This window comes from Rhodanobacter ginsenosidimutans (assembly GCF_042655685.1).
In the GTDB taxonomy this organism is placed as follows: Bacteria; Pseudomonadota; Gammaproteobacteria; order Xanthomonadales; family Rhodanobacteraceae; genus Rhodanobacter; species Rhodanobacter ginsenosidimutans.
In genome coordinates this window covers 1,377,006-1,492,348 of record NZ_JBHSMM010000001.1, presented here as the reverse complement: position 1 = coordinate 1,492,348, position 115,343 = coordinate 1,377,006, and the positions used below count along the sequence as shown (strand labels likewise).

At 65.5% G+C, this 115,343-nt stretch carries 101 protein-coding genes, 4 tRNA genes, 1 other RNA gene, 1 pseudogene and 1 riboswitch (2 of these 108 cut by a window edge); of the genes and pseudogenes, 21 read left to right on the top strand and 86 right to left on the bottom strand.

Annotated elements, in window-relative coordinates:
- A protein-coding gene (locus ACFPK0_RS06465; protein WP_056080169.1) for a peroxiredoxin crosses the window boundary here: on the top strand, positions 1–452 show its 3' portion. Its footprint begins 46 nt before the window's first position; 452 of the gene's 498 nt are visible here — the last part of the coding sequence; its start codon lies beyond the left edge, outside the window; its stop codon occupies positions 450–452.
- A 63-nt stretch (positions 453–515) separates the two neighbouring features.
- Here the strand turns inward: ACFPK0_RS06465 and gyrA are convergent, their stop codons facing one another.
- The 3 genes from gyrA to ACFPK0_RS06450 form a co-directional block, all read right to left on the bottom strand.
- The gene (gene gyrA, locus ACFPK0_RS06460; protein WP_377339197.1) at positions 516–3,161 is read right to left on the bottom strand and encodes a DNA gyrase subunit A; all 2,646 of its coding nucleotides are present in this window, start codon (positions 3,159–3,161) and stop codon (positions 516–518) included.
- 300 nt (positions 3,162–3,461) lie between these two features.
- A complete protein-coding gene (mtnA, locus tag ACFPK0_RS06455; protein ID WP_377339195.1) occupies positions 3,462–4,475 on the bottom strand; it encodes an S-methyl-5-thioribose-1-phosphate isomerase in 1,014 nt (337 codons plus the stop codon).
- Between the two features lie 29 nt (positions 4,476–4,504).
- Positions 4,505–4,696, bottom strand: coding sequence for a PspC domain-containing protein (locus ACFPK0_RS06450; protein WP_056604597.1), 192 nt, complete (start codon positions 4,694–4,696; stop codon positions 4,505–4,507).
- 125 nt (positions 4,697–4,821) lie between these two features.
- Here ACFPK0_RS06450 and ACFPK0_RS06445 point away from each other — a divergent pair, with 125 nt between their 5' ends.
- Genes ACFPK0_RS06445 through ACFPK0_RS06435 form a run of 3 tightly spaced genes read left to right on the top strand, consistent with a single transcriptional unit; the run spans position 4,822 to position 8,454 of the window.
- Positions 4,822–5,196 carry a DUF805 domain-containing protein gene (locus ACFPK0_RS06445; protein WP_377339193.1) on the top strand — a complete coding sequence of 125 codons (375 nt, stop codon included), beginning with the start codon at positions 4,822–4,824 and terminating at the stop codon, positions 5,194–5,196.
- Positions 5,183–7,417, top strand: coding sequence for an FAD-binding protein (locus ACFPK0_RS06440; RefSeq protein ID WP_377339191.1), 2,235 nt, complete (start codon positions 5,183–5,185; stop codon positions 7,415–7,417). The genes ACFPK0_RS06445 and ACFPK0_RS06440 overlap by 14 nt, the downstream gene beginning before the upstream one ends.
- On the top strand, positions 7,414–8,454 hold the full coding sequence (locus ACFPK0_RS06435; RefSeq protein ID WP_377339188.1) for a hypothetical protein: 1,041 nt from the start codon (positions 7,414–7,416) through the stop codon (positions 8,452–8,454). Before ACFPK0_RS06440 ends, ACFPK0_RS06435 begins: the two co-directional genes overlap by 4 nt.
- Positions 8,455–8,468: 14 nt before the next feature.
- On the opposite strand, the gene phaC is transcribed toward ACFPK0_RS06435, so the two are convergent.
- From phaC to ACFPK0_RS06240, 39 genes are all read right to left on the bottom strand, one after another.
- Positions 8,469–9,533, bottom strand: coding sequence for a class III poly(R)-hydroxyalkanoic acid synthase subunit PhaC (phaC, locus tag ACFPK0_RS06430; RefSeq protein ID WP_377339186.1), 1,065 nt, complete (start codon positions 9,531–9,533; stop codon positions 8,469–8,471).
- A gap of 9 nt (positions 9,534–9,542) precedes the next feature.
- Complete coding sequence (locus ACFPK0_RS06425) at positions 9,543–10,691, bottom strand: poly(R)-hydroxyalkanoic acid synthase subunit PhaE (RefSeq protein WP_377339184.1); 1,149 nt, start codon at positions 10,689–10,691, stop codon at positions 9,543–9,545.
- Between the two features lie 142 nt (positions 10,692–10,833).
- The gene (gene pnp, locus ACFPK0_RS06420) at positions 10,834–12,939 is read right to left on the bottom strand and encodes a polyribonucleotide nucleotidyltransferase (RefSeq protein ID WP_056080181.1); all 2,106 of its coding nucleotides are present in this window, start codon (positions 12,937–12,939) and stop codon (positions 10,834–10,836) included.
- An 85-nt stretch (positions 12,940–13,024) separates the two neighbouring features.
- On the bottom strand, positions 13,025–13,294 hold the full coding sequence (gene rpsO, locus ACFPK0_RS06415; RefSeq protein ID WP_007081817.1) for a 30S ribosomal protein S15: 270 nt from the start codon (positions 13,292–13,294) through the stop codon (positions 13,025–13,027).
- A 106-nt stretch (positions 13,295–13,400) separates the two neighbouring features.
- Positions 13,401–14,387, bottom strand: coding sequence for a tRNA pseudouridine(55) synthase TruB (gene truB, locus ACFPK0_RS06410; protein WP_377340287.1), 987 nt, complete (start codon positions 14,385–14,387; stop codon positions 13,401–13,403).
- 29 nt (positions 14,388–14,416) lie between these two features.
- Positions 14,417–14,797, bottom strand: coding sequence for a 30S ribosome-binding factor RbfA (rbfA, locus tag ACFPK0_RS06405; protein WP_056080187.1), 381 nt, complete (start codon positions 14,795–14,797; stop codon positions 14,417–14,419).
- A 135-nt stretch (positions 14,798–14,932) separates the two neighbouring features.
- Positions 14,933–17,746: a translation initiation factor IF-2 gene (gene infB, locus ACFPK0_RS06400; RefSeq protein WP_377339180.1), complete on the bottom strand. Its 2,814-nt coding sequence runs from the start codon at positions 17,744–17,746 to the stop codon at positions 14,933–14,935.
- Positions 17,747–17,873: 127 nt separating this feature from the next.
- Positions 17,874–19,379: a transcription termination factor NusA gene (gene nusA, locus ACFPK0_RS06395; protein WP_056080194.1), complete on the bottom strand. Its 1,506-nt coding sequence runs from the start codon at positions 19,377–19,379 to the stop codon at positions 17,874–17,876.
- Between the two features lie 105 nt (positions 19,380–19,484).
- On the bottom strand, positions 19,485–20,018 hold the full coding sequence (locus tag ACFPK0_RS06390) for a ribosome maturation factor RimP (RefSeq protein WP_056080196.1): 534 nt from the start codon (positions 20,016–20,018) through the stop codon (positions 19,485–19,487).
- Positions 20,019–20,214: 196 nt separating this feature from the next.
- Positions 20,215–20,291, bottom strand: a tRNA-Met gene (locus ACFPK0_RS06385).
- A gap of 80 nt (positions 20,292–20,371) precedes the next feature.
- Positions 20,372–21,826 carry an NADH-quinone oxidoreductase subunit NuoN gene (gene nuoN / locus ACFPK0_RS06380; RefSeq protein WP_377339177.1) on the bottom strand — a complete coding sequence of 485 codons (1,455 nt, stop codon included), beginning with the start codon at positions 21,824–21,826 and terminating at the stop codon, positions 20,372–20,374.
- An 18-nt stretch (positions 21,827–21,844) separates the two neighbouring features.
- Complete coding sequence (locus ACFPK0_RS06375) at positions 21,845–23,353, bottom strand: NADH-quinone oxidoreductase subunit M (protein ID WP_377339174.1); 1,509 nt, start codon at positions 23,351–23,353, stop codon at positions 21,845–21,847.
- A gap of 14 nt (positions 23,354–23,367) precedes the next feature.
- Positions 23,368–25,407 (bottom strand): NADH-quinone oxidoreductase subunit L, encoded by a 2,040-nt coding sequence (nuoL, locus tag ACFPK0_RS06370; protein WP_056080206.1) that lies wholly within the window; start codon positions 25,405–25,407, stop codon positions 23,368–23,370.
- 127 nt (positions 25,408–25,534) lie between these two features.
- Positions 25,535–25,840, bottom strand: coding sequence for an NADH-quinone oxidoreductase subunit NuoK (nuoK, locus tag ACFPK0_RS06365; protein WP_007081808.1), 306 nt, complete (start codon positions 25,838–25,840; stop codon positions 25,535–25,537).
- On the bottom strand, positions 25,837–26,481 hold the full coding sequence (locus ACFPK0_RS06360) for an NADH-quinone oxidoreductase subunit J (protein ID WP_056080209.1): 645 nt from the start codon (positions 26,479–26,481) through the stop codon (positions 25,837–25,839). The genes nuoK and ACFPK0_RS06360 overlap by 4 nt, the downstream gene beginning before the upstream one ends.
- Positions 26,482–26,490: 9 nt before the next feature.
- Positions 26,491–26,973: an NADH-quinone oxidoreductase subunit NuoI gene (gene nuoI, locus ACFPK0_RS06355; RefSeq protein ID WP_377340285.1), complete on the bottom strand. Its 483-nt coding sequence runs from the start codon at positions 26,971–26,973 to the stop codon at positions 26,491–26,493.
- A gap of 12 nt (positions 26,974–26,985) precedes the next feature.
- On the bottom strand, positions 26,986–28,014 hold the full coding sequence (nuoH, locus tag ACFPK0_RS06350; protein ID WP_056081034.1) for an NADH-quinone oxidoreductase subunit NuoH: 1,029 nt from the start codon (positions 28,012–28,014) through the stop codon (positions 26,986–26,988).
- Positions 28,015–28,019: 5 nt separating this feature from the next.
- Complete coding sequence (nuoG, locus tag ACFPK0_RS06345; RefSeq protein WP_377339170.1) at positions 28,020–30,347, bottom strand: NADH-quinone oxidoreductase subunit NuoG; 2,328 nt, start codon at positions 30,345–30,347, stop codon at positions 28,020–28,022.
- Entirely contained in the window at positions 30,344–31,654 is a 1,311-nt protein-coding gene (nuoF, locus tag ACFPK0_RS06340) for an NADH-quinone oxidoreductase subunit NuoF (RefSeq protein WP_056080223.1), read from the bottom strand. The genes nuoG and nuoF overlap by 4 nt, the downstream gene beginning before the upstream one ends.
- Positions 31,654–32,220 carry an NADH-quinone oxidoreductase subunit NuoE gene (nuoE, locus tag ACFPK0_RS06335; protein WP_377339168.1) on the bottom strand — a complete coding sequence of 189 codons (567 nt, stop codon included), beginning with the start codon at positions 32,218–32,220 and terminating at the stop codon, positions 31,654–31,656. Before nuoE ends, nuoF begins: the two co-directional genes overlap by 1 nt.
- A 169-nt stretch (positions 32,221–32,389) precedes the next feature.
- The gene (locus ACFPK0_RS06330) at positions 32,390–33,643 is read right to left on the bottom strand and encodes an NADH-quinone oxidoreductase subunit D (protein WP_056080235.1); all 1,254 of its coding nucleotides are present in this window, start codon (positions 33,641–33,643) and stop codon (positions 32,390–32,392) included.
- Between the two features lie 2 nt (positions 33,644–33,645).
- Positions 33,646–34,374 carry an NADH-quinone oxidoreductase subunit C gene (locus ACFPK0_RS06325; protein ID WP_377339165.1) on the bottom strand — a complete coding sequence of 243 codons (729 nt, stop codon included), beginning with the start codon at positions 34,372–34,374 and terminating at the stop codon, positions 33,646–33,648.
- Between the two features lie 8 nt (positions 34,375–34,382).
- Entirely contained in the window at positions 34,383–34,940 is a 558-nt protein-coding gene (locus ACFPK0_RS06320; RefSeq protein ID WP_056080241.1) for a NuoB/complex I 20 kDa subunit family protein, read from the bottom strand.
- Entirely contained in the window at positions 34,931–35,287 is a 357-nt protein-coding gene (locus ACFPK0_RS06315; protein ID WP_007081798.1) for an NADH-quinone oxidoreductase subunit A, read from the bottom strand. The genes ACFPK0_RS06320 and ACFPK0_RS06315 overlap by 10 nt, the downstream gene beginning before the upstream one ends.
- A 296-nt stretch (positions 35,288–35,583) precedes the next feature.
- Entirely contained in the window at positions 35,584–35,937 is a 354-nt protein-coding gene (locus tag ACFPK0_RS06310) for a PilZ domain-containing protein (RefSeq protein WP_007081797.1), read from the bottom strand.
- Between the two features lie 84 nt (positions 35,938–36,021).
- Positions 36,022–38,409 (bottom strand): putative bifunctional diguanylate cyclase/phosphodiesterase, encoded by a 2,388-nt coding sequence (locus ACFPK0_RS06305; protein ID WP_377339161.1) that lies wholly within the window; start codon positions 38,407–38,409, stop codon positions 36,022–36,024.
- A 176-nt stretch (positions 38,410–38,585) separates the two neighbouring features.
- Positions 38,586–39,527 (bottom strand): PIG-L deacetylase family protein, encoded by a 942-nt coding sequence (locus tag ACFPK0_RS06300; RefSeq protein WP_377340283.1) that lies wholly within the window; start codon positions 39,525–39,527, stop codon positions 38,586–38,588.
- Between the two features lie 2 nt (positions 39,528–39,529).
- Positions 39,530–40,471 (bottom strand): DNA polymerase III subunit delta', encoded by a 942-nt coding sequence (gene holB / locus ACFPK0_RS06295; RefSeq protein WP_377339158.1) that lies wholly within the window; start codon positions 40,469–40,471, stop codon positions 39,530–39,532.
- The gene (gene tmk / locus ACFPK0_RS06290; protein ID WP_377339156.1) at positions 40,468–41,118 is read right to left on the bottom strand and encodes a dTMP kinase; all 651 of its coding nucleotides are present in this window, start codon (positions 41,116–41,118) and stop codon (positions 40,468–40,470) included. The genes holB and tmk overlap by 4 nt, the downstream gene beginning before the upstream one ends.
- Entirely contained in the window at positions 41,115–42,107 is a 993-nt protein-coding gene (gene mltG, locus ACFPK0_RS06285) for an endolytic transglycosylase MltG (RefSeq protein WP_377340281.1), read from the bottom strand. Before mltG ends, tmk begins: the two co-directional genes overlap by 4 nt.
- A 41-nt stretch (positions 42,108–42,148) precedes the next feature.
- On the bottom strand, positions 42,149–42,976 hold the full coding sequence (gene pabC, locus ACFPK0_RS06280) for an aminodeoxychorismate lyase (protein ID WP_377339154.1): 828 nt from the start codon (positions 42,974–42,976) through the stop codon (positions 42,149–42,151).
- Positions 42,976–44,325 carry an aminodeoxychorismate synthase component I gene (locus ACFPK0_RS06275; protein ID WP_377339151.1) on the bottom strand — a complete coding sequence of 450 codons (1,350 nt, stop codon included), beginning with the start codon at positions 44,323–44,325 and terminating at the stop codon, positions 42,976–42,978. The genes pabC and ACFPK0_RS06275 overlap by 1 nt, the downstream gene beginning before the upstream one ends.
- A gap of 2 nt (positions 44,326–44,327) precedes the next feature.
- On the bottom strand, positions 44,328–45,617 hold the full coding sequence (gene fabF / locus ACFPK0_RS06270) for a beta-ketoacyl-ACP synthase II (RefSeq protein ID WP_377339149.1): 1,290 nt from the start codon (positions 45,615–45,617) through the stop codon (positions 44,328–44,330).
- Between the two features lie 229 nt (positions 45,618–45,846).
- Positions 45,847–46,086 carry an acyl carrier protein gene (acpP, locus tag ACFPK0_RS06265; RefSeq protein WP_007081788.1) on the bottom strand — a complete coding sequence of 80 codons (240 nt, stop codon included), beginning with the start codon at positions 46,084–46,086 and terminating at the stop codon, positions 45,847–45,849.
- A 196-nt stretch (positions 46,087–46,282) separates the two neighbouring features.
- A complete protein-coding gene (gene fabG, locus ACFPK0_RS06260; RefSeq protein WP_377339147.1) occupies positions 46,283–47,026 on the bottom strand; it encodes a 3-oxoacyl-ACP reductase FabG in 744 nt (247 codons plus the stop codon).
- A 65-nt stretch (positions 47,027–47,091) separates the two neighbouring features.
- The gene (fabD, locus tag ACFPK0_RS06255) at positions 47,092–48,039 is read right to left on the bottom strand and encodes an ACP S-malonyltransferase (RefSeq protein ID WP_377339145.1); all 948 of its coding nucleotides are present in this window, start codon (positions 48,037–48,039) and stop codon (positions 47,092–47,094) included.
- Between the two features lie 146 nt (positions 48,040–48,185).
- Positions 48,186–49,160, bottom strand: a complete 975-nt coding sequence (locus ACFPK0_RS06250) for a beta-ketoacyl-ACP synthase III (RefSeq protein WP_056604668.1) — start codon at positions 49,158–49,160, stop codon at positions 48,186–48,188.
- Positions 49,161–49,318: 158 nt separating this feature from the next.
- Entirely contained in the window at positions 49,319–49,513 is a 195-nt protein-coding gene (rpmF, locus tag ACFPK0_RS06245; protein ID WP_007081784.1) for a 50S ribosomal protein L32, read from the bottom strand.
- An 80-nt stretch (positions 49,514–49,593) separates the two neighbouring features.
- Complete coding sequence (locus tag ACFPK0_RS06240; RefSeq protein WP_377339141.1) at positions 49,594–50,109, bottom strand: YceD family protein; 516 nt, start codon at positions 50,107–50,109, stop codon at positions 49,594–49,596.
- 152 nt (positions 50,110–50,261) lie between these two features.
- Between ACFPK0_RS06240 and ACFPK0_RS06235 the strand changes: the two genes are divergently transcribed.
- The 6 genes from ACFPK0_RS06235 to ACFPK0_RS06210 all read left to right on the top strand — a co-directional run bounded on the left by ACFPK0_RS06235 (position 50,262) and on the right by ACFPK0_RS06210 (position 55,912).
- Entirely contained in the window at positions 50,262–50,708 is a 447-nt protein-coding gene (locus tag ACFPK0_RS06235; RefSeq protein ID WP_056081047.1) for a hypothetical protein, read from the top strand.
- Positions 50,705–51,295, top strand: coding sequence for a Maf family protein (locus tag ACFPK0_RS06230; RefSeq protein ID WP_377339138.1), 591 nt, complete (start codon positions 50,705–50,707; stop codon positions 51,293–51,295). Before ACFPK0_RS06235 ends, ACFPK0_RS06230 begins: the two co-directional genes overlap by 4 nt.
- Before the next feature lie 96 nt (positions 51,296–51,391).
- The gene (locus ACFPK0_RS06225; RefSeq protein WP_056604675.1) at positions 51,392–52,333 is read left to right on the top strand and encodes an AAA family ATPase; all 942 of its coding nucleotides are present in this window, start codon (positions 51,392–51,394) and stop codon (positions 52,331–52,333) included.
- The gene (locus ACFPK0_RS06220) at positions 52,333–53,286 is read left to right on the top strand and encodes a DUF58 domain-containing protein (protein ID WP_377339135.1); all 954 of its coding nucleotides are present in this window, start codon (positions 52,333–52,335) and stop codon (positions 53,284–53,286) included. Before ACFPK0_RS06225 ends, ACFPK0_RS06220 begins: the two co-directional genes overlap by 1 nt.
- Entirely contained in the window at positions 53,283–55,259 is a 1,977-nt protein-coding gene (locus tag ACFPK0_RS06215) for a transglutaminase TgpA family protein (protein WP_377339133.1), read from the top strand. Before ACFPK0_RS06220 ends, ACFPK0_RS06215 begins: the two co-directional genes overlap by 4 nt.
- A 47-nt stretch (positions 55,260–55,306) precedes the next feature.
- Complete coding sequence (locus ACFPK0_RS06210; protein WP_056081050.1) at positions 55,307–55,912, top strand: Slp family lipoprotein; 606 nt, start codon at positions 55,307–55,309, stop codon at positions 55,910–55,912.
- A gap of 64 nt (positions 55,913–55,976) precedes the next feature.
- Here the strand turns inward: ACFPK0_RS06210 and ACFPK0_RS06205 are convergent, their stop codons facing one another.
- From ACFPK0_RS06205 to ACFPK0_RS06170, 8 genes are all read right to left on the bottom strand, one after another.
- The gene (locus tag ACFPK0_RS06205) at positions 55,977–56,321 is read right to left on the bottom strand and encodes a histidine triad nucleotide-binding protein (RefSeq protein WP_056080280.1); all 345 of its coding nucleotides are present in this window, start codon (positions 56,319–56,321) and stop codon (positions 55,977–55,979) included.
- A 16-nt stretch (positions 56,322–56,337) separates the two neighbouring features.
- Positions 56,338–56,937, bottom strand: coding sequence for a recombination mediator RecR (gene recR, locus ACFPK0_RS06200; protein ID WP_056080282.1), 600 nt, complete (start codon positions 56,935–56,937; stop codon positions 56,338–56,340).
- A gap of 96 nt (positions 56,938–57,033) precedes the next feature.
- Positions 57,034–57,357: a YbaB/EbfC family nucleoid-associated protein gene (locus ACFPK0_RS06195; protein WP_056080285.1), complete on the bottom strand. Its 324-nt coding sequence runs from the start codon at positions 57,355–57,357 to the stop codon at positions 57,034–57,036.
- A gap of 20 nt (positions 57,358–57,377) precedes the next feature.
- Positions 57,378–59,069, bottom strand: a complete 1,692-nt coding sequence (gene dnaX / locus ACFPK0_RS06190; protein WP_056080288.1) for a DNA polymerase III subunit gamma/tau — start codon at positions 59,067–59,069, stop codon at positions 57,378–57,380.
- A gap of 324 nt (positions 59,070–59,393) precedes the next feature.
- Positions 59,394–59,490, bottom strand: an RNA gene (ffs, locus tag ACFPK0_RS06185) — signal recognition particle sRNA small type.
- An 81-nt stretch (positions 59,491–59,571) separates the two neighbouring features.
- Positions 59,572–59,661, bottom strand: a tRNA-Ser gene (locus ACFPK0_RS06180).
- Positions 59,662–59,945: 284 nt separating this feature from the next.
- The gene (locus ACFPK0_RS06175) at positions 59,946–60,704 is read right to left on the bottom strand and encodes an MBL fold metallo-hydrolase (RefSeq protein WP_377339129.1); all 759 of its coding nucleotides are present in this window, start codon (positions 60,702–60,704) and stop codon (positions 59,946–59,948) included.
- Positions 60,701–61,432 (bottom strand): 3-deoxy-D-manno-octulosonic acid kinase, encoded by a 732-nt coding sequence (locus tag ACFPK0_RS06170; RefSeq protein WP_377339126.1) that lies wholly within the window; start codon positions 61,430–61,432, stop codon positions 60,701–60,703. The genes ACFPK0_RS06175 and ACFPK0_RS06170 overlap by 4 nt, the downstream gene beginning before the upstream one ends.
- Positions 61,433–61,466: 34 nt before the next feature.
- Between ACFPK0_RS06170 and ACFPK0_RS06165 the strand changes: the two genes are divergently transcribed.
- Positions 61,467–62,522, top strand: a complete 1,056-nt coding sequence (locus tag ACFPK0_RS06165) for a glycosyltransferase family 9 protein (RefSeq protein WP_377339124.1) — start codon at positions 61,467–61,469, stop codon at positions 62,520–62,522.
- Positions 62,523–62,603: 81 nt separating this feature from the next.
- Here the strand turns inward: ACFPK0_RS06165 and ACFPK0_RS06160 are convergent, their stop codons facing one another.
- Both ACFPK0_RS06160 and hisS read right to left on the bottom strand, forming a co-directional pair.
- Complete coding sequence (locus tag ACFPK0_RS06160) at positions 62,604–63,002, bottom strand: DUF6165 family protein (RefSeq protein ID WP_056080301.1); 399 nt, start codon at positions 63,000–63,002, stop codon at positions 62,604–62,606.
- Between the two features lie 104 nt (positions 63,003–63,106).
- Entirely contained in the window at positions 63,107–64,480 is a 1,374-nt protein-coding gene (hisS, locus tag ACFPK0_RS06155; RefSeq protein WP_056604695.1) for a histidine--tRNA ligase, read from the bottom strand.
- 163 nt (positions 64,481–64,643) lie between these two features.
- Here hisS and ACFPK0_RS06150 point away from each other — a divergent pair.
- Positions 64,644–64,720 (top strand) — tRNA-Pro (locus ACFPK0_RS06150).
- Positions 64,721–64,797: 77 nt separating this feature from the next.
- Here ACFPK0_RS06150 and ispH read toward each other — a convergent pair.
- From ispH to murJ, 5 genes are all read right to left on the bottom strand, one after another.
- Positions 64,798–65,760, bottom strand: coding sequence for a 4-hydroxy-3-methylbut-2-enyl diphosphate reductase (gene ispH, locus ACFPK0_RS06145; protein ID WP_056604698.1), 963 nt, complete (start codon positions 65,758–65,760; stop codon positions 64,798–64,800).
- Positions 65,761–65,858: 98 nt separating this feature from the next.
- Entirely contained in the window at positions 65,859–66,356 is a 498-nt protein-coding gene (gene lspA, locus ACFPK0_RS06140; protein ID WP_377339121.1) for a signal peptidase II, read from the bottom strand.
- A gap of 175 nt (positions 66,357–66,531) precedes the next feature.
- Positions 66,532–69,393: an isoleucine--tRNA ligase gene (ileS, locus tag ACFPK0_RS06135; protein WP_377339118.1), complete on the bottom strand. Its 2,862-nt coding sequence runs from the start codon at positions 69,391–69,393 to the stop codon at positions 66,532–66,534.
- 98 nt (positions 69,394–69,491) lie between these two features.
- The gene (locus ACFPK0_RS06130; protein WP_235578650.1) at positions 69,492–70,442 is read right to left on the bottom strand and encodes a bifunctional riboflavin kinase/FAD synthetase; all 951 of its coding nucleotides are present in this window, start codon (positions 70,440–70,442) and stop codon (positions 69,492–69,494) included.
- 61 nt (positions 70,443–70,503) lie between these two features.
- Positions 70,504–72,114, bottom strand: a complete 1,611-nt coding sequence (murJ, locus tag ACFPK0_RS06125) for a murein biosynthesis integral membrane protein MurJ (protein WP_377339116.1) — start codon at positions 72,112–72,114, stop codon at positions 70,504–70,506.
- Between the two features lie 249 nt (positions 72,115–72,363).
- Between murJ and rpsT the strand changes: the two genes are divergently transcribed.
- Entirely contained in the window at positions 72,364–72,627 is a 264-nt protein-coding gene (gene rpsT, locus ACFPK0_RS06120; RefSeq protein ID WP_007081762.1) for a 30S ribosomal protein S20, read from the top strand.
- Between the two features lie 153 nt (positions 72,628–72,780).
- On the opposite strand, the gene cgtA is transcribed toward rpsT, so the two are convergent.
- From cgtA to rplU, 3 genes are all read right to left on the bottom strand, one after another.
- On the bottom strand, positions 72,781–73,860 hold the full coding sequence (gene cgtA, locus ACFPK0_RS06115; RefSeq protein ID WP_377339113.1) for an Obg family GTPase CgtA: 1,080 nt from the start codon (positions 73,858–73,860) through the stop codon (positions 72,781–72,783).
- A gap of 170 nt (positions 73,861–74,030) precedes the next feature.
- A complete protein-coding gene (rpmA, locus tag ACFPK0_RS06110; RefSeq protein WP_056080323.1) occupies positions 74,031–74,288 on the bottom strand; it encodes a 50S ribosomal protein L27 in 258 nt (85 codons plus the stop codon).
- A 19-nt stretch (positions 74,289–74,307) separates the two neighbouring features.
- Positions 74,308–74,622 carry a 50S ribosomal protein L21 gene (rplU, locus tag ACFPK0_RS06105; RefSeq protein WP_056080326.1) on the bottom strand — a complete coding sequence of 105 codons (315 nt, stop codon included), beginning with the start codon at positions 74,620–74,622 and terminating at the stop codon, positions 74,308–74,310.
- Between the two features lie 193 nt (positions 74,623–74,815).
- On the opposite strand from rplU, the gene uvrA reads away from it, so the two are divergent.
- The 4 genes from uvrA to ACFPK0_RS06085 all read left to right on the top strand — a co-directional run bounded on the left by uvrA (position 74,816) and on the right by ACFPK0_RS06085 (position 80,535).
- The gene (gene uvrA / locus ACFPK0_RS06100; protein WP_377339109.1) at positions 74,816–77,767 is read left to right on the top strand and encodes an excinuclease ABC subunit UvrA; all 2,952 of its coding nucleotides are present in this window, start codon (positions 74,816–74,818) and stop codon (positions 77,765–77,767) included.
- Positions 77,764–78,216 carry an acyl-CoA thioesterase gene (locus ACFPK0_RS06095; protein ID WP_377339107.1) on the top strand — a complete coding sequence of 151 codons (453 nt, stop codon included), beginning with the start codon at positions 77,764–77,766 and terminating at the stop codon, positions 78,214–78,216. The genes uvrA and ACFPK0_RS06095 overlap by 4 nt, the downstream gene beginning before the upstream one ends.
- A 98-nt stretch (positions 78,217–78,314) precedes the next feature.
- Positions 78,315–79,769 (top strand): DUF4139 domain-containing protein, encoded by a 1,455-nt coding sequence (locus ACFPK0_RS06090; RefSeq protein ID WP_377339105.1) that lies wholly within the window; start codon positions 78,315–78,317, stop codon positions 79,767–79,769.
- A 10-nt stretch (positions 79,770–79,779) separates the two neighbouring features.
- Positions 79,780–80,535 carry an enoyl-CoA hydratase/isomerase family protein gene (locus ACFPK0_RS06085; RefSeq protein ID WP_377339103.1) on the top strand — a complete coding sequence of 252 codons (756 nt, stop codon included), beginning with the start codon at positions 79,780–79,782 and terminating at the stop codon, positions 80,533–80,535.
- A gap of 153 nt (positions 80,536–80,688) precedes the next feature.
- On the opposite strand, the gene ACFPK0_RS06080 is transcribed toward ACFPK0_RS06085, so the two are convergent.
- From ACFPK0_RS06080 to ACFPK0_RS06060, 5 genes and pseudogenes are all read right to left on the bottom strand, one after another.
- Positions 80,689–82,341, bottom strand: a complete 1,653-nt coding sequence (locus tag ACFPK0_RS06080; protein WP_377339101.1) for a GH35 family beta-galactosidase — start codon at positions 82,339–82,341, stop codon at positions 80,689–80,691.
- Positions 82,342–82,612: 271 nt separating this feature from the next.
- Complete coding sequence (locus tag ACFPK0_RS06075; protein ID WP_056081053.1) at positions 82,613–85,594, bottom strand: TonB-dependent receptor; 2,982 nt, start codon at positions 85,592–85,594, stop codon at positions 82,613–82,615.
- 358 nt (positions 85,595–85,952) lie between these two features.
- Positions 85,953–86,801: a sulfurtransferase gene (locus tag ACFPK0_RS06070; protein WP_056080344.1), complete on the bottom strand. Its 849-nt coding sequence runs from the start codon at positions 86,799–86,801 to the stop codon at positions 85,953–85,955.
- Positions 86,798–87,585: pseudogene (locus ACFPK0_RS06065) on the bottom strand (NUDIX hydrolase). Before ACFPK0_RS06065 ends, ACFPK0_RS06070 begins: the two are co-directional and overlap by 4 nt.
- Before the next feature lie 37 nt (positions 87,586–87,622).
- Positions 87,623–88,378 carry an FKBP-type peptidyl-prolyl cis-trans isomerase gene (locus ACFPK0_RS06060; RefSeq protein ID WP_235577558.1) on the bottom strand — a complete coding sequence of 252 codons (756 nt, stop codon included), beginning with the start codon at positions 88,376–88,378 and terminating at the stop codon, positions 87,623–87,625.
- Between the two features lie 141 nt (positions 88,379–88,519).
- Between ACFPK0_RS06060 and ACFPK0_RS06055 the strand changes: the two genes are divergently transcribed.
- Positions 88,520–89,302: an enoyl-CoA hydratase/isomerase family protein gene (locus ACFPK0_RS06055; RefSeq protein ID WP_056080352.1), complete on the top strand. Its 783-nt coding sequence runs from the start codon at positions 88,520–88,522 to the stop codon at positions 89,300–89,302.
- 88 nt (positions 89,303–89,390) lie between these two features.
- On the opposite strand, the gene ACFPK0_RS06050 is transcribed toward ACFPK0_RS06055, so the two are convergent.
- From ACFPK0_RS06050 to rnr, 3 genes are read right to left on the bottom strand one after another with little or no spacing between them, the layout of a single operon-like run.
- Positions 89,391–89,663 (bottom strand): CBU_0592 family membrane protein, encoded by a 273-nt coding sequence (locus tag ACFPK0_RS06050; RefSeq protein WP_056604731.1) that lies wholly within the window; start codon positions 89,661–89,663, stop codon positions 89,391–89,393.
- Positions 89,660–90,406, bottom strand: coding sequence for a 23S rRNA (guanosine(2251)-2'-O)-methyltransferase RlmB (gene rlmB / locus ACFPK0_RS06045; protein ID WP_056080357.1), 747 nt, complete (start codon positions 90,404–90,406; stop codon positions 89,660–89,662). The genes ACFPK0_RS06050 and rlmB overlap by 4 nt, the downstream gene beginning before the upstream one ends.
- Complete coding sequence (gene rnr, locus ACFPK0_RS06040) at positions 90,403–93,117, bottom strand: ribonuclease R (protein ID WP_377339095.1); 2,715 nt, start codon at positions 93,115–93,117, stop codon at positions 90,403–90,405. The genes rlmB and rnr overlap by 4 nt, the downstream gene beginning before the upstream one ends.
- A gap of 137 nt (positions 93,118–93,254) precedes the next feature.
- Between rnr and ACFPK0_RS06035 the strand changes: the two genes are divergently transcribed.
- Positions 93,255–93,341: transfer RNA gene (locus ACFPK0_RS06035), tRNA-Leu, on the top strand.
- Positions 93,342–93,558: 217 nt separating this feature from the next.
- Here the strand turns inward: ACFPK0_RS06035 and ACFPK0_RS06030 are convergent.
- Positions 93,559–94,026 carry a VOC family protein gene (locus ACFPK0_RS06030; RefSeq protein ID WP_377339092.1) on the bottom strand — a complete coding sequence of 156 codons (468 nt, stop codon included), beginning with the start codon at positions 94,024–94,026 and terminating at the stop codon, positions 93,559–93,561.
- 168 nt (positions 94,027–94,194) lie between these two features.
- A riboswitch (glycine riboswitch) is annotated at positions 94,195–94,296 on the top strand.
- 37 nt (positions 94,297–94,333) lie between these two features.
- On the opposite strand from ACFPK0_RS06030, the gene gcvP reads away from it, so the two are divergent.
- Entirely contained in the window at positions 94,334–97,258 is a 2,925-nt protein-coding gene (gcvP, locus tag ACFPK0_RS06025) for an aminomethyl-transferring glycine dehydrogenase (RefSeq protein WP_377339090.1), read from the top strand.
- 81 nt (positions 97,259–97,339) lie between these two features.
- On the opposite strand, the gene ACFPK0_RS06020 is transcribed toward gcvP, so the two are convergent.
- The 4 genes from ACFPK0_RS06020 to ACFPK0_RS06005 form a co-directional block, all read right to left on the bottom strand.
- Positions 97,340–98,287 carry a sensor domain-containing diguanylate cyclase gene (locus ACFPK0_RS06020; protein WP_377339088.1) on the bottom strand — a complete coding sequence of 316 codons (948 nt, stop codon included), beginning with the start codon at positions 98,285–98,287 and terminating at the stop codon, positions 97,340–97,342.
- Positions 98,288–98,402: 115 nt separating this feature from the next.
- Complete coding sequence (locus ACFPK0_RS06015; protein WP_377339086.1) at positions 98,403–99,695, bottom strand: beta/alpha barrel domain-containing protein; 1,293 nt, start codon at positions 99,693–99,695, stop codon at positions 98,403–98,405.
- A gap of 76 nt (positions 99,696–99,771) precedes the next feature.
- Complete coding sequence (alr, locus tag ACFPK0_RS06010; protein WP_377339084.1) at positions 99,772–100,845, bottom strand: alanine racemase; 1,074 nt, start codon at positions 100,843–100,845, stop codon at positions 99,772–99,774.
- A complete protein-coding gene (locus ACFPK0_RS06005) occupies positions 100,845–102,122 on the bottom strand; it encodes a D-amino acid dehydrogenase (RefSeq protein ID WP_377339082.1) in 1,278 nt (425 codons plus the stop codon). Before ACFPK0_RS06005 ends, alr begins: the two co-directional genes overlap by 1 nt.
- Before the next feature lie 141 nt (positions 102,123–102,263).
- On the opposite strand from ACFPK0_RS06005, the gene ACFPK0_RS06000 reads away from it, so the two are divergent.
- Entirely contained in the window at positions 102,264–102,794 is a 531-nt protein-coding gene (locus ACFPK0_RS06000; protein ID WP_377339080.1) for a winged helix-turn-helix transcriptional regulator, read from the top strand.
- Positions 102,795–102,887: 93 nt separating this feature from the next.
- Here the strand turns inward: ACFPK0_RS06000 and ACFPK0_RS05995 are convergent, their stop codons facing one another.
- The 13 genes from ACFPK0_RS05995 to ACFPK0_RS05935 form a co-directional block, all read right to left on the bottom strand.
- On the bottom strand, positions 102,888–104,126 hold the full coding sequence (locus ACFPK0_RS05995; RefSeq protein ID WP_377339078.1) for a type II toxin-antitoxin system HipA family toxin: 1,239 nt from the start codon (positions 104,124–104,126) through the stop codon (positions 102,888–102,890).
- Positions 104,119–104,373, bottom strand: a complete 255-nt coding sequence (locus tag ACFPK0_RS05990) for a helix-turn-helix domain-containing protein (RefSeq protein ID WP_056080377.1) — start codon at positions 104,371–104,373, stop codon at positions 104,119–104,121. Before ACFPK0_RS05990 ends, ACFPK0_RS05995 begins: the two co-directional genes overlap by 8 nt.
- Positions 104,374–104,658: 285 nt before the next feature.
- Positions 104,659–105,951: an adenylosuccinate synthase gene (locus ACFPK0_RS05985; RefSeq protein WP_056081068.1), complete on the bottom strand. Its 1,293-nt coding sequence runs from the start codon at positions 105,949–105,951 to the stop codon at positions 104,659–104,661.
- 80 nt (positions 105,952–106,031) lie between these two features.
- Positions 106,032–106,214: a DUF2065 family protein gene (locus ACFPK0_RS05980; protein WP_377339075.1), complete on the bottom strand. Its 183-nt coding sequence runs from the start codon at positions 106,212–106,214 to the stop codon at positions 106,032–106,034.
- A 9-nt stretch (positions 106,215–106,223) separates the two neighbouring features.
- Entirely contained in the window at positions 106,224–107,093 is an 870-nt protein-coding gene (hflC, locus tag ACFPK0_RS05975; protein ID WP_377339073.1) for a protease modulator HflC, read from the bottom strand.
- A complete protein-coding gene (hflK, locus tag ACFPK0_RS05970; protein WP_056080384.1) occupies positions 107,090–108,166 on the bottom strand; it encodes an FtsH protease activity modulator HflK in 1,077 nt (358 codons plus the stop codon). Before hflK ends, hflC begins: the two co-directional genes overlap by 4 nt.
- Positions 108,167–108,394: 228 nt before the next feature.
- A complete protein-coding gene (gene hflX / locus ACFPK0_RS05965; RefSeq protein WP_377339071.1) occupies positions 108,395–109,693 on the bottom strand; it encodes a ribosome rescue GTPase HflX in 1,299 nt (432 codons plus the stop codon).
- Positions 109,694–109,751: 58 nt separating this feature from the next.
- Positions 109,752–110,045: an RNA chaperone Hfq gene (gene hfq / locus ACFPK0_RS05960; protein ID WP_007081724.1), complete on the bottom strand. Its 294-nt coding sequence runs from the start codon at positions 110,043–110,045 to the stop codon at positions 109,752–109,754.
- 149 nt (positions 110,046–110,194) lie between these two features.
- Positions 110,195–111,154 carry a tRNA (adenosine(37)-N6)-dimethylallyltransferase MiaA gene (gene miaA / locus ACFPK0_RS05955; protein WP_377339068.1) on the bottom strand — a complete coding sequence of 320 codons (960 nt, stop codon included), beginning with the start codon at positions 111,152–111,154 and terminating at the stop codon, positions 110,195–110,197.
- A 9-nt stretch (positions 111,155–111,163) separates the two neighbouring features.
- Positions 111,164–111,877: a pseudouridine synthase gene (locus ACFPK0_RS05950; protein ID WP_377339066.1), complete on the bottom strand. Its 714-nt coding sequence runs from the start codon at positions 111,875–111,877 to the stop codon at positions 111,164–111,166.
- 13 nt (positions 111,878–111,890) lie between these two features.
- Entirely contained in the window at positions 111,891–112,961 is a 1,071-nt protein-coding gene (locus ACFPK0_RS05945; RefSeq protein ID WP_377339064.1) for a class I SAM-dependent methyltransferase, read from the bottom strand.
- 149 nt (positions 112,962–113,110) lie between these two features.
- Positions 113,111–115,114, bottom strand: a complete 2,004-nt coding sequence (locus tag ACFPK0_RS05940) for an OPT family oligopeptide transporter (RefSeq protein ID WP_377339062.1) — start codon at positions 115,112–115,114, stop codon at positions 113,111–113,113.
- Positions 115,115–115,165: 51 nt separating this feature from the next.
- A protein-coding gene (locus ACFPK0_RS05935; protein ID WP_377339060.1) for a pseudouridine synthase crosses the window boundary here: on the bottom strand, positions 115,166–115,343 show its 3' end. Its footprint extends 737 nt past the window's final position; only the last 178 of its 915 coding nucleotides appear in the window; its start codon lies beyond the right edge, outside the window; the stop codon is at positions 115,166–115,168.

The window sequence follows — 115,343 nt, the reverse complement described above, 5'->3', positions numbered from 1 at the left end:
TTATCGACGGCGATGTCCAGTCGCGCCACACCGGCGAACTGTTCGCCACCCGCAAGACCGTGCTGGTGGGCGTCCCCGGCGCCTTCACGCCCACCTGCTCGACCTTGCATGTACCCGGCTACATCCACCACGCCGATGATTTCAAGGCTCGCGGGATCGACCTGATGTGCCTGGCGGTCAACGATGCACACGTGATGCGGGCATGGGCGGCATCACTGCAGACACCACCGGGCCTGTTGATGCTTGCCGACGGCAACGCCGGCTTCACCCGCGCGCTGGGCCTGGAATTCGATGGCTCGGCCTTCGGCATGGGCGTGCGTACGCGGCGTTTTGCGCTGTACGCGGACGACGGCGAGGTGCGGCTGCTGCACGTCGAGGCGCCGGGTGAACTGCGCGTATCCACGGCCGAGGCGATGCTGGCGGCGATCGACGCGTCGGGCCTGGCCAGCTGACGAAGCCCCTCATGCAAAAGGCCCCGGCATTGCCGGGGCCTTTGCTTCAGAGACGCGGTGGAATCACTCTTCCGTCGGGTCCGTCTCGGTCGGATCAGTCACTTCCGGGCTTCCCTCGGCTGCGTCACTGCCGCCTCCATTCATCGGTGCGTCGCCATCCACGGCAGCACCCTCTTCGGCGGAATCCTCTTCCGCATCGAGCCGCATCACGCTGACCAGCTTTTCGTCGGCGGGCAGGCGGATCAGGGTGACGCCCTGGGTATTGCGACCCAGTTGCGAAACCTCCGCCACGCGGGTGCGTACCAGCGTGCCCTGATCGGAGATGAGCATCAGCTCGTGCTCCTCGGTGACCTGGGCGGCGGCGACCAGCGCGCCGTTGCGCTCGGAGCACTGGATGCCGATGACGCCCTGCGTGCCACGTCCCTTCTTGGTGAACTCCACCAGCGGGGTGCGCTTGCCATAGCCGCGTTCGGTGGCGGTGAGGATGTCGCCTTCGGCGGCCACGATCAGCGACACCACGTGGGCATCCTTGGCCAGCTTCATGCCCCGCACGCCAGCGGCGGTACGGCCCATCGAGCGCACGGTGTTCTCGTCGAAGCGGTTGACCTTGCCATTGGAGGCGAACAGCAGGACATCGCTGTTGCCGTCGGTAAGCTCCACGTTGACCAGCGCATCGTCGTCGTTGAGGCGAATCGCCAGCTTGCCCTTTTGCAGCTGGAACGCGAATTCGCCCAGCGGCGTTTTCTTGACCGTGCCCTGGCGGGTGGCGAAGAACACGTAGCGGTCGTCGCTGTAGTCGCGAATCGGCAGCACCGCCTGCACGTGTTCGCCCTCACCCAGCGGCAGCAGGTTCACGATCGGCTTGCCGCGCGCGCCCGGGCTCGCCTCGGGGATCTGGTACACATTGAGCCAGTAGACGCGGCCAGTGCTGGTGAACGTCAGCAAGGTGTCGTGCGTGTTCACCACCCACAACTGCTCGACGACATCCTCTTCCTTCAGGGCCGACGCCGAACGCCCCTTGCCACCGCGCCGCTGCGAGCGATACGTGCTGGCCGGCTGGCGCTTGACGTAGCCGGTGTGGGACAAGGTGACCACCATGTCCTCCGGCGCGATCAGGTCCAGCACGTTGAGATCTTCCTGCGAATGCTGGATCTCGGTGCGGCGGGCGTCGCCGAATTCGGCATTGACGGCCTCCAGCTCCTCGCGGATCACCTCCAGCAGGCGTGCGGGATTCTCCAGGATCTCGATCAGGCCGCGGATGGTCTCCAGGATCTGCCTGTATTCGTCGGAAAGTTTTTCCTGCTCCAGGCCGGTGAGGCGGTGCAGCCGCATCGCCAGGATTTCCAGCGCCTGCGCCTCGGACAACTGGTAGCCATCGTCCTTCAGGCCATCGCGCGGATCCATTTCCTCCGGCCGCGACGCTTCGGCACCGGTGGCCGAAAGCAGCGCGCGTACCAGCCCGGCTTCCCAACGCCGCGCCACCATGCGCTCGCGCGCCTCGGCCGGCGACGACGAGGTCTTGATCAGTTCGATCATCTCGTCGATGTTGGCCAATGCCACCGTGAGACCTTCGAGGATATGCGCACGCGCACGCGCCTTGCGCAGGTCGAAGATCGTGCGGCGGGTAACCACTTCGCGGCGATGGCGGATGAACGCTTCAAGGATGTCCTTGAGGTTCAGCAGCTTGGGCTGGCCATCCAGCAGGGCCACCATGTTGATGCCGAAGGTGACCTGCAACTGCGTCTGCTGGAACAGGTTGTTGAGCACCACGTCGCCCATCGCGTCCTTGCGGATCTCGATGACCACGCGCATGCCGTCCTTGTCCGACTCGTCGCGCAGCTCGCTGATGCCCTCGAGCTTCTTTTCCTTCACCAGCTCGGCGATCTTCTCGATCAGCCGCGCCTTGTTCACCTGGTACGGCAGCTCGTGGATGAGGATCGTCTCGCGACCATGGGCGTCGGTTTCCACCTCCGCCTTGGCGCGCACCAGGATGCGGCCGCGACCGGTGCGGTACGCCTCGATAATGCCGGACGAACCGTTGATGATGCCGCAGGTCGGAAAATCCGGACCCGGGATGTAATGCATCAAGTCGTCGATGCCGAGCGACGGCTCGTCGATCAACGCGATGGTTGCCGCGATCACCTCGTTGAGGTTGTGCGGCGGGATGTTGGTGGCCATGCCGACCGCGATACCGGCCGAACCGTTGATCAGCAGGTTCGGCACGCGCGAGGGCAACACCAGCGGCTCACGCTCGCTCTCGTCGTAGTTGAAGCCAAAATCGACGGTGTCCTTGTCGATGTCCGCCAGCAATTCATGCGTGAGGCGCGACATGCGCACCTCGGTGTATCGCATGGCCGCGGCGTTGTCGCCATCGACCGAGCCGAAGTTGCCCTGGCCATCGACCAGCATGTAGCGCAGCGAGAACGGCTGGGCCATGCGCACGATCGCGTCGTAGACCGACTGATCGCCATGCGGATGGTATTTACCGATGACGTCACCGACCACGCGGGCCGACTTCTTGTATGGCTTGTTCCACACATTGCCCAGTTCGTTCATCGCGAACAACACACGGCGATGCACGGGCTTCAACCCATCACGGACATCCGGTAGAGCGCGCCCCACGATGACGCTCATGGCGTAATCGAGGTAACTCTGGCGCATCTCGTCTTCGATATTGACGCGTATGACTTCTTTGGCGAGTTCTGCCATTAATCGGCTTCCCTGGGTATGAAAAAGGGGCGCTGGCGACGCGCCTGGAGCGGCATGCGCCGATGGCCCGAAATCAACCCACGGAGTGTACCACGCGCAGCCCCAAAAAGACAGTATTTAATGCTTTTCGATCAATAACTTACGGCGACACATCCCCGCCGCGGGAAAGTGCTCCGCGGGCTGCTGGAAATGGAAGCGCAAAGGCGCCGGAACAGTGACTTTCAGCGCCGCGGGAATGGCGGCGAAACGATAAAGCGCGCGGGCGTTTTTTTTCCGCTCACGACACTCGCTTGCGCAGCGTCAGCTGCCGAACATCGCCTGCATCGCCAGCACGCTCGGCCGCTCGATCACGCCCCGCTCGGTGACGATCGCGTCGATCAACTCCGCCGGTGTCACGTCGAATACGGGATTCCACGCCTGCGCACCCTCGACCACCGTGCGCCGGCCGGCGACGCCGAGCAGCTCGGTGGCATCGCGCAGTTCGATCTCGATTTCTTCGCCGGTGGCGGTCGCCATGTCGATGGTCGAGGACGGCGCCACCACCATGAACTTCACGCCGTGGTATTTCGCGGCGATCGCCAACTGGTAGGTGCCGATCTTGTTGGCAACATCGCCGTTGGCGGCGATCCGGTCGGCGCCGACGATCACCCATTGCACCGCGCCGGACTTCATCAGGTGCGACGCCGTGGAGTCGGCGATCAGTTGCGCGGGAATACCATCGCGCACCAGTTCCCACATGGTGAGCCGCGCACCTTGCAGCCACGGGCGGGTTTCGCCGGCGTACACGCGCACAATGCGTTCCGCCGCAACACCGGCACGGATCACACCCAGCGCCGTGCCGAATCCAGCGGTGGCCAATGACCCGGTGTTGCAATGGGTCAACACGCCGGAGCCCGGCGTGATCAAGCCGGCGCCCAGCTCGCCCATCCGGCGGTTGGCGGCCAGGTCCCCATCCTGGATCGCCTGCGCCTCGCGCAGCAACGCCTCAGCATCGGCACCGGCGGCGATGCGCTTCTTCATGCGGTCCAACGCCCACATCAGGTTGACCGCGGTGGGCCGGGCGGCGCGCAACATCGCCAAGGCATCGTCCAGCGGCGCCTGCTGTTGGGCGGCCATCGCCACGCCCCACGCCGCCGCGATACCGATGGCCGGCGCTCCGCGCACGGCGAGGTCACGGATCGCAGTGGTGACCTGCGCGGTGTCCCGACATTCGATCCAGCGTTCTTCCGCAGGAAGCAGGCGCTGATCGAGCAGGTACAGATGATCGCCGCGCCATTGCACGGCGCGAACGCGATCGTAATGGTCGTAATCCATCGGAATAGTCGTTGCGCGAAACGTTGAGATCAAGGTGACTCGGGCATCACCAGCCAGAAGATCAGATAGATCAGGATACCCGAACCACCCAGCAAGGTGAGGACGATCCATGCCACCCGCACCAGAGTGGGATCCCAACCGAGATAGTCAGCGATACCGCCGCAGACGCCCGCCAGCTTGCGGTTCTGACGGGAACGGCAAAGTCGCTTCGGGGTGTTCATCGCTTCTCCGGGTTCCAACGGGAGCGCCGTGGGCATTGGCAGCCTGGCACGGCTCCTCAACAACACCTTGACAGGCGACAGTATGCGCGCTCTCAATATCAGAGGATTCGGTAGGGAGCAGGGATATGCGACGCGTTCGGGAATGGATGGAATGGACGGGGCGACTGGGGCGTGCCGCACTCCTTGGAAGGCTGGCGATAACAGCAGCCGTCTTCCTGGTGTTGTTCCTCTCGCTGGAAAGTCTCGCGGGCTACACCAGCACGCTCGTCCTGTATCCACCGCTCTTCATTGTGTTGTCCTCGCTGGTTGTGCGTCGGCTGCACGACAGCGCCCGCTCGGCATCGCAACTGCTCGCTTTGGTCGTACCCGTCCTCGGCCCCGTGTACGTGACCGGTTTACTGCTGTTCGCGCGAGGAACGCAGGGCGACAACCAATACGGTGACGACCCGCGCTCACGGAATCGCGACTACCTGCAGGTGCGCATCCATGAACCGGTCTGAACGCATGGGCATCGTCGTCAACGACGTAACGCGGTTGAACCCAGTGCCAGTACTGGCCGTCGCCACACCCACAACGACCGAGGAAATCCGTGAAGCAATTTTGCGCACGGAACTTCCGATCTCGGTCGGCGGCGGTCATTTCAGCATGGGCGGGCAGACCGCGAGCCCCGGTAGCCTGCACCTCGACATGCGACGCTTCAATAGCGTGCTGCACTTCGATCCGTCGGCGTGCACAATTCGCGTGCAGAGTGGCATCCGCTGGTGCGACATCCAGCGCTTCATTGACCCGCACGGCCTGGCGCTGCAAATCATGCAGACCTACGCCAACTTCACGGTGGGCGGCTCGCTCAGTGTCAACGTGCACGGCCGCTACATCGGGCTTGGTCCGCTGATCCTGTCGGTGCGCTCGTTGAGGATGATGCTGGCCGACGGCCAGGCGGTGGAGGCTTCACCAGCAAACAACCCGGCAATCTTCCACGCCGTCATAGGCGGCTACGGCGGTCTGGGATTGATCCTGGAGGTCGAACTGGCGCTGACCGAAAACGTGCGCGTGCGCCGCGAGGACGCATGCATGCCCGCATTGGATTACCCCGCATATTTCCGGAGCCGCGTACGCGACAGCGGTGACTCGATCTTCCACAACGCCGATCTTTACCCGCCGGATTTCCGCCATGCGCGTGCGGTGACGTGGCGGCGCACCGAACGAGCGGTCACCACTTCGCAGCGGCTGCAGAAACCGCGCCGGCAATACCCGCTGCAGCGTTATTACATGTGGGTATTCACCGAGACGCGCAGCGGCCGCTGGCGTCGGCGACGCCTGCTGGATCCGTTGCTTTACCTGGGCCGCCCGGTGCACTGGCGCAACTACGAAGCGGGTTACGACGTCGGCGAACTCGAACCCGGATCGCGCCACGACCGCACCTACGTATTGCAGGAATACTTCGTACCGGTGGAACGGTTCGAGGACTTTCGCGCACGGCTGTCGGAAATCCTGCAGCGCCATCGCGTGAACATGGTGAACGTTTCCGTGCGCCACGCCCATCGAGACCCCGGCTCGTTGCTGGCTTGGGCGCGCGACGAAGTATTCGCCTTCGTGCTTTACCACAAGCAGCGCACGCGCACGAACGCACGCGAGCGCGTGGCGGTGTGGACGCGCGAGCTGATCGACGCCGCGTTGGCGTGCGGCGGCACCTATTACCTGCCCTACCAGCCCCACGCCACCATCGAGCAGTTCCACCAAGCCTATCCGCGTGCGCACGAACTGTTCGCGCTCAAGCGCACGCTCGACCCCGATTACCGTTGGCGCAACGTGTTGTGGGACAAGTACTACGCCCCTGAATTGGAGCCATCCGTGACCACGACTGCCGCATCCGGCTCCGACTTTCATGCGGTCTATGACACTGTCCGCGGCAACGACGACTTCTACCGATTCCTGCAGAACGTCTACCGCATCTTTCCGGAAGACCGTTTCCACGCACTCATCCAGCATGCCACCGGCGAACATTGCGATGACGAGGCGATCTACCGTGCCGTACAGGCTGGCCTGCCGTCGATCAAATCCTTCCTGTCCGAGCTCGTGTATGCCCTTCCCGCCCTGGCGCGGCAAAAGCAGGAGATGACGCGGCAGACGCTGGCTCTGCTCGGCGAGCGCCGACGCTTCGACGGCTACCTGGAAGTCGGCAGCACCGGTCGCTACCTCAGTCAACTGCGCAAACACCTGCGCCTCGAGGGTGACCGCGTATTGCTGCATGACGTTGCGGCGGGGTTCTCACCCGTCGACATCGTCGAGCGTGGCGGCTTGCGTCGGCATGCCCGTTTCGTGCCGCTCGATGACTACGCACCCATCCCCGCGGATGCCGTGGCGGATGGCAGCATCGAACTGCTGACCTGCCAGATCGGCTTGCACCACGCACGCCTCGACCGTCTGGAACCGTTCATCGCCTCGTTACGACGGGTGCTGAAAGCCGACGGCGTACTGATCCTGCGCGACCACGACGTGAGTGATGACTACATGCGCGCGATGGCTTCGCTGGCGCATGCAGTATTCAACGCAGGGCTGAACCTTCCGTGGCAGGACAACGCGCGCGAGCTGCGCCACTTCCGTCCCATCGACGAATGGGTCGCCCTGCTTGGCAGGTACGGACTGGTAGCCACCGGACCACGACTGTTGCAAGCGCAAGATCCCACACTGAACACCTTGCTGCGCTTCGACGCCGCATGAAACGGCTCGCCTCCCACTTTCTCTTTGCTGCGATGGTCGCGCTTGCCACCATGGCGACCGCCGCCACCGCCCTCCCTGAACAACCGACGCTGCATGTGCCACCCCAGGATCGTCGCGGCGAGGAACAGACCTACCTGACCTTCCCGGAATGGTTCCTGGTATTCAGCCCCGCCGAATACGCCGATTGGCTGCAGCAGCATCCTCCCACGCACTTCCCCTTCTTCGCGCATATCGGCCAGTTCTGGTCGGCTTATGGCCACGTGATTGCAGCCACACGCGGGCGCTATCCGTTCAACGGCGAATATCACACGATGATCTGCGTCATCGGTGCGAGTACCACCGTGGAATACACTATCAAGGGGGTCTACGACACTCTGATCGGCCGGCTCAGCCAGTTCAGCCTGCCGGCCAACGCCACGCCGGAAGACCGCCTGGCAACCCGTGTCGAACGCGACTACGTGGACTTCATTCGCGTCGAGCCCTGGTACAAATTCGATTTCATGGGACCACTGCGCAAGCTGTGGAGCGACACGCCGTGGTGGGGGCCGCATGCCCTGCGCAAGTGGGAAAGACGCTATGCGCTGAGCAGCGAATGGCTGGTGAAAGCAGCTTACGGCTGGATGTTGGGCAAGGCGGCACACGAAACCTACGCCATCCCGAAGGAAAACACGCCGGTCGTGGCGCGCAATGCACCAGCTGATCTGCCCGCTGGCGTGCAGCTATTGGCGCAACAGGGCGACGAGTATCTGCTTGCTCTACCGCGATACCAGGGCTTCAGCGATGCCGCCACAGCGTTGGCGCGCCGGGGCACTACGTTCGAGGAAATCGCCGGCAACCGGGACACGATTCTGGTCAGCGTACTTGGAGCCCGCGGGATTGCGCCGCCAGACTATGCCCCCGTGTTTTTCACGCAGCCGCTGCTGACGAAGCCGGGACAGCAACGCGAAGTGCTGCAAGTTCCGGTAGGCAAACTTGAAACGCTGCTCAACCGCTACGCAAACGTACCTGGCACCATCGAACACATCTTCGATTACTGACACGCAAGCGCGGGTCAGTCGCGGTTGCGCAGCCATGCACTGATCGCCGGCGGCACCTCGCGCTGCGCGCGGCCGGATACGTAGATGCCAATGTGGCCGCCCTTGAATGCCAGCTGGGTGTAGTCGCTGCTGCCGACATGTTCGCCAAGAGCGCGCGAGGCATCCGGCGGCACCAGATGATCCTGTTCGGCGAAGATGTTCAACACCGGTTGCGTCACCTTGCCCAGATCCACGCGCTGGCCGCCAATTTCCAGCGTCCCCTTGATGAGCTTGTTGCCCTGGTAGAAATCCTTGATGAACTGCCGGAATGCCTCGCCGGCCTGATCCGGTGAATCGAAGATCCAGCGCTCCATGCGCAGGAAGTTTTCCAGCTCCACCGGGTTGTCCAGGATGTCGACCATGCCGATGTATTTCTGCTGGTTCAACCGCATCGGCTTCAGCGTGAGGTAGACGTAGTTCATCAGCCCCGCGGGAATGTTGCCCATGGTGTCGACGAACAGGTCCACATCGAGGTTGCGGCACCAGTGCGACAGCATGTTGTCCGGAGTCTGGAAATCCACCGGAGTGACCATGGTGATCAGGTTCTTCACCTTGTCGCGATGCAGCGCGGCATAGCACAGCGAGAACGCGCCGCCCTGGCAGATACCGAGCAGGTTGATCGCCTCGAGATCGTGCCGTTGGCGTACCACGTCCACACAACGGTCGAGGTAGCCGTTGATGTAGTCGTCCAGGGTCAGCCAGCGGTCGGCGCCGTCGGGATAACCCCAATCGATCAGGTAGACGTCCTCACCCTGCTCCAGCAGGTTGCGCACCATCGAGCGGTCGGCCTGCAGGTCGGTCATCCACACCGTATTGACCAGCGCATAGACGATCAGCAGCGGCGTCTTCGAGGTGGGCGCGGTGCCCGTGAAGTGCCAGACCTTGAGCTTGTCCTCGCTGTAGACCAGTTCGCGCGGGGTGTTGGCGTAGTCGGGCTCGTGCATGTTGCGCAGATGGCCCATACCGGCGGCCAGCTTGCGCTGGAACGTGTTGATGTCGGCAAGCGCGCGGGTGGGATCGATGCGCAGCGGCGTGTACATGGATACTCCTTATTTGCGCTTGCGTGGCGCGGAGGTGCGAGTCGTGGACGATTTGCGAACTGCTCGCTTGCCTGCGGGCTTTCGCGGCGCGGGGGGCGCGGATCTTTTGACAGCGGCCTTTTTTGTTGCCGCGGGTTTTGCGGTTGCAGCCTTCTTTACGGCCGAACGCGATGTCTTCGCGGCAGCTTTCGCCGTCGCCTTCTTTGCAGTTGATCGCCTGGCGGGAACAGGCTTCACCCCCGCAGCGGCCCATTGACGGCGCAACTCGGCCACCTCCCGGCGCAGATCGGCGATCTCCTCAGAGCGGTCGACCGCCGTGCCGGCACGGGATGCCCGCGCCTCGCGCCGCACCTGCTGCAGGCGCTCACCCAGCGTGTCCATCTCGCGGCGCGTCGGTAGACCCCATTGCTGGCACAGTTGCTCGGTCTGCTGTTGCTGCAAGCTGCGCACCCGCATCTGGCTGTTGGCCATGGCGCCATAGGCTTCGCGAAATTCCTCCGTCAACGCGATCTCGGCATACGCTTCCTCGGCCGCGTCCACCCACAGGTCGTACAAGGCCTTCAGCGACTCGATCTGGCGGCCGGGTTCGGCGTGTTCCGCCAGCTTGTCCTGCAGTTTCTGCATGCCTTGCGTATTGGCACGCTGGATCAGCGCCTGGTAGCGCGCGCTGGCCTGCATCGACTCCAGCATCGCCGCCGCCAGCGCCTGACGCTGCATCTGCTGCTCGCGATCCTGCCCGAAAGCAGGAGTGGGGCCGGACGCCATGGCATCGGCAGGCTGCATTCCCTGCAGCCAGGAATGCCACTTGCCGGCAAAACCTTCCATCCCGGCGCCATCGATATGCTGGAAAGCCTGCGCAAACGGTTGCTGCGCGCCGCCAAACAGTTGCTGCACCTGTTGTTGCCAGTCGGCACCGGGGACGCCGGCGGCACCCGCAGTCACGCCCTGCATCCATTCGAAATAGCTCTTCAATCCCGCCAGCGTGCGATCGAGCACCTCGTTGCCGGCGGCGGCATTGGGGGCGGCAGCAAACGATGGATTGCCAGCGCCCGTCGGCGCCGATTGCTGGCGCAACCAGGCATCCCACGACTGCTGTGCCAATGTCTGGAAATCGCGCAGGAAATCCGCATCGATCCCCGGTTTGAGAAAATCGGGCATCTGAAAATCCGCCGGAGGGGCCATCTCGATTCCTCGTCCATTGATGGCCACGATCTTAGCGCAGCGGATGGCATGGCGGACCGAAAACGCAGAAGGCCCGGTATCGAAATACCGGGCCTTCTGGTGTTCAACGCGAAACGCTTTAGACGCTGGCGCGTTCCTCGTCGGTCACCGCCTTCATCGACAGGCGGATGCGGCCCTGCTTGTCGACCTCGAGCACCTTGACCTTGACGATGTCGCCTTCCTTCAGCTTGTCGGACACCTTCTCGACGCGCTCATCGGAAATCTGCGACACGTGCACCAGACCATCCTTGCCCGGCATGATCGTGACGAACGCGCCGAAGTCCATCAGCTTGGCGACCTTGCCTTCGTAGATGCGACCCGGCTCCACGTCGGAGGTGATCTGCTCGATGCGCTTCTTCGCCGCTTCGGCCGCCTCGCGATTGACCGAGCCGACGATGATGGTGCCGTCGTCGCTGATGTCGATGGTGGTGCCGGTTTCCTCGGTGATCGAGCGGATCGTGGCGCCACCCTTGCCGATCACTTCGCGGATCTTGTCCGGGTGGATCTTGATGGTCAGCAGGCGCGGTGCGAACTCGCTCATTTCCGTGCGGGCCGTGCTCAGGCACTTGGCCATCTCGCCCAGGATGTGCAGGCGACCCTGCTTGGCCTGGGCCAGTGCCACCTTCATGATCTCTTCGGTGATGCCGTCGATCTTGATGTCCATCTGCAACGCGGAGATGCCATCGGCGCTACCGGCCACCTTGAAGTCCATGTCGCCGAGGTGATCTTCATCACCCAGGATGTCGCTCAGCACCACGAAGTCGTTGCCTTCCTTGACCAGGCCCATGGCGATACCGGCCACCGGCGCCTTCAGCGGCACGCCGGCATCCATCATCGCCAGCGAGGAACCGCACACGGAAGCCATCGACGAGGAGCCGTTGGACTCGGTGATTTCCGAGACCACGCGCACCACGTACGGGAATTCCTCGATCGTCGGCTTGACCGCCTGCACGCCGCGCTTGGCGAGGCGGCCGTGGCCGATCTCGCGACGCTTCGGCGCGCCGAAACGACCGGCTTCACCCACCGAGAACGGGGGGAAGTTGTAGTGGAACAGGAACGGGTCCTTCGACTCGCCGCCGGGGGCGTCGATGATCTGCGCGTCGCGCGTGGTGCCCAGCGTGATGACGACAAGCGCCTGGGTTTCGCCACGGGTGAACAGCGCCGAACCATGCGTGCGCGGCAGCACGCCGATGCGGGCCGAGATGGCGCGCACATCGTCGAGCTGACGGCCGTCGATGCGGACCTTGGTCTTCAGCACGCTGTCGCGCATGGTGTGGTATTCGAGTTCCTCGAATTCCTTGGCGATCGCAGCGGACGCCCAGCCCTTCTCTTCGGCCTGCGCCTTGAGGCCGGCCAGCACGTCGGACTTGATCGCGGAGATCGCGTCGCGACGCTCCAGCTTGTCGCGCACCTGGAACGCTGCAGCCAGCTGATCGCCGACGGCACCCTTGACGGCGGCAACCAGCGACTCGTCGCGGGCCGGCGCCTTCCAGTCCCACGACGGCTTGCCGGCTTCGGTGGCCAGCTCGGCGATGGCGCGGATGGCGGTCTGCATCTGCTGGTGACCGAACATCACGGCACCCAGCATCACGTCCTCGGACAGCAGCTTGGCTTCCGACTCCACCATCAGCACGGCACCGGCGGTACCGGCGACAACCAGGTCGAGATCGGAAGTCTTCAGTTCGGTGGCGGTCGGGTTCAGCAGGTACTGGCCGTTGGCGTAACCGACGCGGGCGGCGCCGATCGGCCCCTTGAACGGGATGCCGGCCAGGCTCAGCGCGGCGGACGCACCCAGCAGGGCCACGATGTCGCCGTCCACTTCCGGGTTCAGCGACACGACCTGCGCGATGACCTGCACTTCGTTCTTGAAGTCATCCGGGAACAGCGGACGCACCGGGCGATCGATCAGACGCGAGGTCAGCGTTTCCTTTTCGGTCGGGCGGCCTTCACGCTTGAAGAAGCCACCGGGGATGCGACCGGCCGAATAGAACTTCTCGACATAGTCGACGGTGAGCGGGAAGAAATCCTGCCCTTCCTTCTGCTTGGTGGCCGCCACGGCGGTGACCAGCACCACGGTGCCGCCCATGCTGACCATGACCGCACCGGATGCCTGGCGGGCAATTTCGCCCGTCTCCAGTGTGACTTCGTGATTACCGTACTGGAATGACTTGGTTACTTTTGCCACGTGTTTGATTCCTGATCTGATTGAAGAAGTGCGCCCTGCGACGGGCGCTTCTTGATCCTTGCGTTCACGCAGGAACGCGCGCGAATCAGCGACGCAGGCCGAGGCGCTCGATCAGGGTCTGGTAACGGGCGAGATCGCGATCCTTCAGATAAGCCAGCAGACGCTTGCGCTGGTTGACCAGCTTCAGCAGGCCACGGCGGGAGTGATGATCCTGCTTGTGATCCTTGAAGTGGCCGGTGAGGTGCTCGATGCGAGCGGACAGCAGGGCCACCTGGACTTCGGTCGAACCGGTATCGTTCGGCACGCGGCCGAAATCAGCGATGATCTTGCCGGTCTGTTCTGCGGTAAGAGACATGGAGTACGTTTCCTTGAAAAGGCGATGCGAAGCTTGCGCTTGCATCATCAGCGATGACACAAGCGCAAGCTTCGCCTAGATGAGTGAAAGCGTTGAAATAACTTGTCTATTCTACTGACCGGAGCGGTGTTACAACAAGAGCAGAGCGGCTTTTTCGCCGCAAATCGTCATCCGGCGGCAGGTTGAAGCCGCGCAGGATGCGGGTTTGCCGTTGTGCATCCAGCTCGAGCACCGCCAGCAACGCGCCATCGCTGGCAAATGCCGCACAGCGACCGGTCGGCAACGATGCGTCCAACTGCACCGGCTGGCCGCGGGCAATCGCCATGCTTTGCGTTTCATCGAGCTGCACGGCGGGGATGTCCGACAGGCCCGCGAACACCGGCAGCATCTGCGACAGCAGCACGTCGTCACCCTGCTCGGCGGCCTGCTGCAAATCCTCCAGTGTCATCATGCGCGGTTCGCGGAAGGGTTCAACCCAGGTGCGGCGCAATGCGGTCAGATGGGCGCCGCAACCCAGATCCTCGCCCAGGGCCGTGGCCAGCGCACGCACGTAGGTACCCGAGCCGCATTCGACCAGCAACTGCAACGTGTCATCCGTACGCGCCTGCAATTCCAGCTGATACACGTCGACTTCCCGCGGCTCCACCTCAACCGTTTCACCGCGACGTGCTTTCTCGTACAACCGTTCGCCGTCGCGCTTGAGCGCCGAGTACATCGGCGGCACCTGCAGGATGCGGCCGCGCAGCTTCACCAGCGCCGCCTCGATCGCGGCGGCGTCGAGTGGCGGCACGGGACGTTGCTGCAGGACTTCGCCTTCGCAATCGGCGGTATCGGTGGTGATGCCCAGGCGGCATTCGGCGATATACGCCTTGCGTGAACCCAGCAGGGTACCGGCCAACTTGGTGGCCTCGCCGAAGCATAGTGGCAGCAACCCGGTCGCCAGCGGATCGAGTGCGCCGGCATGGCCGCCCTTGGCCGCGCGAAACAGTCGGCGCGCGGACTGCAACGCCTGGTTGGAGCTCACGCCCATCGGCTTGTCAAGCAGCACGATGCCGTGCAAGTCACGCCACTGGATACGCGCAGACCGGTTTATCGAAGCACGGGATGCCACTCGACCTTCCGTCAATCCTGCTTGTCGTCGGCCGGCGGCAGCGTACGCGCCTGCTCGCGCAGCAGCGTGTCGATGCGCTCGCCCTTGTCGACCGAGTCGTCGTACTTGAACTTCAGCTCCGGCACGCGACGCATGCGCATGCCGCTGTGCGCCAGCGAATGCCGGATCTCGTGACTGATCTGGTTCAACGCCTTCACCGCGGGCAAGCCCTGGTCGGGCAGCAGCGCGGTCACCCACACCGTGGCCCAATCCAGGTCGCGCGTGATCTCCACGTCCGAGACGCTGACCGACGGCAAGCCGTGATCGCGCACGGCAGCATGCACCAGCAAACCGAGTTCGCGGCGCAGTTCAGCACCTATGCGGTCGGTACGTTTGAAATCGCGGGAGGGCATAGAGGGGCCGGGAATGGGGAATGGAGAATAGGGAATGGCAAGAGCCAGGAACGCGCGAAACCGGGAATCGAGGGAGAACCGGCTTTTACGATTCCCGATTCCCCATTCCCGATTCCCACGCTGTAACGCTCCGCGTTACAGCGTACGAGCCACCTCGGTACGCTCGAAGCATTCGATCTGGTCGCCGGCCTTGACGTCGTTGTATTGCTTGACGGCGATACCGCATTCCATGCCGTTGCGCACTTCGTCCACCAGCTCCTTGAAGCGGCGCAGCGATTCCAGTTCGCCTTCGAAGATCACCACGTTGTCGCGCAACACGCGGATCGGCTTGCTGCGCTTGACCGTGCCTTCGGTGACCATGCAACCGGCCACCGCGCCGAACTTGGAGCTGCGGAACACATCGCGGACCTCGGCGATGCCGATGATGTCCTCGCGCACTTCCATGCCGAGCAAGCCGGTGGCTGCCTGGGTCACCTGGTCGATCACGTCATAAATGATCGAGAAGTAGCGCACATCCAGGCCATTGGTTTCGATCACCTTGCGTGCCGACGCATCGGCGCGCACGTTGAAGCCGATGACCAGCGCCTTCGATGCGGCCGCCAGGGTAGCGTCCGACTCGGTGATGCCACCGACGCCGGAGGAAACCACGTTGACGCGCACGCGCTCGTTGCCGATCTGCGTGAGCGACTCGCGCAAGGCCTCGACCGAGCCCTGTACGTCGCCCTTGACCAGGATGTTGAGCGTCTGCTGCTCTTCGCCCTGGCCCATCTTGGCAATGATGTCCTCGAGCCGGTTGGCCTTGCTGACCATGCGCGTTTCGCGACGCTTCTGCTGACGTTCCTCAGCCACTTCGCGGGCCAGCCGCTCGTCCTCGACGCAGACAAAGTCGTCGCCGGTTTCCGGCACGCCGGACAAGCCGAGCACCTGCACGGGAATCGACGGACCAGCTTCAGCAACCTGCTTGCCCGATTCGTCGATCAGCGCGCGCATGCGGCCGTATTCGATGCCGCAGACGATGAAATCGCCCTTCTTCAGCGTGCCCTGCTGCACCAGCACGGTGGCCACCGGACCGCGGCCGCGATCGAGGCTGGATTCGATAACCACGCCCGAGGCGCGGCCATCGACTACGGCACTCAGCTCCATCACTTCAGCCTGGATCGAGATGGCGTCCAGCAGATCCTCCACGCCCATGCCGGTCTTGGCCGACACCGGCACGAACTGCACGTCGCCGCCCCAGTCTTCCGGCACCACTTCCTGCGCCACCAGACCCTGCTTCACGTTGTCCGGGTTGGCGCCGTCCTTGTCCATCTTGTTGACGGCCACGATCAGCGGCACCTTGGCGGCGCGCGCATGCTTGACCGCCTCGATCGTCTGCGGCTTCACGCCGTCGTCGGCGGCCACCACCAGGATCACGATGTCGGTCGATTGCGCACCACGGGCGCGCATCGAGGTGAACGCCGCGTGGCCCGGGGTATCGAGGAAGGTGATCACGCCCTTCGACGTTTTCACGTGATACGCGCCGATGTGCTGGGTAATGCCGCCGGCTTCACCGGAAGCCACCTTGGTACGGCGGATGTAATCGAGCAACGAGGTCTTGCCGTGGTCGACGTGGCCCATGATGGTGACCACCGGCGGGCGAGTGCTCTTCTCGCCTTCCAGTTCCACGTTCTGGGTGTGTGCGGCCAGCGTTTCCTCGGCGTTGTTCTGCGTATCGGCCACTGGCACGTGACCGAGTTCTTCGACCACAAGCACCGCGGTGTCGTGGTCGATGGTCTGGTTGATGGTCGCCATGACGCCCATCTTGAACAGCGCCTTGACCACCTCCGAACCCTTGACCGCCATCTTCTGCGCCAGCTCGGCCACGATGTTGGCATCGCTGACGATCACCTCACGCACCACCGGTGCGGTGGGGCGCGAGAAGCCATGCGGGCCGCTGGGCGCGCTGTGGCTGCTGCGCATGGCATCGCGACCGCTGCTGCGGCCGGGCTTGCCACGCTTGTTGTTGCTGGAACGGCGGGCGCGATCGGCCTCGCTGAGGTGCAGCTCGCCGCCGGCGAAACGCTTGCCGCTCGCATCGCCGCGCTCGCCGCCACGGGCGTGCTTGGCCTTGCCGCGCCCGGCATCGCTGGCGGGTGCTGCTGCCGTATCGCCCGCGCCGGCGGCGGGGCGCGTCGCCGCCGCACGCGCGGGGGCTGGCGCTGGCGCCGGAGCGGGTACCGGGGCCGGCTTGACCAGCTTTTCGCGCTTGCGCGGCTCGTGGATGCGCGGAAGGATCATGCCCAGCTCGCGCTGGTCCATCCGCTGGACCACGGACGAATCCGCGGCATCATGTGCGGGCTCGACCTCGGGAGCGTCAGGCGCCGCTGCGGCAGCCTCCGCTGCAACCGGTGCCTGCTCGGCGGCGGCTTCCGCCTCGGCCTGCGCCCGACGCTGGGCTTCGGCGGCCTGCTGTTTCTGCTCTTCTTCCTGAGCGCGCTGCTGCGCTTCTTGCTGGCGCCGTGCTTCCTGCTCGCGACGATCGTTCTCTTCCTGCTCGCGCTGCTGCTGCGATTCCTGCAGCTTGCGCGTGGCCTCCTCGCGCTCGGGCTCGGTACTGGCTTCCTCGGCGATCACGCTGCGCTTGACGTAGGTGCGTTTGGCGCGCACTTCGACATTCACCGTCTTGGCGGTACCGGCAGCGCCGCGCGCACCGGGCGTGGCGACCTTCAATTCGCCGACCGTGCGTCGCTTCAGCGTGATCTGCCTGGGTGCACTGGCGTCGGCCTCGGCCGCGGTGTCGCCCTTGCCATGCGTGCGACGCAGGAAGCCCAGCAGCTTCACCTTCTCGGTGCTGCTGATGACCTGCTCCTGGTCGGAAAATTTCATGCCCGCTTCGCCAAGCTGCGTCAGCAGCTTGTCCACCGGCATGCCCAATACCTGGGCGAGTTGTTTGATCGTGACGTCCGACATCGTTTTGTTGCTCCGCCGTTCCCGCGCTTATCGTCTGTGCGGCATTGTCTGCGCCGCCACCTCCATCCGTGGTGAAAGGCCCGAAGGCCTTTCCTGGTGCGCCCGTCCAGGGCGCCGCCAACCGCGGTTAGCCGCCCTTCTCCAGTCGCTCGATCATCGGTGCGCGCGCGGACATGATCAGCGCCGCCGCGCGCGCCTCGTCCATGCCCTCGATATCGATCAGGTCGTCCACGGCCAGGTCGGCCAGGTCGTCCACCGTGAAAACTTCGCGCGCGGCCAGTGCCAGCGCCAGCGATTCGTCCATGCCTTCGAGCGCCAGCAGATCGCCGGAGCCCTCGCCCTCATCGACACCCTCTTCCGCGGCCAGCGCCTCGGTCAGCAGGGCATCGCGGGCGCGCGCACGCAGTTCCTCGACGATGTCCTCGTCGAAGCCTTCCACGGCAAGCAGCTCGGCGCTGGGTACGTAGGCAATTTCCTCGACGCTGGAGAAGCCTTCCTGCACCAGGATGTTGGCGATTTCCTGATCCACTTCGAGCTTGTCCATGAACAACTGGCGGGCGGCGTCCTGCTCGCTCTCGCTCTTGGCGGTGACCTGGTCCTGCGTCATCACGTTGAGCTGCCAGCCCGTCAGCTTGCTGGCCAGGCGCACGTTCTGGCCACCGCGGCCGATCGCCTGGGACAGCTTGTCCTCGGCCACCGCGATATCCATCGAGTGCTTTTCCTCGTCCATGATGATGGACTGCACTTCGGCCGGCGCCATCGCATTGATGACGAACTGCGCCTGGTTCTCGTGCCACAGGATGATGTCGACGCGCTCGCCGTTGAGGTCGTTCGACACCGCCTGCACGCGCGAGCCGCGCATGCCGATGCAGGCGCCGATGGGATCAGTGCGGCTGTCGTGGGCCAGCACGGCGATCTTGGCGCGGTCGCCCGGATCACGGGCGCAACCCTTGATCTCGACCAGGCCCTGGCCGACTTCCGGCACTTCCAGCTTGAACAGCTCGATCATGAATTCCGGCGCCGCGCGCGACACGAACAGCTGCGGGCCGCGCGGTTCCGAACGCACTTCATACAGGTAACCGCGCACGCGATCGCCGACGCGGGCCGATTCACGCGGAATCGTCTTGTCGCGCGGAATGAAGGCCTCGGCGTTGCTGCCCAGATCCAGATAGATGTTGCCGCGCTCGACCCGCTTGACGATGCCGGTGACCAGCTCGCCCACGCGATCGACAAACGCATCGACCACCTGCTGGCGCTCGGCTTCGCGTACGCGCTGCACGATCACCTGCTTGGCGGCCTGCGCTGCGATACGGCCGAACTCGGCGTTCTCGACCTGCTCCTCGATGTATTCACCCACCTGGGCATCCGCGCGCACGTCCAGCGCATCCATCAGGCGCAGTTGATACGACGGCGATTCCATCTCGCCATCGTCGGCAATGATTTCCCAGCGACGGAACGTCTCGTACTCGCCGGTGTCATGGTCGATCGACACGCGCACGTCGGGCTCTTCTTCGGGGTAGCGCTTCTTAGCGGCCGAAGCCAGCGCGGCCTCCATCGCCTCGAAAATCACTTCCAGCGGCACGCCCTTTTCATTGGCGACCGCGTCGACGACCAGCAAAAGTTCTTTGCTCATTGCAGCAACTCCGTAGGCATCACGTGCGGATACCGATGGTTGAAATTGTTGTGTTCGTCCCGGAACACAAAACCTGGAACGCGGCCATGGTCAGGCCGCATCGAATCACTTTTTGCCGGACACCTTGCCGCCGGGCTTGGGCTGAGGCGCATAACCCAGCGCCACCCAGTCCGGCACCACACGCGCGCTTTCCACCAGTGCATGATCGAATTCGAATGTCTTGCCTTCGGCTTCCAGCACGATGTGCTCGCCTTCCACCGATGCCAGCTTGCCGCGCAGGCGACGGCGCCCTTCCAGCGGTGCCTTCAGCAGCACCTTCACTTCCTGCCCATCGACCTTCGCAAATTGCGCGGCGGTGAACAGCGGGCGATCAATACCGGGCGAGGAAACCTCCAGCACGTAATGGCCGGGGATCGGATCCTCCACATCGAGCAGCGCAGACAACTCGCGGCTGGCGCTTTCGCAATCCTCGATGCCGACCTCACGACGCTCACCATCGGCGCCGCTCTTGTCCAGCAGGTCCACGTAGATGCGCAGGGTACTCTGCCCTTGCGACGGGTTGAACTCCACGCCAAGGCATTCCAGGCCCAGATCGGCCAGAACCTCGTTGAAACGCTGTGCCAGTGCCTGTGTATCCATGGGTCGTTATTCCCGGCTCACTCTCAGAACGGCAGAAACAAAAAATGGGCTCCAACGGCCCATTTCCCTGTGTCGCCGATGTTCCTCCTCGTGCAGCTCCTTCCGGTGCCCTGGCGAAACTTGCCGCCCGGCACTACGCATCCTTGCGCCCAACAAAAAAGCCTCACGAGGAGGCTTTCTTGCATCAAGAAAGATCTGGTAGCGGGGGCAGGATTCGAACCTGCGACCTTCGGGTTATGAGCCCGACGAGCTGCCAGACTGCTCCACCCCGCATCAGAGTCCGAAGATATTAACGTAATGGCCGGTTTCTTGCAAGCTTCGGCGCCATTATTTCCGCAAATCGCCGCATTCCCTTACACGCCGAACGCGCGACGGCACCAGGCCAGCAACGGCCCCCAGTACAGTCCCAGCGCCAGCAGCGAAAGTGCGTTCAGCGACAGCACCAGGCGCAGCGGCTTGTCCTGCTGCACCTGCAGTGCGCCACCCTCTTCCGGCGCATCGAAATACATCACCTTGATGACGTAGAGGTAGTAGTACAGGCCGACAATGGCGAACACGATGCCGACGATCGCCAGCCACAGCATGTCCGCATGGATGGCCGCTTCCAGCACCAGCACCTTGGCCCAGAATCCGAACAGCGGCGGCACACCGGCCAGCGAGAACATTGCCAGCAACATCAGGAACGCCATCCAGGGCGCCTTGCGGGCAAGACCCTTGAAGTCGGCGATCTCCTCGCATTCGAACCCGGCCCGGCTCATCGCCAGGATCACGCCGAACGCGGCCACACCCATCAATGCGTAGCAGATCGCGTAGAACAACGCCGCGGCGTAGCCTTCCGGGCCGGCTGCGGACAGGCCCAGCAACAGATAGCCCATGTGCGAGATGGTGGAATAGGCCAGCATGCGTTTCAGGTTGGTCTGCACGATGGCAACCAGGTTGCCGATCGCCAGCGACAACACCGCCAGCACCGCCAGGATCAGCTGCCAATGCTGCGCCAGATCGCCCATGCCGTCCGCCAGCAGGCGATACGCCATGCCGAACGCGGCCAGTTTCGAACCGGCGGCGACAAAGGTGGTCACCGGCGTGGGCGCGCCCTGGTAGACGTCGGGAATCCACATGTGGAACGGCGCGGCACCCAGCTTGAAGCCGATGCCGACGATCATGAAGATCAGGCCGAACAGCAGCAGCGTGGGTGCCGTGGTGTAGCCCATCACATGGCTCAGCTGGGCCAGCTCCAGGGTGGGCGTGCCGCCCATGCCCGACGCGCCGTAGACCATCGACATGCCGTACAGCAGCATGCCCGACGCCAGCGCACCCAGCACGAAGTACTTGATCGCGGCCTCGGACGGCAGCTTCGCTTCGCGGTTCAGGGCCACCAGTGCATACGACGACAGCGAGAGCAGTTCCAGGCCCAGGTAGACGGTGACCAGGTTGCCCGCCGAAACCAGCAGCATGATGCCGATCACGGCGAAGATCATCAGCGTGTAGAACTCGCCACCGAGCAGCTTGCGGTCGATCAGGTACGGACGCGCATAGACGAAGATCATGGCCGTGGTGCCCAGCGCGAAGACCTTGATGATCTCCGCCACGTCATCACGCACGAACATGCCGCCGAATGCGGTCACCGCCCGATCCGGCTGGCCCGCGATCACCAGGTAAATCGCCACCAGCAACACCGCGATCGAAATCCAGTGCAACAACGGACGCTGCGCCGGTTTCATGAAGGCGTCCAGCAGCAACAGCAAGCACGCTGCCGCTACCAGGTAGAACTCCGGCAGCAGGATCAGGATGTCATTCAAAGTTGGCATGGTGTGTCCGTGTCCCGATCAAATCTTGTGAATGGCGAGCTGCTGCACCAGCTGCGACACCGAGCTGTCCATCAGGTGGATCAGCGGTTGCGGCCAGATGCCCAGCGCCAGCACGGCGGCGGCGAACGCCACCAGCACGAAGGTCTCGCGACCATTGATCTCCTTCATTTCCGCCACGTGCGGGTTGGTGATCTCACCCCACAGCACGCGCTTGACCAGCCAAAGCGTGTAGCCCGCGCCGATGATCAGGGTGAACGCGGCGAACAACGCGATCCACGGGCTGGCGGCGAAGCTGGCCAGGATCACCATGAACTCGCCCACGAAACCGCTGGTGCCCGGCAGGCCGCAGTTGGCCATCGCGAACAGCACATAGAAGAAGCCGAACCACGGCATCGCATTGATGACGCCGCCGTAATCCTTGATCTGGCGCGTATGCATGCGGTCGTACATCACGCCGATGCAGGTAAACATCGCGCCGGAGACGAAGCCGTGCGAAATCATCTGCACCATCGCGCCCTGCATGCCCAGCAGCGCCATGTCGGTGCTGCCCTGCTCGCGCACCAGCGCGAAGGCGATGAAGATGCCCAGCGTGACGAAGCCCATGTGCGCCACGGACGAATACGCCACCAGCTTCTTCATGTCCTCCTGCACCAGCGCCACATAGCCGATGTAGACGATCGCGATGAGGCTCAGCACGATGATCAGCCAGGCGAAGTGCGCGCCCGCGTCGGGCACGATCGGCAGGATGAAACGCAGCATGCCGTAGGTACCGACCTTCAGCATCACCGCCGCCAGCACCACCGAGCCGCCGGTCGGCGCCTCCACGTGGGCATCCGGCAACCAGGTGTGCACCGGCACCATCGGCACCTTGATCGCGAACGCGATCAGGAACGCGAAGAAGATCCAGGCCTGCTCCTTGAACGTCAGCGGCAGCGCCGCCAGCGTGGCCAGGTCGAACGTGCCGGCCTTCTGGTACAGGTACAGCAGCGCGATCAGCATGAAGACCGAGCCGAAGAACGTGTAGATGAAGAACTTCAGCGTCGCGTACACGCGGCGCGGACCGCCCCACACGCCGATCAGGATGAACATCGGGATCAGGATCGCCTCGAACAGCGCGTAGAACAGCAGCGCGTCGGTGGCGCAGAACACGCCGATCAGCAGGCCTTCCAGCATCAGCATCGCGGCCATGTACTGATGCGGCTTGTCCTGGATGACTTCCCACGCGCCGGCAATCACCAGGATGCCCACGAAGGTGGTCATCACTATCAGCGCCACCGAGATGCCGTCGACCGCGAGGCCGTAATGCACACCCCACGAAGCGATCCACAGATAGCTTTCGGTGAGCTGCATGCCGCCGGTATCGGCGTTGTACCGCACCAGCAGGAACAGGCTGGCGACGAAGGTCAGCACGGCCACCAGCATCGACAGCCAGCGTGCAAGGTTGGGTCGGGCCGAGCCGGCAAACAACACCGGGATGGCACCAACGACGGGTAGCCAGATCAGCAGGCTGAGCAAGTGATTGAACATCGATCCCGTTTCCCTTATTGCCCGGCCAGCCCGGGACCCACCAGCCAGTACCCGCCAAGCAGCAGGATCAGGCCGAGAATCATCGCGAAGGCATAGTGATAGAGGTAGCCCGACTGCAGCCGGCGCATGGCAGCGGCAATGCGATGCACCACGCCCACCGAACCGTTGACCATCGCGCCATCGATGACGCCACGCTCGCTCGCCTTCCAGAACCCGCGGCCGAGCATGACGCCGCCACGGGCGAACAGCGCGAAGTACACGTTGTCGACCCAGTATTTGCGGTCAAGCACCGTCCACAGCGGCTTCAGCGCCGCCTTGATCTTGCCGGCCATGGCCGGGTTGAACAGGTAGATATAGGTGCAGATGATGAACGCCGCCAGCAGCAGCCAGAACGGCATCTGGGTGAAGCCATGCAGCGCCATCGCCAGCGGACCATGGAACTCGGCGCCCATTTCGGCCAGCACGTCGTTGGCGGCCTCCACGTGGATCGCGCTGCCGAACCAGTTGCCGAACAGCAACGGCCCGATGGTGAAGAAGCCCACCAGCAGCGACGGAATGGCCAGCAGCACCAGCGGCAACGTCACCACCCACGGCGATTCCTTCGGCGCATGCGCCAGCACGCCCGGCTCGTGGTGGCCGTGATCGTCATGATCGTGACCATGGCCATGATGCTCGGCGATGGTGAAGCGCTCCTTGCCGTGGAACGTCAGGTACATCTGGCGGAACGTGTACAACCCGGTCACCAGCACGCCGGCCATCACGCAGAAATAGGCGTAATGCGCGCCCCAGCGATGGGATTCACCCACCGCCTCGATGATCGCGTCCTTGGAATAGAAGCCCGAAGTGAACGGCACCGCCACCAGCGCGATCGAGCCGGCCCACATGGTGATCCAGGTGATCGGCATGTACTTGCGCAGGCCGCCCATGTAACGCATGTCCTGCTCGTGGTGCATCGCGATGATCACCGAGCCGGCGCCCAGGAACAGCAGCGCCTTGAAGAACGCATGCGTCATCAGATGGAACACCGCGCCCGAATACATCGACACGCCCAGCGCCACCGTCATGTAGCCCAGCTGCGACAGCGTGGAATACGCGATCACCCGCTTGATGTCGTTTTGGACTATGCCAATCAACCCGGTGAACAGCGCGGTGGTGGCACCGATGACCAGCACGAAGCTCAGCGCGGTGGACGACAGCTCGAACAGCGGCGACATGCGCGACACCATGAAGATGCCGGCGGTCACCATGGTGGCCGCGTGGATCAAGGCGGAGATCGGCGTAGGGCCTTCCATCGAGTCGGGCAGCCACACGTGCAACGGCACCTGCGCCGATTTGCCCATGGCGCCGATGAACAGGCAGATGCAGATCACCGTGGCGGCGTCCCACTGTGTACCGGCCGTGATCTGCAGCGTGCGGCCGACCAGGGATGGCGCGTTGGCGAACGCGGTGGCGTAATCCAGCGTGCCCAGGAAATACAGCACCGCGGCGATGCCCAGCAGGAAACCGAAGTCGCCCACGCGGTTGACCATGAACGCCTTGAGATTGGCGAAGATCGCGGTGGGGCGCTTGTACCAGAAGCCGATCAGCAGGTACGACACCAGGCCCACCGCTTCCCAGCCGAAGAACAGCTGCATGAAGTTGTTGCTCATCACCAGCATGAACATCGAGAAGGTGAACAGCGAGATGTAGCTGAAGAAGCGCGTGTAGCCCGGGTCATCGCGCATATAGCCGATGGTGTACACGTGCACCAGCAACGATACGAAGCTCACCACCACCAGCATCATCGCGGTGAGGCGGTCGACCATGAAACCGACGCTGGCGTTGAAGTGGCCGATCTGGAACCAGGTGTAGAGGTTCTGGTTGTATTCGGCCGCGCCGCCCACGGTCAGCTGGTAAAGCACCAGGAACGACAGCGCGCAGGACACCGCCACGCCGAGGATGGTGACGCTGTGCGCGCCGATGCGGCCGATGAAGCGCGCCAGGAAGCCGGCCAGCAGGCAGCCCACCAGCGGCGCCAGCGCGATGATCAGCAGGATGTTTGTGGATATCGCCATTGTTCTTCCATTGCTGCGTGACCCGGAGTTTCTTGCGAGGAACCGTCCATGGTGCTGGGCGCCGGGCCGGACGTCCTGTCCGGCCGTTCGGCCTGGCGCGACATGCCACAGGCATGTCGCTCCGGCCTCACCCCTTCATGCTGTCGATGTCGGCGATATTGATCGTGCTGCGGTTGCGGAACAGCAACACCAGGATCGCCAGGCCGATGGCAGCTTCCGCCGCAGCCACGGTGAGAATGAAAAACACGAACACCTGCCCCGAAACGTCGCCCAGAAACCGCGAGAACGCCACGAAGTTCATGTTGACGGCGAGCAGCATCAGCTCGATCGACATCAACAGCACGATCACGTTCTTGCGGTTGATGAACAGGCCGGCGACGGCGATGCAGAACAGCACCGCGCCCAGCACGATGTAGTGCGCGAGCGAAATCATGGCTGCGGCTCCTGGCTGGCGGTCGGTTCATCCGGACGGACGGCGGCCATCTTCACGATGCGCACGCGGTTGCGCGGATCGACCCTGACCTGCTGGCTCGGCGTCTCGTAGCGGGCGTCGCGACGCTCGCGCAGCGTCAGCGCCACGGCGGCGACCACGCCCACGGTGAGGATCAACGCGGCGATCTCGAACGGCAGCAGGAACGTGGTGTACAGGGCATGGCCCAACCACTCCGTGTTGGACATGCCCGCCGCCACGGCCGGGTTTTCCCCCAGCACATGGGCGTTCATCGCGCGCACGCCGACCAGCCCGAGCATTTCCACCAGCATCACCACCGCCACGATCAGGCCGACGGGCAGAAACTTGACGAAGCCTTCGCGCATTTTTTCCTGGTCGATGTCCAGCATCATCACCACGAACAGGAACAGCACCATCACCGCGCCGACGTAGACCACAATCAACGCCAGCGCCAGGAACTCGGCCTCCAGCAGCAGCCACAGGCAGGCGGCACTGAAGAACGTGAGCACCAGCGCGAGCACGGCATGCACGGTGTTCTTCAGCGAGATCACCGACAGCGCCGCGGCCACGGTGACGAAGCTGAAGGCGTAGAAACAGATGAGTTGCAGCGTTTGGGGATTCATCAAAAGGCCTCAGCGGTACGCCGCGTCTTGCGCGCGATCGGCGGCGATCTGCTGTTCAAAGCGGTCGCCGATGGCAAGCAACTGCTGCTTGCTCACCACGTTCTCGCCGCGGTTCTCGAAGTGGTACTCGTGGATCGAGGTTTCGACGATGGAATCCACCGGGCAGCTTTCCTCGCAGAAACCGCAATAGATGCACTTGAACAGGTCGATGTCATAACGCGTGGTGCGGCGTTGCCCGTCGCTCTCGCGCGGCGCCGAGTCGATGGTGATCGCCAGCGCCGGGCACACCGCCTCGCACAACTTGCAGGCGATGCAGCGCTCCTCGCCGTTCGCGTAGCGACGCAACGCATGCAGGCCGCGGAAGCGGTTCGACTTCGGGATGTGCTCCATCGGGTAGCGCACGGTGTACTTCGGCTTGAACATGTAGCGCATGGTCAGGCCCATGCCCTGGAACAGCTCGATCAGCAGCAGGCTCTTGAAAAAACGGATCATCGTATTCACGGCTTACGCTCCCATCCCGACGGTCACCACGTCGAAATACTTCAGGCATCCGGCCACCATCACCCAGACGATCGCGATCGGGATCAGCACCTTCCAGCCCAGCCGCATGATCTGGTCATAGCGATAACGCGGGAACGTGGCGCGGAACCACAGGAACAGGAAGCTCATCATGAAGGCCTTGATGAACAGCCAGATGAAGCCGCCGTGCCCGATGAAGCCCCACGACGCCGGGAACGGCGACAGCCAGCCGCCCAGGAACAGGATCGAGGCCAGGAAGCTGATCAGGATCATGTTGGCGTATTCGGCCAGGAAGAAGATCGCGAACGCCGACCCGGAATACTCCACGTGGAAACCGGCCACGATCTCCGACTCGCCCTCGGCCATGTCGAATGGCGCGCGGTTGGTCTCGGCCACGCCGGAGATGAAATAGATCACGAACACCGGCAACAGCGGCCACATGAACCACTCGAGGATGCCCTTGCTGCCGGCCTGCGCGTTGACGATCTCGGTCAGGTTGAGGCTGCCTGCCAGCACCAGTACGCAGACCAGGCACAGGCCCATCGCCAACTCGTAGGAAATCACCTGCGCGGCGGAGCGCATCGCACCCAGCAACGCGTAGCGCGAGTTGGATGCCCAGCCGGCGATGATGATGCCGTACACGCCCATCGAGGTCATCGCCAGCAGGTACAGGATGCCGGCGTTCGCGTTGGACAGCACCATCTGGCCACTGAACGGAATGACCGCCCACGCGGCCAGCGCCGGTATCAGCGCGATCAACGGCGCCAGGAAGTACAGGAAGCGATTGGCCTTGGTCGGCAGGATCACTTCCTTGATCAGCAACTTCACCACGTCGGCGAAGGCCTGCAGGATGCCGAACGGGCCGATCTTGTTCGGCCCCAGGCGCACGTGCATCCAGCCGATGACCTTGCGCTCCCAGTACACGAACATGGCGACCGCGATCACCAGCGGCAGCACGATGCACAGGATGTAGATCACCGGCCACAAGACCTGGTTGATGAGTTGATCAGCCATGATGCTCAAGCCTTGCTCAAGGTGATGGTCGCGCCATACGGCGGCAACGTGGCAGTGAGGTCCTGTGCCGCCTCGATCCAGGTGGCCCCATCGGGAACCGCCACATCGATCCGCAACAGCAGCGACGCATCACCGACGCGAACCTGCTCGCCATCGGCAAGACCCAGCCGTGCCGCTTCATTCGCGTTGATCCGGACAGCGGGCGCCCGGTTGAGCGGATGCGCGTTCAGTGCCGTCGCGCGGCGCAACACGGCATCGCTGCGGTAGATGGGCCAGGTGGCGACGCGGGTCAGCCCCGCCGGGGCGCTGGCGCGCGAAGCCATGCCATCGCGCGCAACCACCGCACGATCGGTGATGCCGTTGCGCAGGCCGGCGATATCGTCGAACTCGAAACCAGCCAGCTGCAGCGAGCCGCCAAGCGCACGCAATACCTTCCAGCCCGGTCGCGCCTGCCCCGGTGCCTTGGAGCCGGCGAGCACGCCCTGCGCCAGGCCGTCGACATTGACCAGGGTGGCGTCGATCTCGGGCAGCAAGGCGATCGGCAGGATCACGTCCGCCACTTCGCGCAATGCGTCGCTGGCAAAGGCACTGAACGCCACCACCTGCTCCGCCCCGCGCAACGCCTTCAGCGTGGCGGCACCGTCCGCGAAATCATGCGGCGGCTCCACGCCATACAGCAGATAGCTCTTGCGCGGCTGCGCCAGCATCGCCTGCGCATCCAGCCCCCCATTGCCCGGCACCACGCCGAGGCGTGCCAGGCCCACGGCATTGGCGCCAACCGGCAGTTCGTTGTAGCCCGCGCCGGTGGCGTCGGCGATGAAGCGTGCGATGGCGCGCAACCACGACGCCTGCGGATGGGTTACCGCCGCTTCGCCCAGGATCACCACCGCCGCACCCGACTTCAGTGCCGCCACGGCATCGCTGTCGCCCTGGTCGCTGGTCGCGCCGTTGATCGCGTCGGCCAGCGGTGCGGGTGCCGAAGCGCCCGCGCTCACGGCGGCTTTGGCCAAGGCCAGCAAGGCGCCGACCAGTTCGTGCGGCGCGGCGATCGCCTCACCGGCCAACTGGTAATTGAAGTCGAAATGCACCGGGTTGACCGCATAAACCCGCGCGCCCTTCTTCACGGCCTGGTGCAGGCGGTGATTGAGCAACGGCAATTCGAGGCGCAGGTCGGAACCGACCAGCAAGGCGGCCTTGAGCTGATCCACCTGGGCCACCGGCGTACCAAAGGTGGTGGCCACGGCGTTGTCGGCAAAATCCAGCTGACGCAGGCGGTGATCGACGTGGGCACTGCCCAGTCCGCGCGCCAGACGCATCAGCAGATCGCCCTCTTCGTTCGAGGTGGCCGGATGCACCAGCACGCCGAGTTCGCTGCCGGGCGACTTTTTCAGCGCCTCACCGACAAACGACAGCGCGTCTTCCCAGCTGGTCTCCTGCCACTGCCCGTCGCGCTTCACCTGAGGCGCAATGGCGCGGTCGGCGGCCGTCAGGCCCTGGTGGCTGTAGCGATCGCGATCGGACAGCCAGCATTCGTTGACCGCCTCGTTGTCGCGCGGCACCGTGCGCAGCACTTCGCCGCGGCGCGTATGCAGCCACAGGTTGGAACCCAGTGCATCGTGGTAGCCGATGGACGGCCGGGCAATCAATTCCCACGCACGCGCCTTGAACTGGAACACCTTGTCGGTCAGTGCGCCCACCGGACACAGGTCGATGATGTTGCCGGACAACTCGGTTTCCACCGTCTTGCCGATATAAGTGCCGATCAACAGGTCCTCGGTACGACCCATCCCACCGAGCTCGTACGAACCGGCGATCTCGCTGGTGAAACGCACGCAACGCGTGCAATGGATGCAGCGCGTCATCTCGGTGGCGACCAGCGGCCCGATGTTCTCGTCGGCCACGGTACGCTTGCGCTCGGTGAAGCGCGACACGCTGCGGCCGAAGCCCAGCGCCACGTCCTGCAGTTCGCACTCGCCGCCCTGGTCGCAGACCGGGCAATCGAGCGGATGGTTGATCAACAGGAATTCCATCACGTCGCGCTGGTATTGCAGGGCGAGCTTGGAACGCGTCTGCACCTTCATGCCGTCGGTGACCGGCGTGGCACACGCGGGCAGGCCCTTGGGCACCGGGCGGCCGCCCATTTCCACCTCGACCATGCACATGCGGCAGTTCGCGGCGATCGGCAGCTTGCGGTGATAACAGAAGCGCGGAATCGTGATGCCGACCGTGTCCGCCGCCTCGATGATCATGGCGTTTTTGCGGATCTGGACCGGCTTGCCGTCAATCTCGATGCTTACCAGATCGGGCGCGTTGTTGGTTGGCTGCGCACTCATGCCGTCACTTCCTCGCGAGAATCCACTATCGAGTGACCGTGCTGCACGAAATACTCGAATTCGTTCCAGAAGCGGTTCAGGAAACCCTGCACCGGCCACGCGGCCGCCTCGCCGAACGCACAGATGGTGTGGCCTTCGATCTGGCCGGCGATGGCCTTCAGGCGATGCAGATCCTCTTGCGTCCCCTTGCCTTCGACGATGCGGGTCAGCACGCGATGCATCCAGCCGGTGCCCTCGCGGCACGGCGTGCACTGGCCGCAGGACTCCGCCTTGTAGAAGCGCGAGATGCGATGGCAGACCCTGACCATGCAGGTGGTCTCGTCCATCACGATGACGGCGCCGGAGCCGAGGCCCGAGCCGGCTTTCTGCAGGCAGTCATAATCCATCGTGCTTTCGAGCATGATGTCGGCTGGCAGCACCTTCATCGACGAACCACCCGGAATCACGGCTTTCAGCTGGTGCCCGTTGCGCACACCACCGGCCATTTCCAGCAGGTCTTTGAACGACGTTCCCAGGCGGATTTCATAGTTGCCCGGCCGGTTGACGTGGCCGGACACCGAGAAGATCTTCGGGCCGCCATTGTTCGGCTTGCCCAGGTTGAGGAACCAGTCCGCGCCGTTGCGAATGATAGCCGGCACCGAAGCGTAGGTCTCGGTGTTGTTGATCGTGGTCGGCTTGCCATACAGGCCGAAGTTGGCCGGGAACGGTGGCTTGAAGCGCGGCATGCCCTTCTTGCCTTCCAGCGACTCCATCATTGCGGTCTCTTCGCCGCAGATGTAGGCGCCGGCACCCAGCGCGGCATAAATGTCCACGTCGAGGCCGGTACCCTGCACGTTCTTGCCCAGCAGGCCGGCGGCATACGCCTCGGCCAGCGCGGCCTCGAAGTGCTCGAACGGCTCGTGGTGGAACTCGCCGCGCAGGTAGTTGTAGGCCACCGTGGTGCCGGTGCAGTAGCAGGCAATGGCCAGGCCTTCGATCACCGCATGCGGGTTGTAGCGCAGGATGTCGCGGTCCTTGGCGGTACCCGGCTCGGACTCGTCCGAGTTGCACAGGATGTACTTCTGCATGTCGCCCTTGGGCATGAAGGACCACTTCAGCCCCGTCGGGAAACCCGCGCCGCCACGGCCGCGCAGGCTGCTTTTCTTGATCTCCTCGATCAGCGACGCCGGATCCGGCTTTTCGGCCAGGATCTTGCGCCAGGCCTTGTAGCCATCGACCTGCTCATAGCTGGCCATTGCCCACGGCTTGTCGAAATGCAAGGTGGTGTAGACGACCTGGTGTTCCTGCGGTGCGGCTCCGACGGCCATCAGTGCGCCTCCCCTGCGTGCCCGTGATCCGGGCCATCGACGCTCAACCCGTCGAGGATGGCGTCCAGCTTCTCGATGGTGAGGTGCTCGTGGTAGTGACCGTTGACCGTGGCCGCCGGCGCGTAAACGCAGGCCGCGATGCATTCTTCTTCGTTCTTCAGGTACACGCGTCCGTCCGCGGTGCTTTCGCCCAGCTTGATGCCGAGCTTCTGTTCGCAATGACGCACCAGATCCTCGGCACCATTCAGCCAGCACGAGATGTTGGTGCAGATCGCCACGTTGTTGCGCGCCACCGGTTTGGTTTCCAGCATCGAGTAGAAGCTGGCCACCTCGTAGGCCCAGATCGCCGGCACTTCCAGGTACTTGGCCACCGCCGTGATCAGCTCGTCGGTGAGGAAGCCGTGGTTCTGCTCCTGCGCGCCGAACAACGCCTGGATCAGCGCCGAACGCTTGCGGTCAGGCGGGAACTTGGCCACCCACTTGTCGATGTGGTGACGGGTTTGCTCGGTCAGTACGACCGTCGGATCGACGTGCCTGACCTGCTCGAAATGTCCGGTGGCTTTCATGCGTGAAACTCCGGGAATGGGGAATGGGGAATGGGGAATCGGAAAGATCCGACCCGCAGCACCACCGTCCCTACTCCATTGCAACATTTACGACTCATCAAAATACGAAAGGCGGAGCCGCAGCGATGCGCTCTACCCATTCCCGATTCCCTATTCCCTATTCCCGTGCTCATCGATCCACTTCGCCGAACACGAGGTCGTAGGTTCCGATCATGGCCACCACGTCGGCGAGCATGTGGCCGCGCACGATGGTGTCCATGGAGGAGAGGTGGGCAAAACCCGGTGCACGCAGGTGCACGCGGAACGGCTTGTTGGCGCCGTCGGACACCAGGTAGCAGCCGAACTCGCCCTTGGGTGCCTCGACCGCGCAATAGGTTTCGCCGGCCGGCACGCAATAGCCCTCGGTGAACAGTTTGAAATGATGGATGAGGGCTTCCATGTCCTCCTTCATCTCGACCCGCGACGGCGGTGCGACCTTGAAGTTCTTCACCATTACCGGACCGGGGTTGGCCTTCAGCCACTGCACGCACTGCTGGATGATGCGATTGGACTGGCGCATCTCCTCGACGCGGCACAGATAGCGGTCGTAGCAGTCGCCGTTGACGCCGACCGGGATGTCGAAATCCATCTCGGCATACTTCGCGTACGGCTGCTTCTTGCGCAGATCCCATTCGACACCCGAGCCACGCAGCATCACGCCGGTCATGCCCCATTGCTGGGCCAGCTCCGGGCTGATCACGCCGATGCCGACGGTGCGCTGCTTCCAGATGCGGTTGGTGGTGAGCAGTTCCTCGTACTCGTCGACCTTGGTCGGGAAATCCGCCGTGAAGGCCTCGAGGTAATCCAACATCGAACCTTCGCGCCAGCTGTTGATGCGCTTGAGGTCGTTGCCCTTGTGCCACGGCGACTCGCGGTACTGCGACATCTGCGCCGGCAGGTCACGGTAGACGCCGCCGGGGCGGTAGTACGTGGCGTGCATGCGCGCGCCCGACACGGCCTCATAGACGTCCATCAGCTCCTCGCGTTCGCGGAACGCGTACAGGAACACCGCCATGGCGCCCAGGTCGAGCCCGTTCGAGCCGATCCACATCAGGTGGTTCAGGATGCGGGTGATCTCGTCGAACATGGTGCGGATGTACTGCGCGCGCACCGGCGCCTCGACGCCCAGCAGGGTTTCGATGGCGCGCACGTAGGCGTGCTCGTTGCACATCATCGACACGTAGTCGAGACGATCCATGTAACCGATGGACTGGTTGAACGGCTTGGACTCGGCCAGTTTCTCGGTGCCACGATGCAGCAGGCCGATGTGCGGATCGGCGCGCACGATGGTCTCGCCGTCCATCTCCATCACCAGACGCAGCACGCCGTGGGCGGCCGGATGCTGCGGGCCGAAGTTCATCGTGTAGTTGCGGATTTCCTGCATGCTCAATTCTCCCGCCACTGATCGCCGGCTTCGGCCCGGGCCTGCATCAGGTCGGCGTCGTCACGGATGGTGCGCGGTACCAGCACGCGCGGCTCGATCGATACCGGCTCGTAGATGACCCGCTTCTGTTCGGGGTCGTAGCGCACTTCCACGTTGCCGATCAGCGGAAAATCCTTGCGGAACGGATGGCCCACGAAACCGTAGTCGGTGAGGATGCGGCGCAGGTCCTGGTGGCCATCGAAAATGATGCCGTACAGATCGAACGCCTCGCGCTCGAACCAGTTCACCGACGGCCAGACCAAAGTCAGCGAGGGCAGCAGCGGCATGGTGTCGTCGTCGCAGAACACGCGCAGGCGCAGGCGCCGGTTGTGTTCGATCGAGAGCAACTGGATCACCGAGGCGAAGCGACGCGGATGATCGTTGTCGCGCGGGCGCCCGGCCCAGGTGAAGCGGCCCATCGCCTGGCCTTCCACGCCGCGCGAGAAGCCGGTGCCGGAAACCGATTCGGTGTTCCACTCGGTCTGGCCATAACCGAGGTAATCGATACCACACAGGTCGATCAATTCGCTGAAGCGGAACGCTGGCTCGTCACGCAGCGCGGTGGCCACGGCGATCAGGTCGGCGGCGGCCAGGTCGGCGGTGGTTTCGTTGCGGACGGTGCTGAGGGTGAGCGTGTCGCCGAAGCGGGCGGCGAGTTGGTCGGACAGCGAGGTCGCGGATGTGTCGGTCATATCGGGGCCTACGAACGCGCGATGGTGCTGGTGCGGCGGATTTTCTTCTGCAGTTGCAGGATGCCGTGGATCAGCGCCTCCGCCGTGGGCGGGCAGCCGGGCACGTAGATGTCCACCGGCACGATGCGGTCGCAACCGCGCACCACCGAGTAGGAGTAGTGGTAGTAGCCGCCGCCGTTGGCGCAGCTACCCATCGAGATCACCCATTTCGGATCGGGCATCTGGTCGTAGACCTTGCGCAGCGCCGGGGCCATCTTGTTGACCAGGGTGCCGGCCACGATCATCACGTCGGACTGGCGCGGGCTGGGGCGGAAGATCACGCCGTAACGGTCCAGGTCCAGACGCGCCGCGCCGGCGTGCATCATTTCCACCGCGCAACAGGCCAGGCCAAACGTCATCGGCCACATCGAGCCGGTGCGCGCCCAGTTCATCAAGGCGTCCACGCTGGTGGTGGCAAAACCGCGCTGCACCACCGGGTTGTCACCGGCCGGGCGCAGGATGTCGTCCACCAGGTTCAGCGGCTGCGGGTTGTGCATCACCCCGCTGACGGATTCCATCATTCCCATTCCAGTGCTCCCTTCTTCCACACGTAGGCAAAGCCGATCACCAGCAGCAGCAGGAACAGGCCCATCTCGATCAGCGCGATCAGCCCGATCTGCTTGAACACCACCGCCCACGGAAACAGGAAGGCGATTTCCAGATCGAAGATGATGAACAGGATGGCGAGCAGGTAGTAGCGCACGTCGAAACGCATGCGGGCGTCCTCGAACGCCTCGAAACCGCATTCGTACGGCGCCAGTTTCTCGGCTTCGGGACGACGCGGGCCGGCCAGCAGGCCAACCGCCAGCAGCACCAGCCCGAGGCCGGTGGCAACGCCGATGAACAACAGGACAGGCCAATATTCGGCAAGCACGGTGCAACGTACCTCCGCGCCCTCGGGCGCATCAGTGACCGCGGGGTTCAACCCAGCAACTTACGGTCCGGCGACTTCGATTCGACAGGCCACGTGGGCTCTGGGCTTACCAGCCACGTCGGCGGATGAATCCGCTGGCGCTCGACGTTCCGCGAAGCGAGTTCGCGAATCTCGCCATTGTATCAGCGCGCATGGGGAGAACGACAAGCCTTGACGAAGCCGCAACGGCCTCGAACGTTGGAACGACGGAAGACATGCGACGAAAAGCGCGCAACGTCCGCGGGATTGCCGCCTTTTCACATCGTGTTGGTCGGGCGCTCGGAATTGAGTGTGCCGGCCAGGATGTTCTCGATGCGGCTGCGCGCGGCTTCCGCGTCGCTGGATTCGTTGAAGTGGATACCGATGCCCGCCGCACGATTGCCCTGCGCACCGGCCGGGCTGATCCATACCACCTTGCCCACCACCGACAGGCGCTCGGTTTCCTCGGCCAGGGTAACCAGCAGCACCACTTCGTCGCCCAGCGCATAGACGTGTTCGCTGGGGGCGAACAATCCGCCATGTTTCAGAAAGGGCATGTACGCGTTGTACAGCGATACGGCGTCCTTGATCTTCAACGAGATGATGCCCTGCCGGGCGGCCACGGGTTTCATGTTCGACTCCTGGATGGCGGCTGCACCGCCCGCTCAATGGCCATGATGGTAGATGCTGCCGGGCGATCGCACCACCGCGCGCGATCAGCGCACCGCAGGGGGCTGCACGGCCTGCTGGTTCCGCCGCTCGCCGACCAGTCGCTCCCAGGACGCAGGGGGCTTCCAGTCCGCCACCCAGCCAGGCACCGCCTCGGTGGGCATCGGGCGCGAAATGGAGAAACCCTGCAACTGGTGACAACCCAGCATGGCGAGCAGGTCACCCTGCTCCGGGGTTTCCACCCCCTCCGCGATCACTGTCTTGGCCAGCATGCGGGCGGTGGTGATGACGCCGGCGGCGATCGCCACGTTGCGTTCGTCACTCAGGATGTCGCGCACGAAACTCTGGTCAAGCTTGATGTGCTCGATATCCAGTTTCTGGATGTGGCTGAGCGATGCAGTGCCGGTGCCGAAATCATCCAGACCGACGCGGATGCCGCGGCGACGGCACTCCTCGATGACCACCTTGGCCCGGGCATGGTCCATCGTCGGGCCGGTCTCGGTCACCTCGATGCCGAAGCCGACATCCATCACGCCCGGATAGCTGTCCAGCGCCGTGTCGATGTCGGCGAAAAACGCCGGATGCAACAAGTGCCGCGTGCTGATGTTGATGGAGACGGGAATCGAGACGCCCAGGCGCATCCACGCCTGGCATTGCTTCAGCGCCTCGTCCAGCACATAGCGGCCGATGGGCCGGGCCAGTTGCGGGTCATCCAGCACGTGCATGAAATGCACAGGCTCGATCAGCCCGTCTTCACCATCGCGCAAGCGCAACAGCGCCTCCATCCCGGCCACGCCGTGCAGGCCGGGAAGCCCGTCGATGTACACGATCGGCTGGAACAGCAACTGCAGGCGCGACTGCAGCAGCGCCTGCGCCATCCGTTCGCGCATCGCCTGCAGGCGCACCTGCTCCTCTTCCATCGCCGGCTCGTACAACAGGCCGCGGTCCTTGCCCTCTTCCTTGGCCGCGTACATGGCCATGTCCGCGTGGCGCAGCAGGCCCTCGGCGTCCGAGGTATCCAGCGGATAGAGCGTCCATCCGATGCTGGCCGAAAGATAGAGCTGCTCCCCCAGCAGATCGAAAGGCGCGCGCAGCGCCTGCAGGATGCAACGACTGATCGCGTCCAGCTGCTCCTTGCTGTCCAGGCCCGATATGACAAGCCCGAATTCATCGCCACCGAACCGGGCCAGCACGTCGGCCTCGCGCAGCAAGGCGGCGACACGCGACGAGGCCTCCGCCAGCACGTGGTCGCCGCCGGCATGGCCGACGCTGTCGTTGACGCTCTTGAAGCGATCCAGGTCGAGCACGCCCACCGCGATCAGCGAACACTGCGTGGTTGCCAGCACGCGCCCCTGCTCCAGCCGTTCGAACAGCAGGCGCCGGTTGGGCAGCCCGGTCACCACGTCATGGAAGGCCAGTCGCTCGACCCGCGCCTCGTACATCTTCCGCTCGGTGATTTCGTGCTGATGCCAGATCCGCCCGTTTGGCCGGCCGTGAGTGGTGATCGGGGTGAAGTCGCGCAGAAAGATGCGCCCGCCCTTGACCTGCACCTCGTCGCCCCGCACCGTTTCGCCCCGGGCCACGATCTCCCGGACGCGGGCCCACTCCTGCTCGGGATCGGCGTACGCGGACCACATGCGCTCGTACAGGCTTTCCGCCGGCATGTTCTCCAGCGCGATGGGTGGGTCGGTGATGCCGAACAAGGCGCAGAACGCCTCGTTCGCCAGCACCACGCGATTGTCCTCGGACATCACCAGCACGCCGGTGTACTGGCTGGACAACACCGCCCGGACATACGCCGCACTGAAGGGCAGGTCAGACCTGTGCGGCAGTCTCGCCGGGGGCGAGCCAGAGGATGGCAGGGCCCGGCCCAGTTCCTCGGCGATCTCCGAAAAAACCAACATGCCCACCCCGGCAAGCGCATCGGCCTGATGGGCGCCGATGACGAAAACGCCATCGACAACGTGATCCCGGTGCAGCGGCAAGGCCAGCAACGCACCGATCGGCGCGAGGCTTGCGTCCCACGCATCCGCCACCTCGGCGGGCGCGACATGCGTGTGCCACGCGGGCTTTCCGCTGTCGATGGCCATGCTGGCGACGCTGGCCAGGCGACCGGAGCCGGCAAGGTCGGCGGTGGTATCGGCACCCCATGCCAGCCCGGCCGTTGTGCGCAACCGCAGCGTACCGGACGGCTCGCGCAAGGCGATCAGCGCGACCGGGCAATCATCAAAGCTTGCGGCCAGGCGGCAGACGTCGCCGAACATGGTCGACTCGTCGCGATGGGCATGGATGGCCTTGACCACGTCGCTGAGCAGGCGCAGCGCGCGTCGCTGCCGGGCTTCATCGTCCACCGACCGGGACGACGGACCGTGCTCCGCCATCGCTACCGGCAAACCGGTTGCTGCTGGCATCAGATGCTGGTCCCCGTCGCGCATGCTTGTTGTCCGGCGAATGGACAGCACCGGCAGTCCTGCTTTGCCCGTCGCCCCTTCCTCCCTGAACACCGGTGAGCGGAACGCTGCGGTCGCAAATCCGGGCCCCCAGCGCACCCTGTACCGTCACAAGCTAGCGGGGTGACCCCGGCGTGTAAAGCGTTCGACCCGGGGCTGCGTCACACTTCACACCAGCCCCAATGATCAAATATCCAGGGCGACGGAACCGCCAGCGACAGGCGTGCGAAACGGGGCGAGGCCACCGGCTCGCCATGCCGCGACGACAGCTGATACCCGCCAGCATCGCTGCGCTGAAGCGGAGCCTCGTGCCAACGCCAGGTATGGGCACCGGCGGCGTCGACCAGGCTGAGTCGCAACCACGGGTGCAGCACCGCTGGCGGCCGCCAGGGCAAACCGCCATCCGGCCGGGGAACGACAGAAAACTGCTCCGCCCGCCCGGAAAGACGTTGCACCCGGCCCCCGCTGAGCACCAGTTGGCTGTGATGCGCCGACAGCGCAAACCGCTTTGCCGCCTGCTCCGCGGACGACCCTTCAAGGCGAAGCGTGGGCGCACCGCTCTGTGGGCCATGCACCATGTACGTCAGCAACGCAGGGGCCGACGGCATCTGGGTCAGTGCCAGGCGCGCCAGCACGTGCGCCGACCCATGATCGGGATGACGATCCCCCAGCGCGGGAGCCACCACGATATCCGGGCGGAACGTGGTGATGGTGGTGGTCAACGCGGCAACAGCGGCGCGGTGCGTCGAAAGCAGGCGGGAGGTCACCCCCAGGTCGGGCCAATGCAGTTGCTGCAGTGCCGTGGCCGGGACACCCAGCCGCTGCATCGCCTGCAGCAGCTCGGCACGACGCCGCGCGCCCCAGCGCCGACGTTCCCCGGCGCCGATGTACAGGCGCCGTTCCACCCAGCGTTGCGGCCAGGGATTGTTGTCGCCGTCGGTCAACAGCACGATGCCGACCTCGCCACCGGCGGCGCGCACCTGCTGGATCAGCAAACCGTTGGCGATGGTTTCGTCGTCGGGATGCGGCGCCACGATCAGCAGGCGTGTGCGCGCCGAAAAGTTCGTCAGGGCGTCCGCTGCTGAGGGTTCGGCGGACGGCATTGTCACCGCCACATCGCCAGCAACTCCAGCAGCAGCAGGTCATCGCGCAACGGGCCACGCAAAGCCTGGCGGGTGCGGTTGGCGGCGGCGTACCACTGCGCCAGCATGTCGGCATCCATGGCACTGGACAGTGGCGGGGCCTGTCGATCGGCCCGCGCTTTCATTTCGTCGGCGGATGCCTGCGCGGCAAACCACAGCCGCTGCGCGGGCTCGTCGTCCAGCCAGCGCTTGACGACGTCAGCCGTCTGCCCGCGCCCCGCCGCCAGCGCGGCGAGATCCTTGCGTACTTCGCGACGGCGGTCGAGCGCGCCCTGCGCCGTCCAGTCACGCGCCAGCCCCGGGTTGCCACCGGCCGCCTGCAGCGCGGTGGCCGCATCGGCGACGCCTTCGGCCTGCAGCCAGGCCAGCGCCTGATCGGGCGCAGGCAGATGAAACTCGATGCGCTGGCAACGGCTGCGAATGGTCTGCGGCAATTGCCAGGGCGCGTCGGCCAGCAGCACCAGCATGGTCTGCGCGGCTGGCTCCTCCAGCGTTTTCAGCAAGGCGTTGGCCGCCGCCGCGTTCATTGCATCCGCCGGGTCGATGACGGCAACCTGCCAGCCGCCGAACTGGCTGCTCATCGCCAGCCGTGCCGACAGGTCGCGGATCTGTTCCACCACGATTTCGCTGCGCTGCACGCCATCCTTGCGCAGGCCGTAGGTCAAGCTGACAAGATCCGGATGGCTGCCCGCCGCCAGCAACAGGCAGGCGCGGCAGTGGCCGCATGCGACGCCGGTATTCCCGTCCGGCTGTTCGCACAGCAGCCCATGGATGAAGCGCTGCGCAAACGCGCGCTTGCCCAATCCGGTCGGGCCACACAGCAGCAAGGCGTGAGGCAGCGCGCCACGCGCCCGCCGCGCCTGCAGGCGCGACCAGTGCTCCGCATGCCACGGCGGGGTGCTCATGCGTTGCTCCGGGTCAATTCGGCCACGGCATCGATGGCATCGGCGAGTACCTTCGCTGGCGATTGGGTCGCGTCGATGACCCTGAACCGCGAAGGCTCGGCCGCAGCGCGCTCGCGGTAAGCGGCGCGTACCCGTTCGAAGAAGCCATCCGCCTCGCCCTCGATGCGGTCGGGCGCACTGCGCCCCGTGGCACGGGCACGGCCGGTGGCCACGGGAAGATCCAGCAGCAAGGTCATGTCCGGCGTCACGCCGGCGCAAGCCCACTGCTCCAGCGCGGCGATACGTTGCATGGGCTGGCCGCGGCCGCCTCCCTGGTAGGCGTAGCTGGCGTCGGCGAAACGGTCGCACAGCACCCACTGGCCGGCGGCCAGCGCCGGTTCGATCCGCTCGCGCACCAACTGCGCGCGCGAGGCGAACATCAGCAGCAATTCGGTTTCGGCGGCCAGGCCGTGGTGCCGCGGATCGAGCACGATGGCGCGCACCGCCTCGCCCAGTTCGGTGCCGCCGGGTTCGCGCGTCTGCACCAGGCTGACGCCCTGCTGCCCGATCCAGTCGCGCAGCCCCGCCAACAAGGTGCTTTTACCGGCACCCTCGCCGCCTTCGAGGCTGATGAAGCGGCCGCGTGCTGTCGATGATGGCGCGTTCATGGGCAGCGTTTCCGTTGATAGCAATCGACGTTGCGATTGTGTTCCGCCAGCGTGCTGGAAAACACGTGGCCACCATCGCCGCGCGCCACGAAATAAAGCGCATCGCCGGCCGCCGGGTGCAGTGTCGCCTGCAGGGCCGCCTTGCCCGGCAGCGCGATCGGCGTCGGCGGCAATCCGGGGCGGGTGTAGGTGTTGTAGGGCGTATCGGTGGTGAGGTCGCTGCGGCGGATATTGCCGGCGTAGCGCGCGCCCATGCCGTAGATCACGGTGGGGTCGGTTTGCAGCAGCATGTGATGGCGCAAGCGGCGCACGAACACCCCGGCAATCTGTGCCCGCTCGTCGGGCTTGCCGGTTTCCTTTTCCACGATCGAGGCAAGAATCAGCGCGTCGTAGGGCGTGGCCAGCGGCAGGTCGGGAGCACGCCCGGCCCACAGGCTGGCCAGGGTCTTGACCATCGCCTCATGCGCGCGGCGCAGGATGTCCAGGTCGCTGTCACCTTTGACGTAGGCGTAGGTCTCGGGCAGGAAACGGCCTTCCGGATTCTCGCCCGCCGCACCGATGCGCTGCATGACGGCCGCGTCGTCGAGGCCGCTGCTGTCGTGTTTCAGCTTCTCGGCGCGCGCCAGTGCCTGGCGCAGTTCCTGGAACGTCCAGCCATCGACGATAGTGAGATTGCGCTGCAATACGCGGCCGGCGGCCATGTTGGTCAGCAGCGCGCGCGGGGTGATGCCCGGGGTCAGCGCGTACTCGCCGGCATGCAGCTTGCCCGCTACCCGCATCTGTTCGGCCAGCATCCGCCAGTACAACGGATGGGCACGGGTGACGCCGTGCTGGCGCAGGTCGGCCACGATCGTCTTGAAGCTGCTGCCGCGGGCGATGTCGATATGGTCGCCAGTGGCCGCCACCTGCAGTGGCGTGCGGGCGAAACGGTTGAAATCGTGCCAGCCCCAGGCGGCGGCCGCGATCAGCGCCAGCATCGCGAGCCACATCAGGCCGCGTCCCAGCGCGCGACCGCGTGTTCGATGCTGATTCATGCCGCGTGCTCCATCGGGAAACCCAACTGCCGCCAGTGACGTTGCCATTGCCGCGTGACCGGGCCCGGCGCCCAGCCCCATGCATCCAGTGACTGTACCGGCACCACGCCGCGCACGCTGGAGCTGAGGAAAACCTCACTGGCGCGCTGCAGGTCAGGTAACCGGATGTCGCGTTCCGTAACGCTTTCGGCGTGGGCCAGGATCTCCGCGCGCGCCACGCCGGCCACGCCGCAGCGCTTCAACGATGGCGTCACCAGTTCGCCATCGATCACGGCAAACAGGTTGGCCATGGTCGCCGAAACCAGCCGGCCGTCACCATCGCGCAACAGGCCCTCGGCGATCGCCGGATCGTTCCACTCCGCGCGGGCCAGCACTTGTTCCAGACGGTTGAGGTGTTTCATGCCTGCCAGTTGCGGTTGTTCGGCCAGCCGCAGCGTGCACAGCCGCGTGCGCACGCCGCGTGCATACACGCCGTCATCCACCGATGGCGGCGGGAAGGCCGCCACGACGCGCGTGGGCGTGGCGGCCGCTGGCGGCGAATAACCGCGTGCGCCCACGCCGCGGGTCCAGGCGATACGCACCACCGCGTGCGCCATGGCGTCACGCACCTGCCGCGACTCGCGCAGAAGCTGTGCGGTATCGGGCAGCGGCAGTTGCAGGCGGCGGCAACTGTCGGCCAGCCGCTGCATGTGCCGAACCCACAAGGGCGCCGTCTCGCCCACGAAGCGGATGCTTTCGAACAGGCCGTCGCCATACGAAAAGCCGCGATCGGTGGCGGACACCACCTCGGACGCAACGCCGTTGACCAGCATGCGGCTCGCCATCAGCCGGCCACGCCCAGCGCGCGCAACAGGCCGCGCGCCTTGGCGCGCGTTTCCTCCAGTTCCAGCGCGGCCACCGAGTCGACCACGATGCCGGCGCCGGCGCGCAGGCTCGCCTGTGTGCCGCTCAAGGTCAGCGTGCGAATCAGGATGTTCAAATCGAGGTCGCCATGTCGATCGAGGTAACCCAGCGCGCCGGTATAGGCGCCGCGTGGTGCGTCTTCCAGGGCGGCGATGATTTCCATGCAACGCACCTTGGGGCAACCCGTGATGGTACCGCCCGGAAAAGTTGCTGCAATCACCTCGCCCGGTGTCACGCCGGCGCGCAGCCGGCCACGCACGTTGGACACGATGTGGTGGACGTGGGCGTAGCTCTCCACCGCCATCAACTCGTCCACCTCGACCGTGCCCGGTATGCAAACGCGACCCAGGTCGTTGCGCTCCAGGTCGATCAGCATGACGTGCTCGGCGCGTTCCTTCGGGTGACCGCTCAATTCGCGGATGCGGGCAGCGTCGTCATCACCGTCGGTGCGTGGCCGCGTGCCGGCGATGGGCCGCGTCTGCGCCTGGCCGTCGCGCACTTCCACCAGTCGCTCGGGCGACGAACTGACCAGCGACCATCCCGGCTGCTGCAGCAGGCCGGCGAAAGGCGCCGGGTTGGCCTGGCGCAAGGCGGCATACAGCGACGCGGCCGCGGGCGGCCTCGCGTAGCGGGCGCGCCACTCGCGCGACAGGTTCACCTGGAAAATGTCGCCGTCACGCAGGTGTTCGTGGATCCGCGCCACGCCGGTGAGAAAGCGTTGCGGGTCGTCTTCTTCGCACGAGGCCGGTAGCGGTGCGGCATCGATCGCCAGCGGTGTGTCGAGATCGGCCTGCATCGCATCGAGCAGCGCCTCGCCGCCGGCTTCCGCCACCAGCGTGGTGCAGCCGAGCTGGTGGTCGACGATGATCGCGGCCGGGCAACGCACGGCCAGTGCCTGCGGCAACAACGACGATCGCTGCAACGACAACGTGGGCTCGATTTGCGCGGCCAGCTCGTAGGCCAGCATCAATACCCAGCCACCGTGGAACGGCAAGTCGTCCGACGGGCTGCCCGGCAACTGTTCGCTTTTCCAGGCGGCATCCAGCGCGTCGAGGAAATGGCCGTCCAGCGCGCGCCCTGCTTCGTCGCGCAGCGAACCGTCGGCGTGCAGGGTCAGGGACTCGCGGGGAAACGCGAACAGGATGTCGTAGCGTGCCTGCCGCGTGCCATGCAGCACGCTTTCAAGCAGGCAGGGATAACGCTGCGGAAAGGCCGCGGCGGGCGCGAGCAGATCGCGCCCGCCGGGCAACAGGCGGCGGAGGCAGGTCACGCTCAGGCGCGACGGAAGACCAGCGAGCCGTTGGTGCCGCCAAAGCCGAACGAGTTGGACATGGCGATGTCGATGCAGGCCTTCTCCGCCTGGTTCGGCACCAGATCCATGCCGAGCGCGGCGACCTCCGGATCGACATCCACCAGGTTCATCGTCGGCGGCAGTACGCCTTCGCGCAGCGCCATGATCGAGAAGATCGCCTCCACACCGCCGGCAGCGCCAAGCAGGTGGCCGGTGACCGATTTGGTGGAGCTGACCGCGAACTTGCCCTTCTGCGTGGCGTGCTCGCCGAAGACGCTGCGGATGGCCTTGGCCTCGCCCAGGTCGCCCACCGGTGTGGACGTGCCATGCGCGTTGACGTACTGCACGTCGGACGGCTGCAGATGCGCGTCATGCAGTGCATTGCGCATGGCCAGCTCGGCGCCATCGCCACTCGGCGAGGTGATGTGGTACGCGTCGCCGCTCATGCCGAAGCCGGTCAGCTCGGCAAGGATGTTGGCGCCACGCGCCTTGGCGAATTCGTATTCCTCGAGCATCAACATGCCTGCGCCGTTGGACAGCAGGAAGCCGTCGCGACCGACGTCCCACGGACGGCTGGCGTGGGTGGGATCGTCGTTGCGGGTGGACATGGCCTTGGCCGAGCAGAAGCCCGCCATCGCCGTGGGCGTGGTGGCGAACTCGGAGCCACCGGCCAGCATGGCGTCGGCATCGCCGTACTGGATCAGCCGCATCGCCATGCCGATGTTGTGCGTGGCCGTGGTGCACGCCGAAACCAGGGCGATATTCGGCCCCTTGATGCCGTGGTAGATCGACAGGTTGCCGGCCACCATGTTGATGATCGAGCTGGGCACGTAGAACGGCGACACCTTGCGCGGGCCCCTCTCGGCCAACTCCAGCGCGGTCGTCTCGATGGTATGCAGGCCGCCGATGCCGGCGCCCGCGGCGATGCCGATGCGGGCGGCGTTCTGCTCGTCGACCACCAGTCCGGACTGGCGCAACGCGTGGGTGCCCGCCACGATGCCGTAGTGGATGAACGGGTCCATCCGCTTGAAGTCCTTGGCGATCGCACGACGCTCGTCGTCCGGCGCATCGGTGCCGGCGAAATAGGCGTCGACCGGATCGAAATCGCGGACCTCGCCCGCAATGCGGGTGGCGTAGGCACTGGCGTCGAAGCTGGTCACGGGACCGATACCGCTGCGGCCTTCGACGATGTTCTGCCAAGCGGTGGCGATGTCGTTGCCGACCGGCGAAATGATGCCCATGCCGGTCACTACCACTCGTCGCTTGCTCATGCTGTTTTCCTTCAAGGTTGCGTGGCGCTGCCCATAATCGGAACAGGCCCGTGCACACCGCGGATATGGCGCCCCTCACCGCAGGCGCGCCTGGCGCACCATACGGGATCGGACGTTACAAAACGCAGAAACGAAAACTGCGCCAGAAGGCGCAGCATTCGCTATCACCACGGGAGCGGCAGGCTCGGGTATCGAACGCCGCCGACCGATGGGATCAAACCCGGATCATTCAATCCTTGGAGTGGGCCTTGATGTAATCGACGGCCTGCTGCACGGTGGTGATCTTCTCGGCTTCCTCGTCGGGAATCTCGGTTTCGAACTCTTCTTCGAGGGCCATCACCAGCTCCACCGTGTCCAGCGAATCTGCGCCCAGATCGTCCACGAACGAAGCATTCGTCGTGACTTCATCCTCTTTCACGCCCAGCTGCTCGATGACGATTTTCTTGACGCGCTCTTCGATGGTGCTCATGTTGCCCATACCTCTCAAGGAGTAGTTGTTTGTCTGTGCCGGCACCGTGCCAGCAAAAGGCCGGCGCATTGTAATGGCTAAGCAGTGATGCCGCCATCGCCGGCTGGTGAAACCACAGCACAGGCCACGATGGCCGGCGCGAAGGGGTAATTGTCGCCTAAAAACCGTCTGCTGGCGACAACCGGTGTGAGAATCCTCACGCCATGTACATGCCGCCGTTGACGTGCAGCGTCTCGCCAGTGATGTAGGCGGCCGCCGGAGAGGCCAGGAAACCCACTGCCTTGGCGATGTCATCGGCCTCGCCGAGACGGCCCAGCGCGATCTGCCCCAGCAGGGCTTCCTTCTGTGCTTCCGGCAAGGCGCGGGTCATGTCGGTGTCGATGAAACCGGGTGCAACCACGTTGACCGTGATGCCGCGGGTGCCGATCTCGCGCGCCAGCGATTTGGAGAACGCGATGATGCCGGCCTTGGCCGCCGCGTAGTTCGACTGGCCCGGATTGCCGGTGAGGCCGATGACCGAGGCGATCGAAATGATGCGGCCCTTGCGCGCCTTCATCATGCCGCGCATCACCGCCTTGGAGGTGCGGTAGACCGAGGTGAGGTTGGTGTCGATGATGGCCTGCCAGTCGTCGTCCTTCATGCGCATCAGCAGCTGGTCGCGGGTGATGCCGGCGTTGTTGACCAGGATCGACACCGCGCCGAATTCCTTGCCGATGGCATCGATCAGGTCTTCGACGGCAGCGCCGTCAGTGACATCCAGCTTGCGACCGTGGCCGCCGTGCGCCGCCAGGCGCTCACCGATCGCCGCGGCGCCCGCGTCGCTGGTGGCGGTGCCGATGACGGTGGCGCCCATCGCCGCCAGTTCATCGGCAATCGCCGCGCCGATGCCGCGGCTGGCGCCGGTAACCAGGGCGATCTCGCCTTGCAGGGACTTGCTCATCGTGTGGAATCCTCAACGTTCGATAACAAAAATCGTGTGCGGCGAATGACGCGTCGAGAGCGCGTTCAAACCCATTCGGCGCGTGCGGCGTCCAGCTCGGCGGGGGTGCCGATGGCGCGTGCCTCCAGCGTCTTGTCGATGCGCCGGATCAGGCCGGCCAGCACCTTGCCGGGGCCGCATTCGGCGATGCGCGTGGCGCCGCCGGCAGCCAGTGCCTGCACGCATTCGGTCCAGCGCACGGGCAGATACAGCTGGCGCTGCAGCGCGCCGCAGATGTCCTCGACGGTGTCATAGCTGCGCGCCTCGGCGTTCTGGATCACCGGGATCGACGGCAACTGCCATGCGATCGAGGCCATGCGCTCACCCAGGCGATCGGCGGCGTCGCGCATCAGCCCGCAATGCGACGGCACCGACACGGCCAGCTTGATGGTTTTTTTCACACCCAGCTCAGCCAGCTTCGCCAGGGCGCGATCGACCGCCTCCGCATGGCCGGCGATCACCAGCTGGCCGGGCGAATTGAAGTTGGCCGGCGCCACCACCTGCCCTTGCGCCACTTCATCGCACACCGCGGCGATCTGCGCATCGTCGCCACCCAGGATCGCCGCCATCGCGCCGACGCCAGCCGGGACGGCCGCCTGCATCAGCCGGCCGCGTTCGGCCACCAGCGCCGCCGCGTCATGCAGCGACAACGCGCCGGCGCACACCAGCGCGCTGTATTCGCCCAAGCTGTGACCGGCGAGCTGCGCCGGCTGCGCGCCGCCCAGCGCCTGCCATACCCGCCACACCGCCACGCTGGCAGCCAGCAACGCCGGCTGGGTGTTCTCGGTGCTGTTGAGCTGATCTTCGGGGCCCTGCGCGCTCAGTTTCCACAGATCGATGGCCGCGCCCTGCGAGGCTTCGTCGAACGTCGCGCGCACTTGCGGATGCGCCTCGGCGAGGTCAGCCAGCATGCCTACGGACTGCGAGCCCTGACCGGGAAATACGAAAGCGAGCGAAGGGGAAATCGAACTCATGATGCGCGAACCATCGATGGAAAAACGGCATGGTGCCATGCCGGGCTATCCGTGCGCAGCGGTATCGGATCATCCTGCCCGATATGACGATGCCGCCTCAGCGGCGGCATCGATTCAAACGAACCCAGTCAGCAAGCGTGCCGGAATCAGTAACGCAACAGCGCCGACGCCCAGGTAAAACCGCCGCCGAACGCTTCCAGCAACAGGTTCTGGCCACGCTGCACCTTGCCCGAACGCACGGCGTAATCGAGCGCCAGCGGCACCGAACCGGACGAGGTGTTGGCGTGCTTGTCGACCGTCACGACGACCCGGTCCATCGACATGCTCAGCCGCTTGGCGGTGGCCTCGATGATGCGCAGGTTGGCTTGGTGCGGGATCAGCCAGTCGATCTGCGATTCCACCATGCCGGCGGCCTCGAGCGTTTCGCCGACCAGCGCGTCGAGCGTTTTCACCGCAACCTTGAACACCTCGCGGCCGGCCATGTTGATACGCACGCCGTGGTTGGGTTCGTCCTTGAAACCGGCCGACACGCCCACCGGGTTGTACAGCAGCTCCTTGAAGCCGCCGTCGGCGTGCAGGCAGGTGGCGTAAATCCCCGGCTCGCTGGAAGCCTCCAGCACCACGGCGCCGGCGCCATCGCCGAACAGAACGCAGGTCTGGCGGTCGCTCCAGTCGACCATGCGCGTCAGCGTCTCGGCGCCGATCACCAGCACCTTTTTCGATTGCCCGCTGCGGATGAACTTGTCGGCCACGCCCAGCGCATAGACGAAGCCCGAACAGGCCGCGTTGACGTCGAACGCGGCGCAACCGTTGGCGCCCAGCCGGTGCTGCACCAGGCAGGCGGTGGACGGGAAAATGATGTCCGGCGTGGTGGTGCCCAGCACGATCAGGTCCAGCTCGGACGCCTTGACGCCCGCCGCCTCCAGCGCGTTCTGCGCGGCCCGGAAGGCGAGGTCGCCGGTGGTCTCGCCATCGGCGGCGATGTGCCGCTGGCGGATGCCGGTGCGGCTGTGGATCCACTCGTCGCTGGTGTCGACGATCTTTTCCAGGTCGACATTGGTGACCACTCGCTCCGGCAAGGCGCTGCCGGTGGCGATGATGCGGGAATATATCTGCGGCATTCGGCTATCCATCCCATGACTGCAAAGGATTCGGTCGGCTGGGCGGCGACACGACATCGCCACGTTACGTTTCAGCCGCCGGGAACGCAAAACGGCGCGTCACCGCGCCGTTTGCCTGGGGTCGTGACTACCGGAACCTCGGGCCCCGGAACACGCGGTCAATCTTCGACCGACACCGCACCCTTGGTTTCGATGACTTTCTTGCCGCGATAGTAGCCGTCCTTGGTGACGTGGTGGCGCAGATGCACCTCGCCGCTGGTCGGATCTGTGGACAGCTGCACGGTCTTCAACGAGTCGTGCGAACGACGCATGCCGCGGGTGGACGGGGTACGGCGGCTCTTGGCAACTGCCATGGTAGTTCTCCAGCTAAAGCAATGATTTGCTAGGTATGTTCTGAATCGGTATGGACCGGATCACTGACCCGGCCCGATGGTTATTTCTTCAGCTCGCGCAATACCGCGAACGGGTTTCCAGAATGCCCTTCGCCGGAATCCTCTTCGACGTCATGGCCTGTCACTTCGTCGGGCAGGCTGCTGTCCGGGTTGACCGGTACCAGCGGCAGCGCCAACAACAATTCGTCCTCAATCACGTCCGCCGGATTCAGCCGCCCATCCTCGGGCACCAGCAGCGCCTCGTAGTCCGGTGGCAACCCGGCCTCGTCGCGCTCGTGCCTGATCAGGCCCAGCCGCGTGTCCACGACCACCGGCAGCACGAACGGTTCAAGCGTGCGCTGGCAGGTCAGGGTAAGCCGGGCCTGCGCCCGTACAGCGACGTAATCCGTTCCGAGGCTGTCGCGTCCGAAATCCAGCTCGAATTGCACCAACCCGTCGGTGCCGGCCAGCGCCTCGCTGAGGCGCGACAGGGTCGCGATGGGGAGTGTTCCTTCGAACGAACGCCGCGCCGAAACCACGCGCCAAGCGTCCAGGGACTCTGGCAGTGTCACGGACATAGTCGCGGAATGGTAGGTTTGAACCCGATCGAAGTCAACCGGCACGCCACAACGGCCGGCTGGCCGGGGTCGGCCATTCGCCCATTTTGCCTGATCCGCCCACGATACGGCAGACTGAGGCCTTTCGACCCCGTGTCGCCTGGATGCGCACCTTGAATGTCTACCTGACGCTCGGCGCCGCCGCGTTGCTGGCGCTACTTGTTGCCGCGACAGGCTGGCTGTTGCTGCGCCGCCCGGGCCGCGCTGAAAGCCTCACCAGCCTGCTCGACCTGGCCGACCGGCTGGAGAGCGACCTCAAGACCTGCCGCAGCGGCTTGCAGCAGGCCTACGCCGTGATGTCGATCAACCCCGACCTGCCGGCCGCGGGCGAGGAAGACGCACAGCACGCGATCGACGCCGGCCTGCGCGCCCTGCTGCAGCAGCGGCTGTGGATCCGCGACCGCCTGCCCCACGCCAAGGCGCATGAAGTCGACGAGGCACGCAACTCGCTGCTGAGTGCGCGCGAGCGCCTGCGTCCGCTGCTGCAGGCGTTGAACCAGGCCCAGACCGACCTGGACAGCGCCATGCGCGACCACATCCGCCGCGATCCCGACGCATGACCGACACGGCGGCCCGATTGGTACTCGCGTCCACCTCGCGTTACCGCGCCGAACTGCTGCGCCGGCTGGGCGTGGATTTCGAGCCCTGCGCCCCCGGCACCGATGAAGCGCCCGTGGCCGGTGAAAAACCACACGCGCGCGCGCTGCGGCTGGCCATCGCCAAGGCCGAGGCGGCGGCCGGCACGCGACGCGACGCGGTGGTCATCGGATCGGACCAGGTAGCCGAGCTGGACGGAACGCTGCTGGACAAGCCCGGCACAGCGTCGCGTGCACGCGAGCAACTGCTGGCCAGCTCGGGCCGTCAGGTGGATTTCCATACTGCCGTCTGCGTGCTGGATACCCGCGATGGCCACCGGCACGTGCACGTCGATCTCACCCGGGTGCGCTTCCGTCCGTTGCGGGACGAGGAAATCGCCCGCTATATCGAGCGCGAGCAACCGCTCGACTGCGCGGGCAGTTTCAAGTGCGAGGGCCTGGGCATCAGCCTGTTCGAGGGCATCGACAGCAGCGATCCCAGCGCGTTGATCGGCCTGCCGCTGATCGCCGTGGCCCGGTTGTTGCGCAACTGCGGCGTCGCCCTGCCCTAGGCGCCTGCCGGGCGCGCGGCAAATTGCGGCACGGTCGCTGGACGGTTCCGACTCGGCATGGGTAAGGTCACACTACCCTTCCCGCATCGACAGCCCATGCCAGCCACCACGCCGCTTCGTGATTCCTCCCTGCAGCAGCGGCTGGACGCCGCCATCGCCCAGGTCAACCAGGTCCTGCTCGGAAAAGCTCGGCAGGTGAAGCTGGCGTTTGCCTGCCTGATCGCCGGCGGCCACCTGCTGCTGGAAGACGTGCCTGGCGTAGGCAAGACCACGCTGGCGCACGCGCTGGCGGCGACCTTCGCGCTGGAGTTCCAGCGGGTGCAGTTCACCAGCGACCTGCTGCCCTCGGACATCATCGGCGTCAGCGTGTATGAGCGCGAAACCGGCCAGTTCCGCTTTCATCCGGGTCCGATCTTCACCGGCCTGCTGCTGGCCGACGAGATCAACCGCGCCAGCCCCAAGACGCAAAGCGCGCTGCTCGAAGCGATGGCCGAGGACCAAGTCACCGTCGACGGCCAGACGCACGCGCTGGCCCAGCCATTCTTCGTGGTGGCCACGCAGAACCCGCTCGATCTCAACGGCACCTTCCCGCTGCCCGATTCGCAACTGGACCGCTTCATGCTGCGGCTGTCGCTGGATTATCCGGACGCGGCGGCCGAACGCGCGCTGCTGACCGGCAGCGATCGACGCGACCTGTTGGCGCAACTGACACCGCAACTCGACGGCGCGGCCCTGGCCGCATTGCATCAGCAGGCGCAATCGATCACCGCCAGCGCGGCCCTGCTCGATTATCTGCAGGCCCTGCTCACGGCCAGCCGCCGTCATCCGGACATTCGCGCGGGGCTCTCGCCACGCGCGGGGTTGGCGTTGCTTGCGGCGGCACGGGCGTGGGCCTTGCTGAGTGGTCGAACCCACGTGCTGCCCGAGGACGTGCAGGCCTTGTTCGTGCCCCTGGCGGCACATCGGCTGCTGCCCGTACGCGGCGCCAACGGCGAAACGCTGGCGCGCCAGCTGCTGGCCGAGGTGGCGGTGGATTGATGGCTCCGCTGCTGCAGCGCGCGCAACTACTGGCCGAGCGCCGGCTGCCGTCCCTCACCCGCTATCGCAGGGCCGAAAAGCTGCCGATCGAATTGCACCGGCGGCGCATCTACATCGTACCGACCGGTTTCGGCCTGGGCTTTTCGGTGTTGCTGCTGGTGATGCTGGTGGGCGCGCTCAACTACGCCAACAACGCCGCCCTGTTGCTGACCTGCCTGCTGGGCGCGGCCAGCGCCGCCAGCATGCTGGTGGCGTTTCGCGATCTCGATGGACTGCGGCTGGGCCATATCCGTGCCGGCCATGCCGTGGCGGGCCAACCGATCGAGCTCACGCTCGCTTTCGATTCATCACGCGTGCGCCAGGCGATCCGGGTGGAACTCGGCCGGGATGCCACTGCCTTCGCGATCGAGGCCGGTGCGGTCGTGCACCTGAAATTGATGATGCCGACAACGCGGCGCGGCTGGCAGCCGCTGGCACGCCTGCGGGTCTGGAGCAGCTGGCCGCTGGGGCTGTTTCGCGCATGGAGCTGGCTGCATCCGGAGCAGGCCGTGCTGGTGTGGCCACGCCCGGAAGAGGCCGGCCCGCCACCGGTCGCACCGGCCGAGGATGCGCGGCACATGCGCCTGCTGCAGGGTGACGAGCTGGCGGCACTGCGCGAGTACCGCGTGGGCGACCCACAGCGCCACGTCGCCTGGAAAGCCAGCGCGCGCCACGACAACCTGCTGGTGAAGGATTTCGAGCGGGCGCAAAACCGCCCGCAATGGCAACTGGACTGGCGCCGGCTCGACGGGCTCGACGCTGAATCACGCATTTCCCGGCTGGCCCGCTGGGTCAACGAGGCACAGGCGCAACAGCGCCATTTCAGCCTGTGGCTGCCCGGCAACATCATCGCCAACGGCAGCGGACCGGAGCATTACGCCCACTGCATGAACGCCCTGGCGCAACTACCATGAAACGCGCGCCAGGCCCGAAAGCCACCATCGATGCACCCATCGACAACCGCGCCTTCGACCTGCTGAGCGGCACGCTCGCCCTGGTCCTGGCGCTGCATGCGTCGCATCTGCCGTGGTGGCTGAGTGCAGCGCTGGCATTGATACTCGGCTGGCGATGGTGGCAGCGGCGGCGGCAAACCGGCCGGGTGCCGGCCTGGCTGAAGTTGCCGATGCTGGTGTTGCTGACCCTGGTGGTGATTGCCTGGTACGGCAGCATCTTCGGCCGCGAACCGGGCACTGCACTGGCGGTAGGCCTGCTGGTGCTGAAACTGCTGGAGAGCGAAACCGAACGTGATGCGCGCGTGGGCATCAGCTTCGCCTGCTTTGCGCTGATGGTTGCCCTGCTGTTCGACCAGGGCCTGATCGCCACCCTCGTGGTGGCGCTGGGCCTGTTGCCGGCATTGGCCACCTTGCGCGCGCTGCAACCGGCGCGCCTGCCCGCCAGTGTGCGCGGCACCGTGATGTCCAACCTGGGGTTGTTGTTCGCCGCGCTGCCACTGGCGCTGCTGGCGTTTCTGCTGGTGCCGCGGTTGAGCACGCCGTTGTGGGGTGCGCCTTCGCCGCGCCAGGCGACCACCGGCCTCAGCGACAGCATGACGCCGGGAAACTTCACCGAGCTGCTTACCGACGACCGGCCCGCTATGCGGGTGAGTTTTGACGGACCGCCGCCGGCCGCCGATCTGCGCTATTTTCGCGCCTACGTGATGGGCTACTACGACGGTCGCGGCTGGCACCGCCGGCCACCCGATCCGCGTGAAGCCGTCGCCTCGATCGAGGCCGGCACGACAGTCAGCTACCGGATCACACTGCAGCCCACCCGCCAACGAGTACTGCCAACCCTGGACGTACCGCTGCAGGCGCCGGCGCAGTCGCAGATGCAACCCGAGCGCGAAGTGCTTGCGGACAAGGCCGTGACCGAGGCGATCAGCTACGCCGGCACGTCGGCGTCGCGATACCGGCTGCAAGCCGTGCTCGACCCCGCATCACGACAACGCGGCCTGCAGCTTCCGGCGGGATTCAATCCGCGCACCCATGCCCTGGCAACGCAATGGCGCCAGCGCTTCGGCAACGACGATGCGGCGATCGTGCAGGCGGCGCTGGCACTGTTCCACGATGGCGGTTTTCGCTACACCCTGGCGCCCGCCCCGCTGGGCCGCGACTCCATCGACGACTTCCTGTTTTCCACGCAGGAGGGTTTCTGCGAGCACTACGCGTCGTCTTTCACCGTGCTGATGCGCGCCGCCGGCATTCCCGCGCGGGTGGTCACCGGTTACCAGGGCGGCTACTGGAACAAGCTGGCCGACTACCTGCTGGTGCGCAATTCGGATGCGCATGCATGGAGCGAGGTGTGGCTGGCCGGGCGTGGCTGGATTCGCGTCGATCCCACCGCGGCCGTGCGGCCAGAGCGCGTGACCCTGGGCGCGGCCGCGGCGGCCGGCGATCAACGTGACTGGTACCGCAACGACTGGTTGCAGGACGTGCGCAACCGCTGGGACATTGTCAACCGATGGTGGGATCAGGCCGTTGTGGGTTTCGATGCCTTGCGCCAGCGGGGCTTGCTGACGCCTTTCGGCATACGCGACACGGATACCGGGATGCTCGGCCTGCTGCTGGCGATCAGCAGCGTGCTGTTTGTAGCCCTAGGGTTGGGCTGGGCGCTATGGCGGCGTGAAGCGCGCGATCAGCTGCGCGCCGCCATGCACCGGCTTGAAAACAAGCTGGCGCGTCGCGAGATCACGCGGCGTTCCAGCGAAGGGCCGCAGCATTATTTGAGCCGCGCCGCGAGAGCCTTGCCCGCGCAGCGCCATGAACTGGAAGCACTGATGAATCTGTATCTGTCATTGCGTTATGCCCAGGACCATCCACCGACTGAATCCGTGCGGGCGTTTTCTGTTGCCGTACGGGAATTCCGCCCCCTCGACGTGGTCAAATGAGCATCGAAGTGATCGCGCACGCCATCGCCCCTGCCGGAGAAACCGTCATGTCCCCCTATCGCCCGCTTGCCCTCGTCGCGGCTATCGCCCTGCTGGGCGGCTGCGCCACCATTCCGCAACCGCTGCAGGGCACCTATTCCAGCGTCAGCACCGCGGCTGCCCAACAGGGCGGTGCCGGCGGCACGCATGTGCGCTGGGGTGGCGAAATCATCAAGACCGAGCCGGGCCCGCAGCAGACCTGCTTCTACCTGTTGTCCCGCCCACTCGACGATCAGGCACGCCCGAAGGCTGGTGTCGAAGGTGAAAACCAGGGCCGTTTCGTCGCCTGCCGCAACGGCTTCTATGACCCCGAGGTATTCACCCGCGGTCGCGAGCTGACAGTAACCGGCACGCTGCACGGCATCGTGTCGCAGAAGGTCGGCGAATTCGATTACGCCTACCCCCGGGTGGAGGCCGACGTGGTCTACCTGTGGCCGAAACGGGTCGCGCCGCAGCGTTACGGACCAGGGTTCTACGACCCGTTCTGGGGCCCGGGCTTTGGCCGCTATTACGGCCCCGGCTTCGGCGGCTACGGTTGGGGCAACCCTTACTGGAACCAGCCACGGGTGATCATCGTGCGGCCTCCGCACCAGCATCCGCCACGCGGGAAATAACAGGCCCCAAAGAAAACGCCGGCTTCGTGCCGGCGTTTTCGTATTGCCATGCCGTATAGCCGGCTCAGCCCGGGGGCCACGCCAGGCGACGGCCAGCCAGCAAATGGACATGCAGATGGAATACCGTCTGCCCGCCATCGTCGTTGCAATTGATCACCGTTCGATAACCCTGCTCGGCAACCCCTTCCTGGCGCGCGTAATCAGCGCAGGCAAGCAACAGCTTGCCCAGCAGCGTCGCATCGCCCGGCTCGGCGTCGTTCAAGGTGGCCATCGGCCGCTTCGGGATGAACAGCACGTGGATCGGCGCCTGCGGATTGACGTCCCTGAAACCCAGCACATCGTCATCTTCGTAGACGATATCCGCGGGGATTTCGCGGCGGATGATCTTGCTGAAAATCGTGTCGCTCATGGTGCTTTCCCTTTAGTCACTCAACGATCTGTCGACGGCCAAACGCATGTGCGAGGGTGCCGCGGTCGACGAATTCAAGTTCACCACCCAGCGGCACGCCATGCGCCAACCGGGTCGGACGGATACCGCCGGCGCGTGCCAGTTGCGCCAGGTAATGCGCCGTGGCCTCACCCTCGACGGTGGGGTTGGTGGCGATGATCATCTCCTCGATCTCGCCCTCGCCCAGGCGCTGGGTGAGCAGCCCCAGGCCCAGCTCCTCCGGGCCGAGCCCGTCCAGCGGCGACAACCGCCCCATCAGCACGAAGTATTGGCCGCGATACCCGGTCGCCTGCTCGATCGCCGCCACGTCCACCGGCGACTCCACCACGCACAGCACCTGGCGGTCACGACTGCTGTTGGCGCACAGCGCGCACAGCGGGTCTTCGCTGAAATTGCGGCAGCGATTGCAATGCCCGATGCGCTGCATCGCCTGCTCCAGCGCCGCCGCCAGTTTCAGCCCGCGCTCGCGATCGCGCTCCAGCAAATGGAAGGCCATCCGCTGCGCACTCTTGCCACCCACGCCAGGCAGGCAGCGCAGTGCTTCGATGAGGTCGGCGAGGAGGGGGGAGCTGCTCATGGGGTATCCGGGAATGGGGAATCGGGAATGGGGAATCGGAACGTCAAGAGCATCCGCTTTTACCCATTCCCGATTCCCTATTCCCCATTCCCTGCATCAAAACGGCATCTTGAAACCAGGCGGCAAGCTCATGCCCGCCGTGACGCCGCCGAGCCGATCCTTGCTGGCCTGCGCCACCTTGTTCACCGCGTCGTTGACCGCGGCGGCGACGAGGTCTTCGGCCATTTCCGGGTCATCAGCGAAGGTTTGGCGGTCGATCTGCACGCGGCGTACTTCGTGCGCGCCGGTCATCACCACGCTGACCAGGCCGCCGCCGGCACTGCCGGTGACTTCCAGTTTGGCCAATTCTTCCTGCGCGCGCTTCATGTCTTCCTGCATGCGCTGGGCCTGCTGCATCAGCTGGCCGATCTGTCCTCTCATGGCATTACTCCGCTCTTCAGTCAGGATCGACTGTCAACTATGGGCTTGATCGATTGCGGCACCACCTTGGCGCCGAAATCGCGTTTCAATGATTGCACCAGCGGATCACCCTCGATCGCCTGTTCGGCGGCCGACTGCGCCATGTCACGCGCATGGGCGGCCCGTGCCGCGGGTGTCTCCACGGCCGCATCCGCGCTGCTGCCGACGAAGCGCAGGCGGATGTGTTCGCCCAGCGCCTGGCCGATCCGCTCCTCCATCTGGCTGACCATCGGCTCGACCGCCAGATGCATGTGCACCGGCTGCAATGCCAGCACCAGGGTTTGCCCTTCGCGTTCACGCAGCACGGCGTTCTGCGCCAGCAAGCCCAGCGGGCCGCGCAAGCCCGCCTGGGCAATCAAGGCCTCCCACACCGGCAAGCCGTTGGCATCGCGCGGCATCGGTGCGGACGGCGCGGGTGCCACCGGCGGTGGCGGCGACGACACCGCGGCATTGCGCGGCGGCGATGGAACCGTGGCGGGAGGTACGGGAGTGGCGCGGTGTTCCGTCCGAGCCGGTGCCGGCCTGGGCGCTGGCACGGGTGCCGGAGTGTGGCTGTTCGAACGCTCCGTGCCTGTGGGCGACGCATCCCCCGGCCGGAACGCCAGCATGCGCAACAACGCCATCTCGAAGCCGGTGCGCGCATCCGGCGCCAGCGCCAGATCGCGGCGACCCGAGGTGGCGATCTGGTAATAAAGCTGCACATCTTCCGGCGCCATGCGCTCGGCGAGCGCCGGTAACGCCTGGTCGTCGTCACTGCCCTCTTCCGCCCGGTAACCGGGAATCAGCTGGATCAGCTGCACGCGATGAAGCACGCTGGCCAGATCGTCCAGCACGCTGCCGAAATCCGGCGAATACGAAGCGATCTGCGTGGCTTCGGCCAGGAGACGCTCACCGTCGCCCGCGGCCAGCGCATCGAGCACGCCCAATACCTGGCCGCGCGCCACGCTGCCCAGCATGGTCCGCACGTCGTCGCCACGCAGCGCACCGCCGCCATAGGCGATTGCCTGGTCGAGCAGCGACAGCCCGTCGCGCAACGAGCCATCGGCGGCACGCGCCAGCTCACCGATGGCGGCTTCCTCGTACGTCAGGTTCTCGGCGCCCAGGATATGCCGCATCTGGCCGGAGATCTGATCCGGCAGCAGGCGCTTCAGGTTGAACTTCAGGCAGCGCGACAACACCGTCACCGGCAGTTTCTGCGGGTCGGTGGTGGCGAGCAGGAATTTCACGTGCGGCGGCGGCTCCTCCAGCGTCTTCAGCAACGCGTTGAACGCGTTCTTCGACAGCATGTGCACCTCGTCGACCAGGTACACCTTGAAGCGGCCTCGCGAGGGTGCGTACTGCGCGTTTTCGATCAACTCGCGCACGTCGTCGACGCCGGTGTTGCTGGCCGCATCGATCTCCAGCAGATCCACGAAGCGGCCTTCGTCCACCGCCGTGCACACCGAACACTCGCCACACGGATCGGCCGACTGCCCGCGCTCGCAGTTCAATGATTTGGCGAAGATGCGCGCGATCGTGGTCTTGCCCACGCCCCGCGTGCCGGTGAACAGGTAGGCATGGTGCATGCGTCCGGTATCGAGCGCATTGGTGAGTGCGCGCACCACGTGTTCCTGCCCCACCAGTTCGGAAAATTTACGGGGGCGCCACTTGCGTGCGAGTACCTGATAAGACATGGCAACCAACGTTGGGGCAAAGGTCGATTGTGCCAAGTCGGGCGGGGTAAGTCAGTAAAGGGCTGGGCGCTCGTACGATTGCCCTCTCCCCAACACTCTCCCGCGAGCGGGGGCTAGCGCGGTGGGCGGGAATCACACTTGCGGGGTCGCCGCTGGCGTGCGGTTACGGATTGGGGAGTTGCGGGGCCAACTGGCCCTCTCCCCAACCCTCTCCCGCAAGCGGGAGAGGGAGCGAGCGTGCCGTGCGGGAACCGCACTTGCAGGTTCGCCGCCTACCTGAGGCTGCGGGCTCAAGGAAAGAATTCGGAGTTGAAATGGTGGCGGCCCCGCCAGCCACACCCCGGCACCCGAATCATTCGCTACCGTTGCTTCCTTCCGGACCTGGCGGAGTTTGCGAACTATCGTCGCGGGGGGACCGACGGGGCCACCATGGACGTCAAGCGATGCACGCTTGCTGATTTGCTGTTGCGCCAGCCTCAGGCTGTCGCACTTGCTTGGAAACTGGCGGAGAGAGCGGGATTCGAACCCGCGATAGGTTTTACCCTATACACACTTTCCAGGCGTGCTCCTTCAACCACTCGGACACCTCTCCGTAAAACTCTTTCGTACCACAACCCACGAGCGGGATTGTTCGACTCATCCTGAGTCTCACCCCTCACTGGCGTTCGGGGCCAGCCTGCGGCTGTCCAAATTTGTTCCAGACAAATTTGTCGAACCCGCGATAGGTTTTACCCTATACGCAACTCCAGCCGACCCCAATCAACCACTCGGACACCTCTCCGCAGGGTGAAACCGTCTTTGCAGGCAACGCCGCCCGACAAAGAAGCGGAAGGATAGCCGCTGGCTTGGGGTACAGGCAAGCGAATCGAGAGCGTTTCAGCCGGCGCTGGCACGCGGCACGGTGGGCGACGCCAGCGCAATGCGCTCGCCCGATATGGCGATGCGGTAGCCGCGCGCCGCGAGTGCGGCACCGTCGGCGGCGCTGCCGTAGTGGTAGAGCATCATCTGCCGACGCAGCGTCTCGGAGTACTCGCGCTCGATGTCGTCGACGCCGGTGTGCGACGGGTTGCCGACCAGGCCGCAATCATGCGCGATCAGCATCGATTCGCCGACCAGCGCGTCGAGCACTTCCGGGATCGGCCGCGTGTCACCGGTGTAGGCAAAGCTGCCGTCCAGCGCCAAACCATACGAGGTGCCGGGGACGTGGTGGCGGGTGGCGAAGACGTCGAACCACAGGCCGTCCAGCCAGAAGCCGCGCGTGCATGGCACCAGGTGGAACGCCTCCCAGAAATTGACCCCGCCTTCGGCCAGCGCGCCGGGATAATCGGCCACCCGCGTCTGCAGCCACGGCAGCAGCGCGGCATGCGCGAAGACCCGAGTGCGACCGCGCAGGCGCTCGTCGAACCACAGTCGGGTGAACAACCGCTCCATGCCACCCACGTGATCCATGTGCGTGTGGGTGATGAAGATCGCCCGCGGCAAGCTGCCATAGGCGGCCTGGTAGCGGTCCAGCGTATCGGGCCCGCAGTCGATCAACAGCAGCGGCTCGCCGTCGCGCTCCAGCACCACGGCGGAGGAACCCAGTTCCACCGCGTGGGCGGCGCCCACTCCCAGAAAATGCAAATGCCAGTTCATGCCGACATCGTACGACGGTAGCCGCGTAGCAGTGGCTGCCACAGCTCGCGGTCGAAAGCGCTTTCATCCCCCGCCGCCGCGCCCAGCTTCAGCAGCGAACGGCGCAGGCGTTGCAGGTTGGCCTGTTGCCATGCCGCCTGGGGCACGCGCTTCCGGCCGCGATCGAAATCGATCAGGAACAATGCGTCCGCGCTCACCATCACATTGTGCGCGTTCAGATCCGCATGCCAGATGCCTTCGCGATGAAAGCGCGCCACCAACGTGCCCACGGCTTCGGCAAGCGCACCATCCAGTTGCCCCGCGGCCAGGCGTTCGGCCAGCGTGTGCGCATCGGCGATACGGCGGGTGATCAGGTCGGCGGTGTAGAACGCGCCCTGGCGGCAGTAGCGCGCGGCGACCGGTGTGGGGCCGGGCAACCCAAGCCGTTCGATCTCGGCAAGCAGATGGAATTCCGCGAAAGGGCGCGTGCGCATGGCGCCGCGCCAGAGGTAGCGATCACCCATCAGTGTGGCGACCAGTCCGCCACGGCGGTAATGGCGCAGCACGCATTCACCCGCCGGCGTGTCGATCACCGCGACGCCACCGCGACCGCCGGCTTGCACCCGCAACGCATCGCGCTCACGCCAGTACGCCGGCGCAAACCAGTCGTGCGTGACTTGTGCCGACAGCGCGGCGTCAAAGACAATCGCGCCGCCCGCCTCGTTAAGCGTCTCTTCCTGCATCATCATGCCCGGTGATCCTCCACGATTCTAACCCAGGCCCATGACTCCCACCCCGACGACTCCCGCCTCGATCTGCCTGCTGCGCACCTCCGCCATCGGCGATGTCACCCACGTGGTGCCGCTGGTGCGCACGCTGCAACAGGCGTGGCCGGGGGTGGCGCTGACGTGGGTGATCGGCAAGCTCGAACGCAAGCTGGTGGGCGACCTGCCCGGCGTGGCGTTTGTCACGTTCGACAAGGCCGCCGGCTGGCCGGGCATGCGCGCGGTGCATCAGGCGCTGCGCGGGCAGCGATTCGACGCGCTGCTGCAGATGCAGGTGGCGATGCGTTCCAACCTGTTGAGCCTGGGCATCAAGGCCAAACGCCGCATCGGCTACGACCGTGCACGTGCGCGCGACCTGCATGGCCTGGTGATCAACGAACGCATCCCGGCGCGACGCGGCGAACACGTGCTGGATGCGATCGGCAGTTTCTGCGAGCCGCTGGGGCTGCAACAACGGCAGGTGCGTTGGAATATCCCGGTGCCTGACGAAGCGCATGCATGGGCCGCCACGCAATTGCCCGGTAACACGCCAACACTGCTGGTGAGCCCTACGTCCAGCCATGCGCTGCGCAACTGGCGACCGGAACGCTACGCCGCCGTGATGGATCACGCCAACGCACGAGGCTGGCGCGTGGCGCTGGTCGGCGGGCCCTCACCGATCGAGCGCGACATGGCCGACGCGGTACTGGCAGCCTGCAAACACGCGCCACTTGACCTCACCGGCAAGGACACCTTGAAGCGGTTGATGGCCCTGCTTGGCCGCGCACACTTGCTGCTGACGCCCGACTCGGGCCCGATGCACATGGCCAACGCAGTCGGCACCAAGGTGTTGGGATTGCACGCCGCCAGCAATCCCGACCGCTCCGGCCCGTATTCCGACCGCCGCTGGTGCGTGAACAAATACGACGAGGCCGCCCGCCAATACCTGGGCAAACCGGCCAGCGAGATCGCCTGGGGAAGCAAGATCGAAAAGCCCGGCGTGATGGATCTGATCACCATCGACGACGCGATCGAACGCTACGAAGCCGCCGCCCACGAAATAGGTTTGCTGTAGGAGCGACTTCAGTCGCGATGCTCTTGCTCTGAGGTCTCGTAGCAAAGGCATCGCGGCTGAAGCCGCTCCCACAGGAGCTCGTCATTTCTGGCGGTAATCCTGGTACGACTTTTCCTCGACCAGTTCCGAGCCCAGCTTCTGGTTGATCTCGCGCTTGAACGCGGCGCGTTCGTCGTTGCGGAAATACACCGAGCGCGCCAGCTCGATGAAGGCCGCATCGAACGTCTGCGCGCGCTCCATCAGGCGGATGTTGTCCTCGATGTCCCACAGCGCTTCGTTGACCGCCAGCAAGCGCGCGCGCTCATCGCTGATATCGGTTTGCGAGGCGGCGCTGTTGGCCCAGGTGGCGTTGAGCATGTCCAGCTCGTTGCGCACGTTGGCCAGCTTGGCCTCGTCGGTGATGCGGCGCGACTTGATTTCGAGGATGGTGATCTTGTCGATGAGTTCGCCATAGGACACCGGCGTCTGGATCAGGCTCATGGCTGGGGATTCCTTTGGGAAATTGAGGGTTCGGCTTGTTGGTGCCAAACCCGTTGTTCTTGTCGCGGAGTGGAAAGCGAAGGCGGCCGATATCCGGCCCGCCTTCAGCCCATTGCAGCGGCCTGCTCCAGCTCCACCCGCAACGTCTTGATCAACTCGCCGCGCGCCACCTCGAACTGATCCTGGCGGCGCAGGTCCTTCACGGTCACCACGCCCTTGGCCAGCTCGTCCTCGCCCAGCACGACCACGAAACGGATACCGGCGCGGTCGGCGTACTTGAATTGCTTGGCCAGCTTGCCGCCCTCCAGCACCACTTCGGTGGCGATGCCGGCGCTGCGCAGCTCGTTGGCCAGAGCCAGATAGGCCGGCAGTTGCGCCGGGTCCATCTGCGTCACCAGCACGTCCACCGTGCTCTGCGCAGTGTTGATCAGCCCAGCGTCGCGCAACTGCCAGTACAGCCGGGTCAGCCCGATCGAGATGCCCACGCCGGGCAGGTGCGACTTGGTGTACTGGCCGGCCAGGTTTTCGTAGCGACCGCCCGAGCACACCGAGCCGATCTGCGGGTGATCGTTCAGCGTGGTCTCGTAGACCGTGCCGGTGTAGTAATCCAGGCCGCGCGCGATCGACAGGTTCAGCACGAAATGCGATTCGGGCACGCCGAAATCGCGGATCATCGCCAGCACTTCCTTCAACTCGGCGCGGCCCTGCTCCATGATTTCCGGGCCGGCACCCAACGCGTCGAGCTTGTCGAAGGCGTCCTGCAGCGAGGTCGAACGCACCTGCACGAAAGCCAGGATCTTCTGCACCACGGCGGCGTCGAGACCGAAAGCCTCGCCCACCAGGGTGTCGCGCACGGCATCGGCGCCGCGCTTGTCCAGCTTGTCCACTTCACGCAGCACCAGCATCTGCCGCTCGCCGTCGACGATACCCAGGCTCTCGAAGTAACCGCGCATCAGCTTGCGGTTGTTCAACTGGATGGTGAACGCGCCCACGTTCAATTCGCGGAACACGCTGTAGATCACCGCCGGGATTTCGGCGTCGTAGCGAACCGAAAGCGCGTCCTTGCCGATCACGTCGATGTCGCACTGGTAGAACTCGCGGAAGCGTCCGCGCTGCGCGCGTTCGCCGCGATAGACGCGCTGCATCTGGTAGCGGCGGAACGGGAAACTCAGCTCGCGCTCGTGCTCGGCAACGTAGCGGGCCAACGGCACGGTCAGGTCGAAACGCAGCGCCAACTCGGGTGCGCCCTCCTTGTCCAGCGCGCCGGTCGACTGCACGAAATACACCTGGCGCTCGGTTTCGCCACCGGTCTTGGTCAGCAACACATCGGAGTGTTCAATGGCCGGCGTTTCCACCGGCAGGAAGCCGAAGCGCTCGTAATTGCGACGGATCACGTCGAGCATGCGTTGAAACGCGATCTGGTCGAGCGGCAGCAGCTCGAGCACGCCGGGCATGGTGCGGGCCAAGGTAAGCGCCATGAAAGCCTCTGCTGGCAAGGGAGAAGATACCGTCCCGTGGAGTCCGTGACGGAGCCGCCTAGATTAGCAGAACGCCCTGTCCTCTCGCCGCCGCATCCATCCGGTTGCTGCGCAAAACCTGTTGCCAAGCACCCGCGCGGCGATTAAGATACGCGGCTTCCCACGGGGTGTAGCTCAGCCTGGTAGAGCGCTACGTTCGGGACGTAGAAGTCGCAGGTTCGAATCCTGTCTCCCCGACCAAATTCGATGAAAAAGCCGGCTTTACGCCGGCTTTTTTGTGCCCCGAGTTCGCCGCCTGATGCGGCGATGCGTGGAGCTCAGGGCGTCGCGGAATCCGTGTCGTTCACCAGCCGCAATTCCTTGGGCAGGGCGAAGGTGATGTTTTCCGGCTCGCCGTCCAGCTCGCGCACGGCACCGGCGCCCCAGGACTGCAGGCGCTCGATCACGTCGAGCACGAGTTTCTCCGGTGCGGATGCGCCGGCGGTGAGGCCGATGCGGTTCACGCCATCCAGCCAGCTGCGCTCGATGTGCTCGGCGCCGTCGATCAGGAAGGAACGCACGCCACGCTTCTGCGCCAGCTCGCGCAGGCGGTTGGAGTTGGAGCTGTTGACCGAGCCGACCACCAGCATCAGGTCGACCGAGTCGGCCAGCCGGCGTACGGCGTCCTGCCGGTTCTGGGTGGCGTAGCAGATGTCGTCCTTGCGCGGCCCTTCGATGTCGGGGAATTTCTGGCGCAGGGCGTCGATGATCGCCTTGGTGTCGTCCACCGACAGCGTGGTCTGGGTGACGTAGGAAAGCTGGTGCGGGTCGCGCGGCGCAAGCTTCGCCACGCACTCCAGCGATTCCACCAGCAAGATCTCGCCTGCATTGGCGGCGTTCCACTGCCCCATCGTGCCTTCGACTTCCGGGTGACCGGCGTGGCCGATCAACACCACGCTGCGGCCGATGCGGCCCAGCCGCGCCACTTCCATATGCACCTTGGTGACCAGTGGACAGGTGGCATCGAAAACTTTCAGGTGACGCTGCGCGGCCTCCTCGCGCACGCCCTGCGATACGCCGTGCGCGCTGAAGATCACCGTGGCGCCGTCGGGCACCTCGTGCAGCTCCTCGACGAACACCGCGCCGTCGGCGCGCAGTTTCTCCACCACGTAGCGGTTGTGTACCACCTCGTGCCGCACGTAGATCGGCGGCCCGTAGGATTCCAGCGCACGATCGACGATGGCGATGGCGCGATCGACGCCAGCACAGAAGCCACGGGGGTTGGCGAGCAGGATGTCCAATGAATGTCTCGATGCGTTGAGGTACACCTGTAGGAGCGACTTCAGTCGCGACATCCGGCTACCCGTCGCGGCTCAAGCCGCTCCTACAAGAACGCCGATTATCGCACGCCGTCCCCAGACTTGCCGCCGAACATGCCGAACACGATCAGCAGCACCGCGCCCACGGTGATGCCGCAATCGGCCACGTTGAACACCGGGTAGTCCCACTGGCGAAAGTAGACATGGATGAAGTCGGTGACCTGCGCCGCGTGCAGCCGATCGATCAGGTTGCCCAGCGCGCCACCCACGATCAGGCCCAGCGGCAGGCCGGTGCGCCAGTCGCGCCGCGGTGTGCGTGCCAGCCACACCAGCAGCACCGCGCAAATGACCAGCGCCAGCACCACGAAGAACCAGCGTTGCCAGCCGCTGCCACCGGCCAGAAAGTTGAAAGCCGCGCCACGGTTGAAGGCCAGCGTCCAGTTGAGGAACCCGGGGATCACCGGATGCGGCACGCCCGCCGGCGCCAGGGCGTGCAGCGCCCACCATTTGCTGAGCTGGTCGAGCGCGATGACGATGGCGGAGAGCCACAGCCACGGGAGTGCGTTGGGTTTGGTCATGGGTGGCTCGTGTGTGGGTTAGTGGAGAGCGCCGCGGAGCGGCCCCCATCCGGCCTGTCGACCACCTTCCCCCGCAAGCGGGGGAAGGAAGTCATCGGACTCCTCGAAACAGCCAGCTTCCTTCCCCCGCTTGCGGGGGAAGGTGCCCGAAGGGCGGAAGGGGGCCGCTCCGAGATCAGAACCAGCGCCGATCCTCCCCCGGCCCTTCGACATTGCTTACGCAGCGCCCGCACAGTTCCGGATGCTCCGCATGGCTGCCGACGTCATCGCGGCGATGCCAGCAGCGCACGCACTTGGCGGCGTCGCTGACGCTGGCCGAGACCCAGGCCTCGGCGCCTTCCAGATCGACCTTCACGGCATCCTCCGGCCGCGGCAGCAACGGCGCCACGTGCAGGTCGGAAACGATGAAAAAGAAGCGCAGTTCGTCGGCGGTGTCGGCCAGGCGCGCCTGCGTGGCGTCATCCGCATGGATCACCAGCTTCGCCTCCAGCGCGGCGCCAATGCGCTCGGCCTTGCGCATGCCTTCCAGCACGCGCGAGGCGGTATCGCGGATCGCCAGCAGCTCGGCCCAATAGCGGCGCTGCGCGGGCGAATCCTGGGTGGCGACCAGGCCGTCGTACCAGGTTTCGAACAGCACGCTGTCGCCGCGTTCACCGGGCAACTGCTGCCAGATTTCCTCGGCAGTGAACGCCAGCACTGGCGCCAGCCAACGCACCAGCGCCTCGGCGATGCGGTACATCGCGCTCTGCGCGCTGCGCCGGCCGCGGCTGTCGGTCGGCATGGTGTAGAGCCGGTCCTTGGTGATGTCCAGGTACAGCGCACCGAGCTCGTTGGTGCAGAAGTTCTGGATGCGCGCCACCACTTCGGGGAAGTCGTAACGCTCATACGCCGCCAGCACCGCCTGTTGCACGTCGTATGCCTGCTGCACGGCCCACTGGTCGAGCAGCAGGCTGTCTTCCACCGGCAGCAGGTGTTTCGCCGGGTCGAAACCGTCGAGGTTGCCGAGCAGGAATTTGGCGGTGTTGCGGATGCGGCGGTAGGTGTCGGAGACGCGCTTCAGGATCTCGTCCGAAACGGTCATCTCGTTGCGGTAATCGGCCGAGGCCACCCACAGGCGCAATACGTCGGCGCCCAGCGTGTCCATCACCTTCTGCGGCGCCACCACATTGCCCAGCGACTTGGACATCTTGCGGCCATTGGCGTCCACCGCGAAACCGTGAGTCAGCACATCCTGGTACGGCGCGCGGCCGAAGATCGCCGACGAGGTCAGCAAGGACGACTGAAACCAGCCGCGATGCTGGTCGGAGCCTTCCAGGTACATCACCTTGTAATGCGAGGCAGTGCCCTGCTGCAGTTCCGGGCGCTGGCCGATCACGGCGAAATGGGTGACGCCGGAATCGAACCACACGTCCAGCACGTCGGTGACTTTCTCGTAGTTGGCCGCGTCGTCGCCCAGCAGTTCGGCCGGATCCAGCGTGAACCAGGCATCGACGCCGCCCTGCTCGACTTTCTTGGCCACCTGCTCCAGCAACGCCACCGAATCGGGATGCGGTTCCTGCGTGGCCTTGTGCACGAACAGCGCGATCGGCACGCCCCAGGTACGCTGGCGCGAGATGCACCAGTCCGGGCGGCCGGCGACCATGCCGGCGATGCGCTCCTCACCCCAGCCCGGCACCCAGCGCACGGACTTGATCGCGGTGAGCGCGGTCTCGCGCAGCTTCGCCTGCTCCATCGAGATGAACCACTGCGGCGTGGTGCGATAGATCACCGGCGTCTTGTGGCGCCAGCAGTTCGGGTAGCTGTGCTCGATCTTCGCGAACGCCAGCAGCACGCCGCGTTGGCGCAGCAGGTCGACGAGGGCGTCGTTGGCCTTCCAGATGTGCATGCCGCCCAGCTCGAGGCCATCGGCGGCCGGCGTATCGGCACGGTAGGTGCCGCGCGGCTCGATGTAGTTGAGCAACTCGATGCCGTATTCGCGGGCCACCACGAAATCCTCGACGCCGTGATCGGGCGAGGTGTGCACGGCGCCGGTACCGTCTTCGGCGCTGACGTGATCGCCGAGGATCACGGGGACTTCGCGCGGGTAGAAGGGATGGTGGAGTTTCTGGCCTTCGAGCGCCTTGCCTTCGGCGTGGCCCAGCACGATCGCCTGCTCCAGCCCGTAACGCTGCGTCACCTTTTCAACCAGCGCGGACGCGACAACCAGCAGCACGCGCTTGCCACCGCGCTGCGGCCCTTCAATCAACGCATATTCCAGCTCCGCACCCAGCGACACCGCCTGGCTTTCCGGCAGCGTCCAGGGCGTGGTGGTCCAGATCGGGATGGCCACGATGGCGTCACCCGCGTCCACGCCGAATGCCGCCGCCAGCGCCTTGGCGTCGACGGCGTCATACGCCACGTCGACGGCGGGCGAGACCTTGTCGCCGTATTCGATTTCCGCCTCGGCCAGCGCCGAGGCACAATCGAAGCACCAGTACACCGGCTTGGCGCCGCGCAGCACATGCCCGTTGGAGACGATGCGGGCCAGCGCGCGCAGCATGTCGGCTTCGTAGCTGAAATCCATCGTGCGGTACGGGTGCGACCAGTCACCCAGCACGCCCAGGCGCTTGAAATCGGCGCGCTGGGTGTCGACCTGCTCGGCGGCGTATTCGCGGCATTTCTGCCGGAACGCGGCGGCGTCGAGCTTCACCCCGGGCTTGCCGAATTTCTTCTCCACTGCGATCTCGATCGGCAGGCCGTGGCAATCCCAGCCGGGCACGTACGGCGCGCGATGGCCGGAGAGCAGCTTCGACTTGACCGTGATGTCCTTCAGGATCTTGTTGACGGCGTGGCCGATGTGGATCGCGCCGTTGGCGTACGGCGGGCCGTCGTGCAACACGAACACCTTGTCGCGGTTGGCGGTTAGCTGCTGGATCTGCGCATAGCGATCGACCTGTTCCCACTCCGCCAGCCAACCCGGCTCGCGCTTGGGCAGGTCGCCGCGCATCGGGAACGCCGTCTGCGGCAGGTTGATGGTGCTCTTGTAATCGTGGGTCATTGCGGGGTTGCCATGGCTAGCGGTTGCCGCCCGCCTTGGGCGGGCAAAGGGTTCAACGTTAATGGATTACGCGGCGTGCGGGAATCCGTGGCGGGGTTTCACGGGGCACTCAATCGCGGGTTCATGCCCAGCAGCTCGCGCGCCCGGCAGGCGTCCAGATGCATCTGCGCCTTGAGCGGTTCGAGCCCGTCGAATTTCTGTTCGTCGCGCAGCTTGGCGACAAACTCCACCGCCATGCGCTGGCCGTAGAGGTCGCCCTCGAAATCAAAAAGATGCACTTCCAGCAGCGGCTGGCTCACCTCGTTCACCGTGGGCCGCACACCCAGGCTGGCCACGCCTGGCCAACTGCATTCGCCTTCGCCCAGGCCCACACGCACGGCAAAGATGCCCTGCACCGGGCTGACCCGCTGCTGCAGGTGGATATTGGCGGTGGGGTAGCCCAGCGTGCGGCCCAGCTGGTTGCCGTATTCCACCTTGCCGTCGATCACGAATGGACGGCCAAGCAACGGCTCGGCGCCGGTGAACTCGCCCGCGGCCAGCAGCGCGCGCACGCGGCTGGCGGAGACCCGCGCACCGTGCAGTTGCACCGCCGGCATGGTGCAGGCGGCAAAACCCAGCTCGCGACCCATGCGCTCCAGCAGCGGCACGTCGCCGCCGCGCTTGTGCCCGAAGCGGAAATCGCCGCCCACCCACACCTCGCGCGTCGCCAGCCGGTCGCACAACACGCGGCGCACGAAATCCTCGGCGGGCATCGCGGTCAGCGCGCGGTTGAAGCGCAGCAACAGGGCCTGCTCCATGCCCGCGGCGGCAAAGCCCTTGATCTTCTCGCGCACGCTGGACAACCGCGGCACCGGTTCAGGCGAGAAAAACGTACGCGGCAACGGCTCGAAACTCACCACCGCCGGCGTGCAACCGAGCGCCCGGGCGCGCTCGCGCACTTTGGCCAACAACGTCTGGTGCCCGCGATGGAGGCCGTCGAAGGCGCCCACGGCAACCACACTGCCGTGTGGCGCCAGGCAAGGGCCCGCGACATCCCTGGAAAGTCTCATCATGGCGCCAGTATAACGGGCGCACCCGCCGCGATTGAGCGCAAGCGCCGTGTCGACGCCATCACGCGCCGCGCAGATCGCGCAAGCGGAAGCCGGTGGCGAACAGCATGCCGACATACGTCAGGCCGCCGCCGCAAACCAGCAGCGCCAGATGCCACAAGCGGTCCACCACGGATACGCCGACCGTCCAGTCCGGCCACACCCAGCGCCCCAGCAACAGCACGGCCACCATCGCCGTACATGCCACCGCCAGCCGCAGCAGGTGGCGCGCCCAGCCGGGCTGGCGCTGATACACGCCGGCGCGCTTCAGCCAATGCCACAACAGCCACAGGTTGACGTACGCCGCCACCGCGCTGGCCATGCCCAGCGCCATATGCAGGCCGGGCAGCCGGGCCAGGCCATCCAGCAAGGGTAATTGCTTCAGCGCGGACGGCGCCCACCACTCGAACAGCAGCAGCAGGAACACCACGTTCAACACCATGTTGGTCAGCAACGACGCCACCGCCGCGCGCACCGGCGTGCGGGTGTCCTGGCGCGAATAGAACGCGGGCAGCAACACCTTCACCAGCGCGAAGGCCGGCAGACCGAAGCTCAGCGCGGTGATCGACAAGGTCGCCATATGCGTGTCGTGCGCGGTCCAGTGGCCGTGCTGGAACAGCGTGGCCACCAGCGGCCCGGCCAGCAGCAACAGTGCGAACATCGCCGGCACCGCAATCAGCAAGGTGATGCGCAGGCCCCAGTCCAGCGCGCGCGAGAAACCCGCGGTGTCGGTGGTGACGTGATGGCGCGACAGCGACGGCAGGATCACCGTGCCCAGCGCCACGCCAAACACGCCCAGTGGCAGTTCCAGGAACCGATCAGCCTGCGACAGCCAGCTCTGCGAACCGGCGATCAGCAGCGAAGCGATCACGGTATCGAACAGCAGGTTGATCTGCGCCACCGACGAGCCGAACAGCGTGGGCACCATCAGCCGCATGATCTTGCGCACCTCGGGATGGCTCCAACCCCAGCGCGGCAAGGTCAGCAGATCCAGCCCGCGCAACGCCGGCAACTGGAACAGCAACTGCAGGATGCCGGCGGCCAGGATCGCCCAGCCCATCGCCATGATCGGCGTATCCAGCCGCCGCGACAGCCACAGTGCGCCGCCGATCATGCACAGGTTGAGGATCACCGGCGTCAGCGCCGGCAAGGCGAACCGATGGAAACTGTTGAGCGCGCCACCGGAAAGCGCGGTCAACGACACGAACAGCAGGAACGGAAACGTCAGCCGCAGCAGATCGACGGTCAACTCGAATTTGCGCGGCTCGCCGATCGCGCCGGGCGAAAACAGCACGGTGACCTGCGGCGCGAAGAAAATGCCCAGCGCCGTAATCAGCAGCAACACGCCGCCGAGCGTGCCCGACACCCTCGACATCAGGTTCTTCAGCTCCGCATGCGTGCCCTTCTCCTTCACCTCGGTGAACACCGGCACGAAGGCGGTGGAGAACGAACCCTCGGCAAACAGCCGGCGCATGAAATTGGGGATGCGAAACGCCACCCAGAACGCGTCGGTGGCCCCGTTGGCGCCGAAGGCCGCGTTGATCGACATGTCGCGCACCAGCCCGAGCACCCGCGAGATCATCGTCATGCTGCTGAACGAGAGCAGCCCGCGGAACATGCTGGGAGACTTCATGCGCCTGATATCGCCTTGTGCTGAGCGGAGGGAGGCGCCCGGGCCAGCCGGGCGCGGCGCGTAGTTTGACAGCGGCCGGCGCCAAGTTGACAGCCCGGCGCGGGCAGAATCCGGGCATCCTGGCGGCAAGGCCATGGCCGGGGCTCGACGATGGCCCGGCCATGGCCTGCATTCAATTGACGCACGGCCGAATCACCCGCATAATTGGCGTCTTTTTCCAACCCCAACACTGCATTCCGGAGTTCTACCTTGGCCAACATCAAGTCCGCGAAGAAGCGCGCGCGCCAGTCCGAACAGCGCCGCCTGCGCAACATCAGCGCACGTTCCATGGTCCGCACCGCCCTGAAAAAGGTCGTCAAGGCCATCGAGGCCAAGGACAAGGCAGCCGCCGTTGCCGCCTTCACCGTCGCCCAGCCGGTGATGGATCGTTACGCCGCCCGCGGCCTGATCCACAAGAACAAGGCCGCCCGTCACAAGAGCCGCCTCAACGCGAAGATCCGCGAACTGGCGTAAGCCAGCCACCGCGATCCGGGTTGGCAATGGCGGGGAAATCCCCCGCCATTGAAACGATAAAGCCGGCGCAAGCCGGCTTTATTCATGGGCCAGTTTTATTCATGGCCTGAAGCGGAGCCGGCGCGCGCCGGCTTTTCGCGTTTGCGATGGGCCTCAGCCCTGCGGCTCTTCCCCGCGCAGCCGCACGTCACCGGCCAGCATGTCGGTGCGGCCCTGGTGCTCCTCGCGCTGCGCGTCGAAGAATTGCTGCACCTGCTGGCACACCGTCAACGTGTTCTCGCGCGTCGCCGCCGACACCAGGAACCACGGCTGTGTCCAGCCCAGCCGCTGCACGATATCGGCGGCCACGGCGTCGCGTTCGTCCGGCGCCAGCATGTCGGCCTTGTTCAGCACCAGCCAGCGCGGGCGCTCCAGCAATTCCGGGTTGAACTTGGCCAGCTCGTTCTCGATCGCGCGCACCTGCGCCACCACGTCGGTGTCGTCGATGGGCGCGATGTCGACCAGGTGCAGCAGCAGCGACGTCCGCGCCACGTGGCGCAGGAACTGGATGCCCAGCCCCGCACCATCGGCGGCGCCCTCGATCAGGCCGGGAATGTCGGCGATCACGAAACTCTGGTCGGTACCCAGACTGACCACACCCAGGTTGGGATGCAGCGTGGTGAACGGGTAATCCGCCACCCGCGGCGTGGCCGCCGACACGGCCCGGATGAAGGTGGATTTGCCCGCATTGGGAAAGCCCAGCAGGCCCACGTCCGCCAGCAGGCGCAGCTCCAGCTTCAGCTCGCGCGCGTCGCCCGGCGTGCCCGGCGTGGCCTTGCGCGGCGCCCGGTTCACCGAACTCTTGAAGTGGATATTGCCCAGGCCGCCCTTGCCGCCCTGCGCCACCAGCATGCGCTGGCCGTGGCTGGTCAGGTCGCCGATCACCTCGTCGGTATCGACATTGGTGACCATGGTGCCGACCGGCACGCGGATGACCGTGTCTTCCCCGCCCTTGCCGTACATCTGGCTGCCCATGCCGTTCTCGCCGCGCTTGGCCTTGAAGCTGCGCTGATGGCGAAAATCGACCAGCGTGTTCAGACCCTCATCCGCCACCAGCCACACGGAGCCGCCATAGCCACCGTCACCGCCATCGGGCCCGCCGAACGGGATGAATTTCTCGCGGCGGAAACTGATGCAGCCATTGCCGCCATTGCCCGCCTGGACCGTGATGTTTGCTTCGTCGACGAATTTCATTGGGAAGGCCGGGAATGGGGAATAGGGAATGGGGAATAGGAAAAGCCGGCGATCCGGAGAGGGTACGGGATTAGCGGCGAGCCCGCTTCTGCCATTCCCTGTTCCCAACGCCTCGCTACAAACGAAAAACCCCGCCGAAGCGGGGCCTTCGCTGCCGCGTCGCGGGAGGCTTACGCCTGCACGACGTCGACGAAACGGCGGTTCTTGTCGCCGCGGACCTTGAACTGCACGGTGCCATCAACCAGCGCGAACAGCGTGTGGTCGCGGCCCAGGCCGACGCCCACACCCGGGTGGAACTGGGTGCCGCGCTGACGCACGATGATGTTGCCGGCTTCGATGGCCTGGCCGCCGTAGATCTTCACGCCCAGGTATTTCGGGTTCGAATCGCGACCGTTGCGGCTGGAACCTACGCCTTTTTTATGTGCCATGACTCAATGCTCCAGTTGCTCAGGCGTTGATGCCCGTGATCTCGATTTCGGTGAAGTGCTGACGGTGACCCTGCTGCCGCTTGTAGTGCTTGCGGCGGCGGAATTTGATGATGCGGATCTTGTCGGCGCGGCCGTGCTTGCGGACGGTGGCGCTGACGGTGGCGCCTTCCACGACCGGCGCACCGACGGTGACCGACTCGCCGGAACCGACCATCAACACCTGGTCGAAGCTCACGGTGGCGCCTTCTTCGGCGGTCAACAGCTCCACGCGCAGGACATCGCCCTGCTGAACGCGGTACTGCTTGCCGCCAGTCTTGATGACTGCGTAACTCATGGGAATGCCCTTCTGTCGTTATTCTCTTGGGTATCGCCATGACCCCTTCAGGTCTGGCGAACTGCGGATTATAGCGACCCGCCGCCGCGCTGGTCAATTACTGACCACAGGCCGGACGATCCCGCCGCTGCCCACAAAAAAAGACCATCTGAACGCCTTGGTATAGTAATCGGCTCCCCCATATTCAGCCGTCATGGACAACATCAGCATTCGCGGCGCCCGCACGCACAATCTCAAGAACATCGACCTGGACCTGCCGCGCGACAAGTTGATCGTGATCACCGGCCTGTCCGGCTCCGGCAAATCCTCGCTGGCGTTCGACACCATCTACGCCGAAGGCCAGCGCCGCTATGTGGAATCGTTGTCCGCATACGCGCGGCAGTTCCTGTCGATGATGGAGAAGCCCGACGTCGACCACATCGAGGGTCTGTCGCCGGCGATCTCGATCGAGCAGAAATCCACCTCGCACAACCCGCGCTCGACCGTGGGCACGATCACCGAAATCTACGATTACCTGCGCCTGCTGTACGCCCGCGTGGGTACGCCGCGCTGCCCCGACCACGGCATCGCGCTGGCGGCGCAGACGGTGACCCAGATGGTGGACGCCACGCTGGCACTGGATCCGGAGAAGCGCTACATGCTGCTGGCGCCGGTGGTGCGCGAGCGCAAGGGCGAGCACGTGCAGGTGTTCGAGCAACTGCGCGCCCAGGGTTTCGTACGCGCCCGCGTGGATGGCGCGGTCTACGACCTGGACGCCGTGCCGCCGCTGATGCTGCGCCAGAAGCACACCATCGAGGTGGTGATCGACCGTTTCCGTCCGCGCGAGGACATCAAGCAGCGCCTGGCCGAATCGTTCGAGACCGCGCTGCGGCTGGGCGAGGGGCTGGTGATCCTGGTGGACATGGACGCCCAGGCGGATGCCAGCGGCGAGGTTCCGGCCGAGCAACTGCTCTCCTCGCGCTTCTCCTGCCCGGTGTGCGATTACTCGCTGCCCGAGCTGGAACCGCGCCTGTTCTCGTTCAACGCGCCGGCCGGCGCCTGCCCGGCCTGCGACGGCCTGGGCATCACCCAGGTATTCGACCCGATCCGCGTGGTCAGCCACCCCGAGCGCGCGTTGGCCAGCGGCGCCGTGCGCGGCTGGGATCGGCGCAATGCGCATTATTTCCAGCTGATCCTGTCGCTGGCTGCGCATTACGGCTTCGACGTGGATACGCCGTGGCAGGAGCTGCCGAAAGACGTCCAGAAGGCCATCCTGTTCGGCAGCGGCAAGCAGCGCATCGCGTTCCGCTACCTCACCGAGCGCGGCGGCAAGGTCACCCGCGAGCATGCGTTCGAAGGAATCGTGCCGAACATGGAGCGGCGCTACAAGGAGACCGAATCGGCGGCGGTGCGCGAGGAACTGGCGCGCTTCATCAGCGACCAGCCCTGCCCCGAGTGCGAGGGCCAGCGGCTGAACCGTTCCGCCCGCAACGTGTTCGTGGCCGAGCAGGCGCTGCCTGCGCTCACCCGCCGTTCGATCGACGACGCGCTGGCGTTCTTCGACAAGCTGGCCCTGCCCGGCTGGCGCGGCGAGATCGCGGTGAAGATCATCAAGGAAATCCGCGAGCGGCTGAGCTTCCTCAACGACGTGGGCCTGAACTACCTCACCCTGGACCGCCAGGCCGATTCGCTTTCCGGCGGCGAGGCGCAGCGCATCCGGCTGGCCTCGCAGATCGGCGCAGGCCTGGTCGGCGTGATGTACGTGCTGGACGAGCCCTCGATCGGCCTGCACCAGCGCGACAACGAGCGCCTGCTGGGCACGCTGACCCGGCTGCGCGACCTGGGCAATACGGTGATCGTGGTGGAGCACGACGAGGACGCCATCCGCATGGCCGACCACGTGCTGGACATCGGCCCCGGCGCGGGCGTGCACGGCGGCGAGATCGTGGCGCAAGGCACGGTGCAGGACATGCTCGATTCGCCGCGCTCGGTCACCGGCCAGTTCCTGTCCGGCGCCCGCAGCATCGAAGTACCCGAAAAACGCCGCCAGCCCGCCGACAGCGAAGCATGGCTGCAACTCAAGGGCGCCACCGGCAACAACCTCAAGGATGTTGACCTGGCGATTCCGGCCGGGTTGTTCACCTGCGTCACCGGCGTCTCCGGCTCGGGCAAATCCACCCTCGTCAACGACACGCTGTTCCGGCTGGCCGCGGCCGAGTTGAACGGCGCCAGCACGCAGCCGGCGCCGCACCGCTCGGTCGAGGGCATGGAGCTGTTCGACAAGGTGGTGGACATCAACCAGTCGCCGATCGGCCGCACACCGCGTTCCAACCCGGCGACCTATACCGGCCTGTTCACGCCGTTGCGCGAGATGTTTGCGCAGGTACCCGAGGCGCGTGCACGCGGCTATACCGCGGGGCGCTTCAGCTTCAACGTGCGCGGCGGCCGCTGCGAGGCTTGCGAGGGCGACGGCCTGATCAAGGTGGAGATGCATTTCCTGCCCGACGTCTACGTGCCCTGCGATGCCTGCCACGGCAAACGCTACAACCGCGAGACGCTGGAAATCCTCTACAAGGGCCACACCATCGCCGACGTGCTGGACATGACGGTGGAGGACGCGCTGAAGCTGTTCGAGAACGTGCCCACCGTGGCGCGCAAACTCGACACGCTGCGCGCCGTGGGCCTGGATTACATCAAGCTGGGCCAGAGCGCCACCACGCTTTCCGGTGGCGAGGCGCAGCGCGTGAAACTGTCCAAGGAGCTGTCCAAGCGCGACACCGGGCACACCTTGTATATCCTCGATGAGCCCACCACCGGCCTGCATTTCCACGACATCGAACAATTGCTGGACGTGCTGCATCAGCTGGTGGACCAGGGCAATACCGTGGTGGTGATCGAACACAACCTCGACGTGATCAAGACCGCCGACTGGATCGTGGATCTGGGCCCGGAAGGCGGCGCCGGCGGCGGCCGCATCCTGGTGACCGGCACCCCGGAAACCGTGGCGGCCACGGCGGTGTCGCACACCGGCCATTTCCTGGCACCGCATCTGAAAACGGCCAAGGCGGCGAAGCCGACCGCCACCAAGCGGATCAAGTCGGCCGCCAAGCACATCGCCTCGGCCGACAAGTACAAGCCGATGCCGCGGAAGAAGAAGACATCGTGAGCGGGCACGCCTCAGCACCGCTGGCCGGCGCACCCCTGTTCGCGGCATCCATCGCGGTGCGCTGGCGCGACCTGGACGCGTTCAACCACGTCAACAATTCCACCTACCTCACCTATCTGGAAGAGGCGCGGTTGCAGTGGATGCAGTCGATGGGCGATGCGCTCGAATCGTCCGCCACGCCCGTGCTGGCGGCCAGCGAACTCAATTACCGCCGGCCGATCGCATGGCCGGCGCAACTGCAGGTGCAGTTGCTGTGCGAGCGCGTCGGCAACAGCTCGATCACCATCGCCCATCGCATGGTCGATGCCAGCGATCCGCAAACGCTGTATTGCGACGGCCGCGTGGTGATGGTGTGGATCGACCCGGCCACCGGAAAACCGGTGCCGTTGCCGCCATCCGTGCGCCAGGCCGCGCAGCATCCCGCACCGCCGACAGACGCCGCGCAATAACGCAACCACCCAAGTCGCGACGCTGCTCACATACGCAAGCGCACGGTGTTCACACAGCATCGTTATGATGTCCGTCGATGCCTCGATGGAGCACACCGATGACGCCACGCCACACCCTTCTCGCCCTCGCCTGCCTGACCACCCTGGGCGCAGCCGCCACCGCCCACGCCGCCGACGGCACCGAACTGACCCTGTATCGCAGCGACAGCAGCGCGCTGTACGCCAGCAGCGGCGACGGCTCGGTCGACGACGGCTATGCCGTGGTGCGCGAACAGCGCTCGTTGACGCTGGCCGCCGGCAGCCATGACGTAGTGATCGGCGACCTGCCGAACCATATCGATCCCGAAGCGATGGCGCTGGGTTTCCCTGCGGGCAATGCCAAGGTCATTTCGCAACGCCTCCTGCTGGGCCAGGGCCAGAACGCCGCGCTGACCGGCCTGGTCGGCCACACGGTGGAAGTGCTCGGCGACAGCGGCCAACCGCTGGCCAATGGCAACCTGCTGCGCGCCGGTGACGGCCTGCTGGTGCGCGGCGGCAACGGCAGCACCACGCTGGTACGCAACTACGCCGCGGTGCGTACCACCGGCGCCAACTTCCCCACCGGCTCCAGCCTCAGCCTGCGCGTCGACGCGCAGCGCGCGGGCCAGGCCAACGCAGTGCTCAGTTATCCCACCGCCGGGCTGGGTTGGCGCGCCGCGTATGTCGGCACGTTGCAGCCGGGCAGCGCCTGCCGCATGCAGTTCGAGTCGCGCGCCAGCATCGCCAACCGCAGCGGCCGCGACTGGCACGATACGCAACTCACACTGATCGCCGGCGAGCCGCACTTCGCCAAGGCCTCCGCACCGCGGCCGATGATGGCCATGGCGCGCGGCTACGCCAAGGCCGAAAGCGCCGACATGCCCGCGCAATCCACGCTCGCCGATTACCGCAGCTACGCCTTGCCCGCGCCGGTCGACCTGCCCGATGGCAGCGTCAGCCAGGTGCCGCTGTACGCCACTCGCACGCTGGATTGCGAACGCACCGCGCTGCTGGAAAACGGCAACAGCTACCAGCCGCCGCAGCCGATGCTGGACGCCAATTTCAATACGGGAAGCAACGATTCCATCATCAGCACGCTGCGGGTGAAAGCGTTCGACAGCCTGCCCGCCGGTTATCTGCGCGTGCTCAGCGCCGACCGCAACGGCACGCCGCAATTCATCGGCGAAGGCCGCATCGACGACACGCCCAAGGGCAGCGACGCCACCATCACGCTGGGCACCGCGTTCGACCTGCGCGCCCAGCGCGAACGCACCGCGTTCCACGTCGACAAGGCCGGCCGCACGATGGACGAGGCGTACCGCATCACGCTGACCAACGCCGGCGACAGCGCGCGCGTGGTCACCGTGCGCGAGCATCCCAACCGTTGGCAGCAGTGGACGCTGGCGTCCTCGTCGAGCAAGCCCAGCAAGCAGACGCCCGACGCGCTGGAATTCCGCATCAACGTACCGGCTGGCGGCAAGGCCACGCTGGAGTACGCCGTGCGCTACAGCTGGACTGCCGACCAGACTCCCTGAGGACATCGCCATGTTCGACATGCTTCCGCATGAGCACGACATCACCGAGATCCGGCTGAACCGGCCGCCGGTCAACGCGCTGGATACCGCCTTGCTGGTGGCCCTGCGCGAAGCGTTCGAACAGGCACCGGCAAACGGCCAGCGCGGCCTGGTGCTGTCCGGCGCGCAAGGGCTGTTTTCGGCGGGCGTGGATATTCCCGCCCTGCTCGCGCTGGACCGTGATGGCGTGCGGCGGTTCTGGCAGGAATTCTTTGCGCTGTGCTCGACGCTGGCGCGGCTGCCGATCCCGATCGTGGCCGCCATCACCGGCCACAGCCCCGCCGGTGGCGCGGTGCTGGCGTTGTTCTGCGATTACCGGGTGATGGCGCAGGGGCCGTACCGCATCGGCCTCAACGAGGTGCAGGTGGGCCTGATCGTGCCGGACAGCATCCAGCACGCACTGCGCCGCGTGGTGGGCACGTATCGCGCCGAGCGCCTGCTGATATCCGGCGCGATGATCGAATCGGACGCGGCGCTGGCCTGCGGCTTCGTGGACGAGCTGACCGTGGCCGAACAGGTCACCACCCGCGCGTTGCACTGGCTGGGCGAATTGCTGGCGCTGCCTTCGCAGGCGATGCTGGCCACGCGCGCGCTGGCACGCGCGGATCTGGTCGCCGCGGTCGACCCGGACACGCTGCCGCTGGACGATTTCCTCGATGCGTATTTCCGCCCCGAAGCGCAGGCTACCTTGCAAGAGTTAGTCGCGCGGTTGAAGAACAAGGGCTGAGCAGCACCCGCTTTCGCTTCCCCCGCTCGCGGGGGAAGAAACTGCATCGCTCTCTCGCACCGGCCTGTATTCTTCACAGGCACCACCGCCGGCCGCAAAGATCCGAGTCGCTGGATCCCGGCTTTCGCCGGGATGACGTATTCCGGATGCTGCCTAGTCGTAGTGATAGAGCGTCACCCGACGAATCGAGAATTCGTCATCCGGCAAGCTCAGGTGGCGGCCCTGGTTGGTGTCGTCGCCATTCATTTCGCGACCCGGCACCCACTGCCCGTTGATGAAACGCCCTTCCCGGATCGACTCGATGCCCACGGCGGATCGCCCTTTGCCGGGCGGCTCGAAATAAACCGTGATGCCGGTGCCGGCGAACCAGAAATCGTTCGGACCGGTCTGGATGATCAGGCCGCCATGCGTGGTCGACGTGTCGGCGTCGATCTTCGCGCCGATCGATGCGGAACCCGGCTTGCGGTAGCTCGCCGTCACCTTGTAGTCGCCGAAAACGAAAGTCTGCGGGCTCAGGTCGACGCTGCCGTCGAACTGGGTGCGCGGCAGCATGCCGACCATTTTTCCGCTGCCCTGATGGGCGAGGATCAGCGGCGTCAACTGCTCGACCACGTCATACGCCTGCCCCAGCGCCTTCGCGTCATCGGGCGACAGGAATTCAGGCGCATAGGGTGAATAGCCCATCGCGTTCAAATGCGCATACGCGTACAGGCCATTGGCGCCCATCTGCGCACCCGAGACGCGGCCGGTTTCGGGGATCAGGAAGGGCTTGCCGGGGAGCGCGTACTTTTCCGCCCACTCGGTGAAATTCGGGAAATAGATATCCGGCGCCAGAAAGTCCACCGCCGGGGCCGCCGCACGCCACACGTCGAAAAGATGCGGCAGCGGGCCGCCGCTGGGATATTCACCGGGACGCTTGCCGGGCCGGATCAGTGCCGCATTGACGTACAGGGGCAGCGGGTAAACCGCCTTGCCCGCCGCCGCGACCTCCCCCGTGTAACGGCCTTCCGTCCACGCCGTGAACAACTCGTCGGTCTGCTCGCCGGCACCGAACGTGTCTTCCCAATCGGCCCCGGTCTTGAACCCCTGCGCGCGCCACGCCGCCTTGAGCCCCGGCGCCAGGATTTCCTTGTGCTTCGACAGATAGTCGGTCAGCGCCGTCGGCACCGGCGCATGGAAAGCGGCATCGGCCAGCGGGCCGTGGTCACGCGCTTCCGGGATCATGCCGACCTCGTTTTCCACCTGCACCATCACCACGGTGTGCCGCTCGCCGTCGATCTGCTTCAGGTGTTTCATCAACGCCACGAACGCGACGCTGTCTGCCTGCAGGTTGGCCTGGTCCAGCGCCGACAGTATTTCCATCGGCGTGCCGTCGGAGCGACGGGCGCGTGGATAGCGACGGGAATCGCGCTTGACCCATGCAGGGACGTAGCTCGACATGCTGTTTTTCCAGCTGCCGAACCACAGCAGGACGAGGCGCATGTCGTGAGCGCGCGCGCCCTCGATGAGTCCATCCACGGTACTGAAATCGAACTGCCCCTGCTGCGGCTCGATCAGGTTCCAGTAAACGGGAGCGATGAGCGAGTTGAAATGCATGGCCTCGAATTTCGGCCACAACGTTTCCAGGTAAGGCAGGCTCGATGCGGAGGAGTTCTCAAGCTCCCCCGCGCGCATCAGGAAGGGCTGGCCGTCCACGATGAGTTGCGTGGCACCGTGACGCTGCGCCAGGTGGGGCAGGCCCGGCACATCCCCGGCCTGCGCCGAAAGCGCCAGGCCCGGCAACAAGATGAGGACAACAGCAATCATGCCGCTCATGCGCCACCGGCTTTTTCGCGCAACCACTCTTCTCACCGTGCTGTGCATTCAATCCCCCTTTCCAGCTTTTCAGCCACGACCGTCTTGCGCATGTTCATGCCGCGAAGCCGCGAAGTCGATGCGATCACGCAGCCTGCCCCATCGCGCGGATGCATGTACCCAGGCGCGCACGGAGCGGAAGTCAGCGAAGCGCTCCACGTTCACGGCCGTCTGCCGGCCTTGAGCGTGGAGTTTTCTCCCGGGGATCATCGCCCCATCCAGGTCAGAACGTGCCGCGAACACCCAAGGTGATCGTACGGCCCGGGTTGTAGATGCTGTAGGCCGCGTTGGAATACTGGAACGTCGAACGCAGCGGTTCGTCGGTCAGGTTGGTGGCATCCAGCGTGATCTGCGGCGACGTGGGCAGATGCTCGAACGTGTAGCTGGCCGACAGGTCGAACTCGCCCCGCGCATCGGTCTTGATGCGTGCAAACGAAATACCGTTCTGATTGGCGCCGGAGGAGATCTGGTTGTCGGTCCAGTTGTAGGAAACGCGCGCCGATACCGGCCCCTTTTCCCAGTACACCGTCCCATTCCACAAGTTCGGCGCGACGCCCACGGCAACCGCCGACACACCCGAGCCCGACGACGTTTGCCGGATGTGGGTGTAATTGGCCGTGAAACCGAGGCCATCCACCATCCAGTCGAGTGGTTGCACCCAGTCGATTTCCTCACCGCGGATCTTCAGCTTGCCGTCTGCGTTGACCTGGCTTTGTACCAGCACGGTCGCCACATCAGGGCCGCCACGCTGCTGGATCGCCGCCTGTTGATAAGGCTGCAGGCTGTCGTAAGAAACGCCCAGCTCGCCGAACGGGATCGTGCGGATGCCGTTGACCGTGAAGCCGGTGATCTCCTTGTTGAACAAATCCACGGCGACATACCCGGCGCCGCCGGTATACCACTCGCCAGCCAGGTCGAGGTTGTCCGACGTGTATGGCTGCAGGTCCGGATTGCCCTGGCTGGCATTCTGCGCGGAGGGATCGCTGAAGTTGGTGTTCGGCAACATGTAACTGGGGTTGGGTCGGGTCATCGAGCGCGACCCGGCCAGCCGCAGCACCACGTTGTCCCGCACGCTCCAGGCAAGGTTGAACGACGGCAGGGTATTGGACAGGTCCGAATCGAACGAGCGCACTTCGGTGGTGCTGCCATTGGTGACCGGCCCACTGATGTTCTGGTCGGTGGTGACGTAACGCAGGCCGGCATTCAGGCGCAGGGGACGGCCAAGTACCTCGGTGGTGGCGTTGGCCTCGATGTAGTACGCCCAGCTCTTTTCACGGAAGCCGCCGGTCGTCGCCCCGGTGAATACCGACCCGGCAACGGGCGCGCTCTCGAGCAGGTTGCGGTAATTGGAGGCCGCATAAATGCCGGCGTAATCCACGGCAATGAACCCCGCCGGGCCTGGCCTCAGATAGGACGCGATGTCGGACTGCGGCACCGCCGAACCCGGGCCGCCATCGCACACGCCCGTGGCCGTGCCCTGGCAGATGACCTGCGACCAGGCCTTGCTGTTGTCGTAGCCCGTGATCTGGCGGCCTTGCTGATCGAAGGAGAAACCGGCCTTGAGGTTGTTGTCGTCCTCGCCAAATTGCAGATAGGACCCCACGCCCTTGGTCGTGGTGACACGACGCTCGGCCTGGATGTTGACGCGGTTCCAGCTCCATCCGCTGGCGGGGTCGTTGAGGTCGACGTCCGTGCTCAGGGTCGGGTGCGAGCCACTGTCGTTGCTGTACTGGACGGTGGTGAACGGCGAATTGAACAGGATGCTGGGTACTTCCTCGTACATCCAGCTGCGATTCACGTGCGCCTGGACGTGGAGTTTGATGTCGGCGTCGTCGCCGAAATAAATGTCCGCGCCCGGATTGGCCGACCAGAACTTGGTCGTCTGGTGGCGCAGGCTGGCTTCGAGAAAGTACTGCGCGTTGGTGAACGTGGCCGAGGTGACCACGCCATTGCCGTCGACCTCCTCGTTGAGCGGGATCATGGTGCCATTGCGGCCGATCAGGTTCATGTCGGTGCTGTCGGTATCGCGCTTCTGTTTCGTGAACAACGTATCCAGGTAGAAGTGCATGTTGACGTCAGGCCGGTATTCCAGCGACATGACGGCGGCCTTGCGGTCGCGGACATCGGTCAGATGGAGCGGTCGGCTCAGGCGCGGGATCAGCGAGTTGCTGATCTGCTCGATGGTCAACCCGGGGTTGTTCTGCAACAGGAACGCGTCGTCGATGGGCTGACCGGCGACCAGCCCGGCACCGGCCGTGATCGGCACGATGTCGGGAATGCGCCAATTGCCGCCGCCATACGAGTTGCACCCGGTCGTCCCGCTCACCTGCGTATTCGCCGCCGTGCCGGCCGGCGGGGTAAGGCCGCATTGGTCGTAGGTGAGGCCAGGGGTCGTCCAGCCGATGGTTTCGTAACCTGTCTCCAGCGCCCTCTCATGCTTGGTGGCGACACCGGCAACCACGCCGAACGTGTTGTCGGCGTTGGTCCAGCTACCGATCAGGCTCGCGCTGGGGCTGTACAGCCCGCCCTGACTGTTCCAGCCCTCTTTCACGTTGTACGTGAGATGGGTCCCCGGGTTGTCGAATGGCCGCACCAGGCGCAGGTCGACGTTTCCGGAGATGCCGCCCTCAAGCATGCTCGCCACGGGCGTCTTGCTGACGGCCAACTGGCTGAAGAACTCGGTGGGGAACAGGTTCAGGTTGATTTCGCGGTCCTGATTCTGCTGGTTGCGATCGGTGTACGCCGTGGCAACGCTGCCACCATCGAGCGTGACCCGCGTGAAGCTTGGCCCCAGGCCGCGAATGGAAACCTGCATGCCCTGCCCGCCGACACCGCGCGACAACTGCACGCCAGGGATGCGGTTCAACGACTCCGCGATGTTGTTGTCGGGGAATTTGCCGATGTCCTCGGCAAAGACCGTATCGGTGATGTTGGTGGCATCGCGCTTGGCATCGGTCGCGAACTGCAGGCTGTGCAGATAACCCGAGGTGACCGTCACCGTGCCCAGGTTGGTGGCCTGCGACTTGTCGTCCTGCGTTTTGACCGGTTCGCCGTTCTTAGCGCCCGGCGACGGGGCGACCTGCGAAGCTGGCACTTCCTGCCGGGCCGCCGCGGACGCGGTGGCGGCGATGGCGCCGCTGGCCGTGCCCAGCAGCGCCAGCCCCAATGCCTGCGCCAGCGCCGCCTTCAGGTAGATATTCTCGATCATGGCGTCTCCACGTTTCACCAAGTGATGGGATGCCTCGCGATGTTCAATCGCGATGGCGTACCTTGACCGGCGGTGACGGCGCGGCATGACTGACGCGACGCTCCTTGCCGATTCATCTACCTGGATGACGCGTCCCCCGACGCCTGGGCTCATTGATACTGGGGCGTGATCTTGCGGGCTGGCAATTATGAAAATTGCCAGGGCGCGTTATGTTTCTTGTATCCATTGCTGGCGTTTGGCGCTGACATGCGGGCCATTGGCGACGGCGTTTGGCGCCAGACAGTCGAAAGCCGGATACGGTCGCTGCGGCCTCAAAGCCGCCTGCACAAGCAGTCGGCGAACGCTTGCCAACGATTCACCCTTTCGCCACGGGTCGCGAGGCATCGCTGATCCAGCCGCTCCACGACGGCGCATACAACCGTGAGCCGTGCAGGCCCGCATGCTCCATCGCCAGCAGGTTGTGGCACGCGGTGACGCCGGAGCCGCACATGTGCACCACATCGGCGGGCTTGGTGTCGCCCAGCACCGCGGAGAACTCCGCACGCAATTGCGCCGCCGGCTTGAAGCGGCCGTCGTCGGCAAGGTTGTCGGGGAACGGCCGGTTCAAGGCACCAGGCACATGGCCGCCGACGCGGTCCAGTGGCTCCACGTCGCCGCGGTAGCGTGGCGCGGCGCGGGCATCCAGCAATTGCCCCGAACCTTGGCCCAGCGCGGCGTGGTCGGTGAGTACCTGGGTTTCGTCGTAATGCAGTGCCACCTCGGTGGCGGCACGCGCCGCGGGTTCGCCTTCTTCCACCGGCAAACCGGCCTTTTTCCAGGCGGCAAAGCCACCATCGAGCACGGCCACATCGCGCACCCCGGCCAGCCGCAACAACCACCACAGCCGCGCCGCCGTCAGCGCACCGCTACCGGCGTCGTAGCTCACTACCGGCGTGCCGGTGCGCCAGCCCCAGCGCGACAGCACGGCGCTGAAGGCTGTTTCCAGCGGCAGCGGATGACGGCCCAGCCCTTCGTGCTGGCGCGAAAGATCGGACAGGTCGTGGTCGAGGTTGGCGTAGACCGCGCCGGGAATATGGCCCAGCCGGAATTCGCGCTCGCCCTTGCCGGGGTCGGCCAGGTCGAAGTTGCAGTCGACGATCAACACCTCGCCCGGCGCCATGGCCGACAGCGTGGCGGGATCGATGAGTGTGGTGAGCAAGGTCATGCGCGTCCCATCCTCTGCAGCAAGTTGAGAAGTATCGCCGCGGTGGCGCCCCAGATGCGGTGGCCGCCGTGCACGAATTCCACCATCGGCCGCTGGTGTCCGCGAAATTCCATGGTGTAGCGGCGCAGGTTGGCCGGCTCCATGAAAAACGCCAGCGGCACCTCGAACACCTCGGCCACTTCGTCGGGCGCCGGGTACAGTTGCGCCTCGGTCGCGATCCGCGCCACCACCGGCGTGATGCAGAAGCCGCTGATGGTCTCAAAACGGTCGAGGAAACCCAGCGGCGTTACCAGCCGCCGCTCCAGCCCGATCTCCTCCTCGCTCTCGCGCAGCGCGGTGGTGATGGCGTCGCCATCATCCGCCTCACTGCGTCCGCCGGGGAACGCCACCTGGCCTGCATGCGCATGCAGGTGATCGGTGCGTACGGTGAGCACCATGCGCGGCTGCACGCCCTCGCGCAGGCCGATCAATACGGCGGCCGGCTGGCGTGGTGCGTCGCCCAGCAGTTCGGCCATGTCCGCATGGTTCCAGGCCCGCTCGATCGGCGGCGCCGACAAGGGTCGCAGCGCGTCGGTCAGGTCGTCGATCATGGCTGTTTGGCCAGGATGCGCAACGGCAACACGTCGCGCATGAGCCGCCACCGTTCGGCATCATCCAGTGCGCTCCAGCGGCCGATTTCCTCGCCTGTGCGGCGGCAACCGATGCAATACCCGCGCGCATCGAGGCGGCAGATCTGGATGCAGGGCGTCAGCGGTGCGGGGGGAGAGGGGCGATCGTTCGACATGCTCCGGCCATGGTACCGCGCCGGTGCCGGCGCGCGGTCAGCTTTTGATGTCGAGCAGCTCGATCTCGAACACCAGTGCCTCGTTCGGCCCGATGCGTGGCAACTGGCCGTATTCGCCATAGGCAAGCTCGGACGGAATCACCACTTTCCAGCGATCGCCCACGCGCATCCGCGGTATCACGTCCTGCCAGCCGCGGATCACCTTGTTCACGATAAAGCTCACCGGCGCGCCGTGCGCCCAGGTGCTGTCGAATTCGGTGCCGTCCACCAGCATGCCGCGGTAGTTCACCACCACCCGGCTGGTTACCGTGGGATGGACCTTGCCACTGCCCTTCTTCAGCACCGCGTACTGGATGCCCGAGGGCAGTTGCACCACGCCGGGCTGCTTCCGGTTTTGCGCCAGGTAGGCGGCGCTTTTTTTCGCGTTCTCGATCGCCATACGCTTGAAGGTGGCCACCGCATCGGCGTGCATCTGCTGGTCGAGCCATTGCAGTTGCTGGTGCATGTCCTGCATCGACACGCTGGGGTCGCGCTTGTCGTAGGCATCCTGGATCGCTCGCTGCATCGCGGCGATATCCAGTGATGGCTTGCGGTCGGCAAACTGGCTGCCGATCTTGTAGCCGATGGCATACGACAGCTTGGCCTTGTCCAACCCCGGCGGATGCGCGGCTGGCGTCTGTGCCTGCGCGGCGCCTGCCAGCAGCAACGCGCCAAGCGACAGCCAGCACCATGTGCGCAGGGCTCGCTCCAACGCGGGAAAAGCCCGGCGCGATTGTCGATACGGTAGGTTCATGCCAAGCCGATTCTGCCAGTGTCATGCGCCCCGCGGGTTTCCTGCAGGGCGCGTGGTTTGAGGACGCATGGCTGAGAAACCGGGCCGGCACAAAGGTTCCCGCTGCTACCATCGAAGGCCCGCAATCGGCCGGAGTCAGGCATGGCTTACCGCAATCTGGAAATCACGAACCGCGGCGCGGTGAACGTGATCACCGTCAATCGCCCCGACAAGCTCAACGCGCTGAACCGGGAGACGCTCAACGAACTCGGCATGGCCTTCACGCAGGCGGCGTACGACGACGCGGTACGTGTGGTGGTGCTGGCGGGCGCGGGCGAGAAAGCCTTCGTGGCCGGCGCCGATATCGCGGAGATGCATGGCTACACGGCAACCCAGGCGCAGGGGTTTTCGCGCGCCGGCCAGCAGTTGATGACGTCGATCGAGCGGCTGGGCAAACCGGTCATCGCCCGCGTGCAGGGCTTTGCGCTGGGCGGCGGCATGGAGCTGGCGATGGCCTGCCATTTCCGCATTGCCAGCGAGAAGGCGAAGTTCGGCCAGCCGGAAATCAACCTGGGCCTGATCCCCGGCTTCGGCGGCACCCAGCGATTGCTGCGGCTGGCCGGCCGCGGCGCCACGCTGGAGCTGTGCCTCACCGGCACACCGATCACCGCGCAGCGCGCTTATGAACTGGGCATCGTGACGCGCGTGGTGGCGCCCGAAGCGCTGGACGAAACCGTGAACGCCCTCGCCGATCAGCTGGCGGCCGCCGCACCGCTGGCGGCCCGGCGCATTCTCGACGCCGTGCTCGAAGGCGGCGAGAACGCGATCGACCAAGGCCTGGCATTCGAAACGCAGGCGTTCGCGCTGAGCTTTTCCACCGACGACATGCGCGAGGGCACCACTGCCTTCCTGGAAAAGCGCAAAGCCGTGTTCCACGGCATCTAACCTGGGCCGTGGGAGCGGCTTCAGCCGCGATGCTCCTGGGTGAATCCGGGAGTAAAAAGCATCGCGACTGAAGTCGCTCCCACAGCGATCAGGAAATGTCGCGTTTCTCGCGACGCAGACGCGTGCCGCGCACGATGCCGTAGATGCTGATCAGCAGCCACGCCGCCTCCATCACGAAGGCGGAGGTGTTGAAGCTGCCGAACACCAGCGACAGCAGCACGCCCAGCGCACCGAACGCATTCAGCAGCTGATACGTCAGGCCGTTGCCGTGCAGGCGATGCGCCTGCAACAGCAAAAACGCCAGCAGCACCAGCACCACGCCGATGTAGCCGGACCAGTCGTGCCAGTAAAGTGTCGTCATCGTTTGGACGTCCGTTGGCGCAAGGCTTCGAACAGCGCCACGCCGGTGGCGACGGAAACGTTGAGGCTTTCCATCGTGCCGGGCATGGGGATTTTCGCCACGAAATCGCACAGCTCGCGGGTGAGCCGGCGAATGCCTTCGCCCTCGCTGCCCAGCACGATGGCCACCGGGCCATTGAAGTCGACGCCATAGATCGAGGTGTCGGTATCGCCGGCCAGGCCGGTGATCCACACGCCGGCGTCCTTCAATTCGCGCAGCGTGCGGGCCAGGTTGGTGACGGCGATCAGCGGCACCCGGTCGGCACCGCCGGCCGAAGCACGGCGCACCACCGGGGTGAGCCCCACCGCGCGGTCCTTGGGCACGATCACCGCGGTGACTTTGGCCGCTGCCGCACTGCGCAGGCAAGCACCCAGGTTGTGCGGATCGGTGACGCCGTCGAGCACCAGCACCAGCGCGGTGTTGCCGTCGCGCTCCAGCAGGCCGGCGAGGTCACTCTCATGCGCGGCCGGTGCCGCTTCGTAACGAGCGACCACGCCCTGGTGGCGCGCTTCGCCGGCCAGCCTGTCCAGTTCGTCGCGCGGGCGATGCTGCACAGGAATCTTCAGTTTCTTCGCGCGCTCGGCCAGTTCCAGCACGCGCGCGTTGCGCTGGCCGTTTTCCACCAGAACCTCGCGCACGCGCTCGGCATCATTGCTCAGTGCACCTTCGACCGGATTGATGCCTACGATCCAGCTTTCGCTCATTGCTCGCCCTTCGGTTTCTGTTTCGATCGACGCCGGCCGCTGTTGCCGGGCGCGGCTTTTTTCGATGCGCCGGCCGGCTTGGCTTTCGGCGCGACCGCCGCCTTTTCACGCTTGCCCGCGGTTTCCCCACCCTGCTTGCGCGGGCGGCGGGCCGTAGCGTCGCCTGTCTTCTTCGCAGAGCGCGGGCGCTGGCTGGTGTCGGCCTGCTGGCGTGTGCGCCGTGCGGGCTCGGCAGTGGTGACGGCGGGCGCTGCCGCCTCGGGCGCCGCCGCGGCGTCCTTGCGACCGAATGCGCGGCCGATCGCCTTGGCGGCACGACCGAACATGCCCTGCTTCTTGGCTGCAGCCGCTTTCGGCAGCGAGTAACGCTCGCCGCTGGCGGCATAGTCGTAGGCCTTGCCGCTGGCGACAGGCACCGCCGTGGCGCGCGGTGCCACCAGCCGGAAATCGATCTTGCGATCCTCCAGGCTGGCGCGAAGCACCTGGATGCGCACGTGATCGCCCAGGCGGAACTGCGCGCCGGTGCGCTCGCCCTTCAGCAGTTTGCGGGTGGCGTCGAAGTGGTAGTAGTCGTTGGCCAGCTGGCTGATGTGGACCAGGCCGGAGACTTTCGACGCGTCCAGCTCCACGAACAACCCGAACGAAGTGACGCCGGTGACCACACCGTCGAATTCCTCGCCCACGTGCTTGGCCATCCAGGCGCACTTGAAGCGCTCGTCCACGTCGCGCTCAGCTTCCTCGGCGCGGCGCTCGCGCTGCGAGCAATGAATCGCCATCGCCGCCATGTCGCTGGGGCTGTAGGTGTAATCGGCGGGTTTGCGGCCGGTCAGCGCGTAACGGATGGCGCGATGCACCAGCAGGTCGGGATAGCGGCGGATCGGCGAGGTGAAGTGCGCGTACGCGGTGAGCGCCAGGCCGAAGTGGCCGCGGTTCTCGGGCTGGTAGGCAGCCATGCTTTGCGAGCGCAGCAGCACGTTCTGGATCAGCTCGCGCTCGGGGCGGTCGTGCACCAACGCCAGGATTTCGGAGAAATCCACGGGGGTCACTTCATCCACCGGCGGCATACGCAACTTGAACTCGCGCAGGAACTGCTGCAGGTCCTCGTACTTTTCCGCCGGCGGCGGCTCGTGGGCGCGGAACAGTGCGGGGATTTTCTTCTTCTCCAGGAACAGCGCCGCCTGCACGTTGGCGGCGATCATGCATTCCTCTATCAGCTTGTGCGCGTCGTTGCGCTCGGTGGCGCCCATCGACTCCACGCTGCCGGTATTGTCGAGGCGGAATTTCACCTCGGGCGTCTCGAAGTCGATCGCACCACGACGCTTGCGCTGCGCCGCCATCGCCTTGTACAGCGCGTGCAGGTTTTCCAGCTGCGGCAGCACGTCGGCCACTTCGTGGCGTGCATCCGCGTCTTTCAAACCCACCGCCTGCCACACCTTGTCGTAGGTGAGCCGCGCGTGCGACAGCATCACCGCGTCATAGAACTTCGCCTTGCTGACCGCGCCATCGGCGTCGACCACCATGTCGCAGACCATGCACAGCCGGTCGACCTTCGGGTTCAGCGAGCAAATGCCGTTGGACAGCGTCTCCGGCAGCATCGGTACCACGAAGCCGGGGAAATAGGTCGAGGTGCTGCGTTCGTAGGCCTCGCGATCCAGCGCGTTGCCCACCTGCACGTAGTGCGACACGTCGGCGATGGCCACGATCAACCGCCAGCCGCCACCGCGCTTCGGCTCGGCGTATACCGCATCGTCGAAATCGCGGGCGTCGGCGCCGTCGATGGTGACCAGCGGCAGCTTGCGGATATCGGTGCGGCCTTCGCGCTCGGCGGCGGTCACCACCGATTCCACCTGGGCCGCATCGCGCAGCACGGCGGCCGGCCATTCGTGCGGCAGGTCGTGGCTGGCGATCGCCATTTCCACCACCAGCGACGGCTGCAGGCGCTCGCCCAGCACGGCGCGGATCACGCCCATCGGGCCACGCTGGGCCGTGGGCGGATCAGTGATTTCCGCCACCACGATCTGGCCGGACTGTGCGCCCTGGTCCTCGCCCGGCTTGATCAGCACATCAAGATGCAGGCGGCGATCGTCGGGCGTCACCAGGGTCACGCCGTTCTCGATCACCACGCGACCAACCAGCCGCGGCGAGCGACGCTCCAGCACTTCGGCGACGGCGCCCTGCCGGCGGCCGCGGCGATCGATGCCGACCACACTGGCCAGCACGCGGTCACCATGCATCACTGCGCGCATCTGCTGCGGCGACAGATAAAGATCTTCGCCGCCTTCGTCCGGGCGCAGGAAGCCGTAGCCCTCGGCATTGGCCAGCACGCGGCCGGCAATCAGGTCGAGCTTCTGCGTCGGCGCGTAGCCGCCGCGGCGGCCCAGCAGCAACTGGCCGTCACGCACCATGGCAGCGAGACGCTTGCGCAGCGCTTCGAGGTCGATTTCCTCAATGATCTGCAACGCCTCGGCGATGCGCGCCTCGGTCAGCAATTCGCCGCGTTCTTCGAGCAGGGCGAGGATCGCCTCGCGGCTGGGGATGGGCCGGTCGTAACGACGGGCCTCGCGCTCGGCTTGCGGGTCGCGCACGGCGCCGACGGCAGCCCGGTTGCGCTTGTCCGCGGGAGCGTTGGCACGCGGCGAGCGGCGGGCCGGTTTCTTCGCGGGCGAGGATTCCGGCGGCTTGCCGGAATGGGGAGGGGTTTTTCTGGTCACTCAGTGTCCTTGTGATGTACGCGACGCGGAGAATGCCACGGCGCGAGGGAAAGGGGGGTGGAAAAGTGTTGACAAGCTATCGGCAGGTGCCTACATTACGCGGCTCACGCAGCTGCTGCAGCGACGTGAGACCCACTGCCCAGGTGGCGGAATTGGTAGACGCACTAGCTTCAGGTGCTAGCGGGGGCAACTCCGTGGAGGTTCGAGTCCTCTTCTGGGCACCAATTATAAACGAAGGCCGCCTAACAAGGCGGCCTTCGTCTTTTCCGGGTTCGTTCGTCTTTTCCGGGTTCGTTCGTCTTTTCCGGGTTCGATTAAAGTCAGGAAGGCCGCCTTTCAAAGCGGCCTTCGTCTTTTCCGAGTTTGATTGAAGTCAGGAAGAACCTGCGCCCTGCTCCGTCCCCTGCGCAGCGGGGGAGGATGGGGAGGGGTCGATCTTCGTCAATCCGGGGCAGAAGCCTCACCCTTCCTGACCTCCCCTGCACGCAGGGAAGGAGCCGCGCCCGTAACCGCCGGCCCCTTCAACTCGATCATGTTGCCCTGCGGGTCGTACAGATAGATCGACGGCCCCTCGCCGCGCGCGCCGTAGCGCGAACCCGACTCGCCGATGCGCACACCATGCGACTTGAGATGAGCCATGATTGCCGCCTCGTCGTACGCCTCCACGCGCAGGCAGATGTGGTCCACGTTGTGACCCTCGGGGCCGGGCGCCGCGCCACCCTGACGACCCAGCTTGCCGTCCATGCTGACCAGGTCGATCAGCGATGCGCCCGCGCGCAACTGCACCAGGCCGATCTCGTCCTGCCGGCGCTCCTCATGGCATCCCAGCACCTCGACGTAGAAGCGCTGCATGGCTTCAATGTCGATGGCGCGAAGCACCACATGGTCGATTTCGCCAATACGGATCATCACCTTTTCCTTGCATGAACCGGTGTCCGAGGATAGCGCCGTCGCGCCGCCAGCCCCTGTATAATCGCCGCGGTAAACGCATGGTGGGAGAAGCGGTCGTCCCTTGCTGGAATTGACTGCTGCCGAAGACGCAACGCCCGTAATCGCTCAGGCCCCCATACCACCGCGCGCAAACACTCTGGAGAGACCGGTTGAATCCGGCGCCGAAGGGGCACGAAGCGACCACAACGGTGCTTCCAAACTCTCAGGCAAAAGGACAGAGGGGCGCCCCGCGTGCGGCACGCACGCTGTCTTCGGATGCCCTGACATGAGCCACCCCACCCATGCCTCGTTGCGCGACCTGGAACACCATGGCGCGTTCATCGAACGTCACATCGGCCCGGACGACGCCGAAATCGCCCGCATGCTGCACACGATCGGCCACGCTTCGCTGGAGTCGATGACCGACGCCATCGTGCCCGGCTCGATCAAGTCGACCGCGCCGCTGGCCCTGCCCGAGGCGATCACCGAAGAGGACGCACTGGCCCGGATCCGCGCCATCGCCGACAGAAACCAGGTGTTCCGCAGCTTCATCGGCCAGGGCTACTACGGCACGTTCACGCCCAACGTCATCCTGCGCAACATCCTCGAGAACCCGGCCTGGTACACGGCATACACGCCGTATCAGGCGGAAATCTCGCAGGGCCGCATGGAGGCGCTGATCAACTTCCAGACGCTGTGCGCCGACCTCACCGGCATGGACATCGCCAACGCTTCGCTGCTGGATGAGGCCACCGCCGCGGCCGAGGCGATGACCCTGGCCAGGCGCTCAGCCAAGGCCAAGGGCAACGTCGTGGTGGTGTTCGGCGACGCCCACCCGCAAACCATCGAGGTGATGCGCACGCGCGCCGAGCCACTGGGCCTGGTGATCAAGCTGGCCGACTCGGCCGAGGCGTGGGACGCCGCGATCGCCGCGGACGACTACTTCGCCGCGCTGATCCAGTACCCGGCCAGCAGCGGCTGGCTGATGGACTGGAGCGAAGAGACCGCGAAGATCCATGCGAAGCATGCGCTGGCCATTTTCGCCACCGATCTGCTGGCGCTGACCCTGCTCAAGACGCCCGGCGAAATGGGCGCCGACATCGTGATCGGCAACTCGCAGCGCTTCGGCGTGCCGTTCGGTTTCGGCGGCCCGCATGCCGCCTTCATGGCCTGCCGCGATGCGTACAAGCGCTCGATGCCGGGCCGGCTGATCGGCGTGTCGGTGGACGCGCAGGGCAACACGGCCTACCGCCTCACCCTGCAGACGCGCGAGCAGCACATCCGCCGCGAGAAGGCCACCAGCAACATCTGCACCGCCCAGGTATTGCTTGCCGTGATGGCCTCGATGTACGCGGTCTACCACGGCCCGGACGGGCTGGTGCGCATCGCCTCGCGCGTGGCGCGGCTCACCGCGATCCTGAAGGCCGGCCTGCAGCAGCTCGGCTTCAGCGCCAGCCACCACGACAGCGCGTTCGACACGATCAGCCTGAAGACCGGCGACCGCACCGACGCCCTCGCCGCCCGCGCGGTGTCGCTGGGCGCCAACCTGCGCAAGGCGTGGGACGAATACCTGTGCATCTCGCTGGACGAAACCACCACGCGCGCCGACATCGAACTGCTGTGGCGCATCTTCGGCGGCGATGACGCGACGCTGCCCAGCATCGATGCACTGGACGCCAACGCACCGTCGCTGATCCCCGAGACGCTGCGGCGCACCTCGCCCTTCCTCACCCACCCGGTGTTCAACAGCCACCACAGCGAGCACGAGATGCTGCGCTACATGCGTGCGCTGGCCGACAAGGATCTGGCGATGGATCGCACGATGATCCCGCTGGGTTCGTGCACCATGAAGCTCAACGCCACCGCCGAGATGATCCCGGTCACCTGGCCGGAATTCGCCAACATCCACCCGTTCGCGCCCGCCGCTCAGACGCAGGGCTACCAGGAACTGATCACGGGGCTGGAAGCGCAGCTGGCGGAGATCACCGGCTACGACGCGGTGAGCCTGCAGCCGAACTCCGGCGCCCAGGGCGAATACGCGGGCCTGCTGGCGATTCGCGCGTATCACCAGTCGCGCGGCGAAGGCCATCGCGACATCTGCCTGATCCCCGAATCCGCCCATGGCACCAACCCGGCGTCCGCCCACCTGTGCGGCATGAAGGTGGTGGTCACCAAGTGCGACGCGAACGGCAACGTGGACCTGGAAGACATCCGCGCGCAGGCCGCGAAGCACTCGGCCAACCTCGCCGCGATCATGCTGACCTACCCGTCCACCCACGGCGTGTTCGAGGAAGACGTGGTCGCCATCTGCGACATCGTCCACCAGCACGGCGGACAGGTGTACACCGACGGCGCCAACATGAACGCGCTGGTCGGCGTGGCCAAGCCCGGCAAGTGGGGCTCGGACGTCAGCCACCTCAACCTGCACAAGACCTTCTGCATCCCGCACGGCGGCGGCGGCCCCGGCGTGGGCCCGTGCGCGGTGCGTTCGCATCTCGCCCCGTTCCTGCCGGGCGCGCTGGGCAACGACGGCGCGCGCACCCAGGGCACTGGCAACGGCGCGATGGTCAGCGCCGCCACCTTCGGCAGCGCGTCGATCCTGCCGATCAGCTGGATGTACATCACCCTGATGGGCCAGCAGGGCCTGCGCAAGGCCACGCAAGTGGCGCTGCTCAACGCCAACTACATCGCCAGGCGCCTGGACGCGCACTACCCCACCCTGTACACCGGCCGCAACGGACTGGTGGCGCATGAGTGCATCCTCGACCTGCGCCCGCTGAAAGACAGCACCGGCATCAGCGCCGAGGACGTGGCCAAGCGGCTGATCGATTTCGGCTTCCACGCACCCACGCTGAGTTTCCCGGTGTCGGGCACGCTGATGGTGGAGCCGACGGAAAGCGAATCGCAGGGTGAACTGGATCGCTTCATCGACGCGATGATCCAGATCCGCGACGAGATCCGCGCCATCGAGAATGGCCAGCTCGACCGCGAGGACAACCCGCTGAAAAACGCGCCGCACACTGCCACCACGGTCACCGCCAGCGAATGGACGCACGCCTACCCGCGCGAACTGGCCGCCTTCCCGCTGGCCAGCCTGAAGCTGCAGAAATACTGGCCGCCGGTAGCCCGCGTCGACAACGTCTACGGCGACAAGAACATCATGTGCGCCTGCATCCCGGTGGACGCGTACAAGGAAGACGTCGAGGCGTAAACCGCCGTTGCATCATCGGAAACGGCAAAGGCCCCGCATGCGGGGCCTTTGCTTGTTGACGCCTGTCGACCATTTCGCCCGCTACGGTTCGTCGGCCATCGCGATGCGGTTGCGGCCCTGCAACTTGGCCTGGTACAGCGCGCGATCCACCGCATCGATCAACGACAACGGCTCGTCGGCCATGTCGGGGACCACCGCGCCCACACCCAGGCTGACCGTCAGCACCGGGGCCGCGCTGGATTTCTCGTGCGGCATCTGCGTCTGCTCGATCAACTCGCGGCACCGCTCGGCCATGCTGCGAGCGGATTGCGCGTCGGTCTCGGGCAACACCAGCACGAACTCCTCGCCGCCGTAGCGGGCCAGGAAATCGCGCGGCCGGGTGGCCATGGAGTCGAGCAAGGCGCCCACCTGCTTGAGGCAGTTGTCGCCCTGGATATGGCCGTAGTGGTCGTTGTACTGCTTGAAATAATCGATATCGAGCATCACCAGCGACAACGGCTGCCGGCTGCGCTGCGCGCAGCTCCATTCGTTCTTCAGCACCTTGTCGAAACAACGCCGGTTGCCCACGCCGGTTAGGCCGTCCTTGAACGAAAGCCGTTCCAGCTCGCGCTGCATGTTGAGCAGCTTCTCCTCGGTGCGCTTGCGTTCGCTGATGTCGAACATGAAACCGACCAGCGCCTCGACCTCACCCTCGCCGTTGCGCACCACGTGCACCACGTCGCGGATCCACACGTATTCGCCGTTCTTGCTCAGCGCGCGGTAGTCCGCCTCGTGGTCGACGCCGTCCTTCGATTGCGCCACGCAGAAATCCACTACCCAGGCGCGGTCTTCCGGATGCATGCGGTCGACCCAGTCCTGCACGCTTGCCCAGCTTTCCGGCGTCCAGCCGAGCAGGCTCTCGATCTGCGGCCCGATATAGGCAAACGCCATCGTGGCCCAGTCGATCTTCCAGGGAATCGCGTTGGTGGATTCCAGCAACGTCCTGTAGACGTCACCATCAAGCTCAGTCCTTGCTTCGATGTCCACCATCGTTCCCTCCATCCGATCCAGAGCCGGCATGCCGGCGTTTTTTTGATCTTGCAGGAGCCGCGAATCAGGCGATGAGACGCACCGCTGCATGCCGCCCATCCGCCCAAAGTACACCTCAGGGCTGTCCGGCGCGAGCCAGCAAGGCCAGCAGTTGCTGCGGCTCGTCATAGTCAATGCGCTCGCCGGCGCGCAAATCGCGGCGCATCAGGCGAATCATCTGCCGGGTGATCTCCTCGGGGAAATCGCTCGCCGGCTGCCCGGTCACTTCCGCCAGCCGGCCCGCGATCACCGTCGGATCGCTGACTACCGGGCAGACCCGATAACGGTAGCTTCCACCGATCGCCCGTGGCGCCAGATCCATGAAGCGGCCAGGGATCTGCCTGAACGAACTCAGGGTGAGGCGGTACGCGTTGTGCCCCAGCACCGGCAGGTCGTCGGGCACCGGTTTCAGGTCGTCCAGCTCCTGCAGCCCGGTCGCCAACGGCAACAGCTGGTCCAACTGGTAATCCTGCACATGCGGATTGCCCACGCGCGCCAGGTTGGCGATCAGTTCGCCCAGCGAGGCATGGCCGATGATCGCCGCGCGCTTGGGCAACCCGCCCCAGATGCCATCGGCGCCATTGAGCAGCGCCTCGATCACCGAGGCATTCTCGAAACCGGCGCCGGCATGGATATGCACCAGCAATTTCAGCGGCGGCGGCAACAGGCTGCGCGCCACCGCCACATAGGCGCCGACCTGGAACGGCAGGAAGCTGCCGCGGTCGTCCTCGAAGGTGACGCCCTCGATCGGCAGCCCCGCCAGCAGGTCGATGATGGAACAGGTCACCTCGGGACATTCGGCGAAGGCATCGCAGCCATCGACAATATTGACCAGGATGCGCGGCCGCGTGCCGTCCTCGCCGCGGATGTTCTGGCACAACCAGTCGATGCTCGCCGGCAGGCTGCGGCGCAGGGTTTCCAGGTCGTATTGCGTACCCCTGCCCGCCTTGGTGATGGAGATCTCTTGCACCGTGTTGGGCACGCCGTACGCACGCAACTTCAACTGCGACGGATCGGGCGTGAACACGCCATCGGCCGACTGGATACCCATCGCGGTGAACGCGAAGCAGCCGGTCATGTCGACCTGCTGGTCACGCAGGTGTTGCATGAAATCGTCGTCGACCTCGAGCTCCTCCGGCATCGCGTAATCGAGCGTGCCGAGCGAGATATTCCGGAAACCGAACTCGCGCAGCTTCGGCAGGATCGCCAGCTTGTCCGCCAGCGTCTGGCCCAGGTTCGAGCCCACCGGATTTTCCCGCAGTGACAGATCGATCAGGTACGGCTCGATGCGGCGCAGTTGGTCCAGCTTGGCGTCCGCCCGGGCCAGGATGGCATGGGCACGCTCCAGCGCTTGCTGTGTCAGTGGCACGATGGTCCCCTTGTTGACGTCGACGCACGATCGATCGCGGCGCCCGAGATCATACAAGCGGTGTTTGACGCCGCGCTTACTCCTCCACGTAAGTACGCGGCACCCGCTTCAGTGCACACAGCAACTGGTACGCGCTGGTCTCGCAGCGCGCAGCCAGGTCATGCACACGCACTTGCCCACCCCACAACTCGACCCGGCTGCCCAGGCCGGCAGCCGGATGGTCGGTGAGATCCACCGTCAGCATGTCCATCGACACGCGGCCGACCAGGTCGCCGGGCCGGCCATCGATGGCTACCGGCGTGCCATTGGGAACGAATTGCGGATAGCCGTCCGCATAACCCATCGCCACCACACCGATGCGGCTGGGCCGGCGGGTGACGAAGCGCGCGCCGTAGCCCACCGGTTCGCCCACGCCGAGGTCACGTACGCTGATGATTCCCGACTCCACCGTCATCACCGGGCGCAAGCGGTCTGCCACGGGATGGGTGCCGGCAAACGGCGAGGCGCCATACAGCATCAGGCCAGGCCGCGACCAGTCGCCATGCACATCCGGCCAGCCCAGCAGTGCGGGCGAGTTTTCCAGGCTGGTCGGCAGCGACGCCTCCGCACAAACCTGGTTGAACAGCGCCAGCTGCTGCCCGGTGCGGTCGCAATCCAGTTCGTCGGCGCGGGCGAAATGAGTCATCGCCACCACTTCACCAACGTGCGGCATGGCCTGCAGGCGATGCCACGCGGCGCCGTAATCCTGCGCCGCCAGACCCAGCCGGTGCATGCCCGAATCAAGCTTCAGCCATACCGTGAACGGCTTCGCCGGCCGCGCGCGCTCGATGGCGTCGATCTGCCAGTCTGCCTGCACCACGAACCACAGGTCGTGAGCCTCGATCAACGCCAGTTCGGACGCTTCGAAAAAACCCTCCAGCAGCAGGATCGGCGCGCGTATGCCGGCCTCGCGCAATTCCAGCGCTTCCTCGATGCAGGCCACGCCAAAACCATCGGCTTCGGGTTCCAGCGCGCGGGCACAGCGCACCGCACCGTGACCATAGGCGTCGGCCTTGACCACGGCCAGCGCCTTGCGGCCGCCCAACTCGCGTGCGAGGCGATAGTTGTGGCGCAACGCGGCCAGATCGATGAGCGCACGTGCCGGGCGCATCAAGCGTTCGCCCCCGCAGCACGCGTGCCGTAGCGCGAAATATCCAGACCCTCGCCGCTGATCTGCGGCGGCCGCCCGGTCATCAGGTCGGCCAGGTAGCGACCCGAGCCGCAGGCCATGGTCCAGCCCAGCGTGCCGTGACCGGTGTTGAGGTAGAGGTTGTCGAGGCGGGTGGCGCCGACCACGGGCGTACCATCCGGCGTCGCCGGGCGCAGGCCAGTCCAGAACGAGGCGCGGGTCAGGTCGCCGCCATGGGGGTACAGGTCGTTGATCACTTTCTCCAGCGTCGCGCGCCGGCGTGGCGACAGCGACAGATCGAAGCCGGCGACCTCGGCCATGCCGCCAACGCGGATGCGCTGGCCAAGCCGGGTCACGGCGACTTTGTAGGTTTCGTCAAGGATAGTGGAGGTTGGGGCCATTGCCGGGTCGGTAATCGGCACTGTCAGCGAATAGCCCTTCAACGGATAGACCGGCAGCCGAATGCCCAGCGGTACCAGCAGCCGCGGCGAATAGCTGCCCAACGCCAGCACGTAGCGATCGGCGCGTTCTGTTTGGCCGTCTATCCGTACGCCGGTGATGCGGCCGCCATCGTGCTCGAACCTCTCGATGGTGGCACCGAAGCGGAACTCGACACCGGCCGCCTGCGCGCGCTCGGCCAGGCGCCGGGTGAACAGCTCGCAATCGCCGGTTTCGTCGTGAGGCAGGCGCAAGGCGCCGCTCAACTGGTCGACCACGCCGGCCAGCGCCGGCTCGGCCCGCACGATGCCGGCGCGGTCCAGCAGTTCGTACGGTACGCCGTACTGATCGAGCACGGCCGTGTCCTTGTCCGCCCCGTCAAGCTGTGCCTGGGTGCGGAACACCTGCATGGTGCCCAACTGGCGGCCTTCGTATTCCAGCCCCGTTTCCTTGCGCAGCTCATCCAGGCAGTCGCGGCTGTACTCGGACAGGCGCACCATCCGCGCCTTGTTGATGGCGTAGCGGCTGGCCGTGCAGTTGCGCAACATCTGCAGCAGCCACAGGTATTGCTGCGGATCGAGGCCGGGCCGGATCGCCAGCGGCGCGTGACGCATGAACAGCCACTTCAACGCCTTCAGCGGCACCCCCGGGGCGGCCCATGGCGACGCATAGCCGGGGGAAATCTGGCCGGCGTTGGCGAAGCTGGTTTCCAGCCCGGCCCCCGGCTGGCGATCGACCACGGTGACCTCGAACCCCGCACGCGCCAGATACCACGCGCTGCAGACGCCGATCACGCCACTGCCCAATATCAATACCCGCATTGCCCTCGCCCGCCCTGTCGTTCGCCCGCACCTGCGCGGGAATCGGAGGCGAGTATAGGAAGGTTCGACCAGGCTTGTTTTCCGTCTTTTGTGCCAATGACAGGTAAAATCACTGCCAAACAGGCAAGCAACGGAGCTTTCATGGCCGGCCAACGCCGCAACTTCGACAAAATCGACCGGAAAATCCTGCGCGTGCTGCAGGAAGAGGGCCGCATATCGTTCACCGACCTGGGCGAGCGGGTCGGCCTTTCCACCACGCCCTGCACCGAACGCGTGCGCCGGCTGGAACGCGACGGCGTGATCACCGGCTATCACGCGCGGCTCGATCCGCAACTGGTCGGCGCCGGCCTGCTGGTGTTCGTGGAGATCAGCCTGGCCTACAAATCAGGCGACATCTTCGAGGAATTCCGCACCGCCGCGCTGCGCCTGCCCAACGTGCTGGAATGCCACCTGGTTTCCGGCGCGTTCGATTACCTGATCAAGGCGCGCATTTCCGGCATGGCGTCGTACCGCAAGTTGCTCGGTAGCACCTTGCTGACGCTGCCCAACGTGCGCGACTCGAAAAGCTACATCGTGATGGAAGAAGCCAAGGAAACCCTGACCCTGCCCATCGGCGACCGCATCGGTCGCGCCGATGGCGGACGGGATGGCAAGGGCGACTCAGGGCCATGAGCGGCCGAGGTTGTCGCTCACAGCGTCGGAAAATCCTGCCCATGCCAGGCAGCATGTACACGTGGCTGGATGCAGCGTGCACAAACCCTGGAATCAACGCGACGCCAGCGGACGACTGAAACCCGCCTCCATTCGCTGCATGCAGTGATGCAAGGCCTGCTTCACGACAGGTGCTTCCTCAAGCAGGTCGGCGTGGGTTTGCAGCTGCTGCGCGCAGGCCTCCAACAATTGCCGAACCCGTTCGCGCGGCTGCTCGATATCGCAGCGTCCGGCCAGATCCAGCAGATGCAGTCGCGCTGCCTGGAAGCTCTTGCTGCCTCCGAGAGTGAGCGCCAGCGCATCGTCGGGAAGGTACGCGGTGGTGTTGACGATGTCATAGGCCGGCGCAATGCGGCAGTCGGCTGCGGCAGGGTGGGTGTAGAGCAAACCGAAGTTCTTCAAGTGTGCATCACCGTTTCCCACGATCACCGACAGCGCCACCATGTCGAACAACTGGGTCAGCGCCGCCCGTACGTTTTCAGCCGGGCAGTTGTTGCGGATGACCCTGGCCAGGCGCTCATAGCTGCCTTCATACTTTTGCGGCGTACCCAGCCCCATCAGCGTCGCCATGTCCTCGAAGCCCAACGGCATCCCGTCGTCATGTCGGCGATCGAAACGACGCATCACGAACAGGTCGTGTCGGTCGGACAGATAAAACTCGGGCACGGGAATGTTGGCGGCGCGCGCGATCGACATGCATACGAACTCATTGATCGCCAGTCCCGGGTACTGCACCTGGCCGCTTTTCACGATCAGGTCGCCGGCGATCAAGGTGGCTTTCGATGCCGGAGGCTCGAACCGCTCGGGTACCAGTACCTTCGGCTGCACGCCCGAAACGCCAGTGCGCAACAGATAGCGTTCCACCAATTCGGTAAACAGATCTTCGGTGCCGTCCCACGCGAGGATCTCTGCCAACCGCTCACCTTTCGCCGCCGTTTTCGTCTTGCCGAACAGATGCTCGATCTCCGGCGATTGCACGCACAAACGACCGATCGCGCCATCGTTCCCGGTGAGCGCAAGCAGCAACATGGGATCGAAATGGCTGAGTTTGGCCAGGCGCAGGCGCAGCTGCTCCAACACGAAACCCTCTGGCAGGCTTTGCTGAAAGATCGGCAGCAGTTGGGTGGCGCGGTACTGATCGCGCCGCACCGGCATGGTCAGGCTTACCGCGACATCAGGGGTGCTGCCCGAATAGCGAAATTCATAGTGCCCGGCTTCATGATGCAGGTCGCCGCTCACGCCCTGCGGCGTCAACACCTGCGCAAGCACGACGGTGGCCGTTTCCCTACTCACGGTAATGCTCCGCGAGCTCCTCAAAGGCCGGGCGTTGCGCCGGCTCCAGCCGGAACGCCACATCCAGCGCCGCCGCGATCCGGGCGTAACTTTCGAAAGCCACCGAGCCCCTGCCCTGTTCCAGCAGCACGAGCTTGGAGCGCGCCATGCCGGCGCGCTCAGCCAGAGCAGCCTGGGTAAGGCCCCGGCGTTTGCGCAATTCGCGGATCTGGCGGCCCGTGTCGCGTAGAAGGAAATCGATATCCATGTCTCCAATATCAGACATCCAACTCTAAATGTCCAGCCTGACAGTCATTTAGTTTATGAATCCAGACCACCTCCGCCGCGGCGGGAACGAAGCCATTCCCAGGGTGCGGCGATGAGTTCGATCAACATGCGATGTCGATCAACCTTCCGCACCGCATCACATGGGAATGGGTGATCCGCGGCCTGCACGTCCGGCCCAAAGAAAAACCCCGCGTTTCCACAACGCGGGGTTCGTCAGTCCTGAGCCTCGCGGCGCAAGACCCGCCTGTCGCGCGATCAGCCGTGATCAGGCGAACGGATCGTCCAGGCTGATGGTGTCGTCGCGGTCGGCACCGGTGGCGACCAGGGCCAGGCGGCAGCCGGAGAGTTCCTCCACCGCGCGCAGGTAGGCGCGGGCGGCGGCGGGGAGCTTGTTCCAGTCGCGGATGCCGGCGGTGGATTCCTCCCAACCGGGGAACTCCAGGTACACCGGCTTGCACTCTTCCCAGCCGTCCGCGTCCAGCGGCGCCAGTTCGCGGCGCTTGCCGCGGTATTCGTAGGCGACGCAGACCTTGATGCTGGGCAGGCCGTCCAGCACGTCGAGCTTGGTGATGGCCAGGCCGTTGATGCCGTTGATCTGCACGGCGCGCTTCAACGCCACGAGGTCGATCCAGCCGCAGCGGCGCGGACGACCGGTGCTGGCGCCGAACTCGTTGCCCTTCTTGCGCAACAGCTCGCCCATCTCGTCATTGAGCTCGGTGGGGAACGGGCCGCTGCCGACACGTGTCGCATAGGCCTTGCAGATACCCAGCACGTAGTCGATGTCGCCCGCACCTACGCCGGTGCCGGCCAGGGCGCCGCCCACGGTGGTATTGGACGAGGTGACGTAGGGGTAGGTGCCGTGGTCGATGTCCAGCAGCGCGCCCTGTGCGCCTTCATACAGGATGTTGCCGCCGTCGCGGCGCACGTCGTGCAGGATGGTGGCCACGTCGTCGACCAGCGGGCGGATGTATTCGCCCCAGGCCAGCGCGTCCTTCAGCACGGTGTCGTAGTCGACCGGTTCGGCCTTCAGCCACTGGGTGAGGATGAAGTTGTGGTACTCGACGGCGGTCTTCAGCAGTGCCGGCAGCTCGTGCGGGTACATCAGGTCGGCCACGCGCACGCTGCGGCGGGCCACCTTGTCCTCGTACGCCGGGCCGATGCCGCGGCCGGTGGTGCCGATGGCCTTGCCGCCGGCGGCAATCTCGCGCGCCTTATCGACCGCGATGTGGTACGGCATGATCAGCGGCGTGGCCGGGCTGATCTTCACGCGCGACCGCACCTCGACGCCATTGGCTTCCAGTTCGGCGATCTCGCTGATCAGCGCTTCGGGCGACAGCACCACGCCGTTGCCGATCAGGCACAGCGCGTCGTCGCGCAGGATGCCCGAGGGGATCAGGTGCAGCACGGTCTTCTTGCCTTTGATCACCAGCGTGTGGCCGGCATTGTGGCCACCCTGGAAACGCGCCACCGCACTGACCCGCTCGGTCAGCAGGTCGACGATCTTGCCCTTGCCTTCGTCGCCCCATTGCGCGCCAAGGATTACGACTGACTTGCCCATGATCTTCTCGCTCACTATGCGTTGATTCCACGCGGGAACCGGGAAATAACTCATGCATCCGGGCTAGCCCGCGATGCACCTCAATGGAACCATTGCAACAGCACCAGGCCGATGATCACGGCGCACGCGCCGAACAGTCGCAAGGTCCGCGGAGACAACGTCAACGCCTGTCGCACCATCGCCTGCCAGGATGCCGGTGCCGCAAACAGCAGCAGACCCTCGAGCACCAGCACCAGGCACAGCGCGGCCGCCAGCTGATGCATCGATACCGCCTAGCGCTTCTGTGCAGGCTGGTTGAAGTAGCGCATGAACTCCGAGTCGGGCTTCAGGATTAGCATGCCCTTGCCATCCTCAAACGACTTACGGTAAGCCGCCAGACTGCGGTAGAAGGTGAAGAACTCGGCATCCTGACCGTAAGCCTTGGCGTAGATCGCCGCGGCCTGGGCATCGCCCTCACCACGAATCTTGGCCGCATCGCGCATCGCATCGGCACGCAATACCTGGCCCTGGCGATCGGCGTCGGCCTGGATCTTCTCGGCCGCTTCCTGACCGGTGTAACGCAGTTCATTGGCCAGTTGCAGGCGCTCGGCACGCATGCGCTTGTAGACCGATTCGCTGACCTCGTTGGGCAGGTCGATGCGCTTGATGCGCACGTCGACCACGGCAATGCCGAGGTTCTTGCGGGCCGACGCATCGGTTTGCGCACGCACGCGCTCGGTGATGTCCTTGCGGCCGCCGGAGATCAGGTCGGGCAGCGTGCGGGCGTTGAACTCGAAGCGCAGCGCATCCTTCACGATCGGGGTCAGCCGCTGTGCCGCCTGCAACTGGTCGCCGCCGGTGGCGCGGTAATACGCGGCGTTGTCCAGCACGCGCCACTTCACGTAGAAGTCGACGTTGACGCTCTTTTTCTCGGAGGTGAAGTAACGCTCCGGCGGCGCGTCCAGCGACAGGATGCGCTTGTCGAAATGCATCACCTGCTGGATCACCGGGATCTTGAAATGCAGCCCCGGCTGGTAATCGGTGTGCACGATGCGGCCGAATTGCAGCAGCAGCGCGCTGTGCCCTTCGCGAACCACGAACATGCTGTTGAGCCCCAGCAGGATCAACAGCACCGCGACGACGCCTGCGGCTATCCGGCTCATGGCTGTGCTCCCTTGTCGGCTGAATTGCTGCTGGCGGCGGGCACCACGACATTCGCGCTGGATGAATCCGCATTGGCCGAAGTGGCCGTGCCGCCCTGTTGTGCCGGCAGGTTGATGATGTTGCGGCCGTCGGAGCCGTCGATCACCTTGGGGTTGTCAGCCATCACCTGTTCCATGGTTTCCAGCCACAGCCGCTTGCGGGTGACCTCCGGTGCCGCCTGGTACTGCTTCAGCATCAGGTCGAAGCGGTCGGTGTCGCCTTCGGCGCGGGCAATGCGCTCGGCCTTGTAGCCGGCCGCCTCGGCCGCGATGCGCGCCGCGTCGCCGCGCGCCACCGGCACCACCTTGCTGGCGTAGGCCAAGGCGCCGTTCTCGATGCTCTGCTTGTCTTCGCGGGCGTTGTTGACGTCGTCGAAGGCATCCTTCACCTCGTTCGGCGGCGCCACGTTCTGGAAGCTCACCTCGGTGACGCGCAGGCCCGAGTTGTAGCTGTCCAGCGTTTTCTGCAACGCCACCTGCGCCTCGCTGACCAGGCTGGCGCCGGCCGCGGACAATATCTGGTCCATGTCGCTGCCGCCGATCACCGAACGCACTGCCGCCTCCGCCGCGGCGCCCGTGGTGCCATCGGGATCGTTCAGCGAGAACAGGTATTTGCGGGCATCGTCCACCTGGTATTGCACGGTGAAATCGATGGTGATGATGTTTTCATCGCGGGTCAGCATGGCGACCTTGTCGGTCACCGAGCGGATGCGGGTGGCTTCAACCTTGGTGATCGTCTCGAACGGCACCGGCAGCTTCAGGTGGAAGCCCGGCGGCAACGTGCGCGAATACTGGCCGAAGCGCAGCACCACGCCCGCCTCGCGCGCACCGACGATGGTGTAGCTGCTGAACAGCACGCTGAGCACGATCAACACCACCACGACGGTGATGATGCCGCCCGCGCCATTGCCGAACTTGCCGAAACGGCTCTTCAGCTGCTTGAGCAGGTCGTCCAGGTTCGGCGCACCGCCCGAGGGCCGCTTGCGGTTCCATGGATCGCCCTGTTGTCCCTTACCGGGTTCATTCCACGCCATGAGTCAGTCTCCTTGGGACCGCTGGAGGCCGGCAGCCACGGCCGGAGCACACGTTGAAAGGGGAAACCACATGATGTCTGCCATAACGGTGGGGGCATGTGCCGACCCGGTCAGGCGGCAGCACAAACGCCGGACAGTTTAGCAGAGCCTGACGCATTGATCCGCTGCCCGCGACCGTCTCGACCGGGCCACGCCGGCGCCGCCAGGCGCCCTGGACGGGGAGCACCGCTAGGACGCCGGGGCCAGCAGATCACGCAGCATGCCGGCCTCGGTAGCATCCGCGCCCAATGGCGCCAGCACGCTGCGTGGCGCATCGATTCGCAGGCGCCAGCCGTGCTCGTCGACCGTTTCCTCGGCAATTGCGCCGGAGGCCTTGAGCCGGGCATGCAGGCGCCCGGCGGTCAGTGGCAGATGCAGCGACGACTGCACCCGGTCGCCACCCAGCAACTCGCCCAGCGCCTGGTGCAGCAGCTCCACCCCCGCGCCGGTGGCGGCTGACAGCCACACCCGATACGGGCGCCCGTCGCCATCGCGGTCGATCCGCGGCTCAAGCCCGGCCAGGTCGATCTTGTTCATCACCTGCAACTGCGGCAGGTCGCCGGCGTCGATTTCCTGCAGCACCTTGTTGACCACCCGATGCAACGGCTCGCGCTCGTCGTCGGCGGCGTCGCTGACATGCAACAGCAGGTCGGCCTCGCGCGCCTCGGCCAGGGTGGCGCGGAACGCGGCCACCAGGTCATGCGGCAATTCGCGGATGAAACCGACCGTGTCGGCCAACACGGCAGGGCCGCAGCTGAGGCCGTCGATCTTGCGCACGGTGGGATCCAGCGTGGCGAACAATTGGTCGGCGGCGTACACCTCGCCGGTGGTGAGCGCATTGAACAACGTGGATTTGCCCGCGTTGGTGTAACCCACCAGGGCCACGCGCGGCACGGTGTTGCGCAGCCGCGCGCGGCGTTGCTGGGTGCGCTGGGTCTGCACTTTTTCCAATCGCTTGCCGAGGATCTTCACCCGCTCGTTGAGCAGGCGGCGGTCGGTTTCCAGCTGGGTTTCGCCGGGGCCGCGGTTGCCGATGGCACCACCGCGCTGCGCGTCCAGATGGGTCCAGCCGCGCACCAGCCGGGTGGCGATGTGCTTGAGCTGGGCCAGTTCCACTTCCAGCTTGCCTTCGTGCGAGCGGGCGCGCTGGGCGAAGATGTCCAGGATCAGCCCGGCGCGGTCGACCACGCGCACCTTGAGCTGCTTTTCGAGGTTGCGCTCCTGCACCGGGGTCAGTTCGTGGTCCACCAGCACCAGGTCGGCCTCCAGCGCGGCCACCGCCTCGGCCACTTCATCGGCCTTGCCGCTGCCGATGTAGAAGCGCGGGTTGGGTACATCGACACGGGCGGTGATGGCCGCCAGCACCTCGGCGCCGGCCGACTTGACCAGCTCGGCGAATTCCTCGGCACGGCGGGCACTGTCGCCCTCACCGCGCGAATGCGGCATGACCAGTACGGCGCGGTCGCCTTTCTTCTGTCGATCAAACACGAATGGGGTGGGCCTTTGCGGAAACGAACCTACTTCATGCGGGCCAACACCCCATCAATCAAGCGCCTGCGTCGGCCGGCGTGCCGGCGGCGGGCGCGGCGTCGTGGTCGGCGTGGCCCTCGTGGTCATCCGCGCCACCGCTGATACGCACGTTGCGGCTGGGTACCACGGTGGAGATGGCGTGCTTGTAAACCATCTGGCTTACCTGATTGCGCAGCAGCACCACGAACTGGTCGAACGATTCCACCGTACCCTGCAGCTTGATGCCGTTGACCAGATAGATGGCCACCGGCACGCGTTCGCGCCGCAATGCATTGAGAAACGGATCCTGCAGCGATTGTCCCTTGGACATGTTTTGTTCCCCTGGCGACGGACGGGTCCGGAAAAAAAGCGCCTGCGGCGTCCGGCCCAACTCCGGTGATGGTAACCGCTTTCAAATGCTTGATGAAAGGTGGTTTTCAACCTGCCGGCGCAAATGAGCAGGGGTTGGCAAAAGCACGTTCAGCGAGGCCTGGCGACACCGTCCAGCAGCAGTTGCACAGCGTCGGTTGCGCGGAGCGTGCAGCCCGATTCGTCGGGGTCGAAAAACCGCGCACCGAGGTCGCTGCGCAGCCAGGTGATCTGCCGTTTCGCCAGCTGGCGGGTGGCGAAAATGGCCTGGTCGCGGAAGGCGGCCGTGTCGATCTTTCCTTCCAGGTACTGCCACGCCTGGCGGTAACCCACCGCGCGGATGGCGGGCAGGTCGGCATGCAGGTCGCCGCGCTCGCGCAGCGCACGCACCTCGTCCAGAAAACCCTCCGCCAGCATGATGTCGAAACGCCGCGCGATGCGTTCGTGCAGCACGCTGCGATCGCGAGGCATCAGCGCCAGTTTCAGCACGCGCCAGGGGAAAGGGGTTTCGTGGCCGCGCCGTTGCAACTCGGACAGCGGGCGGCCGCTGAGCTCGATCACCTCCAGCGCCCGCTGCAACCGCTGCGCGTCATTGCTGCCGATACGCGCGGCCGCCGCCGGATCGAGCTGCGCCAGCCGCGCATGCAACGCGGGCCAGCCAAGTTGCTGCGCCTCGGCACCGAGCCGCTGCCGGATCGACGCGTCAGCCTGCGGCAACGCCGACAGCCCCTGTTGCAAGGCCCGGAAATACAGACCGGTGCCGCCGACCAGCAGCGGCACCCTGCCCCGCGCGCTGATCGACTGCATCGCCACCAGCGCGTCGTCACTGAAATCCGCCGCCGAATACGGCTGCGCCGGGTCGCGGATGTCCACCAACGCGTGCGGGTAGCGCGCCAGCGTCGCCGCGTCGGGCTTGGCCGTACCGATGTCCATGCCGCGATAGACCAGTGCGGAATCCACGCTGACCAGATCCAGCGGGAACCGCTCGCTCAACTCACAGGCCAGCGCGGTCTTGCCCGAGGCGGTGGGGCCCATCAGGAAGATGGCAAGGGGGCGCTGGTCGATGGGCATGGCGGCCAATCAGCCAACCGTCGGCGGCGCGAAAACGGCGGCCACCTCGTCGGCATCCAGCGCCCGCCATTCGCCCAACGGCAGGCCGCCCAGCGTCAACGCGCCGACCGCCACGCGCTGCAGGGTTTCCACGTGGTTGCCCGCAGCGGCAAACATCCGCCGCACCTGGTGGTAACGCCCTTCGGTGACGGTGAGCCGCGCATGGCGCGGGCCCAGCACCTGCAGTTGCGCCGGTGCCAATGGTTCCTTTTCCGACTCCAGCATCAGGCTGCCGCTGGCGAACAGCACGCCTTCGTCGCCGCGCAGATCCTGCGCCAGCGTGGCCTCGTACACCTTGGCCACGTGTGCCTTGGGCGAAATGATCCGGTGCAGCAACGCGCCATCGTCGGTGAACAGCAGCAGGCCGGTGGTATCGCGATCGAGCCGGCCCACGCTGGACAAGGCCGGCGTGCGCACGTTGAACCGCGGCGGCAGCAGGTCGTACACCACCCGGCCCGGGTCCTTGCGCGAACAGGTGACGCCCAGCGGCTTGTTGAGCATCAGCACCAGGCCGGGCGGCGGATCGAGCGGCTCGTCGTCGACGCGGATGTTTTCGTGTGGCACCACGTCGTCGGCGTACAGCACCTCGCCATCGGTGTCGGTGATGCGCCCGGCACGGAACAATTGGGTCACATCCTTGCGGCTGCCGTAGCCCAGGTTGGCTATGAGTTTGATCAGTTTCATGGCTTGACCCGTTTCATGGGCGCACTCCGTTCGCTTCGATCACTTTGAAACCGTCCTGCGTGGTCACCGTGGTGACGTGGTGGAAACGCGCCGCCAGGATCGCCTCATACGGCAGGTGCCGGTTCGCCACCAGCCACAGCCGGCCCTCCGGCCCCAGCGCGTCGGCGGCGCTGGTGATGAAGGCGCGGCCCAGTTCGGGCAGGTCGGCGCGGCCCTGGTGGAACGGCGGATTGCTGACGATGGCGTCGTAACGCCGCGGCAAACCGCGGGTGACATCGTGCCAGTGCACCGCAATCTCGACATCGCGGCCACTGGCCTGTTGCGCACGCGTCAGGTTGATCCGCGCCGGTTCCAGCGCACGCGCCTCCGCTTCGTACAGGTCGATCGATGACACCTGCGGACAGCGGGCGATGATCTGTGTGGCCAGATAACCATAGCCGGCCCCCAGGTCGGCCACCCGCCCACGCAGGTCGGCCGGCAGATGTGCGGCCAGCAAGGCGGAGGCGGGATCGATCCGGTTCCAGGCAAACAGCCCGGGCCGGCTGACGAAGCCGTCGTCGGTTTCGCGCGGTGCATCCAGCGCCAGCCATTGCGTCAGCAACTCGTGATCGACGCTGTCCGCCGTGGGCGTGGTCCAGAACACGCGGCATTTGTGCTTGGAAAGATGCTGCACGGCGCCGGCCAGTTTCACGAGGTCGGCCTCGCCGGATTTCGCACCTTCCGCATTGGGCATGCTGACCAGTACGGTACCGCCCGGCGCCGTGTGCTGCAGCGCCCGGGCGAACAGCGCGCGCGCCTCGTCGCGCTGGCGCGGCGGCAGGATCAACACCAGCGGGAAAAGCTCACCCACGGATGCCTCGCCCACGTGCAGGCCACAGCGACCCAGCTCATCGGCGAACGGCATGAAGCCCTGCTCGCACAGCCATGCCGGCTGCGCCATCACGCGCAGGCGCACGCCGGCCCGCGCACGCAGGAACAGCACGCGGCCGTCGGACGGCAAGTGCAAGTGTCCCAACTCGAAGGGAACGAACAAGGCGGCCAGCGCCGTGTCGGGCGCGGCCGCGGAAAATCCGGATGCCGTCACGTCATTACTTCAGCAGGCGATTGATGCACGCATTGTACGTGGCCGAGGGAAGCGCTTCCCTGTGTGGGAGCGACTTCAGTCGCGATGCTCTTGCTTTGAGGCTCAATGCAAAAAAGCATCGCGACTGAAGTCGCTCCCACATAACGGCGTTACGCCATTCCGCTGGACTGGTTGCGCCCCAACCGCGCCACCCAGCGGTACAGCGCCGCGTTGACCAGCACGAAGGCGATGCCGCCGATCCAGATCGCGGCGGTACCGAAGCCATCACCCACCAGCGCCAGCGGCGTGCTCTTGCCGGAAAACACCACGATCGCGGCTATCACCACGCCGATGATGCTTTCGCCCACGATCATGCCCGAGGCCAACAGCACGCCCAGTTGCTTGGTGCCTTCGGGGTTGGCGCCGCGGTCGGCGCGCTTGTCGAAGTACCAGCCCACGATGGCGCCGACCACGATCATCAGCGTGGTGGAGCTGGGCAAGTAGATGCCCAAGCCCACGGCCAGCGGCGGCAACCTGGCGGTGCGCGTCGTGCGGCCCAGCATCTCGTCCAGCACGATCAGCGCCACGCCGATGGCGGCGCCCAGGCCGATCAGGCTCCAGTCGATATTGCCCTGAATCACGCCTTGCGCCAGCGCCGAGATCAACCCGGCCTGCGGCGCCGCCAGCGCCCGCGTGGGATCCACGCCGGGCATGCCGGCAAAGCCGTACGCTTCGTTCAACAGATCCAGCACCGGCGGGATCACCGCCGCGCCCACCAGCACGCCCACCACCAGCGCCACCTGTTGTTTCCACGGCGTGGCATCCACCAATTGGCCGGTTTTCAGGTCCTGCAGGTTGTTGTTGGCGATGGTGGCCACAGCGAACACCACCGAGGTGGCGAACAGCGCGAACGCCACCATGCCCTTGCCGGCGTCGCCGGTTTGCGCCTGCACGCCCAGCATCAGCAGCAGCGCGGCGATGATCACCACCAGGATGCCCACGCCCGACAGCGGACTGTTGGACGAGCCGATCAGCCCCGCCATGTAACCGCACACCGCCGAGACCAGAAAGCCCATCACCACCACGAAAACCAGGCCGCCGATCACCAGCAGCCACAAATGCTCGCCAAGCCCGGTGGCGAGGCTGAAATCGCCCAGCAACCAGGCGATCGGCAACAGGCAGGCCACGCTGATGAGGCCTACCAGGCCAATCGGCATGTCGTGTTCGGTGCGCGGCAAGGTGGCGCCCTGGCCCGACTTGCGCGCCCGCGACGAGGCCATCGCCGAGGTCAGCCCGCTGATCACCGGCTTCACCAGTTTGGCCAGCGTGTAGATGGCCGCCACGCCGATCGTGCCGGCGCCGATGAAGCGCACCTTGGCGCTCCACGCGGCCTGCGCCACGTCGGCCGCGGCGCCGGCGGTCGCCGCCAGCATCGTGTAATGCGGCACCGCCCAGCCCCACGCGATCACCGCGCCCAGCAACATCGCCAGGCCCACCCACAGGCCCACCAGATGACCCACCGCCAGCAGCGCGAACGACAGCGCGAAGTCGTAACCGGTGGCACCGCCGCGATCGCCGAAGCGGAAATACTGCGCCACGTTGCCGGCGAAAACGCGGGTCGCCACCACCACCGCAAATACCGCCGACACCACGGTGCCGGCGGCCACGGCCAGCAAACCGGCGCGGCTGCTTTCCTCGGACGTGGCAGCCGCATCGTCGCCACCGCCCACCTTCAGCACCTCGGCGCAGGCCACGCCCTCGGGATACGGCAGGTCGGAATCGGTCACCAGCGCGCGGCGCAACGGAATCGTGTACATCACGCCCAGGATGCCGCCAGTGGCGCAGATGCCGAACGTGATCCAGAACGGAAACCCGTTCCACCAGCCGATCATCACCAGCCCGGGCAGCACGAAGATGATCGCCGACAGGGTGCCCGCCGACGAGGCCACCGTCTGCACGATGTTGTTTTCCTGCATCGTGGAATTCTTGAACGCGCGCAGGATCGCCATCGAGATCACCGCCGCGGGAATCGAGGTGGCGAAGGTGAGGCCCGCCTTGAGTCCGAAAAACACATTGGCCGCGGTGAATACCAGGGTGATCACGATGCCGATGATCAGGCCGCGTACGGTGAGCTCGGTGCGCGGCGTGGCGCCGGACAGGGGTTGTGCATTCACGACGGCTCTCCCGCGCCAATAGTGCGCGCAACGATAACGCGGAATGGTCGCTTACCGCGCGTCGGCGGAACCAACTTCTGGCACTGGCCCCGCAAGCTCCAGCCCGCTCTGGAAGTGGCGCCGCTCGCCCGACAGCGGGTCGTCGAACGCCAGGTTGCGCGCCAGCAATTGCAGCGGGCGGCGATGGTCGTCATCGGCCGCGGGCGCAAGTTCGGGATACAACGTGTCG

Coding starts and splice junctions, on each gene's coding strand:
- gyrA (WP_377339197.1), bottom strand. CDS start 3,161: ATGGCAGAACTCGCCAAAGAAGTCATACGCGTCAATATCGAAGACGAG.
- mtnA (WP_377339195.1), bottom strand. CDS start 4,475: ATGGATTACGACCATTACGATCGCGTTCGCGCCGTGCAATGGCGCGGC.
- ACFPK0_RS06450 (WP_056604597.1), bottom strand. CDS start 4,696: ATGAACACCCCGAAGCGACTTTGCCGTTCCCGTCAGAACCGCAAGCTG.
- ACFPK0_RS06445 (WP_377339193.1), top strand. CDS start 4,822: ATGCGACGCGTTCGGGAATGGATGGAATGGACGGGGCGACTGGGGCGT.
- ACFPK0_RS06440 (WP_377339191.1), top strand. CDS start 5,183: ATGAACCGGTCTGAACGCATGGGCATCGTCGTCAACGACGTAACGCGG.
- ACFPK0_RS06435 (WP_377339188.1), top strand. CDS start 7,414: ATGAAACGGCTCGCCTCCCACTTTCTCTTTGCTGCGATGGTCGCGCTT.
- phaC (WP_377339186.1), bottom strand. CDS start 9,533: ATGTACACGCCGCTGCGCATCGATCCCACCCGCGCGCTTGCCGACATC.
- ACFPK0_RS06425 (WP_377339184.1), bottom strand. CDS start 10,691: ATGCCCGATTTTCTCAAACCGGGGATCGATGCGGATTTCCTGCGCGAT.
- rpsO (WP_007081817.1), bottom strand. CDS start 13,294: ATGTCTCTTACCGCAGAACAGACCGGCAAGATCATCGCTGATTTCGGC.
- rbfA (WP_056080187.1), bottom strand. CDS start 14,797: ATGCCCTCCCGCGATTTCAAACGTACCGACCGCATAGGTGCTGAACTG.
- infB (WP_377339180.1), bottom strand. CDS start 17,746: ATGTCGGACGTCACGATCAAACAACTCGCCCAGGTATTGGGCATGCCG.
- nusA (WP_056080194.1), bottom strand. CDS start 19,379: ATGAGCAAAGAACTTTTGCTGGTCGTCGACGCGGTCGCCAATGAAAAG.
- ACFPK0_RS06390 (WP_056080196.1), bottom strand. CDS start 20,018: ATGGATACACAGGCACTGGCACAGCGTTTCAACGAGGTTCTGGCCGAT.
- nuoN (WP_377339177.1), bottom strand. CDS start 21,826: ATGCCAACTTTGAATGACATCCTGATCCTGCTGCCGGAGTTCTACCTG.
- ACFPK0_RS06375 (WP_377339174.1), bottom strand. CDS start 23,353: ATGTTCAATCACTTGCTCAGCCTGCTGATCTGGCTACCCGTCGTTGGT.
- nuoL (WP_056080206.1), bottom strand. CDS start 25,407: ATGGCGATATCCACAAACATCCTGCTGATCATCGCGCTGGCGCCGCTG.
- nuoK (WP_007081808.1), bottom strand. CDS start 25,840: ATGATTTCGCTCGCGCACTACATCGTGCTGGGCGCGGTGCTGTTCTGC.
- ACFPK0_RS06360 (WP_056080209.1), bottom strand. CDS start 26,481: ATGAATCCCCAAACGCTGCAACTCATCTGTTTCTACGCCTTCAGCTTC.
- nuoI (WP_377340285.1), bottom strand. CDS start 26,973: ATGATCCGTTTTTTCAAGAGCCTGCTGCTGATCGAGCTGTTCCAGGGC.
- nuoH (WP_056081034.1), bottom strand. CDS start 28,014: ATGGCTGATCAACTCATCAACCAGGTCTTGTGGCCGGTGATCTACATC.
- nuoG (WP_377339170.1), bottom strand. CDS start 30,347: ATGAGTGCGCAGCCAACCAACAACGCGCCCGATCTGGTAAGCATCGAG.
- nuoF (WP_056080223.1), bottom strand. CDS start 31,654: ATGGCCGTCGGAGCCGCACCGCAGGAACACCAGGTCGTCTACACCACC.
- nuoE (WP_377339168.1), bottom strand. CDS start 32,220: ATGAAAGCCACCGGACATTTCGAGCAGGTCAGGCACGTCGATCCGACG.
- ACFPK0_RS06330 (WP_056080235.1), bottom strand. CDS start 33,643: ATGCAGGAAATCCGCAACTACACGATGAACTTCGGCCCGCAGCATCCG.
- ACFPK0_RS06325 (WP_377339165.1), bottom strand. CDS start 34,374: ATGACCGACACATCCGCGACCTCGCTGTCCGACCAACTCGCCGCCCGC.
- ACFPK0_RS06320 (WP_056080241.1), bottom strand. CDS start 34,940: ATGGGAATGATGGAATCCGTCAGCGGGGTGATGCACAACCCGCAGCCG.
- ACFPK0_RS06310 (WP_007081797.1), bottom strand. CDS start 35,937: ATGAAACCCGTGGCCGCCCGGCAGGGCATCATCTCGTTGAAGATCAAG.
- ACFPK0_RS06305 (WP_377339161.1), bottom strand. CDS start 38,409: ATGCGCGACGGGGACCAGCATCTGATGCCAGCAGCAACCGGTTTGCCG.
- ACFPK0_RS06300 (WP_377340283.1), bottom strand. CDS start 39,527: ATGCCGTCCGCCGAACCCTCAGCAGCGGACGCCCTGACGAACTTTTCG.
- holB (WP_377339158.1), bottom strand. CDS start 40,471: ATGAGCACCCCGCCGTGGCATGCGGAGCACTGGTCGCGCCTGCAGGCG.
- tmk (WP_377339156.1), bottom strand. CDS start 41,118: ATGAACGCGCCATCATCGACAGCACGCGGCCGCTTCATCAGCCTCGAA.
- mltG (WP_377340281.1), bottom strand. CDS start 42,107: ATGTGGCTCGCGATGCTGGCGCTGATCGCGGCCGCCGCCTGGGGCTGG.
- pabC (WP_377339154.1), bottom strand. CDS start 42,976: ATGGCGAGCCGCATGCTGGTCAACGGCGTTGCGTCCGAGGTGGTGTCC.
- fabF (WP_377339149.1), bottom strand. CDS start 45,617: ATGAGCAAGCGACGAGTGGTAGTGACCGGCATGGGCATCATTTCGCCG.
- acpP (WP_007081788.1), bottom strand. CDS start 46,086: ATGAGCACCATCGAAGAGCGCGTCAAGAAAATCGTCATCGAGCAGCTG.
- fabG (WP_377339147.1), bottom strand. CDS start 47,026: ATGAGCAAGTCCCTGCAAGGCGAGATCGCCCTGGTTACCGGCGCCAGC.
- fabD (WP_377339145.1), bottom strand. CDS start 48,039: ATGAGTTCGATTTCCCCTTCGCTCGCTTTCGTATTTCCCGGTCAGGGC.
- ACFPK0_RS06250 (WP_056604668.1), bottom strand. CDS start 49,160: ATGCCGCAGATATATTCCCGCATCATCGCCACCGGCAGCGCCTTGCCG.
- rpmF (WP_007081784.1), bottom strand. CDS start 49,513: ATGGCAGTTGCCAAGAGCCGCCGTACCCCGTCCACCCGCGGCATGCGT.
- ACFPK0_RS06240 (WP_377339141.1), bottom strand. CDS start 50,109: ATGTCCGTGACACTGCCAGAGTCCCTGGACGCTTGGCGCGTGGTTTCG.
- ACFPK0_RS06230 (WP_377339138.1), top strand. CDS start 50,705: ATGACCGACACGGCGGCCCGATTGGTACTCGCGTCCACCTCGCGTTAC.
- ACFPK0_RS06225 (WP_056604675.1), top strand. CDS start 51,392: ATGCCAGCCACCACGCCGCTTCGTGATTCCTCCCTGCAGCAGCGGCTG.
- ACFPK0_RS06220 (WP_377339135.1), top strand. CDS start 52,333: ATGGCTCCGCTGCTGCAGCGCGCGCAACTACTGGCCGAGCGCCGGCTG.
- ACFPK0_RS06215 (WP_377339133.1), top strand. CDS start 53,283: ATGAAACGCGCGCCAGGCCCGAAAGCCACCATCGATGCACCCATCGAC.
- ACFPK0_RS06210 (WP_056081050.1), top strand. CDS start 55,307: ATGTCCCCCTATCGCCCGCTTGCCCTCGTCGCGGCTATCGCCCTGCTG.
- ACFPK0_RS06205 (WP_056080280.1), bottom strand. CDS start 56,321: ATGAGCGACACGATTTTCAGCAAGATCATCCGCCGCGAAATCCCCGCG.
- recR (WP_056080282.1), bottom strand. CDS start 56,937: ATGAGCAGCTCCCCCCTCCTCGCCGACCTCATCGAAGCACTGCGCTGC.
- ACFPK0_RS06195 (WP_056080285.1), bottom strand. CDS start 57,357: ATGAGAGGACAGATCGGCCAGCTGATGCAGCAGGCCCAGCGCATGCAG.
- dnaX (WP_056080288.1), bottom strand. CDS start 59,069: ATGTCTTATCAGGTACTCGCACGCAAGTGGCGCCCCCGTAAATTTTCC.
- ACFPK0_RS06175 (WP_377339129.1), bottom strand. CDS start 60,704: ATGAACTGGCATTTGCATTTTCTGGGAGTGGGCGCCGCCCACGCGGTG.
- ACFPK0_RS06170 (WP_377339126.1), bottom strand. CDS start 61,432: ATGATGATGCAGGAAGAGACGCTTAACGAGGCGGGCGGCGCGATTGTC.
- ACFPK0_RS06165 (WP_377339124.1), top strand. CDS start 61,467: ATGACTCCCACCCCGACGACTCCCGCCTCGATCTGCCTGCTGCGCACC.
- ACFPK0_RS06160 (WP_056080301.1), bottom strand. CDS start 63,002: ATGAGCCTGATCCAGACGCCGGTGTCCTATGGCGAACTCATCGACAAG.
- hisS (WP_056604695.1), bottom strand. CDS start 64,480: ATGGCGCTTACCTTGGCCCGCACCATGCCCGGCGTGCTCGAGCTGCTG.
- lspA (WP_377339121.1), bottom strand. CDS start 66,356: ATGACCAAACCCAACGCACTCCCGTGGCTGTGGCTCTCCGCCATCGTC.
- ileS (WP_377339118.1), bottom strand. CDS start 69,393: ATGACCCACGATTACAAGAGCACCATCAACCTGCCGCAGACGGCGTTC.
- ACFPK0_RS06130 (WP_235578650.1), bottom strand. CDS start 70,442: ATGAGACTTTCCAGGGATGTCGCGGGCCCTTGCCTGGCGCCACACGGC.
- murJ (WP_377339116.1), bottom strand. CDS start 72,114: ATGAAGTCTCCCAGCATGTTCCGCGGGCTGCTCTCGTTCAGCAGCATG.
- cgtA (WP_377339113.1), bottom strand. CDS start 73,860: ATGAAATTCGTCGACGAAGCAAACATCACGGTCCAGGCGGGCAATGGC.
- rpmA (WP_056080323.1), bottom strand. CDS start 74,288: ATGGCACATAAAAAAGGCGTAGGTTCCAGCCGCAACGGTCGCGATTCG.
- rplU (WP_056080326.1), bottom strand. CDS start 74,622: ATGAGTTACGCAGTCATCAAGACTGGCGGCAAGCAGTACCGCGTTCAG.
- uvrA (WP_377339109.1), top strand. CDS start 74,816: ATGGACAACATCAGCATTCGCGGCGCCCGCACGCACAATCTCAAGAAC.
- ACFPK0_RS06090 (WP_377339105.1), top strand. CDS start 78,315: ATGACGCCACGCCACACCCTTCTCGCCCTCGCCTGCCTGACCACCCTG.
- ACFPK0_RS06085 (WP_377339103.1), top strand. CDS start 79,780: ATGTTCGACATGCTTCCGCATGAGCACGACATCACCGAGATCCGGCTG.
- ACFPK0_RS06080 (WP_377339101.1), bottom strand. CDS start 82,341: ATGATTGCTGTTGTCCTCATCTTGTTGCCGGGCCTGGCGCTTTCGGCG.
- ACFPK0_RS06070 (WP_056080344.1), bottom strand. CDS start 86,801: ATGACCTTGCTCACCACACTCATCGATCCCGCCACGCTGTCGGCCATG.
- ACFPK0_RS06060 (WP_235577558.1), bottom strand. CDS start 88,378: ATGAACCTACCGTATCGACAATCGCGCCGGGCTTTTCCCGCGTTGGAG.
- ACFPK0_RS06055 (WP_056080352.1), top strand. CDS start 88,520: ATGGCTTACCGCAATCTGGAAATCACGAACCGCGGCGCGGTGAACGTG.
- ACFPK0_RS06050 (WP_056604731.1), bottom strand. CDS start 89,663: ATGACGACACTTTACTGGCACGACTGGTCCGGCTACATCGGCGTGGTG.
- rlmB (WP_056080357.1), bottom strand. CDS start 90,406: ATGAGCGAAAGCTGGATCGTAGGCATCAATCCGGTCGAAGGTGCACTG.
- ACFPK0_RS06030 (WP_377339092.1), bottom strand. CDS start 94,026: ATGATCCGTATTGGCGAAATCGACCATGTGGTGCTTCGCGCCATCGAC.
- gcvP (WP_377339090.1), top strand. CDS start 94,334: ATGAGCCACCCCACCCATGCCTCGTTGCGCGACCTGGAACACCATGGC.
- ACFPK0_RS06020 (WP_377339088.1), bottom strand. CDS start 98,287: ATGGTGGACATCGAAGCAAGGACTGAGCTTGATGGTGACGTCTACAGG.
- alr (WP_377339084.1), bottom strand. CDS start 100,845: ATGCGCCCGGCACGTGCGCTCATCGATCTGGCCGCGTTGCGCCACAAC.
- ACFPK0_RS06005 (WP_377339082.1), bottom strand. CDS start 102,122: ATGCGGGTATTGATATTGGGCAGTGGCGTGATCGGCGTCTGCAGCGCG.
- ACFPK0_RS06000 (WP_377339080.1), top strand. CDS start 102,264: ATGGCCGGCCAACGCCGCAACTTCGACAAAATCGACCGGAAAATCCTG.
- ACFPK0_RS05990 (WP_056080377.1), bottom strand. CDS start 104,373: ATGGATATCGATTTCCTTCTACGCGACACGGGCCGCCAGATCCGCGAA.
- ACFPK0_RS05985 (WP_056081068.1), bottom strand. CDS start 105,951: ATGGGCAAGTCAGTCGTAATCCTTGGCGCGCAATGGGGCGACGAAGGC.
- ACFPK0_RS05980 (WP_377339075.1), bottom strand. CDS start 106,214: ATGCATCAGCTGGCGGCCGCGCTGTGCCTGGTGCTGGTGCTCGAGGGT.
- hflC (WP_377339073.1), bottom strand. CDS start 107,093: ATGAGCCGGATAGCCGCAGGCGTCGTCGCGGTGCTGTTGATCCTGCTG.
- hflK (WP_056080384.1), bottom strand. CDS start 108,166: ATGGCGTGGAATGAACCCGGTAAGGGACAACAGGGCGATCCATGGAAC.
- hfq (WP_007081724.1), bottom strand. CDS start 110,045: ATGTCCAAGGGACAATCGCTGCAGGATCCGTTTCTCAATGCATTGCGG.
- miaA (WP_377339068.1), bottom strand. CDS start 111,154: ATGCCCATCGACCAGCGCCCCCTTGCCATCTTCCTGATGGGCCCCACC.
- ACFPK0_RS05950 (WP_377339066.1), bottom strand. CDS start 111,877: ATGAAACTGATCAAACTCATAGCCAACCTGGGCTACGGCAGCCGCAAG.